Annotated in this window: 95 protein-coding genes, 3 tRNA genes and 1 pseudogene (1 of these 99 running past the window's edge); 61 read left to right on the plus strand and 38 right to left on the minus strand. The window is 61.4% G+C overall.

Features of this window, described 5'->3' with window-relative positions; genetic code table 11:
• A protein-coding gene (gene hpaI / locus J5N58_RS08100) for a 4-hydroxy-2-oxoheptanedioate aldolase (RefSeq protein ID WP_113339495.1) crosses the window boundary here: on the plus strand, positions 1 to 91 show its 3' portion. 716 nt of this gene lie to the left of the window's left edge; 91 of the gene's 807 nt are visible here — the last part of the coding sequence; the start codon falls outside the window, past its left edge; its stop codon occupies positions 89 to 91.
• Between the two features lie 47 nt (positions 92 to 138).
• Here hpaI and J5N58_RS08105 read toward each other — a convergent pair whose 3' ends face one another.
• Positions 139 to 1377: an MFS transporter gene (locus J5N58_RS08105; protein WP_113457263.1), complete on the minus strand. Its 1239-nt coding sequence runs from the start codon at positions 1375 to 1377 to the stop codon at positions 139 to 141.
• Positions 1378 to 1446: 69 nt separating this feature from the next.
• On the opposite strand from J5N58_RS08105, the gene J5N58_RS08110 reads away from it, so the two are divergent.
• Positions 1447 to 1887: a helix-turn-helix domain-containing protein gene (locus J5N58_RS08110; protein WP_113442810.1), complete on the plus strand. Its 441-nt coding sequence runs from the start codon at positions 1447 to 1449 to the stop codon at positions 1885 to 1887.
• Positions 1888 to 2073: 186 nt separating this feature from the next.
• On the opposite strand, the gene J5N58_RS08115 is transcribed toward J5N58_RS08110, so the two are convergent.
• Entirely contained in the window at positions 2074 to 3003 is a 930-nt protein-coding gene (locus J5N58_RS08115; RefSeq protein WP_425314457.1) for an AraC family transcriptional regulator, read from the minus strand.
• Positions 3004 to 3086: 83 nt separating this feature from the next.
• On the opposite strand from J5N58_RS08115, the gene J5N58_RS08120 reads away from it, so the two are divergent.
• The 8 genes from J5N58_RS08120 (at position 3087) to J5N58_RS08155 (ending at position 8378) form a co-directional block, all read left to right on the plus strand.
• Positions 3087 to 3914, plus strand: coding sequence for an oxidoreductase (locus J5N58_RS08120; protein ID WP_113442808.1), 828 nt, complete (start codon positions 3087 to 3089; stop codon positions 3912 to 3914).
• 204 nt (positions 3915 to 4118) lie between these two features.
• Positions 4119 to 5279 carry a tyrosine-type recombinase/integrase gene (locus tag J5N58_RS08125; protein ID WP_244710377.1) on the plus strand — a complete coding sequence of 387 codons (1161 nt, stop codon included), beginning with the start codon at positions 4119 to 4121 and terminating at the stop codon, positions 5277 to 5279.
• Between the two features lie 134 nt (positions 5280 to 5413).
• Complete coding sequence (locus J5N58_RS08130) at positions 5414 to 5629, plus strand: helix-turn-helix transcriptional regulator (RefSeq protein WP_244710379.1); 216 nt, start codon at positions 5414 to 5416, stop codon at positions 5627 to 5629.
• On the plus strand, positions 5626 to 5796 hold the full coding sequence (locus J5N58_RS08135; RefSeq protein WP_244710381.1) for a hypothetical protein: 171 nt from the start codon (positions 5626 to 5628) through the stop codon (positions 5794 to 5796). Before J5N58_RS08130 ends, J5N58_RS08135 begins: the two co-directional genes overlap by 4 nt.
• A 74-nt stretch (positions 5797 to 5870) precedes the next feature.
• The gene (locus tag J5N58_RS08140; protein ID WP_244710383.1) at positions 5871 to 6020 is read left to right on the plus strand and encodes a hypothetical protein; all 150 of its coding nucleotides are present in this window, start codon (positions 5871 to 5873) and stop codon (positions 6018 to 6020) included.
• Positions 5989 to 6204 carry a hypothetical protein gene (locus tag J5N58_RS08145; protein ID WP_244710385.1) on the plus strand — a complete coding sequence of 72 codons (216 nt, stop codon included), beginning with the start codon at positions 5989 to 5991 and terminating at the stop codon, positions 6202 to 6204. Before J5N58_RS08140 ends, J5N58_RS08145 begins: the two co-directional genes overlap by 32 nt.
• A gap of 351 nt (positions 6205 to 6555) precedes the next feature.
• Complete coding sequence (locus tag J5N58_RS08150) at positions 6556 to 8061, plus strand: AAA family ATPase (protein WP_244710387.1); 1506 nt, start codon at positions 6556 to 6558, stop codon at positions 8059 to 8061.
• A gap of 137 nt (positions 8062 to 8198) precedes the next feature.
• Entirely contained in the window at positions 8199 to 8378 is a 180-nt protein-coding gene (locus J5N58_RS08155; RefSeq protein WP_244710389.1) for a hypothetical protein, read from the plus strand.
• Between the two features lie 577 nt (positions 8379 to 8955).
• Here J5N58_RS08155 and J5N58_RS08160 read toward each other — a convergent pair.
• Entirely contained in the window at positions 8956 to 9561 is a 606-nt protein-coding gene (locus J5N58_RS08160) for a BRCT domain-containing protein (protein ID WP_244710391.1), read from the minus strand.
• 556 nt (positions 9562 to 10117) lie between these two features.
• On the opposite strand from J5N58_RS08160, the gene J5N58_RS08165 reads away from it, so the two are divergent.
• The 6 genes from J5N58_RS08165 (at position 10118) to J5N58_RS08190 (ending at position 13619) form a co-directional block, all read left to right on the plus strand.
• Positions 10118 to 11230, plus strand: coding sequence for a hypothetical protein (locus J5N58_RS08165; protein ID WP_244710393.1), 1113 nt, complete (start codon positions 10118 to 10120; stop codon positions 11228 to 11230).
• Positions 11231 to 11338: 108 nt separating this feature from the next.
• Positions 11339 to 11968 (plus strand): hypothetical protein, encoded by a 630-nt coding sequence (locus J5N58_RS08170; protein ID WP_244710395.1) that lies wholly within the window; start codon positions 11339 to 11341, stop codon positions 11966 to 11968.
• A gap of 8 nt (positions 11969 to 11976) precedes the next feature.
• The gene (locus J5N58_RS08175) at positions 11977 to 12552 is read left to right on the plus strand and encodes a hypothetical protein (protein WP_244710397.1); all 576 of its coding nucleotides are present in this window, start codon (positions 11977 to 11979) and stop codon (positions 12550 to 12552) included.
• Positions 12552 to 12692: a hypothetical protein gene (locus J5N58_RS08180; protein WP_185809910.1), complete on the plus strand. Its 141-nt coding sequence runs from the start codon at positions 12552 to 12554 to the stop codon at positions 12690 to 12692. Before J5N58_RS08175 ends, J5N58_RS08180 begins: the two co-directional genes overlap by 1 nt.
• Positions 12676 to 13269 (plus strand): HK97 family phage prohead protease, encoded by a 594-nt coding sequence (locus J5N58_RS08185; protein ID WP_244710399.1) that lies wholly within the window; start codon positions 12676 to 12678, stop codon positions 13267 to 13269. The genes J5N58_RS08180 and J5N58_RS08185 overlap by 17 nt, the downstream gene beginning before the upstream one ends.
• 29 nt (positions 13270 to 13298) lie before the next feature.
• Complete coding sequence (locus J5N58_RS08190; RefSeq protein ID WP_185809912.1) at positions 13299 to 13619, plus strand: hypothetical protein; 321 nt, start codon at positions 13299 to 13301, stop codon at positions 13617 to 13619.
• 345 nt (positions 13620 to 13964) lie between these two features.
• On the opposite strand, the gene J5N58_RS08195 is transcribed toward J5N58_RS08190, so the two are convergent.
• Entirely contained in the window at positions 13965 to 14453 is a 489-nt protein-coding gene (locus J5N58_RS08195) for a hypothetical protein (protein ID WP_244710402.1), read from the minus strand.
• Between the two features lie 2 nt (positions 14454 to 14455).
• Positions 14456 to 14641 carry a hypothetical protein gene (locus J5N58_RS08200; RefSeq protein ID WP_244710404.1) on the minus strand — a complete coding sequence of 62 codons (186 nt, stop codon included), beginning with the start codon at positions 14639 to 14641 and terminating at the stop codon, positions 14456 to 14458.
• A 175-nt stretch (positions 14642 to 14816) separates the two neighbouring features.
• On the opposite strand from J5N58_RS08200, the gene J5N58_RS08205 reads away from it, so the two are divergent.
• The 3 genes from J5N58_RS08205 to J5N58_RS08215 all read left to right on the plus strand — a co-directional run bounded on the left by J5N58_RS08205 (position 14817) and on the right by J5N58_RS08215 (position 19821).
• The gene (locus tag J5N58_RS08205; RefSeq protein WP_244710406.1) at positions 14817 to 16721 is read left to right on the plus strand and encodes a tape measure protein; all 1905 of its coding nucleotides are present in this window, start codon (positions 14817 to 14819) and stop codon (positions 16719 to 16721) included.
• Positions 16718 to 17416, plus strand: coding sequence for a hypothetical protein (locus J5N58_RS08210; protein WP_244710408.1), 699 nt, complete (start codon positions 16718 to 16720; stop codon positions 17414 to 17416). Before J5N58_RS08205 ends, J5N58_RS08210 begins: the two co-directional genes overlap by 4 nt.
• A 68-nt stretch (positions 17417 to 17484) precedes the next feature.
• Positions 17485 to 19821 (plus strand): right-handed parallel beta-helix repeat-containing protein, encoded by a 2337-nt coding sequence (locus tag J5N58_RS08215; protein WP_244710410.1) that lies wholly within the window; start codon positions 17485 to 17487, stop codon positions 19819 to 19821.
• A gap of 79 nt (positions 19822 to 19900) precedes the next feature.
• Here the strand turns inward: J5N58_RS08215 and J5N58_RS08220 are convergent, their stop codons facing one another.
• The 4 genes from J5N58_RS08220 to J5N58_RS08235 all read right to left on the minus strand — a co-directional run bounded on the left by J5N58_RS08220 (position 19901) and on the right by J5N58_RS08235 (position 21166).
• Positions 19901 to 20233 carry a hypothetical protein gene (locus J5N58_RS08220; RefSeq protein ID WP_244710412.1) on the minus strand — a complete coding sequence of 111 codons (333 nt, stop codon included), beginning with the start codon at positions 20231 to 20233 and terminating at the stop codon, positions 19901 to 19903.
• A 67-nt stretch (positions 20234 to 20300) separates the two neighbouring features.
• Positions 20301 to 20558 (minus strand): helix-turn-helix transcriptional regulator, encoded by a 258-nt coding sequence (locus J5N58_RS08225; RefSeq protein WP_244710414.1) that lies wholly within the window; start codon positions 20556 to 20558, stop codon positions 20301 to 20303.
• Positions 20555 to 20827, minus strand: a complete 273-nt coding sequence (locus J5N58_RS08230) for a hypothetical protein (RefSeq protein WP_244710416.1) — start codon at positions 20825 to 20827, stop codon at positions 20555 to 20557. The genes J5N58_RS08225 and J5N58_RS08230 overlap by 4 nt, the downstream gene beginning before the upstream one ends.
• Positions 20828 to 20905: 78 nt before the next feature.
• Complete coding sequence (locus J5N58_RS08235; protein WP_244710418.1) at positions 20906 to 21166, minus strand: helix-turn-helix domain-containing protein; 261 nt, start codon at positions 21164 to 21166, stop codon at positions 20906 to 20908.
• Between the two features lie 103 nt (positions 21167 to 21269).
• On the opposite strand from J5N58_RS08235, the gene J5N58_RS08240 reads away from it, so the two are divergent.
• Positions 21270 to 21518, plus strand: coding sequence for a hypothetical protein (locus tag J5N58_RS08240; RefSeq protein WP_244710420.1), 249 nt, complete (start codon positions 21270 to 21272; stop codon positions 21516 to 21518).
• A 9-nt stretch (positions 21519 to 21527) separates the two neighbouring features.
• Positions 21528 to 21603 (plus strand) — tRNA-OTHER (locus J5N58_RS08245).
• A gap of 269 nt (positions 21604 to 21872) precedes the next feature.
• Here the strand turns inward: J5N58_RS08245 and J5N58_RS08250 are convergent.
• Positions 21873 to 21962: transfer RNA gene (locus J5N58_RS08250), tRNA-Ser, on the minus strand.
• A gap of 330 nt (positions 21963 to 22292) precedes the next feature.
• On the opposite strand from J5N58_RS08250, the gene J5N58_RS08255 reads away from it, so the two are divergent.
• The 7 genes from J5N58_RS08255 (at position 22293) to J5N58_RS08285 (ending at position 29698) form a co-directional block, all read left to right on the plus strand.
• Complete coding sequence (locus J5N58_RS08255; protein WP_113442807.1) at positions 22293 to 23339, plus strand: septal ring lytic transglycosylase RlpA family protein; 1047 nt, start codon at positions 22293 to 22295, stop codon at positions 23337 to 23339.
• 56 nt (positions 23340 to 23395) lie between these two features.
• On the plus strand, positions 23396 to 24553 hold the full coding sequence (locus J5N58_RS08260) for a D-alanyl-D-alanine carboxypeptidase family protein (RefSeq protein ID WP_113442806.1): 1158 nt from the start codon (positions 23396 to 23398) through the stop codon (positions 24551 to 24553).
• A 110-nt stretch (positions 24554 to 24663) separates the two neighbouring features.
• Entirely contained in the window at positions 24664 to 25356 is a 693-nt protein-coding gene (tmk, locus tag J5N58_RS08265; protein ID WP_113438220.1) for a dTMP kinase, read from the plus strand.
• Positions 25353 to 26381 (plus strand): DNA polymerase III subunit delta', encoded by a 1029-nt coding sequence (locus tag J5N58_RS08270; RefSeq protein WP_113442805.1) that lies wholly within the window; start codon positions 25353 to 25355, stop codon positions 26379 to 26381. Before tmk ends, J5N58_RS08270 begins: the two co-directional genes overlap by 4 nt.
• 139 nt (positions 26382 to 26520) lie before the next feature.
• Positions 26521 to 28077, plus strand: coding sequence for a methionine--tRNA ligase (gene metG / locus J5N58_RS08275; protein WP_244710423.1), 1557 nt, complete (start codon positions 26521 to 26523; stop codon positions 28075 to 28077).
• A 5-nt stretch (positions 28078 to 28082) separates the two neighbouring features.
• Positions 28083 to 28865, plus strand: a complete 783-nt coding sequence (locus J5N58_RS08280; RefSeq protein ID WP_244710481.1) for a TatD family hydrolase — start codon at positions 28083 to 28085, stop codon at positions 28863 to 28865.
• Entirely contained in the window at positions 28862 to 29698 is an 837-nt protein-coding gene (locus tag J5N58_RS08285) for an MBL fold metallo-hydrolase (protein ID WP_244710426.1), read from the plus strand. The genes J5N58_RS08280 and J5N58_RS08285 overlap by 4 nt, the downstream gene beginning before the upstream one ends.
• A 223-nt stretch (positions 29699 to 29921) precedes the next feature.
• Here the strand turns inward: J5N58_RS08285 and J5N58_RS08290 are convergent, their stop codons facing one another.
• On the minus strand, positions 29922 to 30854 hold the full coding sequence (locus J5N58_RS08290; protein WP_113443768.1) for a purple acid phosphatase family protein: 933 nt from the start codon (positions 30852 to 30854) through the stop codon (positions 29922 to 29924).
• 194 nt (positions 30855 to 31048) lie between these two features.
• Here J5N58_RS08290 and J5N58_RS25950 point away from each other — a divergent pair, with 194 nt between their 5' ends.
• Positions 31049 to 31174, plus strand: coding sequence for a hypothetical protein (locus tag J5N58_RS25950; protein WP_280519999.1), 126 nt, complete (start codon positions 31049 to 31051; stop codon positions 31172 to 31174).
• 150 nt (positions 31175 to 31324) lie between these two features.
• On the plus strand, positions 31325 to 31450 hold the full coding sequence (locus J5N58_RS25955; protein ID WP_280521458.1) for a hypothetical protein: 126 nt from the start codon (positions 31325 to 31327) through the stop codon (positions 31448 to 31450).
• Positions 31451 to 31463: 13 nt separating this feature from the next.
• Here J5N58_RS25955 and J5N58_RS08295 read toward each other — a convergent pair whose 3' ends face one another.
• Positions 31464 to 32918: a cobyric acid synthase gene (locus tag J5N58_RS08295; RefSeq protein ID WP_113425849.1), complete on the minus strand. Its 1455-nt coding sequence runs from the start codon at positions 32916 to 32918 to the stop codon at positions 31464 to 31466.
• A 244-nt stretch (positions 32919 to 33162) separates the two neighbouring features.
• Between J5N58_RS08295 and J5N58_RS08300 the strand changes: the two genes are divergently transcribed.
• From J5N58_RS08300 to J5N58_RS08340, 9 genes are all read left to right on the plus strand, one after another.
• Positions 33163 to 33303: a hypothetical protein gene (locus J5N58_RS08300; protein WP_162757446.1), complete on the plus strand. Its 141-nt coding sequence runs from the start codon at positions 33163 to 33165 to the stop codon at positions 33301 to 33303.
• Positions 33304 to 33973: 670 nt separating this feature from the next.
• Positions 33974 to 34972, plus strand: a complete 999-nt coding sequence (locus tag J5N58_RS08305; protein WP_113443767.1) for an ABC transporter substrate-binding protein — start codon at positions 33974 to 33976, stop codon at positions 34970 to 34972.
• A 239-nt stretch (positions 34973 to 35211) separates the two neighbouring features.
• Positions 35212 to 36126: an ABC transporter permease gene (locus tag J5N58_RS08310; protein ID WP_112831444.1), complete on the plus strand. Its 915-nt coding sequence runs from the start codon at positions 35212 to 35214 to the stop codon at positions 36124 to 36126.
• The gene (locus tag J5N58_RS08315; protein WP_113443766.1) at positions 36119 to 37171 is read left to right on the plus strand and encodes a quaternary amine ABC transporter ATP-binding protein; all 1053 of its coding nucleotides are present in this window, start codon (positions 36119 to 36121) and stop codon (positions 37169 to 37171) included. Before J5N58_RS08310 ends, J5N58_RS08315 begins: the two co-directional genes overlap by 8 nt.
• Before the next feature lie 130 nt (positions 37172 to 37301).
• Positions 37302 to 38318, plus strand: a complete 1017-nt coding sequence (bmt, locus tag J5N58_RS08320; RefSeq protein ID WP_112831442.1) for a betaine--homocysteine S-methyltransferase — start codon at positions 37302 to 37304, stop codon at positions 38316 to 38318.
• Between the two features lie 139 nt (positions 38319 to 38457).
• Positions 38458 to 38811, plus strand: a complete 354-nt coding sequence (locus J5N58_RS08325; RefSeq protein ID WP_113438214.1) for a hypothetical protein — start codon at positions 38458 to 38460, stop codon at positions 38809 to 38811.
• A 257-nt stretch (positions 38812 to 39068) separates the two neighbouring features.
• Positions 39069 to 40364, plus strand: a complete 1296-nt coding sequence (locus J5N58_RS08330; protein ID WP_112831440.1) for an efflux RND transporter periplasmic adaptor subunit — start codon at positions 39069 to 39071, stop codon at positions 40362 to 40364.
• A 10-nt stretch (positions 40365 to 40374) separates the two neighbouring features.
• Positions 40375 to 41088 carry an ABC transporter ATP-binding protein gene (locus J5N58_RS08335; RefSeq protein WP_112831439.1) on the plus strand — a complete coding sequence of 238 codons (714 nt, stop codon included), beginning with the start codon at positions 40375 to 40377 and terminating at the stop codon, positions 41086 to 41088.
• On the plus strand, positions 41078 to 42283 hold the full coding sequence (locus J5N58_RS08340; protein WP_113443764.1) for an ABC transporter permease: 1206 nt from the start codon (positions 41078 to 41080) through the stop codon (positions 42281 to 42283). The genes J5N58_RS08335 and J5N58_RS08340 overlap by 11 nt, the downstream gene beginning before the upstream one ends.
• Positions 42284 to 42310: 27 nt before the next feature.
• Here the strand turns inward: J5N58_RS08340 and mfd are convergent, their stop codons facing one another.
• Positions 42311 to 45826, minus strand: coding sequence for a transcription-repair coupling factor (mfd, locus tag J5N58_RS08345; protein ID WP_244710428.1), 3516 nt, complete (start codon positions 45824 to 45826; stop codon positions 42311 to 42313).
• Positions 45823 to 46140, minus strand: a complete 318-nt coding sequence (locus J5N58_RS08350) for a succinate dehydrogenase assembly factor 2 (RefSeq protein WP_112831435.1) — start codon at positions 46138 to 46140, stop codon at positions 45823 to 45825. Before J5N58_RS08350 ends, mfd begins: the two co-directional genes overlap by 4 nt.
• 98 nt (positions 46141 to 46238) lie before the next feature.
• Between J5N58_RS08350 and recG the strand changes: the two genes are divergently transcribed.
• The 3 genes from recG to J5N58_RS08365 all read left to right on the plus strand — a co-directional run bounded on the left by recG (position 46239) and on the right by J5N58_RS08365 (position 49182).
• Positions 46239 to 48344 carry an ATP-dependent DNA helicase RecG gene (gene recG, locus J5N58_RS08355; protein WP_112831434.1) on the plus strand — a complete coding sequence of 702 codons (2106 nt, stop codon included), beginning with the start codon at positions 46239 to 46241 and terminating at the stop codon, positions 48342 to 48344.
• Between the two features lie 87 nt (positions 48345 to 48431).
• The gene (locus J5N58_RS08360; protein WP_244710430.1) at positions 48432 to 48626 is read left to right on the plus strand and encodes a hypothetical protein; all 195 of its coding nucleotides are present in this window, start codon (positions 48432 to 48434) and stop codon (positions 48624 to 48626) included.
• Position 48627: 1 nt separating this feature from the next.
• Complete coding sequence (locus J5N58_RS08365) at positions 48628 to 49182, plus strand: hypothetical protein (RefSeq protein WP_244710432.1); 555 nt, start codon at positions 48628 to 48630, stop codon at positions 49180 to 49182.
• On the opposite strand, the gene J5N58_RS08370 is transcribed toward J5N58_RS08365, so the two are convergent.
• The 9 genes from J5N58_RS08370 to pcsA form a co-directional block, all read right to left on the minus strand.
• Complete coding sequence (locus J5N58_RS08370; protein WP_244710434.1) at positions 49172 to 49867, minus strand: DUF502 domain-containing protein; 696 nt, start codon at positions 49865 to 49867, stop codon at positions 49172 to 49174. The genes J5N58_RS08365 and J5N58_RS08370 overlap by 11 nt on opposite strands.
• A 10-nt stretch (positions 49868 to 49877) precedes the next feature.
• A complete protein-coding gene (locus J5N58_RS08375) occupies positions 49878 to 50381 on the minus strand; it encodes a GNAT family N-acetyltransferase (protein WP_244710436.1) in 504 nt (167 codons plus the stop codon).
• Positions 50378 to 52204, minus strand: coding sequence for a glutamine--fructose-6-phosphate transaminase (isomerizing) (glmS, locus tag J5N58_RS08380; protein WP_113438210.1), 1827 nt, complete (start codon positions 52202 to 52204; stop codon positions 50378 to 50380). The genes J5N58_RS08375 and glmS overlap by 4 nt, the downstream gene beginning before the upstream one ends.
• A 109-nt stretch (positions 52205 to 52313) precedes the next feature.
• The gene (glmU, locus tag J5N58_RS08385; RefSeq protein WP_244710438.1) at positions 52314 to 53675 is read right to left on the minus strand and encodes a bifunctional UDP-N-acetylglucosamine diphosphorylase/glucosamine-1-phosphate N-acetyltransferase GlmU; all 1362 of its coding nucleotides are present in this window, start codon (positions 53673 to 53675) and stop codon (positions 52314 to 52316) included.
• Positions 53676 to 53808: 133 nt separating this feature from the next.
• Entirely contained in the window at positions 53809 to 54882 is a 1074-nt protein-coding gene (locus tag J5N58_RS08390) for a BMP family ABC transporter substrate-binding protein (RefSeq protein WP_244710440.1), read from the minus strand.
• 37 nt (positions 54883 to 54919) lie between these two features.
• Positions 54920 to 55840 (minus strand): ABC transporter permease, encoded by a 921-nt coding sequence (locus J5N58_RS08395; protein WP_244710442.1) that lies wholly within the window; start codon positions 55838 to 55840, stop codon positions 54920 to 54922.
• Positions 55837 to 56928 (minus strand): ABC transporter permease, encoded by a 1092-nt coding sequence (locus J5N58_RS08400; RefSeq protein ID WP_112831427.1) that lies wholly within the window; start codon positions 56926 to 56928, stop codon positions 55837 to 55839. The genes J5N58_RS08395 and J5N58_RS08400 overlap by 4 nt, the downstream gene beginning before the upstream one ends.
• Positions 56918 to 58465 (minus strand): ABC transporter ATP-binding protein, encoded by a 1548-nt coding sequence (locus J5N58_RS08405; protein WP_113341049.1) that lies wholly within the window; start codon positions 58463 to 58465, stop codon positions 56918 to 56920. Before J5N58_RS08405 ends, J5N58_RS08400 begins: the two co-directional genes overlap by 11 nt.
• 138 nt (positions 58466 to 58603) lie before the next feature.
• On the minus strand, positions 58604 to 59344 hold the full coding sequence (pcsA, locus tag J5N58_RS08410) for a phosphatidylcholine synthase (protein WP_113439014.1): 741 nt from the start codon (positions 59342 to 59344) through the stop codon (positions 58604 to 58606).
• 194 nt (positions 59345 to 59538) lie between these two features.
• On the opposite strand from pcsA, the gene J5N58_RS08415 reads away from it, so the two are divergent.
• A complete protein-coding gene (locus J5N58_RS08415) occupies positions 59539 to 60741 on the plus strand; it encodes a UbiH/UbiF family hydroxylase (RefSeq protein ID WP_244710444.1) in 1203 nt (400 codons plus the stop codon).
• Here the strand turns inward: J5N58_RS08415 and J5N58_RS08420 are convergent.
• Positions 60718 to 61680: an AEC family transporter gene (locus J5N58_RS08420; RefSeq protein WP_244710446.1), complete on the minus strand. Its 963-nt coding sequence runs from the start codon at positions 61678 to 61680 to the stop codon at positions 60718 to 60720. The genes J5N58_RS08415 and J5N58_RS08420 overlap by 24 nt on opposite strands.
• A 54-nt stretch (positions 61681 to 61734) precedes the next feature.
• Positions 61735 to 62484 carry a cytochrome c biogenesis CcdA family protein gene (locus J5N58_RS08425; RefSeq protein WP_113438205.1) on the minus strand — a complete coding sequence of 250 codons (750 nt, stop codon included), beginning with the start codon at positions 62482 to 62484 and terminating at the stop codon, positions 61735 to 61737.
• 191 nt (positions 62485 to 62675) lie between these two features.
• On the opposite strand from J5N58_RS08425, the gene J5N58_RS08430 reads away from it, so the two are divergent.
• Positions 62676 to 62751: transfer RNA gene (locus J5N58_RS08430), tRNA-Lys, on the plus strand.
• 595 nt (positions 62752 to 63346) lie between these two features.
• On the plus strand, positions 63347 to 63796 hold the full coding sequence (locus J5N58_RS08435) for an RrF2 family transcriptional regulator (RefSeq protein WP_112831412.1): 450 nt from the start codon (positions 63347 to 63349) through the stop codon (positions 63794 to 63796).
• A 111-nt stretch (positions 63797 to 63907) separates the two neighbouring features.
• On the opposite strand, the gene J5N58_RS08440 is transcribed toward J5N58_RS08435, so the two are convergent.
• The 4 genes from J5N58_RS08440 to J5N58_RS08455 form a co-directional block, all read right to left on the minus strand.
• Entirely contained in the window at positions 63908 to 64048 is a 141-nt protein-coding gene (locus J5N58_RS08440) for a hypothetical protein (protein ID WP_162708384.1), read from the minus strand.
• 13 nt (positions 64049 to 64061) lie between these two features.
• On the minus strand, positions 64062 to 64265 hold the full coding sequence (locus J5N58_RS08445; protein WP_112831411.1) for a hypothetical protein: 204 nt from the start codon (positions 64263 to 64265) through the stop codon (positions 64062 to 64064).
• A gap of 189 nt (positions 64266 to 64454) precedes the next feature.
• Complete coding sequence (locus tag J5N58_RS08450; RefSeq protein ID WP_112831410.1) at positions 64455 to 65075, minus strand: RBBP9/YdeN family alpha/beta hydrolase; 621 nt, start codon at positions 65073 to 65075, stop codon at positions 64455 to 64457.
• Between the two features lie 144 nt (positions 65076 to 65219).
• On the minus strand, positions 65220 to 65966 hold the full coding sequence (locus J5N58_RS08455; RefSeq protein ID WP_113443777.1) for a phosphodiester glycosidase family protein: 747 nt from the start codon (positions 65964 to 65966) through the stop codon (positions 65220 to 65222).
• A gap of 217 nt (positions 65967 to 66183) precedes the next feature.
• On the opposite strand from J5N58_RS08455, the gene J5N58_RS08460 reads away from it, so the two are divergent.
• Positions 66184 to 66891 (plus strand): ParA family protein, encoded by a 708-nt coding sequence (locus tag J5N58_RS08460; RefSeq protein WP_113443757.1) that lies wholly within the window; start codon positions 66184 to 66186, stop codon positions 66889 to 66891.
• A gap of 9 nt (positions 66892 to 66900) precedes the next feature.
• Here J5N58_RS08460 and J5N58_RS08465 read toward each other — a convergent pair whose 3' ends face one another.
• Together J5N58_RS08465 and J5N58_RS08470 are read right to left on the minus strand one after the other, a co-directional pair.
• Positions 66901 to 67605, minus strand: a complete 705-nt coding sequence (locus J5N58_RS08465) for a ferredoxin family protein (RefSeq protein WP_113443756.1) — start codon at positions 67603 to 67605, stop codon at positions 66901 to 66903.
• Positions 67606 to 67706: 101 nt separating this feature from the next.
• Complete coding sequence (locus J5N58_RS08470) at positions 67707 to 69272, minus strand: trimethylamine methyltransferase family protein (RefSeq protein ID WP_112831407.1); 1566 nt, start codon at positions 69270 to 69272, stop codon at positions 67707 to 67709.
• Between the two features lie 271 nt (positions 69273 to 69543).
• On the opposite strand from J5N58_RS08470, the gene J5N58_RS08475 reads away from it, so the two are divergent.
• On the plus strand, positions 69544 to 70245 hold the full coding sequence (locus tag J5N58_RS08475) for a corrinoid protein (protein WP_112831406.1): 702 nt from the start codon (positions 69544 to 69546) through the stop codon (positions 70243 to 70245).
• A 177-nt stretch (positions 70246 to 70422) separates the two neighbouring features.
• On the opposite strand, the gene J5N58_RS08480 is transcribed toward J5N58_RS08475, so the two are convergent.
• Complete coding sequence (locus tag J5N58_RS08480; protein WP_244710449.1) at positions 70423 to 70581, minus strand: entericidin domain-containing protein; 159 nt, start codon at positions 70579 to 70581, stop codon at positions 70423 to 70425.
• Between the two features lie 13 nt (positions 70582 to 70594).
• On the opposite strand from J5N58_RS08480, the gene J5N58_RS08485 reads away from it, so the two are divergent.
• Positions 70595 to 71233, plus strand: coding sequence for a DUF1638 domain-containing protein (locus tag J5N58_RS08485; RefSeq protein WP_280520001.1), 639 nt, complete (start codon positions 70595 to 70597; stop codon positions 71231 to 71233).
• Between the two features lie 34 nt (positions 71234 to 71267).
• Here the strand turns inward: J5N58_RS08485 and J5N58_RS08490 are convergent, their stop codons facing one another.
• A complete protein-coding gene (locus J5N58_RS08490) occupies positions 71268 to 71426 on the minus strand; it encodes an entericidin domain-containing protein (RefSeq protein WP_112831405.1) in 159 nt (52 codons plus the stop codon).
• A 310-nt stretch (positions 71427 to 71736) separates the two neighbouring features.
• On the opposite strand from J5N58_RS08490, the gene J5N58_RS08495 reads away from it, so the two are divergent.
• The 6 genes from J5N58_RS08495 to J5N58_RS08520 all read left to right on the plus strand — a co-directional run bounded on the left by J5N58_RS08495 (position 71737) and on the right by J5N58_RS08520 (position 77838).
• Positions 71737 to 72510, plus strand: a complete 774-nt coding sequence (locus J5N58_RS08495; RefSeq protein WP_244710451.1) for a formyl transferase — start codon at positions 71737 to 71739, stop codon at positions 72508 to 72510.
• A 97-nt stretch (positions 72511 to 72607) separates the two neighbouring features.
• Positions 72608 to 72910, plus strand: coding sequence for a virulence factor (locus J5N58_RS08500; protein ID WP_112831403.1), 303 nt, complete (start codon positions 72608 to 72610; stop codon positions 72908 to 72910).
• Positions 72903 to 73487, plus strand: a complete 585-nt coding sequence (locus tag J5N58_RS08505) for a methylenetetrahydrofolate reductase C-terminal domain-containing protein (RefSeq protein ID WP_112831402.1) — start codon at positions 72903 to 72905, stop codon at positions 73485 to 73487. Before J5N58_RS08500 ends, J5N58_RS08505 begins: the two co-directional genes overlap by 8 nt.
• Positions 73484 to 74587, plus strand: a complete 1104-nt coding sequence (locus J5N58_RS08510) for a methylenetetrahydrofolate reductase (protein ID WP_244710453.1) — start codon at positions 73484 to 73486, stop codon at positions 74585 to 74587. The genes J5N58_RS08505 and J5N58_RS08510 overlap by 4 nt, the downstream gene beginning before the upstream one ends.
• A 100-nt stretch (positions 74588 to 74687) precedes the next feature.
• The gene (locus J5N58_RS08515) at positions 74688 to 75659 is read left to right on the plus strand and encodes a methyltetrahydrofolate cobalamin methyltransferase (RefSeq protein ID WP_112831400.1); all 972 of its coding nucleotides are present in this window, start codon (positions 74688 to 74690) and stop codon (positions 75657 to 75659) included.
• Between the two features lie 139 nt (positions 75660 to 75798).
• Positions 75799 to 77838, plus strand: a complete 2040-nt coding sequence (locus tag J5N58_RS08520; RefSeq protein ID WP_244710455.1) for an ASKHA domain-containing protein — start codon at positions 75799 to 75801, stop codon at positions 77836 to 77838.
• A gap of 71 nt (positions 77839 to 77909) precedes the next feature.
• Here J5N58_RS08520 and J5N58_RS08525 read toward each other — a convergent pair whose 3' ends face one another.
• The gene (locus tag J5N58_RS08525; protein WP_112831398.1) at positions 77910 to 80438 is read right to left on the minus strand and encodes an autotransporter family protein; all 2529 of its coding nucleotides are present in this window, start codon (positions 80436 to 80438) and stop codon (positions 77910 to 77912) included.
• 281 nt (positions 80439 to 80719) lie between these two features.
• Positions 80720 to 81616, minus strand: a complete 897-nt coding sequence (locus J5N58_RS08530; protein WP_113425852.1) for a LysR family transcriptional regulator — start codon at positions 81614 to 81616, stop codon at positions 80720 to 80722.
• A 109-nt stretch (positions 81617 to 81725) separates the two neighbouring features.
• On the opposite strand from J5N58_RS08530, the gene J5N58_RS08535 reads away from it, so the two are divergent.
• From J5N58_RS08535 to J5N58_RS08545, 3 genes are all read left to right on the plus strand, one after another.
• Positions 81726 to 81902 (plus strand): hypothetical protein, encoded by a 177-nt coding sequence (locus tag J5N58_RS08535; protein WP_162757615.1) that lies wholly within the window; start codon positions 81726 to 81728, stop codon positions 81900 to 81902.
• A 118-nt stretch (positions 81903 to 82020) separates the two neighbouring features.
• Entirely contained in the window at positions 82021 to 82236 is a 216-nt protein-coding gene (locus tag J5N58_RS08540; protein WP_162708382.1) for a hypothetical protein, read from the plus strand.
• A 302-nt stretch (positions 82237 to 82538) separates the two neighbouring features.
• Positions 82539 to 83555 carry a GlxA family transcriptional regulator gene (locus J5N58_RS08545; protein ID WP_414901415.1) on the plus strand — a complete coding sequence of 339 codons (1017 nt, stop codon included), beginning with the start codon at positions 82539 to 82541 and terminating at the stop codon, positions 83553 to 83555.
• A gap of 19 nt (positions 83556 to 83574) precedes the next feature.
• Here the strand turns inward: J5N58_RS08545 and J5N58_RS08550 are convergent, their stop codons facing one another.
• Positions 83575 to 84183, minus strand: coding sequence for a hypothetical protein (locus tag J5N58_RS08550; RefSeq protein WP_244710457.1), 609 nt, complete (start codon positions 84181 to 84183; stop codon positions 83575 to 83577).
• Between the two features lie 248 nt (positions 84184 to 84431).
• Here J5N58_RS08550 and J5N58_RS08555 point away from each other — a divergent pair, with 248 nt between their 5' ends.
• Positions 84432 to 84932: a hypothetical protein gene (locus J5N58_RS08555; protein ID WP_112831394.1), complete on the plus strand. Its 501-nt coding sequence runs from the start codon at positions 84432 to 84434 to the stop codon at positions 84930 to 84932.
• 64 nt (positions 84933 to 84996) lie between these two features.
• On the opposite strand, the gene J5N58_RS08560 is transcribed toward J5N58_RS08555, so the two are convergent.
• The gene (locus tag J5N58_RS08560) at positions 84997 to 86805 is read right to left on the minus strand and encodes a methyl-accepting chemotaxis protein (protein ID WP_112831393.1); all 1809 of its coding nucleotides are present in this window, start codon (positions 86803 to 86805) and stop codon (positions 84997 to 84999) included.
• Positions 86806 to 87022: 217 nt separating this feature from the next.
• Here J5N58_RS08560 and J5N58_RS08565 point away from each other — a divergent pair, with 217 nt between their 5' ends.
• Complete coding sequence (locus tag J5N58_RS08565; protein ID WP_112831392.1) at positions 87023 to 87409, plus strand: acyl-CoA thioesterase; 387 nt, start codon at positions 87023 to 87025, stop codon at positions 87407 to 87409.
• 40 nt (positions 87410 to 87449) lie between these two features.
• Here J5N58_RS08565 and J5N58_RS08570 read toward each other — a convergent pair whose 3' ends face one another.
• A complete protein-coding gene (locus J5N58_RS08570; RefSeq protein ID WP_112831391.1) occupies positions 87450 to 87800 on the minus strand; it encodes a DMT family protein in 351 nt (116 codons plus the stop codon).
• A gap of 308 nt (positions 87801 to 88108) precedes the next feature.
• Between J5N58_RS08570 and J5N58_RS08575 the strand changes: the two genes are divergently transcribed.
• A complete protein-coding gene (locus J5N58_RS08575; protein ID WP_244710459.1) occupies positions 88109 to 90103 on the plus strand; it encodes a putative bifunctional diguanylate cyclase/phosphodiesterase in 1995 nt (664 codons plus the stop codon).
• Positions 90104 to 90261: 158 nt separating this feature from the next.
• Positions 90262 to 93123: pseudogene (gene uvrB / locus J5N58_RS08580) on the plus strand (excinuclease ABC subunit UvrB); the annotation flags it as partial.
• Between the last annotated feature and the right edge of the window lie 39 nt (positions 93124 to 93162).

The following is a 93162-nucleotide window of genomic DNA, read 5'->3' on the forward strand; positions in this document are numbered from 1 at the left end:
GACGCTCTTCGCGGAAGCCGCAGCCAGACTGCTCGCCGACTTCAAGTCGACCGAGGCCGCGAAGGGCACGGCCGACGCGAAGGTTTACTGAGCCTGTTGCACAGGATAAGTGCTGGCCGGCGGCGCTGGTGATGGTGGTCAACGCGAACGTTTGTCGGGATTGTAAACTCCAAGCGCGACGGCGATGGCGACGAGCATCATCATTCCGGCCACCAGGAAAGTAAGTCGCATCCCCGCCGCAATGGCTGAACCGGTCGCTTTGGCGAATTCTTCGGTCCCGACTCCGACGGCGAAGACGGCCCCCATCAGCGATGCGCCCGCGATCAGGCCGATATTGCGCGACAGGTTAAGCGTCCCGGAAACCGTACCGCGTCGATCCTTCGGTACGTCCGCCAGCGCAGCCGTGTTGTTGGCGGATTGAAAGAGCTGGTAACCTGGCGTCAGGACGGCGATGGACAATAAATAACCGGCAACGCCTGTCATGTTGGGCAAGAACGCCAGCATGAACGCCCCGACAGCCAACAGCATCAGCCCAATGACAAGCACGCGGTTGCTTCCCCAGGAATCGACGAGCCGGCCGGATGGAATCCCGCTGAAGATGGAGATCATCGGACCGACCGCCATGACAAACCCGACATGGCCAGCCGTCAGGCCGAGACCGAGGCTGAGATAAAAGGGGCCGACCACCAGCGTCGTCATCATGACGGCGGCAACGAGTATATTGACGACGAGGTTGGGCACGAGGCTCCGATTGATCCCCGACCACAGGCTTGCAGACGGCGCTTTTCCCTTAATCGTATGGTGCGGCAGCGTCTTGATGGCGAGGACCAGCGCAAGAACCGCCAATGGTATCTGCACCCCGAAAATGCCGCGCCATCCTGTTATCGGGATCAGCAGGCCGCCGAGCGTCGGGCCAAGTGCCGTCCCCAGCGCAGATACCGTGCCGAGCAGGCCCATTGCCCGCCCGATGCGGGCCTCGCTCGCCGTCTGGCGCATCAGGGCCATGGCGAGCGTCATGAGGAAGGCGGCACCGACGCCTTGCAGGGTTCGTGCACCGATCAGCAGCCACAGGTTCGGCGCGAGCGCGCAGAGCAGCGACGCGGCGGCGAAGACGATCAGACCGACCAGGAGCATCGGCTTCAGACCGTAAGTGTCGCCAAGCCGGCCGGCGACGACGACCGAAACCGTAAGCGCTGCGAGATAGGCGACAACGGCCGCCTGCACCTGTGAGAAAGGCGCTGAAAATGCCTCCGCCAGCATGGGCAGCGCGATATTGACGATACTGGTGCCGAGCGATGCCAGCAGCATGGCAAGCGCCAGCGTGGTCGTGATTCCCGATTGCGCGTTCGTCGATGAGCGCGGTTTTGTCTGTTCCATCCTATTGTCCTCTTGCTTGAAATTCGTTTCGGGAGCAGGCTGCCACTTCAAGCCAACTTGAGGTCAAGCATGAAATTTCTGGATATAGGAGAGGTCGCGGCGCGAAGCGGAATGAAACCCTCCGCGCTACGCTACTATGAGGAGGCCGGACTGATTTCCTCGGTTTCCCGGCACGGACTGCGGCGGCAGTTCCCGCCGGAAGTGCTGCTGCAACTCAAGCTCATCGCGATGGCAAAGTCGGCGGGTTTTTCGCTTGAGGAAATTGCCGGCATGTTCGGCCGAAACGGCATGCCGGAATTGCCGCGTGACGTGCTTCGCGAAAAGGCCGATGAAATCGATCGGCAAATCCACGAATTGTCCGCGTTGCGTGAGACGCTCCGCCACGTCGCCGATTGCCGGGCGCCGTCACATATGGAGTGTCCGAGCTTTCGGCGATTGCTGGATGCGGTGGGCAAGCCCGAAGGAAAGCGCCATCAAGCGGGGAAAAGGGCATATCGTTCGCAATTGTGAACTGCTGAACGGCGGGCATCGACAGATGAACATGCGAGTCATGAAATCGTGCTCAACCTTTGATCCCCAAGCCTTTGCCAATTCGAATTGCGGCATGGTGGAAGCCGGACGCCACCTGTCCACAGCCTCAAACCGTTCAAGGTAGTCTTGCCACGTCCCTACTATCGCGCTTTTGGCGAAGACACGTCATGAGAGTTCGCCCAGATGTTGTCGGACCCATCTGGCCTCCTTCGACGCTGTGCGCTGGAAATGTCGTTTGAAATCCCGGCTGAACTGAGCGGCACTGGCGTACCCGACGGCCCCCGCAACCTCGGCGATCGATTTATCCCGCCGGGCGATCATCAGCCTTGCCTCGTGAAGCCGCATCGCCTTCACATACTGAATGGGACTGCTGCCGGTCAGGGCTTTGAAGTGAACGTGGTAGGATGGCACGCTCATGCCCGCCTCGTTCGCCAGCGCGGCAACCGAGATGCCGGAACCGTAGTTCTCGCGCAGCCAGGCGAGGCTCCGCACGATCCTGCCGGATGTGCCCTGCTGTTGCAGGGCCGCAATCATCGCACCGCCCTGCGGCCCGACGAGAACCCGGTAATGTAACTCGCGCAGGATGGCAGCCCCGAGAACGGCGGTTTCAAGCGGATCATTGAGCGCCAGCAGCAGACGCTGTACGACATCCTCGATATCGCGCTCCATTCTGTTCGATACGAGTCCGCGTGCCTTGGCGATCTCCGGTCCGGGCTGCGCTTCCGCCACGGCCGAAGCGATCTCGGCGGCCAGCGCCATGTCAAACTCAACATAGACCGCCAGCAAGGGATATTCCGGACTGGCTGCGGATTCCATCCGAAAAGGAACCGGCACCGACACGGCTAGATAATGTTCCGCGTCATAGCGGTAGACCTCGCCATCGAGCATGCCCTGCTTGCGGCCCTGCAACACGAAAACCGCCCCCGGCTTGTAGAGCACGGGCACATCGTGAAGCACTGCCTCGCTCCTGAGGATGCGAACTCCGTTGAGGCGTGTCGGGTTGTAACCGTGGTTCGGCGCAAGCGACGCGGCCAGTGCGGCCAGCGCGTGGCGTTCAGGAGATCTATCCCCGAGCGTCATAGGATCTGACAAGATATTCATAGGTATTGCAATGGTTTCTCGCCGTTCCGAAGATTATTCATCAAGACGATAGAGCAAACAGGATCGAGAGAGCAATCATGCCGCGCAAGACTTTTTTCATTACTGGGGCCAACTCCGGCTTCGGCCTCGCAATCGCGACGTCCGCCAGCCGTCAAGGGCACCAGGTGGTCGGCGCCGTCCGCTCCGAAGACGCCCGCACTTTTCTTGCGAGCCACCTGCCGACGGTTCGATCCGTTCTGTGCGATGTAACGGAATTCGACCGTATTGCCGACATCGCGCAGCAGGTCGAGGAGGATTACGGGCCCGTGGACGTGTTGATCAACAACGCCGGATACGGCCATGAGGGGATTCTCGAAGAGTCGCCCCTGGAGGAGATGCGGCGTCAGTTCGATGTGAACGTCTTCGGCGCCGTCGCGGTCGCCAAGGCGTTCCTTCCGCGCTTCCGTGAAAGACGCGGCGGGTTCATCGTGAACGTGACCTCGATGGGCGGCATGATTACCATGCCTGGCATTGCCTATTATTGCGGAAGCAAGTTCGCCCTTCAGGGGATATCCGAAGTCATGCGCGCGGAGATGACGCCGTTCGGCGTGCATGTCACCACGCTTTGCCCAGGCTCCTTCCGAACCGATTGGGCCGGGCGCTCGATGGTTCGAACCGAACGTTCGATTGCGGACTATGACGCCCTGTTCGATCCGATCCGTGAGGCGCGCAAGGCAAGGAGCGGGAAGCAGCCCGGCGATCCGGAAAAGCTCGCTGCGGCGGTTTTGGCGCTGGTCGAATCCTGCAACCCGCCGCCGCAACTCCTGCTCGGCAGCGATGCTGTCCGCCACGTGTCAGACAGAATCGAGCGTCTGAAGCAGGAGATCGAGGACTGGAAGCCACTCAGCGTTTCAACCGACGGCTGACCCCATGACCGTTGCTCTACGGCAAAAAGGCGAAGCCGGCAGTGTGTGCTGTTGAAAGCAGGCCGGATGAACCAAGGTGGCGGATGGGGTGTCCGCATGATTACGACAATTAGCGTCAATGCGTAAAACACACGCTAGATTTTGTGTCTGGTCGGCTTATATTGCTCAACGAATTTAGGCCAAATGTTATGGCAGGATTGGGCAATGGCGAGACACAAGTTGACTGAGAAGGCGTGCAAAGCGCTTTCCGAACCGGGGATTTATTCGGACGGAGATGGGCTCTACCTGCGCGTTCGGCCAGGCGGCAGTAAGCAATGGCTTTTTGTCTACAGATGGGAAGGCAAGCGCGCCGAGTTGGGTCTGGGTGGCTATGGCGCTGGCACCGCGCCCGTCCCGGTGTCCTTGGCTCGTGAGAAGGCTGCAGCGATACGTGACATGCTGGCGCGCAAAGAGGATCCAAAGGCAGACAAGAAGACCGGTGCGACCTTTGCAGAGATCATGGAGGACGTCATCAAGGTCAAGGCGAAGTCTAGTAAAAACGAAAAGCATCGCCAACAGTGGGCAATGACGTTGCGCGAATACGCCAAGCCGCTCCACGACCTGCCGGTGGCAAAGGTGACGATCGACGACGTTGTAAGGACGCTGAATCCGATATGGGAGACTAAGCCGGAAACGGCAGACAGAACCCGAATGCGCATAGCGGCCGTGATGGACACCGCAAAGGCGAGGGGTCTTTTCAAAGGTGATAACCCGGCAGCATGGCGCGGCGCACTGGAAAACCTCCTACCGGCCCGCAATAAGCTTTCGCGTGGGCATCATCCCGCGCTCGACTACAAGGCAATGCCCGCCACCATGAGGGCTTTGAGGGAATCCAGTGCGGTATCGGCGCGAGCCGTTGAATTCCTTTGCCTGACAGCTTGCCGGTCTGGTGAGGTTCGGGGTGCAGTTTGGTCCGAAATCGATCTGGATGGGGCTTTGTGGGTGATACCAGCGGTCCGCATGAAGGCAGGTGCTGAGCATCGCGTACCGTTGACCGATAGGGCTGTAGCCATCCTTAAGACGCAGAAACAGGCTGCGACGAGCGATCTAGTGTTTGAAGGCGGGAAGGTGGTAACGCCCATCAGCGATACCGCCATGAACAAGAGCTTACGTGCCGCGTCAGGCGACAAGACAGTGACGATCCACGGGATTCGAAGCACGTTCAGAGATTGGGCTGGGGACGAGACACACCATCCGCGAGACGTGATTGAAATGGCGCTGGCACATACGGTCAGGGACAAGACGGAAGCCGCCTACCGTCGTCAGGATGCACTGCAGAAGAGGAGGGCACTCATGGACGATTGGGAAAGGTATTGCACCAAGTAGGCGCAGTTTCCCTATTGACAATTTTGTATAACGCCATTAGCGTCCATTGGCTTTGAATGCAGATATGCCAATCAAAGCTCATGAGTCAATCTACAAAATTGTACAAACATGTCAACCCCGGAGGAGAAAAAATTATGGAAGCTGCCAACGACAACAAGCCCCGCCTCATGAACCCTAAGGAAGCGGCCGAGGCCACTAGCCTTTCGCGGACGCTTTTGACCCTGATGGCGACGGAAGGACAGTTCCCTAAGCCAGTCCAGCTGACCGAACGGCGCATCGCATTTGTGCGAGCGGAGGTTGAGGCTTGGATTGACCAGCGGATCGCCAACCGCGCGCAGGTGGCGGCATGATCCGCGAGAACGAGGGACGCGAGCTGCTTGAGCGACTTGAGGACGTTGTGACGAGCCGAATTCAGCAAATGGCGTCGAGCGATACCGATCTGACCGAGGCCGACGTCCAAAGCCTTGCCAACCACTTCACCAGGACACACACCCTGGCTTCTTTGAGTAAAGCCTAACCAAACCCGCCACACCACCAACCATCAACCGCCTGCCGGCACCGTCGGCGGGCTTTCCAGCCATGGGAGGCAGTATGACCACTACCAAGCCAGACCCCGACCGCCCTTACCGTGGGCGCCGCATCACTTGGGCGGAGTTCTACCAACTCACCGGTCGCGACCCCGCCAACGACAATCACAAGGAGAACGCTGATGACAAGATCGATTCCCGTCGCGCCGTTTGATGGCGTCGCTGACGTCTGGGACTACATCCACCTGTCGACCGACGGCATGCCCAATCTACCCGTAAAGGTCGTTGGCGTCGCCGCTGGCGACTATGACCCACCGCGGTACATAGTCCAGTACCTGAACAAAACCGGCAAGCTCGCGCTTGGCTATTCGGTGGAGGTGAAGCCGTGCAAGTCTTGAACGTTAGGCGCACCCCTAGCGGTGAAACGCATGGAGTAAGGCAGGTGGCGCAGTTCGATGTCCAGCTGACGCCTGAGTGCCGGATCCTCGGATGCCGCCTTATGCGCGCGCCGGACGGCAGCCACTTCGTATATGGCCCGATGGGTCGCCAAGGCCGTGTGGTCACTTTCGGCCATGATCTTGCAGTGAAGATGACCAGAGAGGCCGTTAGCGCCAATGACAACCGCCGCAACCACGCAGTCTAAGCCCGATCCGCGCGAAGCCATTTGGGATTATCGATACTCGTTCGCCGGCCGTCTTTCTGGCGAAATGTGCCTTAGGCCGCCAGGCGCAACATCACGCGGAGACTTGTTGCCCGTCGCCCATTGGGTGGACGTCCCAGCGGACCAGATAGACCAACTCGCGATCCTCACCGACAGCCTGCAGAAGTTCGACGCTGATGCGGACGAGGAAACGCAAATGCTCACCGTCTTCGACGGTGACCGCGCCATCCCGGCGCCGTTCGCGTGCACAGTGCCGCAAAGCATAGTCGACGCTGCGCGCGATGTCTGCGCAGGCCGTGCGGACTCGCTAGCTGATGTCATGTGCGAGCCAAAGCGAACCGCTGCAAACGACAATGTGCCGGATGAGCTCTACGACTTCCTTGATCTCTACGGCGGATCGATCGGCATGGGTCGGCTGTACAATGCGACCGTCGACCGGGTGAAGGGCAACATCTACAAGCATGGTTCCGCCTTCTTCTTCGAATGGGGGCCACCATCTTTGCGACAAGTCAGGAAGATCGAACTGCCGCCCAAGCGCCGCGATCCGCTTAACTTCATCACTGCGTCGCGCTTTGCTCACAGGCCAATCCCGGTGCGCGAATGGTTCCTTGAGGGGCTGATACCGAACCGGACGGTGACAATCCTCAACGGCGATGGCGGCGTGGGCAAATCGCTTCTGGCACTGCAGATTGCGGCTGCGGCTGCGATGGGCTGCGAAACGCTCGGGCTTACGCCTACGGCGGATCGGGCGCTCTACATCGGCGCGGAAGATGAGGCCGAGGAATTTCACCGGCGCTTGGCTGACATCAGTGCATCTATGGACCGTGATCTAGCGTCACTTCATTCGTTACAGGTCCTGTCGCTGGCTGATTCCGACGCCATACTGGCCACGCCCGACAAGAATGGGACGATGCACCCAACCGACCTATGGCTCGAAATTGCGGAGCATGTTGAGAAGTTCAAACCGCGGTTTGTCGTCTTCGACACCGCAGCCGACTTGTTCGGCGGCGACGAGATCAAGAGGCCGCATGTACGCGGCTTCATTGCCCTTCTGCGCAAAATGGCGATCGAAGGTGATTGCGCCGTTTTGCTTCTGGCTCACCCCTCCGTTGAAGGCATGAAAAGCGGATCCGGTTCTTCCGGATCAACAGCTTGGAATAACAGCGTGCGAAGCCGCCTCTATTTGACGCGGCCGACTGGCGACTCCATTGACCCCGATGCCCGAGTACTGAAGACGATGAAAGCCAACTACGGCACGACAGGCGATGAAATACGACTACGTTGGAAAGCCGGTGCGTTTGTTCTTGACGACGGTACCCCCAGTCCAGCCGCCGCGCTCCTGGCTAAACGGGCCGATGACATATTCATCCAGCTGCTTGATGGCATCAACGCCAGTGGCCAGCGGGTGTCATCATCGAAATCGGTCACCTACGCGCCTTCTGTGATGGCCGATATGCCAGGCGCGGCAGGGGTTAAGAAGAAGGAGCTTGAGGCCGCCATGAAGCGCCTTCTGGCGTCCGGCAAGCTGAGAGTTGAAATGGAAGGGCCAGCTTCGAAGCAGCGACAGCGGCTAGTTGCCGTGCATTCCAACTGAGCTTCCAACCGCGTTCCGACCACATTCCAACGGGTTCCAACCGGAGTTCCTTCCAACCCCCTATAACCCCCGCCCGGTCGGAACACCGGTTGGCAGTTGGAACTGCCCCGGCATGCCAACCTATTTGAGAAAGCAACTTGACCACCAACACAACAGCAGCAAGGCTGCGTGACATCGCCGATCGGCTCGCGCGCCTAGCGCCGTCCCATCGGGATCCTCATCAATTCCATGAAGAGAAAAGCGAGCTGGTCGCGGAATTGCGGGCGCTTGCGGCGAATGATAACAAGCCGCGGGTTAAGCGGATCGGCTGCCTGTAAAAGAAAAGGCCGGCATTCGCGCCGGCCTGATCGACTTACTTGGTCTTGGTGGGGTCAACCAGTTTGTAACTGGATCCAGGCTTAGGCGTGGGAGGAAGAGGCTCGCCGCGAACGACTGTCCTTTCCGGTCCCGCGCCACCGCGCGGCCCAATGATCTGGTATTGACCCGAGCGAGGCGCTTCCACGCCAGGACGAAGAGGAGGCTGCTTAGACATAATGCGCATTCCCTCTGGCCTTGCCAAAATGGCCTTTGGGCGCTATCTACGGAGTTGTCCAGACTACCGCTTCGGCGCGCGGCTTGCTTCGCGGCAAGCCAGGCAACCGCGGCAAACACACAAAGGGCGTGCCTAGGTTTCGATCTAGGCACGCCTTCTGATTTGCACGATCCGACGGAACATTGCAAGTGGTTAATGAAGCGTAAATGGGGGAATTTCTACTTATCCCCGCTTATACGCCGTTCGTTAACAGTGTCAACGCAAATCGTTAACGAATGGTTAATTTCTTGTGCACGCCGCGCCTATTGCGCGCACCCACCCCTTGAAACTTCAACCGACAATCACCACGCGATGACTGTCACCTACAAATGCGATACCCAATGCTCCTCCGAAACGATCCGGATCGGAAGCCCTGCGTCGCGCATTTCAACTGCCTTGAGGATCTTGTTGCCGAACGAAGAGTGCTTCCAGGACTCCGTCGCGTAGACACCGATGACGAGGTAGTCGGTCTTCCTGTTCAGGCTGCCAGGCGAGGCCCCGCGCTGCATGACCGCATCCTCGCAGTGCTTTCGCTGACCGAAGTTGAAAGTTCCGGTGAAGCAGTAGCTCCTTCCCGCGAAGTCCAGTTTCGGCGCAGGAGAACACAGGGGCAAAGTCGTCGCTTTCATGCTTTCACCAAGTTCGAAGTCTCTATTTGAAAACCTATTCAAGGTGTCCAGCAGTTCCGCCTTCTCCTCCTCGTCGACGTGGCCATCGGCCAATATCTCCGCCACCCTTTGGTAAAGGCGCCTCAGCAAAGGGTGGTTGCTCGACGCGATATTGGCAACTAGCCACTTTTGAAGAAACTCCACCTCCGCCTGATTGATCGCGCCATCCGCTACGAGGCCACGAGCCAAGCCGATGAGCTCGTCGATCTGCCGGCTGTCAATGCGATCGTTCGATACGTTGTAAAGTAGCTGCTCGTCCATCCTGCCCTCCATCTTTCCGGGTATGATGGGGCGCAATGCAATCAAGGTCAACGGTGTCCGGCAAGTGTTGGCAGTAGCAAAAAGACCCTCCAGATTTCTCTGAAGGGCCTTTCGCATTACAGCCCGAAGAAGGCCACTATCGAAGCCAAGCTGATCCGAAGATCAAACTTCAGTCGGATGGTCTTCCTCGACTGGCTGGCTTCGAGAAGCAAAGAAGCGTTCATACGCATCTCCTATTTCTCTGGGCGAAGTCCTTGATGAACCGCGTACCGCCCGCCAGACTTTTGAGGAATTTCCAGATTGCAACAGCCCTGGTCGCTTCCCCATGCGCGGCTGTCTCAAGTTGCCTTTTAAGTTAGAGTGCCCCGAGGCTGGTTGCAAGACCCCGGCCTACAATCTTCACATGTCGGGACGGCACCACACCCGCGTCCACCTCATGTGCAGAGTTTTTTCTGTGTTTTGATTTTTTTAATCAAACCCGCCTTTACCGGCAGGGGTCTTCTTCTTATCTGCAATTTAGCATCCCTGATGCTTGAAAACCCGCTGCAGCGACAGCATGCGCAAAGATCCGAACAACGGACAGCGCTCTCGAACCTACGAGATCCACGTGAGAACTACTGCACAGCACCGCGCGGCCGTGGCCGCTTGGCGCGAACACGCGCCCGCAAACGATTCTGACATTTTCACCACTCCGAGATCGTCTTCACCTCGTCATGCCGGTCTATCCGATGACTTGGCCGTGATCCTTAAATGGCGCGCCATTTCTCGTCCTCCCGCGGAACCGCTCCGCACAAACTGGTCGATTATACCGGCCAATGACAATTTCGAGGAAGAGGAGCGCGACGACGAGCCGGCGCCGCCCATAGTCGAATGCGAGCACGAGATACGCCCGACCGTTGGAGCCCTGATGGCTGCGGTCAAAAACGTAGAGCTCGAACCTCATCGCCCAGGCCTCATAGACAGAAGACCCCTAGGCGGCGACATCGAGAAGCGTGGCGGACAGATTGTACGGCTTGGCGCGCTGCGCTTCGGGATCATGCCGACTGTTGCAGATGGCACGACGACACGCCCTGGCAATAACCGGCAAATCATCTCATGGCGGGGAAAACGCCCGGTGGACCGCTTCGGACGAGCTAAGGGTGCAGATCTTGATGAAGAGGAGGAGTTTGCCAAGCGGCTGCGCCTCGCCAACTGGCTCGGCTGCTACGCTGGGGAATTCATACCGCAGACTGCCGAAAGTCGAAGAAAGGCGCGAGAGCGTGCAAACCGCGTCAAAGATAGGCCGCTCCCGGCACTGCCGCCGACGACCATGCCGCTGAACGAAGCGAGGGCTTTCGCCGGTTTGCCACCAGTTGAGCAAGATCCCCGGCCAGTGCTCCCTACTGGATCGCTGGATGTCGGCGACATTTTCTCGTCATGGGTGGCCATGCCGAAGAAGGCGAACCAGGGGGCAACGATCCGTGATGATGAGCATACCCTTGACCGTGCCGAAGTCGTTTCAAAACTACCGGCGCAAGACGTCACCGTACTGGATGCGGCCCTCACGGCGCGCAACATGACCGACATTGGCAACGTGGTAGGGTTCGCAGGAAAAGTTGCGGAGCGGAAGGGGCGCCAGGCGCTGCAAGAAGCCTGCGAACGCCTTTCGAAGATTTTGTCAGCTGCATGAGTCCCACTTTGCAGACTGGCGCGGATAATAGATATCGGGCCTCTCGTAGGGTTCCTAACTAGCCAGCCCTCGGGCTGGCTTTTTTCTTCCCCATTGCCGGAGGCGCGGATGTACCGCCACGGCGATAAATCCACCCGCGACGGCGACGCCGGGTATCGATCGCGCACCGGCCAGGCTTCACGCTTGGCCGGTTGCTGCGTTTTCCGTTTTCCAATTATCTGGAACTTCAACATGATGAAAAAAACACTGACCTCCGCAGAGGCGGAGGAAGTAATTGCGGCTGAGCTATCGGTATCGCCCTCGGTCGTGCGCGACACTGTGCGTCGACTTCGCGAGGCCGATCGCATCTCCTCCGGTCGAAAGGCCACATTCACGTCCCGCGAACTGGCGCGCATCATCCTCGCGCTGTCGGCCAACAGAGCCGTGACCTGCGTGGCAACTGAGATGCAGACGGGCGACCTGCCGCGTACTGCAGGCGATGGCGCTGTAAATGCTGAGACGGAGCTAACCGACCTTCTCGACCAAGCTGCAGGGCTTGCCGGTGGGGATGTCGACTTTCGATCCGGTGATGTCTTGGTTTCCGAGGCCAACTTCATGACCGTTGCGGCCAGACGTTTCGAAGGCGATCCAGTCACTCGGATCTACAAGCGCGGTTTCAGTAGCCCTGACCGCATGACCCGGCTCGCCCTTATCCCGCTGCCACTGCTCAAGCGGTTGGCCACGCAAATCATCACCTGAGGTGACACATGAAGAATATCCCTCGGCCCGAAGAGCATTCGGCCGAACTGGCAGCTGTCGAGAAGCGCCAGACAGAGCTAATCAAACGGCAGGCGGCGAATCGACAAGAGCTCGCGGCGATCCATGCCAAGGCGGCTACACCGCCGCAGGAGCACAAGGACCGCGTGGCCGCATTGGTCGCCGGTATCTCGTATGAGCCCCCCGCGGACGACCGCGATGCCATCGCCCGCCTGGTGCGGGAAGAGCGTGACATCAAAGACGCGCTTGACGAAATCGCCCTGAAGAAGAACGAGCTCACACGGCAGGCTTCCGCGGCCATCGTGAAGAGTTTCCGACCTGAGTATGAGGCAATCGCCACCGAGTTCTACTCGGCTCTTTGCCTGGCGGCCGCCGCTCACTGGAAGCTCGGCGCTCTTCGGAGAGACTTCATGCGAGCGGGTGTTGATCCCACGGGACTCACGGACTTCGGCCGCGACTTCTTCGGAGCACCGAGTGATCGAAACAACGACCTCGCTATCGACCTTCGTAAGGCGGCGCGCAACGGACTGATCAAGGAAAGCCAAGTTCCGGTGGGGTATCGCTAATGCAGACGGCAACCAAGAATGACGATCGCGGCCAAGAAGCAGAAGCCACCGAAGCAAAGGTACCCACGCCGCCAATCGGCCTAAAGGCCGCCACCCAACTGCTGAAATGGCTGGAGCGGCACGGTGGAAAAAAAGAATAGCCTCTTCAAGCCAGTCATCACGGCGGACGGCACCTTTTCAGGTTATGGCGCCGTCTTCGACAACCTCGACAGTCACCGCGACGTGATCCGCCGCGGATCCTTTGAGAAGTCTCTGAGAGCTTGGCGCGTCAAGGGGCGACTGCCCACGATGAAGCTGATGCACGGCAGCAGCAGCAACCCCTTCAGACACGACGACTTGCCCATCGGCGTCTGGACCCAGATGCGCGAAGATTCCAAGGGACTATGGGTCGAGGGACGCCTCCTGGCGCTCGATACAGATCAGGGTAAGCGCTTGCTTAGCCTTATGCGTGCTGGTGTTCTGGACGGCCTCTCTATTGGCTTCGTCCCTGAGCGCACCTCAGTCGGCAAGGGCAACGTGAAGCGCTACCTCGACGAGATCGACCTTCGCGAGCTCTCGCTCGTTGATGAGCCGTCCAACGACTTGGCCCGTGTCGTTCCCGTATCTGACTACGACGAGGCTGCAGAGCGATTGCGACAAGCACTCGCGCAAACATCGGCAAAATGTGAACCAGTCGATCCGCTCGAGAAGATGCGCGCGGCGCTGGCTAAGCTCTAACTCACCAACGAACACGATAGGAAAACACAATGGCATTTGCAGGACTTCACGTAACCACCGGCTACGTCGGCCCAAGCTACGGGCGAAACCTCATCAAAGGTGCGGCACTCCTCACGCGCATTACTGGCAGCGAATCCCTGGCCTCTGGCGGCACAACTACACTGGTGGCGCCCGCAGACCACGAAGTTATGGGGCCTCCCATCTTCCGCGTTCAGGCGGCAGCGGATTCGTGGGTGGCGATCGGCCCGAGCCCGAACGCTTCGACCGGCGCTCGCACACTTTGCCGAGCGGGAGAAGATTATGACTTCTTCGCCGAGCCTGGCTGGAAGGTGGCCTGGGTGGCGGCGTAAGCCCCACCCCGGCCTCCAGTCTTCGGGGCGTCTCGGCCACGGACCCGTGCGCCAATCTAACGCGAACGCTAACTCAGGAATTTGCCTAGCGCGTGCGCAACGCGCGCGCGAGAAATCATTGAGTTTTTCGGCCCACCGGGGGTGTCAGAAGTTGCCAAGCCGCTTGCTGCAGGGGCGGCGCGGTACCACAACGCACATTTTTTCAATTCAAATGTTGAGGGCAGTCGATAATGGATCTGGATGAATTGATTTCGCATGCTCAAGATCAAGCAAAGCTAGCGGCTGCCGACCGGAGAGAAACCGTTGCATGCACGCCATTCGACCCTCAGGTTGTACGTGGAGAGTTCATCGATTCATACCGTCTTGCGAAGTGGCCACGCTCTGTTTTGGCTGAATTGGCGTCCACTCCTTCTTGTACTTACTCGAAAACCTCTTGATATTTTCAAAAGTGGTCTCCTCATGAATCGCTTTTGAGACACATTCCCTGAGGCGCGGTATACGGTCGACCATCGACATCATTGACTTGATCAAAGAGATAGTCAGCGAGCCGCTTTTTCCGGCGTACTGCCCGTCGAAATAGAGCGCGCAGGCAAATTCGAGGTTGTTCAGGAAGTCGCAGACGGCAAAGTAGTAAGCCTTGTCTTCCGTCTGCAGGCTTATGCGCTCAACGTCGGCGCGGATCATAGAGAATATGGTTGAGGATGCTGACGCCGAAGCAGATATTCGAGCCTGACGCACCTGATACGCCGCGTATATCAGCGCGGCTATGGTTGCTGCGCTAGAAGTGATGGAGAGCCAGTAGGCCCAGTCAAACACAGCGGTCTGTTCCGTCATTCTCAGCTCTTGCTCTTGTCGCCTCCATCCTTGCCGGACCCACCGCCCTTACCAGACCCACCGCCTTGGTTAAGTTGGTCCTCCAAGTGGGACGTTGTATAAGACTTCTGAAAGTTCCCGCGTTCTTCGTTCAGCGGACGTTTTGAGTCGGGATCGTTTTTGTAAATCTTGTTATCGTCGTCGGCCATGACCTGCTCCGTATCTCGAGAACACGAGAATACGACGTCCGGTCCAAAATACAAGTTGAGGCTGCCGCGGCTGATAACGCAACTCCCGAAGCCTAACGCCCTCTTCACAACCCAATCCACAACCACACCGTGGCCACCGCCGCGGGGCGCAGTCGTGCGCAGAAATGGAGGCCGAATGGCAGCCCAAGACTTAGAACGCCTCGTGGTCCAGCTGAGTGCTGACATCAAGAAGTATGAAAACGCCATGCGCCGCGCCCAAGGCGTGACGATCAAAGAGCTAGGGAAGATTGAAAAGCGCGCGCAGCAGTCGGCGGGCTCCATCGCCGCTTCATTCGGCCGCGCCGGTGCTGCTGTCGCTGCTGGTCTCGTTAGCGGCGCAGCCCTGCGAAACGCCCAAGAGCTAATCGACACCGCCACACAGATCCAGAACGCGCTCAAGGTCGCCGGACTCGAGGGCGAGGCGCTGACTGGCGTTTACGACAAGCTGTTTGCCTCGGCCCAGAAGAATGCGGCGCCGATTCAGTCGCTCGTCGATCTTTATTCAAAGCTGTCCCTGACCCAGAAAGAGCTCGGCGTCACCAACGAGGAGCTTATCAACTTCAGCGACAAAGTCGCGCTTGCGCTGCGCGTCGCTGGCACGGATGCGACCGCGGCTAGTGGCGCGCTTCTGCAGTTGAGCCAGGCGCTCGGCGGTGGAGTCGTGAGGTCGGAAGAATTTTCAAGTGTGCTCGAGGGTGTCCCAACGATTGCCCAGGCGGTCGCGGCCGGCCTAGTCGAGGCCGGCGGATCTGTTGCGAAGCTGCGGCAGCTTGTCGTTGACGGCAAGGTGTCTTCTGAAGCCTTCTTCCGCGCGTTCGAAGCCGGTTCGGTGACGCTCGAGAACAAGGTCGCGGGCTCGGTTCTAACCACCGCTCAGCAGTACGAGAAGCTGCGCAATACGCTTGTAGACGTTGCCGGCCGTATCAATGAAGCTACTGGCGCCAGCGACAAGGCAGGTGGCGCTATTGAGCGCCTGGGCGGCGCCGTTGAAGTCCTTGGTGAAATCATCATTCGCATCGCCAACGGCCCGATCGGACAGCTGCTAGGCCAACTTGACGAATTGGACGCGAAGGCACGGTCGGTTCTCGGCTTCTTGTCGAACTTCAGTTTGAACGACGAGATCTTCAATAGCCTCATCGCGCCAGAGGTCGACACCGCACCTGCAGAAGGCGACATCGCGTCGCTTGAGGCGGAACTGAAGTTGCTGCAAGAGCGGATCGCCCTCAACACTGAGCTCGGCTTCGACAATACCGGCGCCATAGCCCGAATTGGGGAGGTGCAGGATGCCATCAACCAGCTGCGCGCGTCGGCCGGTGGCTTAACGCCCGACGCCATCAGGGACTACGCGGCTCGCAACGGGATCGGCCAGGCATCGCCCAAGTCCGGACGCCTGCCGGCCGCGCCTGCAGTTGTTGACCCAGTTTCCATCAAGGACTTCGCGGCGCCATCCGGCAGCAAGTCTGGCGGCGGGATTGCTGGCACTAAGTCGAAGCGGTCGGACTTTCAGCGTGAGATCGAGCAGATCCGCGAACGAACAGCCGCGCTACAGGCAGAGACTGCGGCGCTCGCTGGTCTTGACCCGCTGCAGGACGATTACGGCTTTGCGCTCGAGAAGGCCCGAACCACGCAAGAACTCCTGACCGCCGCCCAACAGTCGGGTCTGGCCATCACGCCGCAGCTGAAGGCGACGATCGACGAACTAGCCACAGGCTACGCCAACGCGTCCGTTGAGGCGCAGAAGCTGTCCGACAGCCAGGAGAGCATGCGGCAGGCGGCCGAGGACTTCCGAAACACGTCGAAAGACGTGGTGTCCGGCTTCATTAGTGACCTGCGGAGCGGCAAGTCTGCGGCGGAAGCGCTGCGAAACGCGCTGGACAAGGTGCTGGACAAGGTCATCGACATCGGCCTCAACGCCGCGTTTGGCATTGGCGGTGGTGGTGGTGGCGGCTTTTTCGGCTCGATCCTCAAGATCTTCGGGTTTGCCGATGGCGGATGCACGGGCAACGCATCAACTGATTTCAATGAAAGGCTCGCAGCATGAGCGCAATGCTTTCGGTGGTCCAGCAGGACCGAGTCCACGTTTTTGCCGATGCGGCATTCTATGCCCCCGATACGGGCGTCCTAACCGGCATCGGCCCCAAGATTTGGCCCGTTCATGGCATCCACGCCGTTTTCACCAGCCGAGGCGATGCGGCGGCGTTCCCAATGCTGGACGGCATCTTGCGGGAGATCAAGCTCACTCGCTTTGACGACCTCGTTTGGCTTTTGCCTCACGTCTTCGAGGATTTGCATAACCGCCTCAGCGGCCAGACGTGCGAGGTGATGGTTGCGGGCTTCAGCGCCGCACGAAACCGGCCCGAGGTCTATTGGTGGTGCAACCACAAGGGTTGGGATGGTCTGGAGCCCGGCAATGTCTACCGGCTCGAGGGCGTATCTCAGTTCGGGCTTGACCGCGACGACTTACCGTCTGCGCATGAGTTTAAGCCTGCGGATGCAGTGTCTGCCTTTCAGAAGGGCAGAGAGCATTTGAACGACTTGCACTGCGGCGAGAGCGGAGTGCCATTTATGGCGCACTCGATCGGCGGCGGTGTGATGCACGTCGAACTTACTGCAGACGGCTGCAGCGGTTCCTGGCTCCACACCTGGGTGGACGTGGTTGGCGAGCCGATCGACCCCTTTGCCGTCACCCACGACGACGGCAGCACCTTCGACGACGGCGCGACCTACGCGGCCTAGTCACTAAACCCTAAGAACTTGGATCTCCGCCCTGGCCGCGCGCCGGGGCGCTTTAGCATGGAGAAATCATGCCGATTACCCCTTCTGGCGCAATCGTTTGGCGCGACTACGTAACCGACGGAGTGCCAGCTTCTGGCGCCCACAAAGTCGACAAAGCAAGCGTCCGCGCTTGGTCGCAGAGTGTCGAAGACTTGGTCACTGCAGCGGCCACTGCGGCGCTCGTCTTCGACACTCGCGCCAATCTGTATGCAACCCTCACCGCCGCCGCCAACACGCTGGCGTGGGTGGTAGCGGACAGCACGGCTGCTTACAACGGCATCTATCGTAAATCTGGCGCATCCGGCACGGGCTCGTGGTCGCGTGTCGCGGATCTGCCGTACTCGTTCGTCAAGATGAGCGACGCCGGGGCCGGGACTGCCAACGCGATTCAGGTCACGTCGGACATCCCGACTTCCGATTCGGTGCTGCGCATCTCTAACGTCTTTGAAGCAAACACCGGCAACGTTACGATTTCGGAGAACGGCGGCACAGCAAAAGCGCTGCTGACTTCTTCCGGCAACCAGATCGCGTCCGGCGGCCTCGTCGCCGGCATGATGATCTCGTACTTCGACGATGGCGCGTCGTTCAGGCTCATCAGCGATCAGGCGTCGGCGGCTATCCAGGCTGCTGCTGAAGCGGCGCAGGCGGCGGCAGAGGACGCTCGCGACGACGCTCTGGCGGCCGTTGCCAGCGTTGACCTTCCTGTGATCGGATCTGGGGACGGCGGCAAGGCGCTCATCGTGAAGGATGACCTTTCCGGTTACGAATTCGGGTTTACATCAAACACGGTGACCCCGGAAGCATACGGGGCGGCGGGCAACGGCACGACAGATGACACTGTTGCTGTGCAGGCCGCGCTCAACGCCGGCATCGTGGCCCTCACGCCAGGTGCGAGCTACCTGATAACGCAAAGCCTTGTCGTTCCCAACGGCGGCGGCATCCTTGGTGACGGAACCGCTCGCTTTATCATGGACTCCACTGGCTTCAATCACACCAGTGAATTGCTTGCTACCCGCTTCGGCACCAACGCAGTCGGCATCATCGTCAAGGGCGGGCTAACCTCGCCATTCACGCAGCACACTGGAGCCATTCTCAAGGACTTTATCCTTGAAAGTGAGGTGCTGGACGGTCGAGTTCTTAAGGGCATTGCTGTCCTCAATGCAAGAAACGTAGTCATTAGTGGCGTGGAGATTTTTGGCTTGCCAGTCGGTACAGCCATCTGCTTCAACTCTGTTGTTAACAGCGTTGCGGTGCACAACTACATCCACGATTGCACGACTAACGTTACTGGCTTCACATTGCCGCAGATCACCGGCATTGAGGTCGACAACGACCTAGTGAACAACGTTATCTCGTCAAACCTGAAGATCAACTTCAACACCATCAAAAACCTCACGGTCGGCGCGGCGACGTTGGCTGAGGATGGATACCAGACAGACGGCATCAACATCGCCCGAGAGTTGTCGTATGGCCATCAGGTCATTGGAAACTATATCGAAGGCGTCGGCGAGGGCATCGACACTTTTGGTGATAGCGTCAATATCAGCCACAACACCATCAAGAACGCCTATATCTTCGGCATCAAGCTCATTCATGGCGCGCGACGCACCAGAGTGGTCTCCAACATGATTGATGGAGCCGGTCTCTGCGGCATAGCGCTTGAGGGCTCAAGCACGGCCGCGAACGACACCGAGCGCAACCTGATTTCCAGCAACACGATCGAGCGCGTCAACTATAACGGCGCATGGAACGCTAACGATACTGCCGGAATTCGAACGAACGACAATGGTGGGACCACGATTCTCCCGCGCAACAACATGGTTGTCGACAACTACATCAATTGCAACGGAACGGGTAAGTACGGGATCTACGCCGCCGGCAACGGCACACTCAACCTATTCCGAGACAACCGCGTTGTCAGTGCTACGACAAGGGAGACGTTCGGCGCAATCGCCGACATTAGATCCGCCGACAAGGCGGGCGTCCGCGGCGCATTCAACACCACCACGGCGGCGCAAAACACTGTCGACAACCTTGGCAGCACTCCAACGTTGGACGTTCAGGAGGAATGGTCTTCGGCGACATATACAGCTAAAGCGCACAGGCTACTGAAGGTTTATGCGCAGATCCGCACGTCGGTCGCCTCATCCTATGAAATCCGCTGCTTCATTCGGAAAAATGGGTCCGCGGTCGCCACAGGAACGGAGACGTCATCGGGCGGTTCGCAAACCACTCAGGTGCAGGATCTAATCTCCGTGGCGCCTGGCGATACGATCAGTTTCGCATGGCTACACACGGATCCGACAAATCGCGCCGTGACAGCAGACGCGACGCTTTCATTCTTCACGATCTCGGAAGAGGGGTGACGTCTAGGGTGTCTCTCGCGCACCAAAATAGCGGTGCGGAAGGTTTGGGAACTGACGGGGCGGCCTTCGGGCCGCCCTTTCACTTACAGCCCTTACTCTTCAGCGCGTTCTCAATCGCCTGGACCTTGCCCTTGTTGACTGCGACCTGGCCCTCCTTGTCGCCGCCGAATGTCGATGACATCGGCACGCCAATCAAGAACACTCCGAACGCGTCGCCAGTGGCGGCGTCGTTCTGAGCCTTAGAAACTGCGGCCAGGTTCTGCTGTTCTTTTATGAGTTCCTGCGCCAGCTGCTGGCAGTCTTGATTTGCATACGCGGCCATCGGGATGTCGACGGGCACGATCGCGTCTGGACGCTTGGCACAGGACGACAGGGCAGCCAGTGTGGCCGCGGCGAGAATTGCCTTCTTCATTAGATGCTCCCCAGCATTGTTGTGGAATGAACCGTACCGTCGAGGTTGTGTATTGGGAAGCCCCTTGTCAGGATTTTCCTGACCGTCTTTGGTCGCGCTCTCGCTTCCATCGTTGAAGGTCGGTTTCAGGCTTGTCCGGCGGCGGCCCGCCGAGCCCGCTGATTTCGTCAAGCTTGGCGTCGATCGCGCGCTTGTCCCACTTGCGAGTCCCTGGCACGGCCGGCGGCATCTTGTGCGTCGAGATCCACATAGAGAAAGTGGATTCGGCGATGCCGCAGTAGGTTGCTGCGTCCTTGCGGGAAAGCAGGCGAGGGCCGTCCTTCATCGGCGGCGCCGTTTCGCTGTAGCCAGGGTGAGCTTGGCCAGCTTTTCGCGATCAGAGTAAACCACCCCAACGAAGCCCGTCTTGCCCCTCACGGGAAGCGCGCGCTTTGCGTGCCAGATCTTCAGCAAGTCGGCCTCGCTAAAAAGGTACTCGCGTTGAAGCACTGAGCAGGCGCCGAGCTCACGGCCAACTTTGATGATAAGCCGGCGCGTTGTGCGAAGGCGTTCAGCGGCTTCATCGGCCGTATAAATTTTGTCCAGCGGGTCCATATGGATGTGGTAACGCCGCTGGCAATTTTGAGTCAAGATACTGAAAGAATTATATTTTTGACAAATTTGTAAAGTTGATCAGCTTGCGTCTGTTGGCGCAGACAACCTCACGCCTGGGCCACCCGCAGCGCTCTCTGCTCCGTCAGCGATGAAGGTGATGCCTGCTTTCTCAATGGCGGCTTTCACAGCTGCGATGTTATTCTTCAGCCCGCCAACCGTCCCGTCGCTGGCCTCCATCCGCTTTAGCGTCGGCACGGAAATGTTTGCCGCCTCCGCCAACTCTTTTTGTCCAATCCCGGCTAGCGCGCGGGCGGCCGCAATCTGTCGTCCAGTAATCATGCATGATCCTTTCGCATCAAATTTATCTAAAAGTGTTGACAATCCTTGGTCATTGATCTATAGGTATCACACAGCGACCAACGGATCAACGAGGACGACGGCCATGCAGACTGAAGCACAAAGAGAACTGACGCAGGAAGAAGAGCAGATCGCACTTCGCACGGTGCTGAACTCAAGACGCTATCTCAATTCGGAAGAGCATGTGCGCCGCCTGACCGGCCTTGTGCTTGGGCTTGAGCTTTTCATGCAGGAACTTGTCGAGACTGAAGATGAGCTCTTCGTAGCCCTGGCCGATCTGATCGACGTAGCGGGCAGCCAAGCGCGGGCGCTGACTGCAGCGTTCAGGGGATAAGAAGCTTTTGCCCATGTACCGCGGCCAGCTTCTACCTGGCACAGCGTAATGGATGATGCAGGTTCAAGTCCTGCCATGGGCTCCAAGACAGCGGGGGCGAGGGCACCACTCCAAGAGGCCTCACCAGCTTCACCGGACCACCGCGCCGCGTTCGGCTTCGGCTTTGAGCGCGGCATCTATTCGGCATAGCCGAATCGTCCTGTCGGCCAATCGCCGTGCGCAACCCATGGAAGACCCGCCGGCAGGACGTCAGAATTCAGAAGGGCAGGGCTAAAATCAAGGAGGCGCTAATATTATGGCAAGCGTTAGGCCGCCCAGTTCTCGCTATTGATTTTATTTCGTTTTTAGCCGTATTGGCGGATGGGGTGGGATTCGAACCCACGGTAGGCTCTCACCTACGCCGGTTTTCAAGACCGGTGCCTTAAACCGCTCGGCCACCCATCCGGACGTTGGCGTTATGCGCAAAGCCACGGCACTTGGCAAGCCGGATTTACATCCGGCTCGAACGAACGGCGGCACGAACCCATTTGCGATCTGTAGCGAACCCGCGGTGGAAGAGGAGGCCAGTAACAGTCCGGGTTATCGGCCTGTTTTATTTACCGGAGATTTACCATGAATGCAGAATGGCGGCATAACTCACAGATTTTTCGCAATTCCGCCACGTTGTCAAAGCTTTCTTCTTACCGTTGCAGATAGCCAGTCGGGTGGAAACGGCGTTTCTTCCCGGCAGCGGCAGGGGACGCCGCGGCGAGACTTGTTGAATAAGTGGGACACATGAAAATCAGGACAGGCGGCGGATCTTTGGTCATCGGAGCCAAATGGCTCGCTTTGTCGCTTCTTTGCGTTTCCATTGCTTCATGCTCCACCACCGACGGCGGAAAAAAGCCGAAAAAGCACGGCAAGGAATACTTCTCCGAATCGGAATACGGCGTGAAGGCGAGCCCGCGTCTCGTCGCCAGCGGCCCGGTGCCCAAGGGCGGCGGTCGCTATATGGTCGGCAAGCCTTACACGGTGAAGGGCAAGGTCTACGTTCCTAACGACAATCCGAATTACGACAAGGTTGGCGTCGCTTCCTGGTACGGCTCGGCCTTTCACGGTCGCCTGACGGCGAACGGCGAACTCTACGACCAGTACTATCTTTCCGCCGCGCATCCGACGCTGCCATTGCCGAGCTATGCGCGTGTGACCAATCTCGAAAACGGCAATTCCGTCATTGTCCGCGTCAACGACCGTGGCCCGTTCCATTCGGATCGCATCATCGACCTCTCCAACAAGACTGCCGATATGCTCGACATGGCCCATAGCGGCACCGGCAAGGTTCGCGTGCAGTATGTCGGTCCGGCGCGCATGGATGGCAACGACATGCCGTACCTGATGGCGTCCTACAGCAAGAAGGGCGATCGCTTCCCCAGCGTCAATCCGCAGGGCCAGATCGCCAGCGGCGTCATGGTCGCTTCCGCCCAGAACTCCATGCCGCAGAGCATGACGCTGCAGGCGCCGGCGATCCAGACGAGCCTCGCCGGTCCGACGCCGTCCGGCAAGCCTGTTCCGGCTGCAACGGCCTCCGTTGCGGCGGCTGCGGCTTTCGACCAGTTCGTGCTCCTGCCTGAGATCGGCCCCATGCCCTATCCGCGGCCGCTCGATGGCCACTATCTGCGCCTGCCTGCCGGTGTCCCTGCGGCCGCCTATGCGGAAGGCTCCGTCGTTCCTCGTTCTGCGCTTGCCTTCGACGCCATTATGGTGCGCAATGACGGCCTGACGGAAGCATCGATTCTCGCTTCGGTCAGACGCGGCGGCACGAAGCTCTCGGGCGGTCGCTGAGCGCTATCGTCGAGTATGCCTGCCGCAGATGCAGGCAGGAGCAGCAGAAGAGGACCATGCGACAGAGCCTTGCCCTTGCCGTCCTCCTGCTGGGCTTATTCCTTCCGATCGGCGCCATGGCGCAAAAAGCGCCGCTCCAGACCTTCGAAACCAAGGCCACGCAGGTCCTGATGGTCGAGGCCTCGACGGGCACGGTGTTGCTCTCCAAGGGGGAGGAGCAACCGTTCCCGCCCGCGTCGCTTGCCAAGATGATGACGCTGGAAGTGGTCTTCGACGCCCTGAAGCGTGGCGAGATCGGCCTCGATACGGTCTATCGGGTGTCGGAGCATGCCTGGCGCACCGGCGGCGCTCCCTCGCGCACGTCGACGATGTTCGCCGCGTTGAAGTCGGATATCCGCGTGGAAGACCTGATAAAGGGGATCGCCGTCCAGATGGCCAATGACGGCTGCATCATCCTTGCCGAGGGCATGACGGGAAGCGAGGAAAAATTCGCCGAACGCATGAACGAGCGGGCAAGGGCACTCGGTCTGACGGGCAGCCATTTCGCCAACTCGACGGGCCTTCCCCATCCGGACAACCGGACGACCTTGTCGGACATGGTGCGCCTGGCGCGTCATCTGCAGGCGACCTATCCGGATTTCTACCGGTTGCTGTCGCAGCCGGAATTCGAATGGAACAGGATCCTCCAGCGCAATCGCAACCCCATGCTGGCATCCGGCGCCGACGGCCTTGCCACGGGCTTTGCGGAGGGCGCCGGCTATTCCATCGTGACGTCGGCGCAACGCCAGGGCAGGCGACTTTTCCTGGCGATGAACGGTGTCGCCAGCGATAAGGAACGCACCGAGGAAGCCAACCGGTTGCTGGATTGGGGGTTCACGACCTTCGAGATGCGCAGCCTGTTCAAGGCGGGAGAAACCGTCGGCGAGGCGAGCGTCTATGGCGGCGACAAGGGCAAGGTGGCTCTCGTGACACCGATTCCGGTCGATGTTTATGTGCCGGTCAACAACCCCGAACGGCTGCAGGCGCGGATCGTCTACCAGTGGCCCTTGCGGGCTCCGGTCGTGGCGGGTGCCGATGTCGGCAGGCTCACGATCTATTCGGGAGAGCGCCGCCTGCGGGAACTCGCATTGAAGAGCGCCGAACCCGTGGGCGAGGGGAGCTTGCGGCAGAAGGCCTTCGACGCCCTCTTCGAGCTCATGTTCTTCTGGCTCTGACCGGACAGGGATTTTTGCAGGCCGGTTTGCAGTTTAACTGGTATGGCGATTGCGCTATTGAGGCATAGTCTACCTATATTAGCTTTTATTCGCGAAGGGCGGAGCAGAGAGTGTCGACCGGTAAGGGATTGTTCGTGAGTTTCGAGGGCGGAGAGGGGGCCGGCAAGTCCACCCAGATCCGCCGGCTCGCCGACGCGCTCCGTCGCCGCGGCCTCGATGTCATCACCACGCGCGAGCCTGGCGGGTCGGCTGGAGCGGAGGCGTTGCGCCATGTCTTGCTCTCGGGCGCCGCCGAGGCCTATGGCGTGCGGATGGAAGCGCTTCTTTTCGCCGCCGCACGCAACGACCATGTCGAGACAGTGATCCGGCCGGCGCTTTCCAAGGGGTTTGTCGTGCTGTGCGACCGGTTCATGGATTCGTCGCGTGTCTACCAGGGGGTGACAGGCAATCTGGAACAGGATTTCATCGATGCGCTGGAACGGGTCGCCGTCGACGGCGTCGTGCCGGACCTGACGCTGATCTTCGACCTGCCGGCTTCCGTCGGGCTCGAACGTGCGCGCGGGCGGCTGCAGCCGCATCTCGGCAGCGCCAGCGAGCCGGACCGCTTCGAGAAGGAAGAGGTCGAAACCCATGAAAAGCGGCGCCAGGCTTTTCTCGATATCGCCGCCGCCTTTCCGGAGCGTTGCCGCGTCATCGATGCCCAGCGTCCCGTCGCCGATATCGGTGAACAGGTGCTCGGCCTGATCGAGCCGCTCCTCGCGCGCCCGTCGCCTGCCCTCACAGAGCAGGTCGGCGCCCAATGAGTGAAGAACGCTACGGCGTGCTGGAAGGCGCCATCGCGCCGGCATTGAACACGAAGCTCTTTGGCCATGCGGAAGCGGAGGATTTTCTCGCCAGGACCTACCGGTCGGGCAAGGGTCACCACGCCATCCTGATCGAGGGGCCGGAAGGGATAGGCAAGGCGACGCTCGCTTTTCGCTTCGCCAACCACGTTCTTTCCAATCCCGATCCGCTGAACGCGCCGGAGCGGATCGCCGATCCCGATCCTCAGTCATCCGTCAGCCGGCAGATCGCGGGCGGCGCCAGCCACAATCTGCTGCACCTGACGCGGCCGGTGGACGAGAAGACGGGCCGCGCCAAGAGCGCGATCACGGTCGATGAGGTCCGGAGGGCAGGGCACTTCTTCTCGCAGACCTCGGGTACCGGCAACTGGCGCATCGTCATCATCGATCCGGCGGACGATCTCAACCGCAACGCTGCGAACGCTATTTTGAAGATCCTCGAGGAACCGCCGAAGCGGGCGATGTTCCTCGTGCTTTCCCATGCGCCGGGACGCCTTTTGCCGACGATCCGTTCCCGCTGCCTGCCGCTGAAGCTTGGCGCGCTTTCGGAGGATGCCATGCGCCTGGCGCTCGGCCAACTCGGTCTTTCGATCGGCGAGGCGCAGGCGGGGGCCGTCCTGTCGTTGGCCAAGGGAAGCGTGGCCCAGGCGCTCAAGATCGTCAACTACGGCGGTGCGGATATCATCGAAGCTTTCGAGAAGATCCTCTCGGGAGAAGGCCCGGCCGCGCGCAAGACCATGCATCAGCTTGCCGATGCCTTGAGCGGCAAGGACCGCGACGTCGCCTTCGGTTTCTTTTCTGAACATCTGAGCGAATACCTGGTGGAAACCGCTCGACGGCTGGCGCTTGCCGGCGATCTTGGCCGGGCGGAACGCTATGCGCGCCTGTCAACCTCGATCAACGAGCAGTTCGCAACGGCCGGCGCCTACAATCTTGACCGCAAGCAGACCATCCTCGATGCGCTGACCGCGATTTCAGGGGCTTGAATTCCGGGGGATCGCCGCGACATATGCGCGGGCGCCACGCCTGCCGTTCGCAAAACTTGCTGTTTCTAAAGGCGCAAGAATGCTCTAAGAGCGGCATGATTTCATAAAAGCGCAATCGACGCGGACAACAAGATCAGCCATGACCGAAAAGTTCTACATCACCACCGCCATCGCCTATCCGAACGGCAAGCCGCATATCGGCCACGCCTACGAGCTGATCGCGACCGACGCCATTGCGCGGTTCCAGCGGCTCGACGGAAAGGATGTCTTCTTCCTGACCGGAACGGACGAACACGGCCAGAAGATGCAGCAGACGGCAAAGGCAGAGGGTATCTCGACCGAAGAACTGGCCGAACGGAATTCCAACGAATTCCGGGCGATGGGCAGGATGCTGAACTCGTCCAACGACGATTTCATCCGCACGACCGAGTCCCGCCACCACGAGGCATCGCAGGAAATCTGGAAACGGATGGCCGCCAGCGGCGACATCTACAAGGACAGCTATGCCGGCTGGTACTCCGTGCGCGACGAGGCTTATTACGCCGAGGACGAAACCGAGCTGCGCGCCGACGGCGTTCGCTACGGACCGCAGGGCACGCCGGTAGAATGGGTGGAAGAGGAGAGCTATTTCTTCAGGCTTTCCGCCTATGAGGAGAGGCTGCTGAAGCTTTACGAGGAGCGGCCCGATTTCATCGGCCCGGTCGAGCGGAAGAACGAAGTCGTTTCCTTCGTCAAGTCGGGCCTCAAGGACCTTTCGATCTCGCGCACGACGTTCGACTGGGGCATCAAGGTGCCGGACGATCCGAAGCACGTCATGTATGTCTGGGTCGATGCGCTGACCAACTATATCACGGCCACCGGCTATCTGACGGATCAGAGCGGTCCTCGGGCGAAATACTGGCCGGCCGACGTTCATATCATCGGCAAGGACATCATCCGCTTCCACGCCGTCTACTGGCCGGCCTTCCTGATGTCCGCCGGCCTGCCGCTGCCGAAGAAGGTTTTCGCCCACGGCATGGTGCTGAACAAGGGCGAGAAGATGTCCAAGTCTCTCGGCAACGTGGTCGATCCGGCGAACCTGGTGAACCATTTCGGTCTCGATCAGGTGCGCTACTTCCTGCTGCGCGAAGTCTCCTTCGGACACGACGGCAGCTATAGCGAGGAAGCGATCGCGACCCGCATCAATGCGGACCTCGCCAACGGCATCGGCAATCTTGCCAGCCGTTCGCTGTCGATGATCGTCAAGAACTGCGATGCGAAAATCCCGGAACCGGGCGAACTGACGGACGCCGACAAGGCCATGCTGGCGACCGCCGACGCGATGATCGGCACCTGCCGCGAAGAGATGAGCCGTCTTGCGCTGCATAAGATCGTTGCGACGATCATGGGCACGGTGAACGAAGCCGACCGCTATTTCGCCGCACAGGAGCCCTGGGTTTTGCGCAAGACCGACACGGCCCGCATGGCGACCGTGCTCTACGTCACGGCCGAGGTGGTGCGCCAGATCGCCATCCTGTTCCAGCCGATCATGCCGGCCTCATCGGCCAAGCTGCTCGATCTCGTCGCGGTGCCGGAAGACAGGCGCAGCTTCGCCTTCCTCGGCGAGGCAGGTCGACTGACGCCTGGAACCGCGCTGGAAGCTCCGGCGCCGGTTTTCCCGCGTTACGTGGCGCCTGAGCCGGACGCGAAGGCTTGACCGCCATGCTGATCGATACCCATTGCCATCTCGACTTTGCCGACTTCGACGCGGAGCGCGATGAACTGGTTGCGCGGGCGCATGCGGCGGGCGTCGCGCAGATGGTGACGATCTCGACCCTCGTGCGGAAACTCGACACGCTGCTGGCGCTGACCGAGCGTTTTCCGACCGTGTTCTGCTCGGTCGGAACCCATCCGAACAATGCGGATGAAGAACTGGATATCACCACCGAGGATCTGGTTCGGCTGTCGGCTCATCCGAAGGTGGTCGCGATCGGTGAAGCCGGCCTCGATTATTTCTACGACACCCAGAAGCCCGAGGATCAGAAGACAGGGCTTCTGCGCCATATCGCGGCGGCGCGTGAAACCGGATTGCCGCTGGTCATCCATAGCCGCAGCGCCGACGACGACATGGCGGCTATCCTGACGGAGGAAACAGGGAAGGGGGCCTTCCCCTTCATCCTGCACTGCTTCTCCTCCGGCGAAGCGCTGGCGAAGACCGGTGTCGAACTCGGCGGCTACGTCTCCTTCTCGGGCATTCTGACCTTCCCGAAATCGACCGAACTGCGCGATATCGCCAAAGGATTGCCGCTCGACCGGCTGCTGGTCGAAACCGACGCACCTTATCTCGCGCCGAAGCGCTGGCGCGGCAAGCGCAACGAACCGTCATACGTGGTCAACACCGCCGAGGTTCTGGCGGAAACCATGGGTGTGAGTTTCGAAGAGATGGCCCGGATCACGACCGACAACGCATTCCGCATCTTCTCCAAGATGCCGAGGCTTGCATGACTTATCGCCAGCGCTTCACCATCCTCGGCTGCTCGTCGTCTCCGGGCGTACCGCGCATCAACGGAGACTGGGGCGCATGCGATCCGAACAACCCGCGCAACCGGCGTACGCGCGCGTCTTTTCTGATTGAGCAGATCGGTCCCGACGGCGGTGTCACGACCGTGGTGGTCGACACAGGACCGGATTTCCGCGAACAGATGATCGCAGCCCGCGTCCAGCATATCGACGCCGTGTTCTATACTCACGCCCATGCCGACCACCTGCACGGCATCGATGACCTGCGCGGCTATTTCGTCACGCAGAACCGGCGGATTCCGATCCATGCCGAGCCCGAGACCATGCGACGGATTCGCCAGGGTTTCGGCTATTGCCTCGAGACGCCTGATGGCAGCAATTATCCGCCGATCGTCGAACCGGTCGAGATCGTCGATCTGGATAAACCGATCGAGATCACCGGTGCCGGCGGCACCGTTCGACTGCAGCCATTGGTCCAGCAACACGGTGACATCGTTTCACTCGGCCTCAGGATCGGAGATGTGGCTTATTGCTGCGACGTCAGCGCATTTCCGGAGGAAACCGTCGCAAGACTTGGCGGGCTTTCGGTGCTGATTATCGATGCCCTGCAATACCGGCACCATCCGAGCCATTTTTCGCTCGAACAGGCGCTTGGCTGGATCGAGCGCCTCAGGCCCGCGCGTGCCATTCTCACGCATATGCACGTGCCGCTGGACTATGAAACTGTCCTGGCGGAGACGCCGCCGCATGTCGAACCGGCTTACGATCAGATGGCGTTCGAGGTGGAGAGTACAGTTTCCGCCGGTAGTTTCGCTTGAAGTTATGAGCGCATATCACTGATTTCATTGAATTGTCGTTGCGAACCAGGCTTCGTTCGACGTCACTGGTGTTGGCTGGGCGCCAGGCTGAATTATAACGCATAAGTTCCATAATCTATCTTATACGATTTTAGTCTGTCGTCGAAACGGCGCCCGAACTCGCCCCAATCCTTCTGTCGCCGCCCCTTTGGAATTTCCAACCCGATAAGTTTCGCGATCTGGCTCAGGCCTTGCCGAATGCCGGGATTTCTTCCGTGTGGAGAATGGCAGCGTCTTCGTCGAAGAAAGTCGCGGTTGCCCGCGTCTCCTCGATTTCCACCAGCAGGAAGCCAAGTCTGGATGCGGAGAACGTGTCGTCGACATGGCTCGTGATCGGACGCGTGCGGGAACCGGCGCCCGATACCAGATAGCTGACCGGACCGCTCCTGATCGCCTCGAGATCGTGGTCGTGACCGCTCAGATAGATCTGCGCGCCGTATTTTTCCATCAGTGGCTTGACCCGCTCGATCAGGATCGCCGTGTCACCGTGCTCGCCTCCGGAGAATATCGGGTGATGCCCGACCAGGATCTTCCAGCTCGCCTTGCTTTCGGCCAGCGAGGTTTCCAGCCATTCGAGCTGTTTTGCCGGATCCCTCTCCAGATTGGTCATCCGCTCCCACCAGGATGCCTCCTTGAGCGGCTCCGTGTCGAGGAAGAAGAAATCCGCCGACGCCGCGGGCGTCAAGGTCTTGCCGATGCTGTAATAGGCCGACGGCATATTCCAGCGCGCGCTCTTGGCGCTGTAATCGATCTCGGCCTGGATACTGCCGCCGTGATCGTGATTGCCGAGGACCACATACCAGGGACACTGAAGCGAGGGGGCGGAATAGATGTTCTCGAAAGCGTTCTGCCAGAGTGCGTCGGATACGTCCCTCACGCCTCTTTCATAGAAATTGTCGCCGGTGGAGATGACGAACGAAATCTGCGCCTGCTCCGCCACCTTGGCCATGGCACCCGCCACCTTGAGTGCGGCGGCGTGGTTGTCGGGCTCGCCCCAGTCACCCACGACGAGGAAGGAAAGCTTCCCGTCGGCGGCCAGCGTCGGTTTCGCGCGAAAAGAACCTGCTGCAAGAAGACCGGCGAAACCGGCCAGCATTGAACGACGGCTGAATTGCATGACGCCTGCCTCCGGAAAAGGCGCCTCTTCCCGCGCCCTGACGCTGCTGTTCCGCTAAGATAATGTCGAAATCGTGTTTATACGAGGCTTGCCATCTGGCGCAATCGCCGGCGACACACCAGATATAAGCGATGAAAGCCTCCGATTGCCGGCGGCCGCAACGGACCTTGAGTGGCAGCCGAGGGCAAGGACAGATGCGCGCCATTGTGATCGTCATCATCGCGTCGATATTGAGCATTCTCTTGTTCAAATATTCCAACAACCAGATCGGCCAGGCCGAACTGCTTGCCTCGCCCATGGAAGCCGCAGGCCCCCGTTAGGAAACGTTCCGTTACTCCGGAGGCGCGAAACACCTGTCCTCGCGGACTTTAAAAGCCGATTGCATTGAATTTTAGCGAGTGATTTAGCGGGGTCGGAACCGGTCCTGCGGTAATCATGGCGTTGCTCGAAGGTAAGGGGCAATGCGAGACATGAGAGCCATTTTCGTCGTGCTGATCGCTTTGGTGCTCAGCATTCTGATCTTCAAATATTCCGATAATTCGCTCGGAACCGGCGAGTTGCTCGCCTCGCCCGTCGACATTGCCACGCGCTCCTGAGTGCGCGCCGCCCTCACCCCATCAATGTCGTCAGCCATTCGGCCGACAGTCTCTCCTCCAGTTCGACGGCAACCGCATCCAGTGCCGCCTCCACCTCTTCGCGATAGTTGCCGATGCCGGCCGCAATACCGAAACTTTGGAGGAGTCGGGCACGGTAGAGGTCGCTTGAAAACAGTCCGTGCAGATAGGTGCCGCTGATCCGGCCATCGGGCGAAACGGCTCCGTCCGGCCGGCCGTCGATGACCACGCTGGGTCTCGTGCAATCCGGTCCCCGGGTGATCCCGAGATGGATTTCGTATCCGGAAAGCGGGGCGTCGTATTCGAGCGACCGCGCAGTACTGTTGCGAACCGTCTTTTCCGGTGCCATCTCCGTCTCGATGTCGAGCAGGCCGAGGCCGGCCACGGTCCGGCTTTCCCCCTCAAGGCCGAGCGGGTCCGAGACCGAGCGTCCGAGCATCTGGTAGCCGCCGCAAATGCCGATCACGCGGCCGCCCCGCCGCACATGGGCAGCAAGGTCGACATCCCAACCCTGCGCGCGGAAATCCTCGAGGTCCCCGATTGTCGCTTTCGATCCGGGAATGATGACCAGGCCCGCGTCGGCAGGCAGGCGCTCTCCCGGACGAATGAAGACGAGTTCGATTTGCGGTTCGGCGGCAAGCGGATCGAAATCGTCGAAATTGGCGATGCGCGAAAGGACCGGCACCGCAATCTTCAGGGCGCCACCCTTGCCTGCCGTCAGCCGTTCAAGCACCACTGAATCCTCCGCCGGAAGGCGGCCCGCGGCCTTCAGCCATGGCACGACACCCAGGCACGGCCAGCCGGTGAACCGGCCGATCGCCTCTATGCCGTCGGCGAAAAGCGACATGTCGCCCCGGAACTTGTTGATGATATAGCCGGCGATCTGCCGTCGGTCCTCTTCGGGAAGGATGGTGTGGGTGCCGACCAGCGAGGCAATGACGCCACCGCGATCGATGTCGCCCACGAGCACGACCGGAACCCCTGCGCGGACGGCAAAGCCCATATTGGCGATATCCCCTGCCCTCAGATTGATCTCCGCAGGTGAGCCGGCGCCTTCCACGATAACGAGATCGGCTCCGCGCCGGACATGTTCATAGCTTTCCATCACGGCATCGAGCAACTGCGGCTTGAGCCTCTGATAATCCCGCCCCTTCGCCTGCCCGAAAACCCTGCCCTGCACGATGATCTGGCTGCCCGTTTCCGACTGGGGTTTGAGAAGAACCGGGTTCATGTGCACCGAGGACGGCACCCGCGCGGCCATCGCCTGTAGCCATTGCGCACGACCGATCTCGCCGCCGTCGTCCGAAACGGCGGCGTTGTTGGACATGTTCTGTGGCTTGAATGGCCGCACCTTGAGCCCGCGATTGGCCGCAAGCCGGCAAAGTCCTGCGACCAGTATCGTCTTTCCGACATCGGAGCCGGTTCCCTGCAGCATGACAGCCTTGCTCATCGCGTTTCTTTCCTGTTTCTCGCAGATCGCAAAGTCATTGTTCTGCCATGTTTTAGCCGCGCCGTTGCGCCGAAGATTAACGTTGCGGCGATGCTGCGACAGCTTGCCGCCGACGCTTGCAGGCCGGTTGTCATTTTGCGACATCGAGTGCCGACATCAGCCACAATCGCGTCGCGAAAGAGGATTATGAGCCTGATGGAAAAGACAACACAAGGCCGATGGCCGCATGCCCGGAGGACATCCAATGCTTTATATCCTGCACAACAAGAATGGCCTGAACATCGCCTGGAACGGCCGCGCTCCGAAGAACGCCTCGCGGCTGCACTGGGAAGAGCTTGTCCCGCGGAGGGCGATGTTCGCCGGACGCAACGGTCGATCCAAATAATCGATCCGGTTCGAGGCCTTGTCCGGACGGACGAACAAAAAAACGGCGCGACCTGACGGTTCGCGCCGTTTTTTGGAGAACTCAAGCACCCCGGTACGCAAAACCAGATCCGGGGCGCAGGCGGCAAAAACGCGCCGCGTGGGATAACAATTAGCCGCCTCGCGGTTACCCAAGCGTTATTTTTTCGCGCTTGCCGACAGTTTTTTTCGTTTTTTTGAGATGCTGCTTCAGACCGTCGGACGGCCTGGAAAATGCCGTTTGTGGAACAGATAAAGTCTCTTTTCGCAGCGCATTTTCACAGCCGTGCGTTCCTGGAGGGCCGTCCGCCTATCTCTTGTGCTGTCTGCAATGTTCTGTAACGGCAATTTGAAGCAAAATGAGGCGTTACAAGGGCTTGCGGCATGTGCGGCCCGGTCCGGCCGCTGTCCCGGGAGGTTGATTTCTTCCGGGGAACCCGTAGGCTGACTGCGGTTGCCCTACGGCTGGAACGGGTTGCATCTCCATCCGATGCGCCCCAACGATAATCGCCGATGCAGCCATGCGGAAGCCCAGCCGTTCTTGACCCGGCTGTGCGGCCTGCCCTCTCGCAATTGGCCTGATCGGGAAGCGCAGTAGCCCGACATGCCCGTCCAGAATGCTGCAAGAGATTAAGACTGGGAGGTCTTAAACCATGAAGAAGCTCCTCGCCTCCACTATCCTCGCCGCCGGCCTCTATGCGGCTGCCGGGTCCGCCCAGGCTGCCGAGTGCGGCGATGTCTCCATCGCGGAAATGAACTGGGCATCGGCGGGCGTTGCCGCCTATGTCGACAAGATGATCCTTGAAAGCGGCTATGGCTGCAACGTGACCGTTGTGACCGGCGACACCATGCCGACCTTCACTTCGATGAACGAGAAGGGCGAACCGGATATCGCTCCGGAACTTTGGGTGAACGCCGTGCGCACGCCGCTCGATGCCGCGATCGGCGAAGGCCGCCTGCTCCAGCTCGCCCCGCTTCTGAGCGACGGCGGCGTGGAAGGCTGGTGGATCCCGAAATTCCTCGCCGACGCCCATCCGGACATCAAGACCGTGCAGGATGCGCTGGCCCATCCGGAACTCTTCCCTGCACCGGAAGATCCGTCCAAGGCCGCCGTGACGAACTGCCCGTCGGGCTGGAACTGCCAGATTTCCACCGCCAATCTCTACAAGGCGCTCGGCGCCAAGGAGAAGGGATTTGAACTGATCGATACCGGCTCGGCCGCCGGTCTCGACGGCTCGATCGCCAGCGCCTTCGAAAAGAAGACCGGCTGGCTCGGCTACTACTGGGCACCGACCGCCATCCTCGGCAAGTACGAAATGGTCAAGCTGTCCTTCGGCGTTGAGCATGACAAGGCCGAATGGGACAAGTGCACCGCCGTTCCGGATTGCCCAAATCCGAAGGTCAATGCCTATCCGGTCTCTGACGTCTTCACCGTCGTCACCAAGCAGTTCGCCGATAAGAACGCCGTGGCCATCGACTATCTGAAGACCCGCAAGTGGGACAACCAGACCGTCGGCAAGGTTCTGGCCTGGATGGACGAAAACCAGGGCACCAACGAGGATGCTGCAAAGTATTTCCTCGAAAACTACGGTGACATGTGGAACACCTGGGTCAGCCCGGAAGTCGCCGAAAAGGTCAAGGCAAGCCTCTGATCGCCAGAAATCGGGACGGGTGCCGGTTGGCGCCCGTCCGGTCTTGCTTCGCAGGCGCATGGCCGCTTTACCGCCATTCAGGCGCCTGCAAGGTCGCAGACAGCACAAATTCCCGATTGGGAATGCTTTAAGGAATTGTCTGTGGTCTTTCCCGTTTTTCGCGGCGGTCGCGAAAAGGCGGTCAGGCTTCCGTTACGAGAAGCCACCCGTCGTTGGATGGGGTAAAAAAGGGGAACAAGATGGCTACCGCTATTTGCAGTTACCTCCCGGAACTGCTCTGTAAATTTCCGTCGATCGACGAAAACCTCATGCGTGAATTCAAGAAGACGGTGGATACCGGCTTCAAGGGCTTCGTGCGCAGCTATGGCGATGTTCTCGACACGGCGCTCGATCCGCTGCAATGGTTCCTGAACTGGCTTCAGAACCTTTTCGTCGACACGCCATGGTTCATCTTTCTGCTGGTGCTGACGACGATCGTCTATCTCGCCAGCCGCAATATCAGGATTACCCTAGGCACGGCGCTTTCCATGATCGTCATCGGTCTTGTCGGATTGTGGCAGGACACCATGATAACGCTTGCCATGGTGACCGTCTGCACCCTGATCTCGATCGTGATAGGCATTCCGATCGGCATCGTGATGGCGCGGTCGAACCGGGTGCAGGGTTTCATCAACCCGATCCTCGACGTCATGCAGACCATGCCGAGTTTCGTCTACCTGATCCCGGTCGTCATGATCTTCGGGATCGGCAAGGTGCCGGGTCTAATCGCCGTCGTGATCTATGCGGTTCCGCCGATGATCCGCCTCACCAATCTCGGTATCCGGCTGGTCGATAAGGAGGTTCTCGAGGCTGCGGATGCTTTCGGCTCCTCCCCCGGACAGAAGCTCAAGAACGTGCAGATCCCGTTGGCGCTGCCTACCATCATGGCCGGCATAAACCAGACGATCATGATGTCCCTCGCCATGGTCGTGGTGGCCTCGATGATCGGGGTCGGCGGCTTGGGCAAGAACGTTCTGCAGGCCATCACCAATCAGTTCTTCACCATCGGCTTCCTGAATGGCTTCGCCCTGGTTGCCATCGCCATCATCTTCGACCGGACGAGCCAGGCTTACGGCAAGCGGCTCCAGAAGCATACGGAGGTCATCCATGGCTAGTCAGGGCATAGAAATCCGCGGTCTCTACAAGATATTCGGGCCTCGCGGCGACGACTATATCGACGCTGTCTACCGTGGCATGTCCAAGGCCGAGCTCAACGAGACCCACGGGCATGTTCTCGGTCTCAAGGACATCAATATCTCGATGCCTGGCGGCGGAATCACCGTCGTCATGGGCCTCTCCGGCTCGGGCAAGTCGACGCTTATCCGCCATATCAACAGACTGATCGATCCGACGGCCGGCGAAGTGCTCTACGACGGCGTCGATATCTGCCGGATGAGCCAGCAGGAATTGCGCGAGTTCCGTCGCCACAAGACGGCGATGGTCTTCCAGAAATTCGCGCTCCTGCCGCATCGCACCGTGCTGGAGAATACGGTCTACGGGCTCGATATCCAGGGCGTGGACCGGTCGGTCAGCGAAAAGACCGCCCGCCACTGGATCGAGCGGGTCGGTCTTGCGGGATTCGAGCGGCATTATCCCAACCAGCTATCAGGCGGCATGCAGCAGCGTGTGGGTCTCGCCCGGGCGCTGACCAACAATGCCGATATCCTGCTGATGGACGAGGCCTATTCCGCTCTCGACCCGCTGATCCGTGTCGACATGCAGAGCGTCTTGCTCGACCTCCAGCAGGAACTGAAGAAGACCGTCGTCTTCATCACCCACGATCTCGACGAGGCTTTGCGGCTTGGCGACAAGATCGCCATCCTTCGCGATGGCGAGGTCATCCAGCAGGGAAGCGGCCAGGATATCGTCCTGTCCCCGGCGGATGATTATATCACCGCCTTCGTCAAGGAGGTGAACCGTGGCCGCGTCATCCGGGTAAGCACCATCATGGCGCCGCTCTCCGGTCCACCGCAAGGTCCTGCCCTCGACGGGGCGACGGTTCTGGAAGCCGCAGCCAAGTTGATGACCGGCGCTGGCCAGACGGTCGCCCATGTGGTTGATGCCTCGGGCCACCCCATCGGCGCTGTCGACCTGCAGGCGATCATTTCGGCCATGGTGACGCCGAGCACTCATCTCGACCGGCCGATCGCCGCCGAATAGTCGGGGGATCGATATTCACTAACCGTAAAGCCCCGCGCGCATCCCGTGCCGGGGCTTTTTCGCGCCAGCCATTGCAGTCATATAAAGATTTCTTTATATGGTGGTGCATATGAGATCAGAGGACAGAACCATGGCGACCGCCACCAATCCGCTTTCCACACTCCTGGCCGAGAAAGGCGTTCTGCTCGCCGACGGCGCCACCGGCACCAATCTCTTCGCTATGGGGCTGGAGGCTGGCGAGGCGCCGGAGCTTTGGAACGAGAGCCAGCCTGAAAAGATCGTCAAGCTGCATCAGGATTTCGTCGATGCGGGCGCTGACATCATCCTGACCAATTCCTTCGGCGGCACGCGCCACCGTCTGAAGCTGCACAAGGCGGAGGATCGGGTTTTCGGGCTCAACAGGAAGGCGGCCGAAATCGCCCGCTCGGTTGCCGACAAGGCGCCGCGCAAGGTGATCGTCGGCGGCTCGGTCGGGCCGACGGGTGAACTGCTGCAGCCGCTTGGCGCGCTGACCTTCGAGGATGCGGTCGCCGCCTTCGCCGAACAGATGGAAGGCTTGAAGGCCGGTGGCATCGATATCGCCTGGATCGAGACCATGTCGTCGCCGGAGGAGATCCGCGCGGCGGCCGAGGCGGCCGTCAAGGTTGGCCTGCCCTACATCTACACCGGCTCCTTCGACACCGCCGGCCGCACCATGATGGGCCTTGATCCCAAGGATATCCATGGTGTTGCAAAGGATATTGGCGATGGTCCGGTGGCTGTCGGCGCCAATTGCGGCGTAGGCGCCTCCGACATTCTGGCCAGCCTTCTGGACATGACGGCCGCCGATCCGGCAGCGACGGTCATCGTCAAGGGCAATTGCGGCATCCCGGAATTCCGTGGCTCGGAAATTCATTATTCCGGTACGCCGCCTCTGATGGCGGAATATGCAAAGCTTGCGCGCGATGCCGGGGCGAAGATCATCGGCGGCTGCTGCGGCACCTCGTGCAATCACCTTGCCGCCATGCGTTCGGCGCTCGACAGCTATACACCGGGGCCCCGTCCGACCATCGAGACCATCGTCGAGCGAATCGGACCGCTGCGCAACAAGACGGCCTCCCAATCGGGTGAGCAGGAAGGCGGCCGTCGCAGCCGCCGTCGTGGCTGATCTGCGGCACCTGGCAATGCCGGCTTTGCCGGCATCGCTCCGTCTGACGGAGGTCCACGGCAAGGCTCGGGCAATCTTCGGATGGTCTTGAAGTGTTCAGGCCGTTGAACCAAACCGACAGCAAGGAGGGAGACAGTCCATGTCCGCCCAGCAGACACGTTTTCCGGATCGCGAAACCGTTGCCGACAAGCTTTCTGGCATGAGTGAGGCCGACCGGAACTTTCTCGCCCTTCTGTTCGAAAACTCGCAGCAGGACGATTGCCTGCTCGAAGGCCTTTACCTCTATCTGGACCGCGCATCCGAGGCCCGGTTCCTGAACAGCCTCAAGCTCGAGCGCTCGGGCGAATGGCTTGGCCAGAATGCACCCTCGCGGCTGCAGATGCGGCTGACGGAGGCCGCACGATCGAGCCAGCATCCCGCCTATATTGCTTTCCGTAACGGCCTGACACGATCCGGCGGTCTTGATCGGGCCTATCCGAAAGCGGCGGTATAACCGTCTTCCTTTTCTTGCGCTTCAGAGAAAATCGTCGTCCGTCCCGCTCGGGTGGCGGCCCCGTTTGTGTGTCCGTCCACCATTACCAAGAATTCACTTCAAACCGGCCGACGACTGTGGGACACAGCGAGTAGGTTCGCGCAACCCGGTTGAGTGCCGATCCCCGGAAAGCAATCTTCAAGGGAAGTTGACACGGGTCAATACCGGCTGCGGTTTCATGCGGTACCGATACGTGAGATAACGAAAACGGGTCAGAAATGAGCAGCGACGACGACAGCACCAAGGCCACCCCAACCCCCGTGGACAGCGGCGACCTCGCAGCCATTCTTGCAAGCGGCGGCAAACGCGGAGGTGGCAGGCGCTGGCTGTGGCGGGGGCTTGCGGCCGCTGCGATCATCGGTGCGGGATATGGCTATTACCTCTACAGCAGCGAGGCGACGGCCTACACTTACACCACCTCTGCAGCAAAGAAGGGAGACCTCACGGTCATCGTGACGGCAACAGGTTCTGTCGAGCCGACGGTGCAGGTGGACGTGTCGAGCGAGCAGTCCGGCACGGTGCGCGAAGTGCTGGCCGATTACAACAGCACTGTTCGGAAGGGCGAGGTGATCGCACGTCTTGACACGGCGAAGTTCGAGGCCGACGTCAAGAGCGCCGAAGCCGCCCTGCTCGCCTCCAAGGCGGCCGTTGCCAAGGCCGTGGCCGACATGAATTCCGCGCAGGTCTCGCTGGAACGGCAAAAAAGCCTGGTCGGCAACCGTGTCTCCACCCAGCAGGATCTCGATTCGGCCCGCTATACCTACGAGGCGGCCGTCGCGACGAAGGAAAGCGCCGAAGCCAACGTTCTCGCGGCCGAGGCGGAACTGGAACAGTCGAGGGTTACCCTCTCGAAAGCGACGATCATATCGCCGATCGACGGTATCGTCCTGTCGCGTGATGTCGATCCGGGCGCCACCGTTGCCGCTTCCCTCGAAGCGCCGACCCTTTTCAACATTGCCGGCGACCTCAAGGAAATGGAATTGCAGGTCGATATCGACGAGGCGGATGTAGGCCAGGTCGCCGTCGGTCAGAAGGCCACCTTCACGGTCGACGCCTTCCCGGACAAGCGCTTTCCCGCGGAAATCACCCAGATCCGTTATGCGTCGGAGACGGTCAATGACGTGGTCACCTATATGGGCATACTGGCGGTGCACAACAACGACCTGCTGCTCCGCCAGGGCATGACGGCCACCGCCGATATCGTGGTGCAGTCGATCAAGGATGCGCTGCTCGTGCCGAACACCGCGCTACGCTATACGCCGCCGGAAAACCTGACGGCGAAGAGCGGCAGCGGAAGTGGCATGTTTAGCCTGTTTCGTCCGCCGCGCATGGGTTCGATCACTGCTCCGGAACCAGAGGGTGGGGCGCGTACCGTCTGGGTCATGCGCAACAATGTTCCGACCGCAATCAACATCGAAATCGGTTCCAGCGACGGACAGAATACGGTCGTGACCAAGGGTGACCTCTCCGAAGGCGATCTGCTGATTACCGACGCCACGGCGAAGAGCGGTTGAAGGCGGCCCCATGGCGACCCCTCCCCTCATCGAGTTCAAGCAGGTATCGAAGACCTACGGACGCGGAGAAGCGACGATCCGTGCGCTGGACCGCATCGACCTGACCATCGAGAAGCATGAGTTCGTGGCGATCATGGGTCCTTCCGGCTCGGGAAAGTCGACCGCCATGAACATCCTCGGCTGGCTGGACGTGCCGACGTCAGGCGAATACCTGTTCCAGGGTATCGCCACCTCGGGGCTGGATCGCAGCCAGCATACGTTGCTGCGCCGCCACATGCTGGGCTTCGTGTTCCAGGGGTTCAACCTTCTCGCCCGCACCTCGGCCGTCGAGAATGTCGAGCTGCCGCTGATCTATCGCGGCATGGAGGCACGCGAGCGTCGGCGTCTGGCGGAAGTCGCGCTGGCGCAGGTCGGCCTTGCGGGGCGCGAACACCATACGACGCAGGAGCTTTCCGGCGGCCAGCAGCAGCGCGTCGCGATCGCGAGGGCGATCGTCACCAGCCCGGCGGTCCTGCTGGCGGATGAGCCCACGGGTAACCTTGACACCAAGACCAGCCGCGAGATCATGGAACTCATCACCGGCCTTAACCGCGAGCAAGGCATCACGGTCATCATGGTGACCCATGAGGACGACATCGCCGCCTATGCCAGGCGCAACCTGCGCTTCGTCGACGGACGTCTCCAGAGCGACAGCCTGAACGGAGTTCGCGCCGATGTTTCTTGAGACCGTAAAACTGGCCCTGAGGGCGATCGGGCGAAACATGCTTCGCTCGTTCCTGACCGTTCTGGGCGTGGTGATCGGCGTTGCCGCCGTCATCGCCATGGTAACGATCGGCAATGGCACGACGGCGCAGGTCTCGGCTGAAATCTCCAAGCTCGGCACCAATCTTCTCTTCGTGCGCCCCGGGCAGTTCGGCCCGGGCCGTGCCAGCACGGAAGCGAAGAAATTCACCGAACGGGATATTCAGGCCATCGAGGACCAGGTCGGCGGGCTTCGGGCCGTGGCCGGCGTCAACCAGTCGACCCAGACCGTCATCTTCGGCGGCGAGAACCACTCGACCACGGTCACCGGCACCACCAGCGATTATTTCGTTGCGCAGGATTGGGACCTTGCCAAGGGCCGCTCCTTCCTCGTTTCGGAGGAGCGCGGCGGACAGTCGGTCTGCGTGATCGGCGAAACCATCCGCAATGAGCTGTTCGGTTCGACGCCCGCGCTTGAGCAGAACATTCGCGTCGGCACGATCTCCTGCCAGGTTATCGGCATACTCGCGAAAAAGGGCCAGAGCGGCATGGGCAATGACCAGGACGATATCGTCGTCATGCCCCTCAAGGTCTTCCAGCGGCGCATCGGCGGATCGAGCGACGTGTCGAGCGTGATCCTTTCGGCAAAGGACGGCGTTTCCACCTCCAAGGTGCAGGCCGATGTCGAGCGCTTGCTGCGCGAGCGGCGCAAGATCATCGCCGGTCGCGAGGACGATTTCACCGTCAACGACATGACCCAGATGGCCGCGACGCTCACCGGGACAACCACCTTGATGACCGGCCTTCTCGGCGCGGTCGCCGCCGTCAGCCTTCTCGTCGGAGGCATCGGCATCATGAACATCATGCTGGTGTCGGTGACCGAGCGGACCCGCGAGATCGGCATTCGTCTCGCCATCGGTGCGCTGGAACAGCAGGTGCTGATGCAGTTTCTCGTCGAGGCGGTGACGCTCTCGCTTGCCGGCGGGATCATCGGCATACTGCTCGGCCTCGGCCTCGCCTATGGAGCGGTAAGCTATATGGGTGTGCCTTTCGTCACCAGCCCCTCCATTATCCTGCTGGCCTTCGCCTTCTCTGCCGCAATCGGCATGGTCTTCGGCTATTTCCCTGCGAGACGGGCGGCTCAGCTCAATCCCATCGACGCGCTGAGGCACGAATAGGCGGACGAGTCTGGGGGCCGGCGCGTATCACGCTGCCGTTGCAAGCTGCGCAAGCTGCGTCATCACCATCGCTGCGCCTGCCAGCCGCTTGTCCGGGGTCGGCAGGTCGCGGGTGAGGAAGACGCTCTGGTCCGGGCGGATCTTCGCCATGGTGCCCTGCTTGGCGATGAAGCCGACGAGAGCAGCCGGGTTCGGGAATTCCTTGTTGCGGAACTGCACGACCACGCCTTTCGGACCGGCTTCCAGCTTTTCGACGTTGGCCTTGCGACAGAGCGCTTTGATGTAGACCACCTTGAGCAGGCTCTGCACTTCGGGGGGCAGCGGTCCGAACCGGTCGATCATTTCCGCGCCGAAGGCGTCGATGTCGCCGAGTTCGGTGAGCTCGCCGAGACGACGGTAAAGGCCGAGGCGCAGATGCAGGTCCGGCACGTAGTCGTCCGGGATCATCACCGACGTGCCGACGGAGATCTGCGGCGACCAGCCGGTATCGGCCACTTCGTCCACGCCCTTCACTTCGGCAACGGCTTCCTCCAGCATCTGCTGGTAAAGCTCGAAACCGACTTCTTTGATGTGACCGGACTGTTCCTCGCCGAGCAGGTTGCCCGCGCCGCGAATGTCGAGGTCGTGGCTTGCAAGCTGGAATCCGGCACCGAGCGTATCGAGCGACTGCAGGACCTTGAGGCGACGTTCGGCCGTGGTCGTCAGCACCTTGTTGACGGGAAGCGTCAGGAGCGCGAAGGCGCGCACCTTGGAACGCCCGACGCGGCCGCGCAACTGATAGAGCTGCGCCAGGCCGAACATGTCGGCGCGATGCACGATGAGAGTGTTGGCAGTCGGTACGTCAAGGCCGGACTCGACGATAGTGGTCGACAGCAGCACGTCGTACTTGCCATCGTAGAAGGCGTTCATGATGTCTTCGAGTTCACCCGCCGGCATCTGGCCATGGGCGATGGCGACCTTCAGTTCCGGCACGTCGGACTGCAGGAAGGCCTGGATATCCGCGAGATCGGCAAGCCGCGGGCAGACGTAGAAGCTCTGGCCGCCGCGATAATGCTCGCGCATCAGGGTTTCGCGGATCACGAGCGGATCGAAGGGCGAGATGAAGGTGCGCACCGCCATGCGGTCGACCGGCGGCGTGGTAATCAACGAAAGTTCGCGCACGCCGGTCATGGCAAGCTGCAGCGTCCGCGGGATCGGGGTCGCCGAAAGCGTCAGCACATGCACGTCGGTCTTCAGTTCCTTCAGCCGCTCCTTGTGCTTGACGCCGAAGTGCTGCTCCTCGTCGATGATGAGAAGTCCGAGATTGGCAAACTGGATGCCCGCGCCGAGCAGTGCATGGGTGCCGACCACGACATCGGTCTTGCCTTCCGCAACCTCCTTCTTCACGAGGTTGAGCTCCTTCGTACCCACCAGACGGGATGCCTGCTGCACCCGGATCGGCAGGCCGCGGAAGCGCTCGGTAAAGGTCTTGAAATGCTGGCGGGCAAGGAGTGTCGTCGGAACGACGACGGCGACCTGTATGCCGTTCATGGCGGCGATGAAGGCGGCACGCAGCGCCACTTCGGTCTTGCCGAAACCGACATCGCCGCAGACCAGCCGGTCCATCGGCCGGCCGGCGCCGAGATCGCCCCGCACCGCCTCGATCGCGTTCAGCTGGTCTTCCGTCTCGTCATAGGGGAAACGGGCGGCGAATTCGTCGTAAAGGCCCTCCTGCGTCGTCAGAACCGGTGCGGTGCGTGTCATGCGCTCGGCAGCGACGCGGATCAGGGCGCCCGCCATGTCGAGCAGCCGCTTCTTGAGCTTGGCCTTGCGCATCTGCCATGCGCCGCCACCGAGCTTGTCGAGCTGCGCGTCGCTCGCCTCGGAGCCGTACCGCGACAGAAGATCGATGTTCTCGACCGGAAGGAACAGCTTGGCGTCGTCGGCATATTGCAGTTCGAGGCAGGCATGCGGAGCGCCGGCGGCCTCGATGGTGCGAAGGCCGACGAAACGGCCGATGCCGTGTTCGGCATGAACGACGATCGAGCCCTCGTCGAGGCCCGCCACTTCCGAAATGAAGTCGGCTGCCCGCTTGCGCCGCTTGGAACGGCGCACCATGCGGTCGCCGAGAATGTCCTGTTCGCCGACGACGACGAGATCGCCGGATTCGAAACCGCCTTCCAGGCTGAGAACGGCCGTTGCCGCCTCGCCCTTCTTCAGGCCGTCAATGTCCTTGAGGGCCGTGATCTGCTTGAGATTGGCGAGCCCGTGCTCGGCGAGCACCTGCAGCAATCGGTCGAGCGAGCCTTCCGACCAGCCGGTAATCAGCACCTTGGCGCCGGAAGCCCTCTTATCGGCGATGTATTTCACCGCCTGGTCGAAGACGTTCACACGCGCCTGACCGTCAGCCTCTCCGGCCTCGACCGCATTCTTCGCCCAGCGGGGGCCCGGCCGCGCCGGTATCTCGATCACCCGGCGCGCTTCGCCGTCATGTTCGGCAAAGGGTGTGAGCCGCAGGGGTTCATGGGCATCCAGCATGCGTGCGAATTCGCCGGCGCCGAGATAGAGCCGTTCGGGTGGCACCGGCTTGTAGGGCGTGCCCTGCCCCAGATGCCCCTTGCCGGGTGTCCCGGAATTCAGTCGCGCCTCGTAATAGTCGCGGATCAGCTTGGCGCGTTCTTCCGCCGCTTCCTTCACCGTATGGTCGGTGACGATGCGGAAGCCTCGGAGATAGTCGAATACCGTTTCCAGATGATCGTGGAACAGCGGCAGCCAGTGTTCCATGCCGGCGTAGCGGCGTCCTTCGGAGACGGCGGAATAAAGCGCATCGTCGCGGGTGGCCGCACCGAACAGCGAAAGGTAGTTCTTGCGGAAGCGGCTGATGCTTTCCGGGGTCAGCGTCACCTCGCTCATCGGATTGAGATCGAGGGAACGTGCCTGCCCGGTGGTGCGCTGGCTGGCCGGATCGAAGAAACGGATGCTTTCCAGCGTATCGCCGAAGAAATCGAGGCGGACCGGTTCTTCCGAACCGGGCACGAAGACGTCGAGAATGCCGCCGCGGACGGCGAACTCGCCGACCTCGCGCACGGTCGGCACCCGGTCGAAGCCGTTGCGTTCGAGCCTTGCTGCGATATCGTCCATCCGCACCTGATTGCCGGGCTTGGCGGAAAACGCCAGATGCTCGATCACGTCGGCCGGCGCGAGCTTCTGCAGCATCGCGTTGACGGTGACCAGAACGATGGCCGGGTGCGGCTTCCTCGCATGCGCGATCAGCCCGGACAAGGCGGCGAGACGGCGCGCCGAGACATCGGCCGATGGCGATACTCGGTCATAGGGCAGGCAGTCCCAGGCGGGTAACGTCAGAACCGGAATATCCGGCGCGGCGAAGCCGAGCATCTGTTCGATATCGGCCATGCGCTGGCCGTCCGACAGCACAAAGGCGACAGGCTGCCCCTGCCGCGCAATCTCGGCGATCAGGAACGCGACCATGCCATCCGGCACATGCGAGATCGTCAGCCCGGACCTGGCGGCGGCGATCGTCTTGGCATCGAGTAGCGAGATCATTCCGGGCGTCCGGCGGTGTCCATGGTAACCGGCGAGAAATCTGGGCGACAGGCCATGATCCGCTCGAAGAGCGGGGTCTTCAGGTGATCCGGAACGGGCGCCGCTTCCGTGATCCACTTGATGAGGTCCTGATCTTCCTCGGCCATGATGCGCTCCAGCTCGTCGAGCGTCGCCTCATCCATCGTGCCGATTTCCGCTTCCGCGAACTGTCCGAGGATCAGGTCCATCTCGCGAATGCCGCGATGCCAGCAGCGAAACAGAATGCGACGGCGGCGCGGATCGAGATCGGCACTGCTGAGGGTCAATCCTGTCATGTCGAAACACCTTCCTGTTGATGCGCCTCTATAGCCGCTCGATCGGGAAATGTCAGCCTTGCCAAGGCGGTAATTCTCGGGCCATTTTGGCGCCCATCATGCGGCCAGCGCTTCTCGACCCCCTGTTTTCCTCCGTTGCCTCGCTTTCCGGCGTTGGGCCCAAGCTTGCGCAATTGCTGGCGAGCCTGCTGGGCCGGGAGGACGTCGAGGATGCGCGCGTCGTGGATCTCCTGTTTCTGGCGCCTCACCGGCTGATCGATCGCCGCAACCAGCCCGGCATCGCCCTTGCCCCGCAGGGCGCTATCGTCACCGTGACCGGCCGTGTCGACCGCCACCAGCCGCCGCCGCGCGGCAAGTCCAACATGCCCTATCGCGTCTTCCTGCACGATCCGACCGGCGAACTGGCGCTGACCTTCTTCCGCGCCAAGGGCAACTGGCTGGAAAAGGCGCTGCCGATCGATGAGGAGGTCATAGTCTCCGGCAAGATCGACTGGTTCAACGGCCGTCCCTCCATGGTGCATCCCGACGTGATGATGAAGGCGAGCGAGGCGGAGAACCTGCCGCTGGTCGAGCCGGTTTATCCGCTGACGGCCGGCCTGTCGCCCAAGGTGCTGCGCAAGGCGGTGGAGCATGCGCTGGAGCGCGTTCCCGACCTGCCGGAATGGGCCGATCCCGCCTTGACCGTCCAGCAGTCCTTCCCGACGCCGAGGGAAAGTTTCCGCCAGTTGCATCATCCCCGCGATGCGGCCGACGTCGATCCTCAGGCGCCTGCCCGTCGACGGCTCGCCTATGACGAGTTCCTTGCAGGCCAGGTATCGCTGGCGCTCGTTCGCCAGCGCCTGCGCAAGGTGCCCGGCACGCCGGTTCGTCCGAATGGAGAATTGTCGTCGAAGATATTGGCCGCCCTGCCCTTTTCCCCGACTCGCAGCCAGACGGAAGCGATGGGCGATATCCTCAAGGACATGGGTTCCGATACCCGCATGCTGCGCCTGCTGCAGGGTGATGTCGGCGCCGGCAAGACGCTGGTTGCCCTGCTTGCCATGGCGGCTGTCGTCGAAAGCGGCGGACAGGCGGTGCTGATGGCCCCGACGGAAATCCTCGCCCGTCAGCACTATGCGACGGTCTCGAAATTCGCCGCCGCAGCAGGCCTCCGTATCGAGGTCCTGACCGGCCGCACCAAGGGCCGCGAGCGCGATACGATCACCGAACGCATAGCCTCCGGTGAAGCCCAGATCGTCATCGGTACCCATGCGCTCTTTCAGGACACGGTGAGCTACAAGAACCTCATGCTGGCCGTTGTCGACGAGCAGCATCGCTTCGGCGTGCATCAGCGCCTGCGGTTGACCGCCAAGGGCATCTCGCCCCACATGCTGGTGATGACGGCAACGCCGATCCCGCGCACGCTGGTGCTGGCCGCCTTCGGCGACATGGACGTGTCCAAGCTCACGGAAAAACCCGCCGGCCGCAAGCCGATCCAGACGGTGACCGTATCGAGCGAGCGCACCGGCGAGATCGTCGACCGGCTGCGCGCTGCCATTGCCGATGGCAAGAAAGCCTACTGGATCTGCCCGCTGGTCGAGGAATCCGATGTTTCCGACCTGATGTCGGCCGAGGAGCGCCATGCGGTGCTTTCGAAAGCCATCGGCGCGCCTATCGGTCTCGTCCATGGCCGCATGAGCGGCCCGGAAAAGGATGCGGCCATGCTTGCCTTCAAGTCGGGCGAGACCCGCCTTTTGGTGGCGACCACGGTCGTCGAGGTCGGCGTGGACGTTCCCGACGCATCGATCATGGTGATCGAACATGCCGAGCGTTTCGGTCTGGCACAATTACATCAGCTCCGTGGCCGCGTCGGTCGCGGCGACGAGGCATCGACCTGCATCCTGCTCTACAAGGGACCGCTGTCGGAGAACGGCCGCGCCCGCCTCTCGGTGCTGCGTGACAGCGAGGACGGTTTTCTCATTGCAGAAGAGGACCTGAAGCTGCGGGGCGAAGGCGAATTGCTCGGCACCCGTCAGTCCGGCACGCCCGGCTTCAAGATCGCCAGCCTCGAGGCCCATGCCGATCTTCTGGACATCGCCCGCAAGGATGCGAGCTATCTTCTGGAGCGCGACCCCGATCTGGAAAGCCCCCGCGGTCAGGCAATCCGGGTACTTCTCTACCTCCATCGCAGGGACGAGGCGATAAGGTTTTTGAGGGCGGGCTGACCGCACTACCTCTTTGTGGCTACTCGATTCCCGTACGCGCTTTTGCTTTTATTTTTTGAGGCGTTCCGACTGGGAGATTGTGTCGCCATGGAAAAGGTGAGGGCCGCGAGTGCTGTCGCGGGCGTTATTGCAGCGATCGCTGCCGTTGCATCAGTCGTTGTCGACTACACGGCCATTTTCTCCAACAACGACACCGGTAGTGAATATCGTATCAGTACAGCGGGGAGCGATAGCCCTGTTGTTGTCGGTGCCGGTGGCGATGTGAACATCGGTAGCAAATGAGATGTGGCGCACGATATCCCTTCATGTCAGCGCGGTCGCACTTGCGGTCTTCTTCCCGCCAGGCATCGCAGAAGCGCAATCCGCGGAAACGAAGGGCAACTGCAGTCCCGTCATCGATCGGACCGGCGGAAACGTTACCGTGAAGTGCGGCAAGGCCGATGTCGAGGTCGAGTTCCTGATTGGCGTTCTCAAGCAGGAGTGTGAAACTTTCTCCGAACAGTTGGAGCGTTGGGGAAAAGATATCGAGGAGTGGCGGGGACAGATTCGGATCGCGCTCTTTCCACGCTTCAGTAACACCATCGTTGCCGATATTCGCGACAACAAGGCCACGATCTATGAGTACGACAAAGCCGATTTCATCAAGATCTATCGGACCGCGGTGGACATCGATAATCTTTACAACATCGCCTACTCATATCGCGACGAGATCGCCAGAATGGACATCTATATCAGCAGCCCGGAGATGAAATATCTTCGCTCGGTAGCAACCGTCTGCGCCTGGGCCGGTGTCGTTATAGATGTCGAAACCTGGCGGAAGACCTATATCAGGAGTTGAATTCCGCTTCGTTGGGAGTGGTCTGAGGAACGGCCGGTGTTGACTTATAGTCCGGTATGACGAGGCCGCCTGAAATCAGCAGCTTGGCCCCCTCCTCCGGCGTCATGTCGAGCATCTTGATCTTGTCGCGTGGCACGAACATCAGGAAACCTGCAGTCGGCACCGGTGTTGGCGGCAGGAAGACGGCAACCATCTCAACGCCGTCCTCGTTCAGCTTTGCGGCGATTTCTCCCTGGGCATCGGTCGCGATGAACACGAGCGCCCACATGCCCGGGCTCGGAAACTCGATCAGGCCGACCTTCTTGAACGAGGACGACTGGTCCTTCAGCACGCTTTCGAAGATCTGCTTGACACTCTTATAGATGGTGCGGACGAGCGGCGTGCGATGGAAGATCTGCTCGCCGAAATCGACGATCGACCGGCCGATCAGGTTCTTGCCGAGAAAGCCGATCAGCGTGATGACGACCAGCGCGATCAGCAGGCCGAGCCCCGGTACCGCGAATTTCAGGTAGCTTTCCGGGTTGTAGCGCTCGGGGATATAGGGCTTCACCCAGCTGTCCGCCCAGTGGATGAAGGTCCAGGTCAGCCAGATGGTGATCGTCACCGGCGCGCAGATGATGAGGCCGGTCAGGAAATTGTTTCTGAGCCGCGTTGCGACGGAGATGCGGTCGGAAGTCTCGTTCATCGCTCGCTGTCTATGTTGCGTCGCCGTAAAATCCCGGATGGAAGGCGACAATGCCGGAGGGTACTGGCCCACGCAAGGGCAATGCCAGTAAATATTCCGGTGAAACCCCCTCCACTTTCAGGGTCGGGCAGGAAGCAAAGCCGAAGCGCTTGTAATAGTCGGGATAGCCGACAAGGATGCAGCCTCGGGCATTGAGCGCCTTCAGGCGCCGCAGTCCTTCGTTGATAAGGGCAGAGCCGATGCCCTGTCTCTGTCGATCGGGTTTTACCGACACCGGTCCGAGCCCGTACCAGCCGGGCGCGCCGCTCGGGAACGTCACCGGCGAAAAGGCGACATGACCGACGATCTCGCCGGCCTCCTCTGCAACCAGGGAAACCGTCAGGGCACGGGCGGTGCGCAGCCGCTCGATGATCTGTGGCTCCGTCTGGTCGCTGTAGGGCATGTCGGCAAAGGCAGCCGCGGTGACGTCCCCGATTGCAGCTTCGTCACCGACCGCCTCGTCCCGGATCATCATTCCACGGTGACCGACTTGGCGAGATTGCGTGGCTGGTCGACGTCGGTCCCCATGAAGACCGCCGTGTGATAGGCAAGCAACTGGATCGGCAGGGCGAAAACCATCGGCGAGATGATCTCTGCGACGTTGGGCAGCACGATGGTCGCCATGGTCTCAAGCTTGGAGGCTGCCGCCCCCTTCTCGTCGGTGATGAAGATGATCCGGCCACCGCGGGCCGCCACTTCCTGCATGTTGGAAACCGTCTTCTCGAAGAAGCGGTCGTAGGGCGCGATCACGATCACCGGCATGTTTTCGTCGATCAGCGCGATCGGGCCATGCTTCAGTTCCCCGGCCGCATAGCCCTCGGCGTGGATATAGGAGATTTCCTTGAGTTTCAGCGCGCCTTCCATGGCGAGCGGGAAGCTCGTGCCGCGGCCGAGATAGAGCACATCCTTGAACTTTGACAGGTCGCGGGCGAGGCTTTCCATCTGCGGTTGGATGCTGTTCAGCACCTGGCTCATGATGCGCGGCATCTCGGAGAGGCTCTTGACCAGTTGCTTCTCTTCCTCAGGCGAAACGGTGCCGCGCGCCTTGCCGGCGGCAATTGCAAGCGAGGCGAGCACGGCGAGCTGGCAGGTGAAGGCCTTGGTCGAGGCGACGCCGATTTCCGGGCCGGCGAGGATCGGGAAGATCGCATCGGATTCCCGGGCGATGGTCGATTCCTTGACGTTGACGATCGCGCCGATCTTCAGGCCCTGCTCGTGGCAGTAGCGCAAGGAAGCGAGCGTATCCGCGGTCTCGCCGGACTGCGAGATGAACAGCGCCGCCTGATCCTTGTAGAGCGGCATTTCGCGGTAACGGAATTCGGAGGCGACGTCGATCTCCACTGGCAGGCGGGCATAATGTTCGAACCAGTACTTGCCGACGAGGCCCGAGAGATAGGCCGTGCCGCAGGCCGAAACGGCAAGCCCGCGCAGGGACTTGAAGTCGATGGCCGCATCGACCGGCTTTACCGTGTGGCCGTGGAAGTCGACATAGTTCGAAAGCGCGTGGGAGATCACTTCCGGCTGTTCGTAGATTTCCTTTTCCATGAAATGCCGGTGGTTGCCCTTGTCGACGACGAAAGCGGTCGCCTGCGAGATCTGGTGCGGGCGTTCGACCGGATTGCCGGCGAAGTCGATGATCTCGGCGCCATTCCGGTGCAGGATCGCGCAGTCGCCATCGACCAGATAGGCGATCTCGTTGGTGAAGGGAGCAAGCGCAATGGCGTCGGAGCCGAGGAACATCTCGCCCTTGCCGAAGCCGACCGCCAGCGGAGGTCCGAAACGCGCTGCCATGATCGTGTCGGGATCGTCGGCGAACATCACGACCAGCGCATAGGCGCCGGTGACGTGGTTCAGCATCGCAAGCATCGCCGCACGGTTGTCGAGACCCTGCCGGCGGTACTTCGCGATCAGTTGGGCGACGACTTCCGTATCGGTCTGGGTGGAGAACACGGCGCCGTCGGCGATCAGTTCGTCCTTGAGTTCGGAGAAATTCTCGATGATGCCGTTGTGCACGACGGCGACGCCATCGACGAAATGCGGATGGGCATTGGTTTCGTTCGGCACGCCATGGGTCGCCCAGCGGGTGTGAGCGATACCGATGGTGCCGGGGAGCGGTTCGCCATCGAGCTTCTTTTCGAGATTGAAGAGCTTGCCCTCGGCCCGGCGGCGCTCCATCACGCCGTTGTCGATGGTCGCGACGCCGGCGGAATCATAACCGCGATATTCGAGCCGCTTCAGCGCATCGACGAGGCGTTCCGCAACCGGCTGGTTACCGACAATACCGACAATACCGCACATAGATTTCTCCGTCTGGGTGAACTCGTGCGCCAGTCCTATCGCTTTTCGCGATTTCCGCAATCGGACCGGCGGTCACATTCGGTTTCGCTGCGTTACGCAACCGCAGCATTTAGGATTTGCCGGCACGGGCGGCCTTCAGTGCCTGATTGCGTTCGCGGATCGCCTTGGCGCGTTCCGGCTTGATTTCCTGCCGGGCGCGTCCGAGCGCCAGCGCATCGGCCGGAACGTCCTCGGTAATGACGCTGCCGGAGGCGACGAACGCATCGTCCCCGACGGATACGGGCGCCACCAGAGCCGAGTTGGAGCCGATGAAGGCGCGCGCCCCGATATGGGTCTCGTGCTTGTTGATGCCGTCGTAGTTGCAGGTGATCGTGCCGGCGCCGATATTGGCGTCCGCACCGACCGTCGCGTCGCCGATATAGGTCAGGTGATTGACCTTGGCGCCCTTGCCGATCTCGGCCTTCTTCACCTCGCAGAAATTGCCGACCTTGGAGCCTTCCGCCAGATTGGCGCCGGGCCTCAGGCGCGCAAAGGGTCCGACCGATGCGCCGGCCGCCACATGGGCGCCCTCGATATGCGAAAAGGCATGGATGACCGCGCCCCCCTCGATCACCACGCCGGGCCCGAAGACGACGTTCGGCTCGATCAGGGCATCCTGTCCGATCACCGTGTCGTACGAGAGGAAAACGGTTTCCGGCGCGATCATCGAAACGCCGGAAATCATCAGTTCATGCCGGCGACGTTCCTGCCACAGGCGTTCGATGGCAGCGAGTTCCGCGCGATTGTTGCAGCCGGTCAGCTCGGCCTCCGGTGCGTCGACGGCGACCGTGCGGCCGCCAAGCGCGCGGGCGATTTCAACGATATCGGTCAGGTAATATTCACCTTTGGCGTTGGCATTGCCGATCCGCGAAAGAAGATCGAGCGCCTTCTTGCCGTCGATTGCCATCAGTCCGCTGTTGCACCATGTGACGGCGCGCTCTTCCTCGCTCGCATCCTTTTCCTCGCGGATGGCGACGAGCTCGCCGTTTTCGACGAGGAGACGGCCATAGCCGGTCGGCCTGTCGGTGTGGAAGCCGATGACGGCGACGTCGTTGCCCTTCGCCAGCGCCTCGCGCGCGGCGATCAGCGGTGCGGCGGTAATCAGCGGCACATCGCCATAGGCGACGAGGATATCGTCATAGCCGCGGAAAATCGCCTCGCGAGCCGCCAGCACCGCATGACCGGTGCCGAGCCGCTCCGTCTGGACGAAGGGCGTGACGTCGACGCCGGAGACGCTCGCGGCCTTCGCAACCTTTTCCGCATCGCGGCCGACGACGAGAGCGACGTCCGCGATACCCGAAGCGGCGATGGTGGCCATCACATGGGCGATCATCGGCCGGCCCGCCACCGGATGCAGCACCTTCGACATCGAGGACTTCATGCGGGTGCTTTCGCCTGCGGCGAGGATGACGGCGAGACAGCTGCGGCTCATGGTTGCTCCGGCAAGGTTCCGATTCAGGAAATTGTTGTTCGGCCCGGTACATAGCAGCAAGGCTTCACCGGAACAAAGAACAAAAAGGGCGCCGCAGGACGGCGCCCTTTTCAAAAATCATTGCGGCTTGAAATTATTGCGGCAGCTTGTCGTCGACGCCTTCGACATAGAAGTTCATGCCGAGCAGCGTGCCGTCATCGGCTTTCTCGCCTTCCTTCAGCCACGGCGTGCCGTCCTGCTTGTCGATCGGGCCGGTGAACGGATGCAGTTCGCCCGACTTGATCTTGGCTTCGGTCGCTTCGGCAAGCGCCTTCACGTCATCCGGCATGTTGGTGTACGGCGCCATCGTCAGGATACCGTCCTTCAGCCCGTCCCAGCTCTGCTGCGTCTTCCAGGTGCCGTCGAGAAGCGCCTGGGTGCGCTTGATGTAATAGGAGGCCCAGGTGTCCTTGATCGCGGTCAGCTGGGTGTTCGGACCGGCGGCGATCATATCGGAAGCCTGGCCGAAGGCCTTGATGCCGCGCTCCTGTGCAACCTGCATCGGGGCGGTGGTGTCGGTGTGCTGGGTCAGGATGTCGACGCCCTGGTCGATGAGAGCCTTGGCGGCGTCAGCCTCCTTGCCCGGGTCGAACCATGTGTTGGCCCAGATGACCTTCATCTTGAAGTTCGGGTTGACCGACTTGGCGCCAAGTTCGAAGGCGTTGATGCCCATCACGACTTCCGGGATCGGGAAGGAGGCGATGTAGCCTGCGAGGCCCTTTTCGGACACCTTGCCGGCGATGACGCCCTGAATGTAGCGACCTTCATAGAAGCGGGAATTGTAGGTTGCGACGTTGTCGGCGGTCTTGAAGCCGGTTGCGTGCTCGAACTTCACGTCGGGGAACTTGGCGGCGACCTTGATGGTCGCGTCCATGAAGCCAAAGGACGTGGTGAAGATCAGCTTGCAGTCGGAACGGGCGAGACGCTCGATGGCGCGCTCGGCGTCCGGGCCTTCCGGAACGCTTTCGAGGAACGGCGTGTCGATCTTGTCGCCGAAGTGAGCCTGCAGCTCCTGCCGGGCGATGTCATGCGCCTGCGTCCAGCCGCCGTCGGTCTTGGTGCCGACATAGACAAAGCAGACCTTGGTCTTGTCTTCCGCTGCGGCGGTGCCGGCGAGACCGCCGAGCGCGGCGGTCGTGGCAGCCAGTGCCAGAAACAGTTTCTTCATGATAACCCCTATCCTGGTTTGTTGATTTTGTTGAACTTTACCGATCCGGCACGAAAGGCTTGCCAAGCGAGGCCGGTGTGTTGATGAGCGTCGTGCGCCGATTATGGGAAATTATAATCAGGACGACAATGGTCGCTGCATAGGGCAGCGCCGAGAGAAACTGCGAGGGTAAACCAATGCCGAATGCCTGCGCATGCAATTGCCCGATCGTGACGGCGCCGAAGAGATAGCCGCCGGCCAGCAGCCGCCAGGGCCGCCAGGAGGCGAAGACCACCAGCGCGAGCGCGATCCAGCCGCGTCCTGCGGACATGTTCTCCACCCATTGGGGCGTATAGACGAGCGAAAGTTGCGCGCCGGCGAGACCCGCGCAGGCGCCGCCAAACATGACGGCGAGATAGCGGGTACGGATCACATGGATGCCGAGCGTATGCGCCGAGGCGTGATTGTCGCCGATGGCGCGCAGCTTGAGCCCCGCCCGCGTCGCGAACAGGAACCAATTGACCCCGACGACCAGCAAAATCGACAGGTAGAAGATCAGGTCCTGCTTGAACAGCAGCGGTCCGAGGAAGGGAATGTCGGCAAGCAGCGGAATGGTGATCGACTGCAGCTTGACGCCCGGCACGCCGACGAAGCTCTCGCCCAGCATGCCCGAGACGCCGAGGCCCAGAATGGTCAGCGCAAGGCCGGTTGCCACCTGGTTGGCGACAAGCGTGAGCGTCAGGAAACCGAAGAACAGCGAGAAGACGGCACCCGAAGCGATTCCGGCGACAATGCCGAGAAACGGGGAACCGGTTGTGTGGGCGGCTGCAAAGGCACAGACCGCGCCGATAATCATCATCCCCTCGACGCCGAGGTTGAGCACGCCCGAGCGTTCGGTGACGAGTTCGCCGAGTGCGGCGATGACCAGAGGCGTTGAGGCGGTGATGACGGTGAGGAGGATGGCTTCCAGAATCATCATGCACCTTTGCCGATCACAGACCGGGCCTTGGACGCCACGATCCGGATCTTGTAGTGGATCAGCGTGTCGCAGGAGAGCACGAAGAACAGCAGCAGCCCCTGGAAGACGCGGGTCACCTTGTCGGACACCCCGATCGAAAGCTGAGCCCCCTCGCCGCCGAGATAGGTCAGGGCCAGCACGAGGCCGGCAGCGATGATGCCGAGCGGATTGAGCCTGCCGAGGAAAGCGACGATGATCGCCGTGAAACCGTAGCCCGGCGAAATCGACGGCTGCAGGTGTCCGATGGAACCGGAGACCTCGGAAATCCCGGCAAGTCCGGCAAAGGCGCCCGAAAGCAGCATCGAGAACCAGACCATGCCGCGGGACGAGAAGCCGGCGAAGCGCCCTGCCCGTTCCGACTGTCCGAGCACCACGACCTGAAAACCCTTCAGCGTGTAGCGCATCATGAACCAGATGCCGACGGCGGCAATGATGGCGAAGGCAAAGCCCCAATGGGCGCGGCCGGAGGCAAGCATCTCGGGGAGCACGGCTTCCGTCACGAAGCTGCGGCTCTGGGGAAAGTTGTAGCCCTGCGGGTCGCGCCACGCGCCGCGCACCAGCCAATCGAGGAAGAGCTGCGCGATATAGACCAGCATCAGGCTGGTCAGGATCTCGTTGGTGTTGAATCGGGTCTTCAAGAGCGCCGGAATGGCGGCGTAAAGCGCGCCGCCGAGTGCCCCCATCGCCATCATCAGCGGCAGGAGCAGAGGCGAGTGCCATTCGTAGAAGACGACCGGAAGGAACGAACCGGTGATCGCGCCGATGGTGAACTGCCCTTCCGCGCCGATGTTCCAGTTGTTCGAGCGATAACAGATCGATAGCCCAACGGCGATCAGGATCAGCGGACCGGCCTTGATCGCAAGCTCGTGCAGCGACCAGACCTCGAGCAGCGGCTCGATGAAGAAGCTGTAGAGCGCCGATACCGGGTCCTTGCCCAGCAGCGCGAACATCACGCCCCCGAAGAACACCGTCAGAACCAGCGCCAGCAGCGGCGAGACGATGGCGAAGAGACCCGACATGCGGGCGCGCTTTTCGAGTTCAATGCGCATCGGCGGTCTCCAGCCCGTGCATGCCGCCCATCAGCAGGCCGATCTTTTCGCGTGTCATCGTTGCCGCCGGATAGGCCTCGGACAGCTTGCCCTCGGAAATGGCGGCAATGCTCGTCGCCACTTCGAAGATCTCGTCGAGATCCTGGCTGATGACCACCACGGCGGAGCCAGAGCGGGCAAGATTGACGATCGCCTGCCGGATGCGGCTGGCCGCCCCTGCATCCACGCCCCAGGTCGGCTGGTTGACCACCAGGACCGCCGGCTGCCGGTCGAGTTCGCGACCGACGATGAATTTCTGCAGGTTGCCGCCGGAAAGCGAACCGGCGGCCGGATCGACGCCGCTCTTGCGTACATCCATCGCCTCGGAAATCCGCTGCGCCGCCTTGCGAACCGTGTCGTGGCGGATGAGCTTCAACGCTCCCCCGGCGAGAAAGGCCTGGGCGTCGGAACGATTGCGCGCAAGCAGCAGGTTGTCCGACAGCGAAAGCGCCGGAACCGCGGCATGGCCGTGACGCTCCTCGGGAACGAAGCCGGCGCCCATCAGCCTGCGCGCCGAGATGCCGAGCCGCCCGACCGCCCGGTCACGAATCCGGACAGCCTCGTTGTCATCGACCGCGTGCTCGCCCGAAAGCGCGTCGAAAAGCTCGCCCTGACCGTTGCCGGCGACACCCGCGATCGCCAGCACCTCGCCGGCTCTGACCCTGAGGGATACGTCCTTGAGCGCCATCGCAAAGGGTGTGCGCGGGCTGACCGACAGGTGCCGTGTCTCCAGCAGCACTTCGCCGGTCGGCGTGTCGTCGTCGCGATGCACGCCGGCCACCTCCGAACCCACCATCATGCGGGCAAGCGAGGCTGGCGTCTCCGCGCGCGGATCGCACTGGCCCGTCACCTTGCCATGGCGCAGAACCGTGGCGCCGTCGCAGATGCGCTGAACCTCTTCCAGCCTGTGGCTGATATAAAGCACCGAGCGCCCTTCGGCCTTGAGCTTGAACAGGGTTTCGAACAGCTTGTCGGCTTCCTGCGGGGTGAGGACCGATGTGGGCTCGTCGAGAATAATCAGCCGTGGGTTCTGCAGAAGCGCGCGCACGATCTCGATGCGCTGGCGTTCGCCCACGGAGAGATCGGCCACATGGGCCTCAGGGTCGAGCGGCAGGCCATAGGCCGTGGAAAGCTCGGCGGCCTTCTTCGAGATTTCCGAAATCGATACGGCTTCGTCGAGCGCCAGCGCGATGTTTTCCGCGACCGTCAGCGCCTCGAACAGCGAAAAATGCTGGAAGACCATGCCGATGCCGAGCTTGCGGGCGGCAGCCGGAGACGGGATGGAGACTTGCTCGCCCTGCCAGGAAATCGTGCCGGCGGATGGTGCGAGAATGCCGAACAGCATCTTGACCAGGGTCGATTTGCCGGCGCCGTTTTCGCCGAGCAGCGCATGGATTTCGCCGCGGCGGATATTCAGGTCGATGCCGTTGCAAGCGGTGAAGCTGCCGAACAGTTTGGTAAGCCCCTGCACTGCAAGAAGCGAATCGGCCGCCGTCATGTCGGTATTCGACACGTGTCCCCCTTGTTATTGTCGCCGGATCTTGTCCCTGGTCCGGATCGATGCCGTCATATTGATAACGCGTTTGCCGCGTCCGGCAACTGATGTCGCAGACTTTTTAGGTTTTTTTGCACTGCATTATCGGTGCTTGATGCGCCGGCTGCCGAGAGCCGGGAAGAGCTGCAGCACGCCGCCGATGCAATAGAGGTAGAGGCCGGACGCGGAGAAGGCGATCTTCAGCCAGAACGGCGTCTGGAAATGCAGGAGCAGCGCATAGATCCCGAGCGCGCTCCACAAGAGGAACAGGCCGAGATTGAGAGGGCGCAGACGCTCGACACGCACCGGATGCAGGAAGTGGATCGGCAGGAAGGTCAGGATGACGGAGATCGTCACGATGATGAGCGCGGTATTGGCATCCGCATCTATGACGAAGAGGGTGAAGATGACCATGTTCCAGACGACCGGAAAGCCCGAGAAGAAGTACTCGTCCGTCTTCATGCCGGTATCCGCATAATAGATCGCGCTCGACACGACGATCATGCCCGCCGCGAGGAAGGACCAGGGTTCCCCGATCATGCCGCTCTGGTAGAGCGCGAACGCCGGCAGGAGAACATAGGTGACGTAGTCGATGATATTGTCCAGAGTGTCGCCGGACCAGTTCGGCAGCACGTCCTTGACGCGCACCTTGCGGGCGATCGGCCCGTCGATGCCATCGACGAGAAGCGCAAGGCCAAGCCACCAGAACATGTCGACGAATCGCTGTTCGGCTGCGGCAACGACACCGAGGAACGCGAGGAAGGAGCCCGATGCTGTCAGGATATGGACGGAGAAGGCACGGATTTCGGCATAAGGAACCCGCCGGTAATTGAAGATCTTCATGTTCGCCGTGTCGCCCCCTTCAGACTGCGCATCGGTATCCGATGAAATCCGCGCTTTTGCAACTGCAAGCGCGTGGCCTCCTGTGTTTTGTCAAGGTTCCTCCAGCCATCCGGCGGTGCGATGCGCCAAATCGGCCCATGGATTTCGCCGGTTCACCAGACTAGAATGCATGTCGGAAGAATTGGATGCATGACATGACACATTTCGATATTGCCGTGGTGGGCGGAGGGCTCGCCGGTTCCGTTGCCGCTATCGCACTGGCACGGGCGGGACGCAGCGTCGCCCTGATTGCGCCGAAGGCGGCGGCGACCGATGGCCGCACAACGGCGCTGATGGATCAGTCGATCCGCATGATGGAGCGGCTTGGCCTGTGGGACGCAATCCGGCCGCATGCGGCAGCGCTTTCGACGATGCAGATCATCGACGGTACGAAGCGGCTTTTGCGCGCCCCGACCGTCGCCTTCCGCAGCGCGGAAATCGGGCTGGAAGCTTTTGGCTACAATATTCCCAACACTGCGTTGAACGATGTCTTGGGCAAGGCCGTGGAGGCCGAAACCCGGATCGCGGTTTTCCGTTCCATCGCAGAGGACATTGCTGTCGATGCCGACAGGGTCAGGATAGTGCTTGCCGGCGGTGAGGAACTGGAGGCCGATTTCGTTATCGGCGCCGACGGCCGCAAATCGAAGACGCGTGAGGCGGCGGGTGTCGGTGTCCGCACATGGTCCTATCCGCAGACGGCGGTGGTGCTGAATTTCGCCCACACGCTGCCGCATCAGAACACCTCGACCGAATTCCATGGCGAGAGCGGTCCTTTCACCCAGGTGCCCCTGCCCGGTTTACGCTCCAGCCTCGTCTGGGTGGTCGACCCAAAGGAGGCCGAGCGTCTGCTGGGTCTTTCCCTCGCCGCCCTTTCCGAGGCGGTCGAAACCCGCATGCAATCCATGCTGGGCAAAGTCACCGTCGAGGAAGGCGTTCAGGCCTGGCCGCTTTCCGGCATGACCGCCAATCGTTACGGCAAGGGCCGCGCGGCCTTCATCGGCGAAGCCGGCCATGCCTTTCCGCCGATCGGCGCACAGGGTCTGAACCTCAGCCTTCGCGATATCTCCACGCTTGAAGATATTCTCACGGACCGTTCTGGCGCTCGCATCGACGCCCGCGCCGGCGATCGTTTCGACGGACGTCGCAAGCTCGATGTATTGTCGCGCACGGCAAGCGTCGATCTCCTGAACCGTTCGCTTTTGTCCAGCCTGTTGCCGGTCCAGATGCTGCGCGCCACCGGCCTGCAGATCCTTGCAAGCTTCGCACCGCTCCGAAATCTGGTGATGCATGAGGGCGTTGCGCCCGGCCACAGCCTTAGCGCCTTCCCGAATTTCCTACGGGAAAAGATCCGGCGGTAAGGCGCCGGATTTGATCGCGTAGAGCAGGCCCGAGACCGACAGCACCGAAATGAGCGTCGTAATCAGGATCGTCGCCGAGGCGCGCTCCTGCCAGACGCCGTATTGCTGGCCGATCACGAAGACATTGGTGGCCGTTGGCAGCGATGCGAGCAGCACTGCGGTATAGACCCACAGTGGGTCGAAATTGCCGGCAAGGCTCAAGACGACATAGACCAGCAGCGGATGGATCAGGAGTTTGATTGGAACGATGTAGCCGAGCTCGACGGGAACGCGCTTCAGGGGCCTGAGCGCCAGCGTCACACCCATCGCGAACAAGGCGCAAGGCGCGGCCGCCTGCGCCAGATAGTCGATCAGCCGCTGCAGCGCGAGCGGCGGTTCGAACGACAGTGCGGCGGCAAGAAAACCGATGGCCGTTGCGATGATGAAAGGGTGATAGGCGATCTTCCTCGCCACATCGAGCGCCACCCGCGCGGGCCGGCGTTCCTCCCCGCCGGCAAAGGCCATCAGCGCGGGGGCAGCGATGAAATGGGCAGCGTTCTCGAAGCAGAAAATCAGCGCCACCGGCACGGCCGCCGCTTCTCCGAAAGCAAGCAACGCAAGACCGGGACCCATGTAACCGATATTGCCGTAAGCACCGGCGAGCGCCTGTACCGTGCAATCGGCGATCGAATTGCCGCGCACGAGCCTTCCGATCAGGAAGACAAGCAGGAAGATCCCGTATGTAGCGGCCATCGCGGCGGCGATGAAATCGATACGGGTCAGTTCGGAGACCGGCGTGCGCGAAACCAGCTTGAAGAACAGCGACGGCAGCGAGACATAGATGACGAAGAAGTTCAGCCAGCCGAGCGCGCCGGCTTCATGCTTCGACAGCTTTCCGGAAATATAGCCGATCAGGATCAGCCCGAAGAAGGGCAGAACCAGCGCGATGATGTCCCCCATGGCCGCCTCTCCTCCACGCCCCCGGCAAGTCGCATGCGACCTATATTGTCTGGCTTAGCCGATTTGCGAGAGGATTGGAAAGGTCTGCTGGAACCAGATCGCCAGGTTGGAGACGAAGCCGAACATGAAGGCGAGGCCCGTCAACACGAGCAGCGCGCCCATTGTCTTTTCGACGAGGCCGAGATGGCGACGAAATCGCGAGAGAAAACGCATGAAGGCGCCGGAAAAGGCGGCCGCGATCCAGAACGGCACGGCGAGACCGAGCGAATAAATGGCAAGCAGCAAGGCCCCTTCGCCCACCGTATCGCGCGAGGCGGCGACGCCGAGGATCGCCCCCAGCACCGGACCGATGCAGGGTGTCCAGCCGAAGGCGAAGGCGAGCCCCATGATATAGGCGCCCGAAAGGGTCGCCGGCTTGCCGCCGCCTGAAAAGCGCATTTCGCTCGACAGCAGTCCGATTCGGAAAAGGCCGAGGAAATTCAAACCCATGACGATGATGATGAGGCCGCCGATCTTGGAAAGGAGGTCGAGATGCTGCCGGAGCATCGTACCGATCGTCGAAGCCCCCGCCCCGAGCGCGACGAACACGGTCGCGAAGCCGAGCGTGAAGATGAAGGCGGAGAGCATGACCGCTCGCCGCGCCCGCGCATCGCCCTTGCTTGTCGCGCCGGTCCTGAACTGGTCGACGGAAATGCCCGCCATGTAGCAGAGATAAGGCGGCACCAGAGGCAGGACGCAGGGGGAAAGAAACGAAAGCGCACCGGCAAGCAAGGCACTGACGAAGGAAATCTCGGCTATGGACACGAAAGGCGGCTCCGCTGCGGGCTGTTTCCGCCCTTCCTAACGCCGCTCCGCACCGCTTGCCAATCACCTTTGCGTTCGCTGCGACAATCATGCATTTTAGCGCGTGAGAGCGCAATTTTTCGGGTTGACCCGGCGAGGTCACCTGCATATGTTCCGCCCACTTCCGCGGGGGCCTTGAAAACCCTGACTGGGAGCGCGTAGCTCAGCCGGTAGAGCAACTGACTTTTAATCAGTAGGTCCAGGGTTCGAATCCCTGCGCGCTCACCATTTCTAGACGTCCCCCCCCAATTTTTGAGGGTTTTCTAATACGATTCTTGACGTGACCGGAACCGCTGGATTATCGAGATACATCGATGATCCTCCTGGTAGGGCGGCAGTCTTGGGCATTCATACCAAACTCGGGCGTGTCGCGCGCCGCGCAGGTGTTCTTTACCGTTTTCCCTGGTCCGTCCTGTTTGGTTCGAAACCGACCGCGCACCAGTTCATCTGGCACAAATGCCCTGCTCCCTTTTGGCCCCGCAAGACTGTCGACGGGCGGCGCACCTCCATAGTCGGGCAGACATGGCGACGCTGGGACGGCACGCATTGGCTCTATCGGCGTACGGACCGTGATCTGGACGACTTCGTGGATGAGTGGCCCTAGGCATGCACCCATCAGCGCCTGATGATGAAGGCGAATTATCACGCTTTTGAGCGTTGGGAGGCGCTCTTCGATAGCCAGAAGGACGCGCCAGTACAACGGCTTGAAACAATTTGTCACCGTCGGCAGGCTTGCAAGAATATTCGATTAAAACTATCTGCTTTATCTGTTTCAATTCGCCAGGTGGTGGTATTTTCCATCTCGGTTTCATGGATTTCCGCTATGCTCACCAAAAAAGGCAAGTACGGGCTGAAGGCGCTGGTCGACCTTGCTCAGTTGGCGCCCGGCGAAACGGCCTTCGTGACCGAGATCGCCACCCGTAACAACATTCCGAAGAAGTTTCTCGACACCATTCTTCTGGAATTGCGAAACAATGGCATGCTGCGCTCCAAGAAGGGACCGAACGGTGGCTACTCCCTGTCGAAGCCGGCGAACGAGATCATGATCGGTCAGGTCATCCGGGCCCTGGACGGTCCGCTTGCGCCCATCCGCTGTGCCAGCCGCACGGCCTTTGAAGCCTGTGACGACTGTTCCGATCCGATCGGCTGTCAGGTGCGTCTGTCGATGACCGAAGTGCGCGATGCGATCGCCTCCATCCTCGACAACATGACGCTTGAACAATTCGTGAGCCGCAAAGGCAGCGACGTCGAGGACGGCGTTCTTTCGCTCTGAAAGCCGGTATCGCTTCGGACATTTTTCACGCTTTGTCAGCCGCCGGCCCGCAGCGAAACAGGAAGACTTCGGTCAAGGGCGGCCTGAAAACACCGCCCCTTGAACCGGTGTTTAGAGCGCAACCGTCAGCAACGCCACGAAGGCGACGGAACCGATAACGGCTGCAACGCCGCACATGTTGCTCCAGGTTGCCGGGAACCGGCGCGAGTCAACGCAGCGCGAACGCCTGGATTGCGTTTGTACGTAAGCCATGCTGGTCTCCAGATCAAAGAACCGGGAAAAGGCCCCAGAAGAAGATTTCGTGACGGGCCGGGCGATCCAGATCGGCATCGTCGTCGGCCGGGCTTTCCCGACGGGTCTCGGATGTCGTCTTGACCCTGTCGTCTTCTGCAGAGGACGGTGCGATCGCAGCCCCCCTGCGGGAAAGGCCGAACAGGTCGAAGGAGAAGAGTTCGATACCGTATGGCATTGCGGGATCCTCCTTGAACTCACTCGACATTGAGCTTGGTTAACAGTTTCGCAGGCAAATTCCACATGGTCAATATTTTCTACAAAATTTGTATTCTATATTGCGGCGATCCGGGAGAAAGATGATCCGCTTTGCTCCCTTTGCGCGGAATAACCGCCGGGAAGCGAAAATGTTCAACCGCATCCCTCTTCAGAAACTGGCGCTAAGCACGGCGGGCTTCCTTCCTGCCGACGAGCGATCCGGCGACGGGGTGTTCTCGCCTTTCAGGAGATCGAGAAGTTCGTAACCGGTCGGCCAGCGGCCGTAGCCGCTGCGGATATTGATATGCCCGGCATAGCCGATATCGACGAGGCCGCTGCCCCACAGTCGCGCCGTTTTCCGGGTGGTGGCGAAATCCATGTAGGGATCGTCGAGACTGCCGACCACGAGGCTCGGAAAAGGCAGTCGCCGCTGCGGCATCTCGCCGAAGTTCACGACGCAGGGGTGAAGTCGCTCCACCTCGACGAGATCGCACGGGGCGACCAGCAAGGCGCCCCTCACGCGGGAGGCAAGCGGGTTGTCGGCAAGGTTCGCGGTCAGGATACATCCGAGGCTGTGGGCGACGATCCAGACATCGTCATGCTGTGACAGCACTTCGCCGAGGCGTTCTTGCCAGCTCGCCAGATCGGGGCAGGTCCAGCTGTCCTGCTCGACGATGACGGCGCCGCGCCGGTCATGCACCCAATGCCACTGCCAGTGGCCGCCGCCGGAGCCGTTCAGCCCCGGAACAACGAGTGTCGCTTCAGTCCTGCCGCTATCCGGTACCTTCATCGTCTGGCCTTCCCGTTGGAATACCGCAGGATTATGCCGCAGCGCGAAAGCTTCGCTAAGAAAGCCCGGCCTATTGTCGATTGAATTTGTAGAAAAGCATTGCGCCTCCCCTGCCGCGCCGTCGTGGCGCCTTCCGCAGGGGCTTTACTGCGGAACGGTTCCGATCACCGCGATGATCGGTCCGAGCGGAAAGAATCGGTCCCGCCGCCCCTCCGAGGGAATGAGTGCGCTCGAAATCGTACCGTCAAGGTAGAGCGCGTTGCCGCAACCCAGTTCGTCGCGAAACAGCAAAGCGAAGCCATGAAAGTTGACGGGGTCCCGGCTGATGGCGAAATGCACCCTGCCCCCGGCGTCCACGCCCACGCCATTGCGGATCTTGCGGCTGTCGCTGTCGGGCAGGAAACGCGGATGAAGTCTGCCGTTTATCACCAGCATCGGGCCGGACTGGGTGGCATAATCGGCTTTCGGTTTCTCCCGCAGATAGGCCTGTGTCTCCAGGACGCCCGCTCGCCCGCCCGCCACATAGAACACGCCGTTCGGCAGGAGGTGGAAATTGCCCCATCCCGCCCGCGTGCTGATTGCCTGTCGCTCGATGCCGTTCTCGACGAACAGCCCAACCGGCGACAGATCGTCGTGATACATGCCGCCGTTCATGGCGAAGATCGGATAATGCCGCTCTCTCCAGAGCTGGAGCGCGAGAGAATCGAAATTGCCGTACGGCATGCCCGCGGGGTCCGAATGGTAGATCCTTAACGTCGAATCGCTCCCGAAGCTGCAGACCGTATAGCGCACGCCGTCGCGGCTGAGCCCCCTGCAGGGAGAGGAGGCGGATGCCGCCGATGCGGATACGACGGTCAAAAGCACTGAAAACCAAAGAAAAAACAGAGGCATGAAAATTTCCGCGGTGGAATGGAAGTCTCTCTTGGTCGCTTTGGCATCGGCAGGCGCCGTTTCCTGGCCGGAGCGAAGAGTGTTAACGAACGCCTTTCGCTCTTTACCTTTCATTAACCATAACTGCCAAGAATGACCATCACGCGGCATGCAGCGCCGCCTCAGCCCCCGCAGAGCGATGACTTGGCTCGGACCCTTTTTTGATGAAGGAAAAGACATGCCAGTAATTACGTTTGCCAATACCAAGGGCGGTGCCGGAAAAACCACGGCCGCACTCATTCTTGCAAGTGAACTCGCCGCTCGCGGCAATCGAGTGACCGTTTTCGATGCCGACCCGCGCGGCTGGATCAGTCGCTGGCACGCACTCGGCAACGCCAACGGCCTGCTGTCCGTAGCCCCGGTCACCGAGGAGACCATCGAGGCCGCAACCGTCAAGGCGAAGAAGCGCGGCGGCTACATCCTGATCGACCTTCCCTCGAGCCAGGACGCATTGCTGGCCAAGGCCGTCGGTCTCGCCGACCATGTGCTGATCCCGGTCCAGGGCTGCGCCATGGACGCCCAGGGCGGCGCCGAAGTGCTCGAACTCCTGAAGGCGCTCAGCGATACGTGCGAAGTCCGTATTCCCCATTCCGTCGTACTGACGCGCGTCAATGCCGCCGTCACCACCCGTGCGCTCGGCGCCGCCAAGGAATTTCTCGGTCGCCGCGGCATTCCGACGCTCTCTACCGCGCTCGCCGAGCGTGCCGCCTATCGCGACATCTTCGACAAGGGCGGGTTGTTGCATACGCTCGATTCGCGCGAGGTATCGAACCTGCACAAGGCGATTGAAAACGCCGTTTCCTTTGCCGACGAAGTTCTCGCCCAGCTTCCCCAGCGCTCCGTGCGCACCGTCAGCCGCAAGGCTCCGGCACTCAAGGCCGCCTGACGGCAAAGCCTATCCGGAAGGAAGGCGAAGCGCTTCCATGTGGAAGCGCAGTTGCGCTTCCGGATAGCGATAATGCGATCCGACCGGGCAAGCGGCGCGCGCGAGGCATCCCCTTGCCATGCAGCCCGCCTTGCCCTCGGTCGTGACGAGATGGCTACGGCAGCCGGCGACGTCGAAACGATCCCGCAAAACGGCTGTCACGGGACAGGTCGAAAGACACGGCTTGTCCGGACACGCCTCGCAGATCTCCCGATCCGATGGAGGGCGAGCCTCCCCTTCGATCTCCCCGGCAAAGCCCAGCGCGCCGCGATAGCCGTGCCAAAGCCCGTATTGCGGATGGATCAGAATGCCGAGGGGCGATGCCCTCAGCCCTTCCGCCTGCATCGCCCATTGCTGGAACGGCTGGTATGGCTGATCGGAGGGATAATAGGGCGTTGCACCGAAATGTTGGGCGATATCGCCGATAACCGCCTTCGACCAGGCATCGAGCGGATGCTCTCCTCCCCGATCCGCCTGTCTTTGCCGCCAGTTGCAAAATGCTTCCCAGAGCGATCCTCCGACATTGCCGATCAGCACCACGGCTCGTGCATGCCCGCCGCCCGAAAGCGCCGGACCGCCCTGCCCGCCGGGAAAATGCACAACGCCCCGCACATGCAGCCCGTGCTGGCCGAGCGCCGGGACCATATCGGCGAGAACGGGCGAAGGGCCGCTCATCGCGGCCCCTCGTATTTATAATGCGGCCGCCAGACCTCCTTCTGGATCATGTCGGCGACCAGCACTGACCCGCCTTGCTCCCTGGCGGAATCGGGATACCTTCAGGAGAAGGCGTCCGGCATCGAGTCCTTGCGCTTGGCGATATAGGCGAGCAATGCCTCGTCGATTGCCGGGTCGAGCGGCGGAGCCTCATAGGATTCGAGCCAGGAACGGCACAGCGCGTTGGCGCGGTCCTCGATGCGCTTGCGGCCCTCCACTTCCCATTGCTCGAACGAGTTGTTGTCGGCGAGCGCCGAACGGTAAAAGGCCGTCTGGAAATTCGCCTGCGTATGTGCGCAGCCGAGATAATGGGCACCGGGACCCACTTCGCGGATCGCGTCCATCGCCTGCCCGCTCTCGGAGAGATCGACGCCCTGTGCAAGCTTCTGCATCATGCCGAGTTGGTCCTGGTCGATCATGAACTTCTCGTAGCAGGCGGCAAGACCGCCTTCGAGCCAGCCTGCGGCGTGCAGCACGAAGTTGGCGCCGGCAAGCAGCGTCATGTTGAGCGTGTTGGCGCTTTCGTGAGCCGCCTGGGCATCCGGAACCTTGGATGCGCAGAGCGAACCGCCGGTACGGAAGGGCAGACCCATGCGCCTTGCAAGCTGGGCCGCGCCGTAGGAAACCAGCGCCGGCTCCGGCGTGCCGAAGGTCGGCGCGCCCGACTGCATCGAGATCGAGGCGGCGAAGGTGCCGAACAGCACCGGCGCGCCGGGACGGATAAGCTGGGTGAAGGACGCGCCCGCCAGCACTTCGGCAAGGATCTGCGTCAGCGTGCCGGCAACCGTGACCGGGCTCATGGCGCCGGAGAGGATGAAGGGCGAGATGACGCAGGCCTGATTGTGCCGGGCGTAGACCTTGGCTGCGCCGAGCATGGTCTCGTCATAGACCATTGGCGAGTTGGCGTTGATAAGGTTGACGAGCACCGTATTGTTCTCGACGAAATCGTCGCCGAACAGGATCTTGCACATCGCAACCGAATCCTCCGCCCGTTCCGGCGCGGTGACCGAGCCCATGAACGGCTTGTCGGAATATTTGATGTGGCTGTAGACCATGTCCAGGTGACGCTTGTTCACCGGAATGTCCACCGGTTCGCAAACCGTGCCGCCCGAATGGTGCACGGACGGCGCCATATAGGCGAGCTTCACGAAATTGCGGAAATCCTCGAGCGTCGCATAGCGGCGATTGCCGTCGAGGTCGCGAACGAAGGGCGAGCCGTAATTTGGCGCAAACACGGTGGCCTTGCCGCCGATCTGCACGCTGCGTTCCGGATTGCGGGCATGCTGGGTAAAGACGGAAGGCGCCGTCTTCAGAAGTTCGCGGCAGAGCCCCTTGGGAAAATGCACGCGCTGACCTTTCACGTCGGCTCCGGCTTGTCTCCAGAGTTCCAGCGCCTCGGCATCGTCGCGAAACTCGATGCCGATTTCCTCGAGAACGATATCGGCATTGCGCTCAATGAGCTGCAGGCCTTCCTCGTCGAGCACTTCGTAAGGCGCGATCTTGCGCGTGATGTAAGGCATGGCCGGACCGGCGCCGCCTCCGCTGCGCGATGCCCTGCGGGCGGCAGCCCCGCGTCCCTCGCCGCGAGCGCGGCGTCCTCCGCCCGATTGTGCCGTGATGTCGTCCATGTCTGTTTCCTCGCTCACGCGCTTGATGCGCTGCTTCTCACTCCCTCATTATGCTATTCAAATCCGCATGTGAAACCATCCTTAATGCGCCAAGCGCTTGCGTCTGACAGACATCGCTTTCATCGAGGCTTGTCTGGGCCCGTCGTTTTTCAGGATGGCCGCGTCGCTTTCGAAAAGAGTTTTTCGCGATATTGAGGTTTAACTTCCCTTCAGGCAGTCTGATCCGGCTGCGATCGGAATCGCGATAAAAAACCAAGCGGGAAGCACCATCATGTCCGACGACGAAATCATTCTTTCGGAACTCTCCGACGAAGAACTCGTGCAGCAGATGCACGACGACCTCTATGATGGCCTCAAGGAGGAGATCGAGGAAGCGACCCGTATCCTGCTGGATCGGGGCTGGGCACCCTACGACGTTCTCACCCAGGCGCTGGTCGAAGGCATGCGCATCGTCGGCATAGACTTCCGCGACGGTATCCTTTTCGTTCCGGAAGTGCTTCTGTCCGCCAATGCGATGAAGGCCGGCATGGCCATCCTCCGTCCGCTTCTGGCCGCCACCGGCGCGCCGAAACAGGGCAAGATGGTGATCGGCACCGTCAAGGGCGACATCCACGATATCGGCAAGAACCTCGTGGGCATGATGATGGAAGGCGCCGGCTTCGACGTCGTCGACCTCGGCATCAACAATCCTGTCGAAAACTATCTGGAAGCCATCGAGCGCGAGAAGCCGGATATCCTCGGCATGTCGGCGTTGCTCACCACGACCATGCCCTACATGAAGGTCGTGATCGACACGCTCAAGGAGAAGGGCATGCGCGACGACTACATCGTATTGGTCGGCGGCGCGCCGCTCAACGAGGAGTTCGGCAAGGCTGTCGGCGCCGACGCCTATTGCCGTGACGCCGCGATCGCGGTCGAAACGGCGAAAGAGCTCATTTCCCGCAAGCACAACAGCCTCGGCGCCCGCGTCTGAGACGCCCTCGGGCGTCAGATCCCGACATGGAAAAGCGCCGGCTGCATTGCGGCCGGCGCTTTTTGATTGGCGGCAGGCGCCTGACTGGCCACGAGCCAGGGAAATAACAGGGCAGCGTGGGCGTTCCTGCCGTTGCCGCTGTGGCACACGCCGCCCTATATAAGCGTGCGGACTGCCTTACTGGGCTGCCCTTTCGACATCCTGGCCGGCAGCCTGGGTCGCGTTGACGGCATTGGCGGTGTCCTTGCCCATCCCACGGATGGTATTGCCGCAGCCGGCAAGGGCGAGGCCTGAAACGATGAGGACGGTGGCGGCGGTCAGTGTCTTGAAGGTCATGATCGGAAGCTCCATGAAAAATGGTGATGGAACAATTGCATCGGATACCAGCGTGAAACGCGGCAAGGCGAAAAAGGTTCACGTCATCGCCTGCGGCGCAATCGCCCGGGAGATTCTTGCTGTTTCACGCCTTGGCCAGCTCGACCATCTGGAGCTTTCCTGTCTGCCCGCGATCTGGCATGCGACGCCGGAGAAGATCGCACCCGGCGTGGAGGACGCCATCGTCCAGGCCCGCGAGAACGGCGCGGAATGGATCTTTGTCGCCTATGCCGATTGCGGCACCGGCGGTCTTCTCGACAAGGTATGCGAACGTCTCGGTGTCGAGCGCCTTTCCGGACCGCACTGTTATTCATTCTTTGCCGGCAACGAGGCCTTTGCCGCCCGCTGGGAAGACGATGTGACGGCCTTTTTCCTCACCGATTTCCTCGCCCGCCAGTTCGAAGCCTTCGTCATCCAGCCGCTGGGGCTGGACCGCCATCCGGAACTGAAGGACATGTATTTCGGCAACTACACCAAGCTTGTCTATCTCTCGCAGGAAGAGGATGCGGCGCTGCAGGAAAAGGCCCGGTCCGCGGCCGATTACCTCGGCCTCGCCTATGAATACCGCTTCACCGGTTATGGCGACCTGCAGAAGGAACTGTCGGTCCTCTGAGGGAGAGGCGGAAGAGCCAGCCCCTTCCCTAAGCTTACTTCACGGAATTCGCGACGCTGCGTCCGGCGTCCTTCGTTGCATCGACCACGCCTCCGACGTCCTTACCGACGCCGCGAATGGTGTTGCCGCATCCGCCGAGTGCGATGAGTGCGAAACCGAAAACGACAGCCGTGGAAATCTGCCTTGCCGACATGAGAACCCTTCCCGATGGAACAATATGACTGATCCGCGTCCATGGCACCGGCTTTGGACAAATGCAAGGCGGTTTGCCTTCCCCCGATCCGGCGATTAACCGGACTTTCAGCGATCGGCGCTAAACAGGGCGCCTGTGCATCGCCGGGAACCGGCTCCCGGATGACGGCGGCGGAAACATGTCATGCAAAAGTACCGGATGGTCCTGCGATAACGGCATGTGCTGAAAGAACGATAAAGCGGGGGGAGCGGACAATGGCAGGCATTGCGGAAGCGTTCGTCGCGTCATCTCATCTTTTGGAGGCGTCGAAGTGACCGAACGCTCGCCGACCGTTCTTCTTCTCACGGCCGGAGGCACGAACCCGGCCATTGTCGCGAACGCGCTCGCCACCCGGTTTCCCGGCCTGCAGGTGGTGATCGAGGCATCGGAATCGAAATGGGGCATCACCCGGCGTCGCGCCCGCCGCCTCGGCTGGCCGAATGCACTCGGTCAGCTTGCGACGATGATTGCCGCGCGGCTTCTCCGCCGGTTGGCCGCAAGACGCACCTCGGACCTCGTCGCATCGAGCGGCTACAGCGGCGAGTTTTCTTCGGCTATTCCCCAGCACGAGGTTTCCTCGATCAATGACGAGAGCTGCGTTGCACTGGTGCAGGCGCTCCAGCCCAAAGCCATCCTCCTGGTCAGCACGAGGCTGATGTCACCGGCGGTTCTCGCCGCCATGCCCTGCCCGGTTCTCAACCTGCATGCCGGCATCAATCCAGCCTATCGCGGCCAGATGGGCGGCTACTGGTCGCTGGTGGAAGGCGACCGGGGAAATTTCGGTGCGACCGTCCATCTGGTCGATGCCGGAACCGACACCGGCGGCACGCTTTATGAAGTCCGGACTTCGCCGCAAAAGGGCGATTTCATCTCGACTTATCCTCTCGTCCTGACGATTGCTGCGCTCGACATCACCCGACGCGCCGTCGAAGATGCGCTGGCAGGGCGGCTTGCCCCGTATCGGCCAGGCGGTCCATCGGCACTGCGCTTTCCGCCCGCCATCTGGGACTGGCTGCGTCACGGCCTCACGCGTGGCGTCTGGTAATTCGATGCGGCGTCGCTTTTTGCCATATGCGACGTCGTCAAAAGCGCAGTCCCTTGCCTGAGCCACGTGCATTCTGACGAAAAAGGGGAGTGAAGACATGGCCGACAGGATCGTTGTCTACTGGCGGGACATACCCGCCCAGGTCATCGTCAAGCAGGGCAGGAAAACGGCGAAACGGGAGTTGTCCCTGCGGTTTACCGAGGCGATCGACATGTGCGCCATGCGCACCGGCGCTGCCGAAACCGACGATTATCTCGCCGAATGGCGCAAGGGCGATCCGACCCCGGTCGGCGACGATCTCGAAGCGGAAGCAGAAAAGGCTGCGGCCGAGCTGGAGGCAGCCTATGACAAGGCCCGTCTCGTGGCTCTCGTGCATGCCGGAGGGCGCGACAATGGCTGAGGTGAAGCCGCTCAAGGGCAATGCCGCCCCCGCCGCCAAGGCCGCTTCCGGCGCCTATACGCCGGCAGGTGTGTCACCAAACCGCCGCGCCCGCCGTTCCTACACCATCCGCCTCTGGTCGGTGCGTCACTCGCGTTTCCTCGAATGGTTTTACGCGCGTTTCGCCAATGCCTTTCTCTTTCTCCACCCGCTCTGGAAGAAGCTCGGTTATGCCCGTGTCGAGCGGCCGGTGACCTTTGTCGAGCGCAATGTCAAGGGCCTGCTGTTCGACTGTCGCATGTGCGGCCAGTGCGTCCTGTCTTCGACGGGCATGTCCTGTCCCATGAACTGCCCGAAACAGCTCAGGAACGGCCCTTGCGGCGGCGTGCGCGCCAACGGCAATTGCGAGGTCGAGCCTGACATGCCCTGCGTCTGGGTTCAGGCCTGGGCCGGATCGCGCAACATGGTGCATGGAGACGCGATCATGAAGGTGCAGAAACCGGTGAACCAGTCGCTGCGCGAGACATCGTCATGGCTGCGCGTCACCGCCGAGGCCGCCGAAACCCGCGAAGCTCTTTCGAAGGATGCAAAGGCATGAGCCCCGATATCAACCCGCATGATCCCGGCGCGCCGCTCGATCCGCTTCCCGGTCACTCCTCCCGCGGTCGTCTCGAACGTGTCCTGCGCCGCGGCGAATTCGCTGTCACCGCCGAACTCAACCCGCCTGACAGCGCCAATCCGCAGGATGTCTACGAGCGCGCGGCCGTGTTCGACGGCTGGGTCGACGGTATCAACGCGGTGGACGCCTCCGGCGCCAACTGCCACATGTCCTCGGTCGGCATCTGCGCCCTGCTGACGCGCATGGGCTATGCCCCGATCATGCAGATCGCCTGCCGCGACAAGAACCGCATCGCTATCCAGGGCGACGTTCTCGGCGCGTCTGCCATGGGCGTGCAGAACATCATGTGCCTGACCGGCGACGGCGTGCAGGCCGGCGACCAGCCCGGCGCCAAGCCCGTCTTCGATCTCGACTGCATGTCGCTCCTGGAAACCGTGCGCACCATGCGCGACCAGTCGAAGTTCCTCTCCGGCCGCAAGCTTACCGCACCGCCGCAGGTCTTCCTCGGTGCCGCCATCAATCCGTTCGCACCGCCTTACGATTTCCGGCCGTACCGCCTCGCCAAGAAGATCGAGGCCGGTGCACAGTTCGTGCAGAGCCAGTACTGCTTCGACGTGCCGATGTTCCGCGAATACATGAAGAAGGTCCGCGATCTCGGCTTGCATGAGAAATGCTTCATCCTCGTCGGCGTCGGTCCGCTTGCTTCGGCCAAGACGGCCAAGTGGATCCGCTCCAATGTCCCCGGCATCCATATTCCCGATACTGTTATAAAGCGTCTGGAGGGTGCGGAGGACCAGAAGAAGGAAGGCAAGCAGCTCTGCATCGACATCATCAACGAGGTGAAGGAGATCGAGGGCATTTCCGGCGTCCATGTCATGGCCTATCGCCAGGAGGAATATGTCGCCGAGATCGTGCATGAATCGGGCGTTCTGAAGGGCCGCAAGCCGTGGAAGCGCGAAGCGAGCCCCGTCGATGCGCTCGTCGCCGAGCGCCTGGAGGCAATCCGCGAGGAAAGGCTTGAAGACCAGCAGCAGCTCGCAGAAAAGGCGGCCCATCATCCCCCTCACCATAGCCATTGAGCGCGGCGTTCGGCCACGCGCCGCCGCCCCGCCACCGACCTTGTAACCCATTTCCCGGCACGCTAGACCTCAGTGACGCGCGCCCGACCGGAGGACCGAAATGACCCGCACCATCGTTGCATCCGCAACCCGAGAAATCATCATCGGCTTCGACCAGCCCTTCTGCGTCATCGGCGAGCGCATCAATCCGACCGGCCGCAAGAAGCTTGCCGCGGAGATGATCGAGGGCAATTTCGACACCGTCATCAAGGATGCGCTGGAACAGGTCGCCGCCGGCGCCACCATGCTTGACGTCAACGCGGGCGTCACCGCCGTCAACCCGAACGAGACCGAGCCGCCGCTCCTCGTCAAAACCATGGAAATCGTCCAGGGCCTCGTCGACGTGCCGCTTTCGATCGACAGTTCCGTGACCGCTGCCATCGAGGCCGCACTCAAGGTCGCAAAGGGCCGTCCGCTCATCAATTCCGTCACCGGCGAGGAGGAAAAGCTCGAAGCCATCCTGCCGCTCTGCAAGAAATACGACGTGCCGGTCGTTGCGATCTCCAACGACGAGACCGGCATTTCGCAGGACCCTGACGTTCGCTTCGCTGTTGCAAAGAAGATCGTCGAGCGCGCCGCAGATTACGGTATCAAGCCGCATGACATCGTCGTCGACCCGCTGGTCATGCCGATCGGCGCCGTCGGTTCGGCCGGCCTTCAGGTCTTTGCCCTTCTGCGCCGCCTGCGCGATGAACTGAAGGTCAACACCACCTGCGGCCTGTCCAATATCTCCTTCGGCCTGCCGCATCGCCACGGCATCAACTCGGCCTTCATCCCGATGGTCATCGGCGCCGGCATGACGAGCGCGATCATGAACCCCTGCCGCCCGCAGGAGATGGAAATGGTCCGCGCTGCCAACGTCCTGAACGGCACCGATGAGAATTGCTACAACTGGATCAAGACCTACCGCGACTACAAGCCGGCCGAAGGCGGCCATGCGGCTCCCGCCGCGGCTCCGGCCGCCGCCTCGGGCGGAGGCGGTCGCCGCGGCGGCCGCGCCGCCCGCGTGGGTGGCGGTGCTGCCAGCGAGTAATGGTAGGCCTTCACCTGAGCCATATCCGATAAGATCACCCGCAGGCATCGCCTTCGGGTGATCTTTGGTTCTCGGCAAGCGGGAACGGACCACAGCAACAATCTGGATCGCGTTCCTTGACGACGCTGGAAAGATAGACATGACCGAAGCCTCCAAAGATCACCTCGTCCTCTTCATGCCGTCCGGCAAGCGTGGCCGGTTCCCTGCGGGAACCCCCGTGCTCGATGCCGCCCGCTCGCTCGGCGTCTATGTCGAGAGCGTCTGCGGTGGCCGTGCCACCTGCGGCCGCTGTCAGATCGAGGTGCAGGAGGGCAATTTCGCCAAGCACGGCATCGTGTCCTCCAACGCGCACATTTCGCCGATCGGCCCGAAGGAGGAGCGCTACGACCGCGTCCGGGGTCTCCCCGAGGGCCGCCGCCTCTCCTGTTCGGCCACCATCCAGGGCGACCTCGTGGTCGACGTGCCGCAGGATACGGTCGTCAATGCTCAGGTCGTTCGCAAGGCCGCGACCGACCGGGTCATCGAGCGCAACCCGGCCGTCCACCTCTGCTATGTCGAGGTCGACGAACCCGACATGCACAAGCCGCTCGGCGATCTCGATCGGCTCAAGGTCATGCTGGAAAAGGACTGGGGCTATTCCGACCTGCAGGTCGCGTCTTATCTTCTTCCCGAAATCCAGAAGATCCTGCGCAAGGGCAATTGGGCGGGGACCGCCGCAATCCACCGGGACAGCCCGACTTCGCGTCCGACCGTTATCGCGCTCTGGCCCGGCCTGCACAACGAGGCCTATGGCCTCGCCTGCGACATCGGCTCGACCACCATCGCCATGCATCTGGTGTCGCTGCTGTCAGGCCGCATCGTCGCCTCTTCGGGCGCATCCAACCCGCAGATCCGCTTCGGCGAGGATCTGATGAGCCGCGTCTCCTATGTGATGATGAACCCCGATGGCCGCGAGGCCATGACCAGGGCCGTGCGTCAGGCTATCAACGAACTCACAGACAAGGTCTGCGCGGAAGGCGGCGTGTCGCGCACCGACATCCTCGACAGCGTCTTCGTCGCCAACCCGATCATGCACCACCTCTTCCTCGGCATCGATCCGACCGAGCTTGGCCAGGCGCCCTTTGCGCTCGCCGTATCCGGCGCGGTCTCCTGCGAGGCGAAGGACATCGAGCTTGCCCTCAATCCGGGTGCCCGCACCTATCTCCTGCCCTGCATCGCCGGCCATGTCGGTGCGGATGCCGCAGGCGCGACGCTGGCCGAGGGGCCGCATCGGCAGGATCGCATGATGCTGCTCGTCGATGTCGGCACCAATGCCGAGATCGTCCTCGGCAACAGCAATCGCGTCGTCGCCGCCTCCTCGCCCACCGGTCCCGCTTTCGAAGGCGCGGAAATTTCCTGCGGCCAGCGCGCGGCCCCCGGCGCCATCGAGCGCGTCCGCATCGATCCGGCTACGCTTGAACCCCGCTTTAAGGTCATCGGTGTCGAGCAATGGTCGGACGAGCCGGGCTTTGCCGAGGGGGCCGAAAAGGTCGGGATCACCGGCATCTGCGGCTCGGCCATCATCGAGGTCGTCGCGGAAATGTATCTCTCCGGCGTCATCTCCGCCGATGGCGTGGTGGACGGTTCTCTTGCGGCCCGCAGCTCCCGCATCCTGCCGAACGGGCGCACCTTCTCCTACCTGCTGCATGATGGCGCGCAGAAGATCAGCGTGACGCAGAACGACGTGCGCGCTATCCAGCTTGCCAAGGCCGCGCTCTATGCCGGTATCAAACTCTTGATGGAAAAGCAGGAAGTGGTGACGGTCGACACGATCCGCTTCGCCGGCGCCTTCGGCTCCTTCATCGATCCGAAATACGCGATGGTGCTTGGTCTCATTCCGGATTGCGATCTGGCCGAGGTCAAGGCGGTCGGCAATGCCGCCGGAACCGGCGCCCTGATGGCGCTTCTCAACCGCGACCACCGGCGCGAGATCGAGGATACGGTCCGCCGGATCGAGAAGATCGAAACGGCGCTGGAGCCCCATTTCCAGCAATTGTTCGTCGATGCCATGGCCTTGCCGAACAAGGTCGACGCCTTCCCTCATCTCTCGACGGTGGTGACGCTGCCCGAGCCCAAGGCCCTTGCCGACGACGCCGGCGGCGAAGGCGGCGGGCGGCGGCGGCGCAGGAGCCGCGAGTAAGACACCCGAGAGGCGCTGATAGCTCCTGCGAGACGACGGTTGTCGGACGGGATCGACCGACAACCGTCGGGTCAGAACACCGATTTCAGACCGAGGCGCCCGGTATAACCCACCGACTCGTCGGTATAGACCGTGCCCTCGATCCCCCCGTAGATACTCATCGCTTCCTTGATCTGAACGTCGAACGAGGCGCCCAGTCGGAAACCGACGACGTTGCGTTGGGCAGAGTCGCTCAAGGTGAATTCCGAACCGTCCAGGGTAGCGGAGTAACCGTCATCGCCCATATTCTGCGTGTCGATAACAGCGCCGGTGAAGGTGAATGCCGCGGTCCGGCCGGATTCCAGCATTGTCTTGCGTGTAAGGTCCATCTGCAGACGGCCTTCGAGCGAATGGGTGTCGCGGGAATCGTAGCTGATGTTCTGCGACGAGCCGCTTTCCGTATAGTCCTCGTAGAAGGCGCCGACATAGCGCAGCCTTGCGCTGGGTGTAAGTGACCACTCCGGAGCGATGTCATAACTCCTGCTTACGGAGAATTCCGGCGAAACGTACCATCCCCAGAAGTCGCCTTCCGCCCATTCGCTGCCAGCGTTGACCGAGCGGCGCGTATCGTTGTCGATGGCGCCAATGGTCAGCGATGCGTTGAGCAGGAAGCCGTTGACGGGAGCGGCCCCATAAATCCCGACAAATCCAGTCTGGCCGTCGAGCGAGTTGCTGTTGTCGCTGAGGTCGGCATTGACCGCGCCCGCGCCGGCAAAAAGACCGAGGCGCGCATTGTCGAACTGCCTGTCCACACCGGCGATCAGGCCGTAGTGATAGATATCGCTCTCGAAGTTATCGGAGGTGCCGGGTTGATGCCGCCCGCCACCGAAGACGCGGGCCCAGAAGAGGTTGCCGGATCGGTCAAGGGCGACGCCGTCGCTGATCCGGGCGATGGCCTGCTGAGCCGGCGTGGCCTGCTTCGTCTCGCCGTAGGCAAGCGGCTCGGTTCCCGGGGCGCTGCCGGGAATCTCGTCGGGGCGCTGCAGGTCGAGCGCCAGAATGCTGCCGATCACGTCGGATACGGAATCGGTATATTGGCTTGCGATATTGGCGACCGGCGTGGCGCTCACCACGTTGATGGTCCCCGTCGTATCCGCATTGCTGAGCACCAGGACCTGTGAGGAATTGTTGAGGCTGATCGTGTTGGCCGCCGACAGATAGTTGGCGGCTGGAATACGGTAGCTGCCCGCTCCGAAGGTCGTGGTATTGCCCGTGGTGGCGTTATAGTCGACAACGCCTTCGAAAACGGAGCCCGGCAGGATATTCAGCGTATTGCCGCCGCTGCCGTAGAAAACCGAAGCCGTCCCGCCCCTGATCGTTCCGGACGATGTGATGCTGTTGCCGGACCCGTCGAGGTAAACGCCGTAGTTCGACGCCGAAATCGTGCCGGTGTTGGTGAGGCGCGCGCCGCGCAGGGTAACGCCGTCGCCTTCGAGAGCTGTAACCGTGCCGCTGTTCTCAATGGAGATCTGTCCGTCGCCGGTCACCGCATCGATACCGCTTTCACCGGTGATCTTGCCGCTGTTGACGATGGAGATATCGCCAAGATCGGCCTCGGCCGTCACGGCCGTGTCGTCGGGAGCATCGATCGTACCGGTATTGGTGATCGAAATGTCGCCGGAGTTTTCGGCATAGGCCTGTATGCCGAAATGCCCGGCACCGGCGTCGGTGATCGACGTGTCGTCATAGGCGCCCGCCCAACCGCTGTTCACGATCGTCACGTCGCCGTCGGTGCTCCAGGCCTGCAGGGCGATATCGTCCCTGGCCGTGACGCTGCCGGAATTGTAAAGCGACACGTCGCCCGAGGCAGACCATGCGACAAGCCCCTGTCGCGTGGCGGATGTCACCGTCCCGGTATTCGTTATGGTCGAAAGGCCGTGATAATTGATACTGCGTATGCCGGCGGTATAGGCATCCACCACCCCGTTGTTGACGATGGACACCAGCGCTGGCGACGCATCGCTGTCGTTGTAGCCCCCGTCCCCGTAAAGTCCCCGCTCCGTCGCCGACGTGACATGGCCGTTGTTGACGATCGAGACGCTCCCCTGGTTTGTCGTGACCGTGATGCCCGGACCCACGACGTTCGCGGTAACCGTTGCATCGTTTACGATCGAAATGTCGCCGGACACGTCGTTTCGCAGCCAGACCGCACCGAAGCCGCCCGCCGATGTGATGGACACGCCCTCGCCGAGATAGACGTTAAGCGTGTGGTCCGGCGCATGGGTTTGCGAATAAACCGCGCTGTAGCTCGGATTGTAGATCGTGGTGTTGCCGGTGATGGTGAGCGTCTGCTCCGTCGGCGTCACGGATGCGCTGGACGGTGCCAGTTCGACGCCGACCGTCGTTTCGTCACTGACTGTGAGTGAAGAAGTCCCCGCCCCGGCATATCCGCTGATGAACCCCGCATCGCAACGCGTGAGGCTGAATGTACCGGAAAAACTGCAACTTGCCTGCGCCTCGCCGTGTATCACCGGGACCATGGCCCCGAGCACGGAAAAGGCGAGAATAAAACCGGATCTGTACATGATGGCGGAGGGGAGCAGATTTTTTGGAAATACCATTTTTGATTCTCAAGTCAGCGACAGCGACAATGAATCAATTCTTAATATGCTCTCGTTGCACTAAACAATTGCTCCCCTCGATTGTTGAACAGGTATCGAGTGGATAGAAAGAGATATAATATGTTTTGTAATTCAATACGATAGATCGATTCCCTTGCACTTTCGGCGACCGCATCGCGTGTAACGCCCCAAAAAAGTCAAGATTGGGCTGCGCGGCGTAACAGGTGGTCCGGTCTCGGATCAGAAGGGCGCGGCGCAAGGAAATCCGGATTGAGGGCGATTTAGGCCGCCAATCCGATCATTTCCGAAAAGGCGAAACGCACGCTGTCGGCGACGGCGCCTATGGTGTCGCTCGTCTCCGCTCCGGTCAGCAGCCGGACTTCGAAGGAGCCGAGATCGGGCAGGCCGTGCTTGCTGCCGAGTGCCACCATGTCGTCGGTCAGATAGCTCCGCGGCAGGGGCGCCACGGCGAGATCGGCGATGACCGCGGCGCGCTGCGCCATCGTGTGGGCCGAGAGGTAGGCGATGCGATACTGGCGCTTTTCCTTTTCCAGCCGCGCCAGCGCGTCCGCGCGCCAGCAGCACCCGTCCTCCCAGATCGACACCGGCAGCGGATCGCGCAGATGCGCGGTGCCGCACTTGGCTCCCGCCCACACGAGTTGCTCGGTATGGATCACCTCGCCTTCATGGCTGACGATGCCCGGAGCGCAATTGATAAGCGTCAGGTCGAGCCTCTGCTCCTGCAGGCGGCGGCGCAGTTGGGAGGACGTATCCACCGTCAGATCGACCATGATCGCCGGGTAGACTTCGGCGAAACGGCGCAGGATCGTCGGCATGAAGCGTTCGCCGATGTCGTCGGGAGCGCCGAGACGAACGACCCCCTTCATCTCCGGCATGCGGAAACGGCCGACCGCCTCGTTCGAGAGGGCGAGCATCCGTCGGGCATAGGGCAATAGCGTCTCGCCGCTTTCCGTCAGCGTCACCGACCGTGCATCGCGCAGGAAGAGCGTCGCGTTCAACTGCTCTTCCAGTTTCTTGATCTGCATCGAAACGGCCGACGGGGTGCGAAACACCCTGTCTGCGGCGGTGGTGAAACTGCCCGTCTCCGCAATCGCCACGAATGTGCGCAGGATGTCGTTATCCAGCAGCGGCAGGGGTTGGCGAATTGTCAGGGTCATCGCGCAATCCTCAATATAATTGAACATGAAGACCATATCATTTCATTTGATTGATAGTCAACTCGCTCCCATATTTACCAGCAAGGGTTGGTAGCGAGGAGATGTCGATATGCTGATAGCCATCATTACGCGCCTGATTCATGCCACCGGAGCACAATCATTGGTGGTTTCCCTTTTGCAGGGAAGACAGCGTGCGAAGCTCGTACGCGAGATGGAGCAGCTTCCCCGCCGCCTTCAGCGCGATGTCGGCTGGCCGCCGCGGAAGAAACGGGCAGGCGACGTGTAGCAGAACTCGTATCATCAATATTCATGATGATACCGTTGAAAAACATTCGTTGGATTGATGATGCATTAAAGTGCAAAACCAGTGAGCCGGATGAGGCGCACACGAAAAGGAGAATGCTATGACTATGGTAATGGATGAGGCACGGTTTTCCCGGCGCTCGCGCCGGTCATGGGCAGCGGCCGGGATGTCGGCAGGTCTCGTTTCCGTGATTGCCGCCTGGCGCGAATGGCACCGGCGACGCGAGGAGGATCGCGCCCTCGAGGCGATGCCTTTCGATCTCAGGAAAGACCTCGGCTGGCCTGCCGGCGACACGGCGCGTCCGCGATCCCGTTAGTCACATTTGCGACAGGCCCATTGCCCCGGACATGCCGCCGATGACGGATGCGGGTGAAGGTTTTGCCTTGATCCCTGCGATCGCAGTCGAATTCCCGATGAATTTTCAGTCATCTGACGAAATTTCCCGGCCCGGGCGGAAATCTCCTTCCGCCCGGGCCGAACTTTGAAAAAAATGTCGCGTTTCTGATGTCCCGTCGGAAAAACCGCCGCTTTTCGTCACTATGATGTCGCATATCGGCAACCGGAAAGCGCCGTTCCACGCAAGGAATGGGAAAAAACGTGGGAACAATGGGCATCGACATGAACAAGCAGACCAAGAAGCGCTCGCTCGTCTTTTTTCTGGTACCGCATTTCACGCTTCTGCCTTTCGCAGGCGCGATTGAAACGCTGCGCATCGCCAACCGCATGCTCGGTTATTCCGCCTATGAATGGCGCCTTGCCTCGGTCGACGGGCAAAAGGTCTATTCGTCGAGCGGCATCGCCATGGAAGTCAATTCCTCGCTGGCCGACGAACGGCGCTTCCTCTCCGGCGAAAACCGCCCGAGCATGGCGATCGTCTGTTCCGGCATCTATGTCGAGGAATTCCACAACAAGTCGGTGAACGCCTGGCTGCGGGAAGCCTATAACCGCGGTTGCGCCGTCGGCAGCCTCTGTACCGGCGCCCATGTGCTGGCGCAGGCGGGGCTGCTCAACGGCAAACGCTGCGCCATCCACTGGGAGAACCTTCCCGGTTTCTCCGAGACCTTCCCGCAGGCGGAGGTCTATGCCGATCTCTATGAAGTCGACGGCAATCTCTACACCTGCGCCGGCGGCACGGCCTCGCTGGACATGATGCTGAACCTGATCGGCCAGGATTTCGGCGAGGGTCTCGTCAACCGCGTCTGCGAGCAGCACCTGACCGACCGCGTGCGCAGCGCCCATGACCGCCAGCGCCTGCCGCTGCGCGCCCGCCTCGGCGTACAGAACTCCAAGGTCCTGTCGATCATCGAGCTCATGGAAAACAATCTGTCGGAGCCGCTCTCCCTTCTGGAGATCGCCGATGATGCCGGCCTGTCGCGCCGTCAGATCGAGCGCCTGTTCCGCCAGGAGATGGGGCGCTCCCCCGCCCGCTACTATCTCGAGATCCGTCTCGACCGGGCCCGCCATCTGCTGGTCCAGTCGTCCATGCCGGTCGTCGAGGTGGCGGTCGCCTGCGGCTTCGTGTCCGCCTCGCACTTCTCCAAGTGTTATCGCGAACTCTACAACCGCTCCCCCCAGCAGGAACGCGCCGAGCGCAAGCTGACCATGTCCACCAATCGCACGGGCGTCGTCGTCTGACGCCGCAGCGCCGGCGGCGTCAAAGACCGCCGCCGGTAATCTCCTGGCCGTCAGGCGGCAGGATAACGGGATTTTCCGTCCCGATCCCGTCAACCACCGGCTGGGCGGTCGTGCCTTCGGCAATCGCCATCGGCCCCTGCGGCACGAGGATCTGCGGTGCGACCGGTTCCCTTGGCTCGGCGGACGGGGCCACGCCGAGTTCGGCGTCGATGTTGATGCCCTCGGCGGGAATGTCGTAAGCGCCTCCCGCCGGTGACGAAAGCGCTTCCGCGCCCGGCTCGGCTGGCGGCAATGCCATCCCCTCGCTCGACGTCATCTCCGTTTCGGCTGTCGCGCCACTGTCCAGGCCTGCGAGATTGGGCGTATCGAGATAGTCTATCGCCGCGCTGCCTTGGTTGCCGCGCACCGGTTCCGCCGCGTAAGCCACCGGCGATCCGGCGGGACCGAGCAGTTGCCTGCCGGCATCGACGTCCTCGACGCGGCCTTCGAGTTGCCGGTCGCTCGTGGCGGATCGCGTGGGATTGGCCGTAATGTCCTGGGGCGGCATGACGCGGTCGCCGGTGCACGAGGCAATGGCCGCGGCCGGCAGGAGGACCAACGCGGAACGTTGCAGAAAGGAAGACGCCATACCAAAATCCGTCTGCTTGAGCCTGAGACCGGCATGCACAGAGGATAGACGCGAGCCGTTAATGTTTCGTTTGGATTTTAGTCAATGGCGACCGGCTTTCGGCACGATTGCCGGAACCGATTCGGGAAATGGCGCTTCGGCGTCTCGAAGCCGCTGCAGCATTCCGGTCGGTTTTGGCGCTTGTGCAGCCCGCAGTCCCGTGCCTAGATCCGATGCATGTCAATCCTTGCGCATATGGGGGATCTTCCATGCCGGCTCCGCGTCTCGTCGCAGCTCTTGGCCTGCTCGTGTTCACTGCCCTGCCCGCCCTGTCCGCCGAGTGCGGAAGATGGAAGGCGGAGGTCTGGGACGTCGAGGGCGGCAGGGCGATGACCGCCCACGTCTGCGCCCCCGTGACGGACGGCGACCGGGAGGCGATGCTCTATCTGCAATGCGGCGAGCCGGGCATGCTGGCGCTGAGCTATGACGACGGCGGCCGGGGTGATCCGCCTGGCGGCAATCCCGAATGGAGCGGACCGGTCGTCATTTCCAGCGACGCCGGGAAACGCGAGGAAACCTTCGTCTACCAGGCCATGGACGGCACCCTTTTTCTCCCCTTGCCGCAGGACGGCCCGGTTCTCGCCATGGTGAAGAGCGGTTCTTCGATCACGCTCGCCCCACGCGAACCCGCGTTCGGGACGCGGACCTTCACGCTCTCCGGCTCCTCTGCGGCGCTGGCGAAGCTCGCCTCGACCTGCCGGAAGAACTGATGTTCCGGAAAAACGAAAACCGCCGGCAGGGCCTCCCGCCGGCGGTCGATATCGGTCAGGCGTGTCAGGCTGCCTGACGCCGTCCTGTTCCTTCCGCACCCACCCGCAACCGTGACAGCAGTTCGCGCAGATGCCGGCTTTCCTCCGCCAGCGTCTGGCCGGCCGCCGAGGTCTCCTCGACCATGGCGGCGTTCTGCTGCGTCATCTGGTCCATATGGTTGACGGACGTGTTGATCTCCTGCAGCCCTGTCGCCTGTTCACGTGCCGCGGTCGCGATCGAAGCGACGTGGTCGTTGACCTCGTTGACCAGTTTCTCGATCTCGACCAGTGCTTCCCCGGTGGAGCGGACCAGCGTAACACCGTTCCCGACCTCGGCCGCCGAGTCGTGGATCAGCGTCTTGATCTCCTTCGCCGCATTGGCGGAACGCTGGGCAAGCTCCCGCACTTCCTGGGCGACGACCGCAAAGCCGCGGCCGGCTTCTCCGGCCCGGGCCGCCTCGACCCCGGCGTTGAGCGCCAGGAGGTTGGTCTGGAAGGCGATTTCGTCGATCACCGAGATGATCTGGTTGATCCGGTTGGACGAAGCCTCGATCCGCCCCATGGCATCGACGGCATTGCGCACGATCTCGCCGGAGCGGTTGGCGCTGAGCTTGGTTTCGCTCACCTTGTCGCGCGCCTCTGCGGCGCGTTCGGATGCGGTCCGGACGGTTGCCGTGATTTCGTCGAGCGCGGCGGCGGTCTCCTCCAGCGCGGCTGCCTGCTGCTCGGTCCGGCGCGACAGGTTGTTGGTTGCCTCGCTGATACCGCCCGCGTTCTCGCTGACGATGTCGCTGGTGTGGTTGATGGCGGAGATGACGCCGTTCAGCGCCGAGACCGCCCGGTTGAAGTCCTGCCGCAGCTTTTCGTAGTCAGCTCCGATATTGCCGACCTGCACCGTCAGGTCGCCTTCCGCTAGGCGTTCGAGAGCCGTGCCGATTTCGCCGATGGCGAGGTTCTGCCGGTCCGAGGCGCTGCGCAGCACGTTTTCGTTGTTCTGGCGCTCGGAATCCAGGTGAGCCTGCTGTTCTGCTTCCCGTTCGCGCAACTGAATACGTTCCCGAACGGATTCGCGAAGCACCAGCAGGGTGTCTGCCATGCCGCCGATCTCGTCCCTGCGGCCGGCATCGACGATCTCCGTGTCCACCCGTTCCTCGGCGATGTCGGCCATGGCCGCCTTCAGGCGGTTTACCGGCTTCACGACGCTGCGCACCACGGCATAGGCGCTTGCGACGACGATGACGACGCTTGCCAGGATAATGGCGCCGAACCACATGGCGTTCTTGTAGAACATCGCCTGCAGATCGTCCGCATAGACGCCCGTTCCGACGATCCAGCCCCAGGGAGCGAAGCCGACGACATGCGAGAATTTCTCGACCGGCGCCTCGGCACCGGGTTTCGGCCAGTAGTAATCGACATAACCCTCGCCCTTTTCCTTCACGATGCGGGCGAACTCGACAAAGATGCGCTTGCCGTTCGGATCCTGCATCGAGGACAGGTCCTTGCCGTTCAGTTCGGGCTTGATCGGATGCAGGACCATTCTGGCATCCGTGTCGTTGATCCACAGATAGCCATCCTTGCCGTAGCGCATCGCGCCGATCACCTCCTTGGCCTTGGCCTGGGCTTCGTCGCGGCTGAGTGTGCCGGCCTCCTCCATCTTGTGATACTTTGCAAACACGGCCAGAGCCGTCTGGTCGATCGACGCAAGTCCCGCGCGCCGCTCCGCCGCCAGCGTCTCGTAAGAGCGGAAAAGGCTGAATGTCAGCGTCGCGACGAGCACGCCAAGCGCCAGCGCCACAAGCAAATAGAGTCTGATGGAAATACCGAAATTTCTCATTGAAACGTCCCCCGAAAATGTATCGGAGATCGTTTCATCGTCAAATTACGAAATCTGTAAATTGGAATATGTGAATATTTGTAGGCAATAAATCATAGTCGCGGCGAGCGGTCGCTCTTCCATTGTATGGCGCCAGCATATCTCCTAGCCTGTATCCGTGACGATTCCGCCGGGCGTCCCTCGCCCCCGGACTATATGCAAGACAGGAAAGCGAAAGATGAGCGGCGAAGCCAGGCCCACCGGCGAATTGACCTTGCGAACCCTTGCCATGCCGGCGGACGCCAACGCGGCCGGGGATATTTTCGGCGGCTGGGTCATGGCGCAGATGGACCTTGCCTCGGGCATCCGTGCGGCCGAGCGCGCGCACGGCCGCGTGGTCACTGCCGCAGTCCGGGAAATGGCCTTCGCGCTGCCGGTCAAGATTGGCGACACCCTGTGCATCTATACCGACGTGACGAAGGTCGGACGCACGTCCATGACGCTTTCCGTCGAGGCCTGGGCGCAGCGCTATCTCACGCACACGCTTGAAAAGGTCACCGAGGCGACCTTCGTAATGGTCGCGCTCGATGGCGAAGGAAAACCGACACCCGTTCCGCCGGCCTGACCCGGAATCGGACGAAGCGCGGAGCCCGCAGCATCACAGCTCAGGCGCGGAAAATCAGGGCTGCACCGACCGCAATCAGCGCGAAGCCGAAAAAGTGGTTGATGGTGAGCGATTCCTTCAGCCAGAAGACCGAAAATCCGGAAAAGACCAGCAGTGTGATGACTTCCTGAATGGTCTTCAACTGCGCGGCCGAATAGATCTGCGCGCCGATCCGGTTTGCCGGAACCGCCAGGCAATATTCGAAGAAGGCGATCCCCCAGCTGATGAGGATGGCGCCAATCAGCGCCGAACTGCGGAACTTGAGGTGTCCGTACCAGGCGAAGGTCATGAAGACGTTGGAGAGAGACAGCAGCACGATTGGCCAGACGGCGGCCGGATTGACGAATGACATGGAGTGACCCTGCAGAAGATGCGGTTGGTTTGACTGTCGCGTTCGTGGGAGAATCGAAGACGCGACGGTTTGCATGAGACATGCAGCAATATGACAGTACGTCCAGTCTCGGTGATCCCGAGCGTTGTTCGTACCTACCCTAAAATTCGGTAGCGTACAAAAAAGGTCCCTTTGCGATCAATCGATTACCCCAAAAATGGGGTGGGCGGCCGTTAAATGAATCTTATCGGAATCGTGTCAGGATCATGGCCGGTTCTGATATTCAACGACTTTTTTGTTCATTTTCATTTTTCAACCGGATTGCCGCATTGACCCAGAACGCCAAGCCGATTGCTGCGAAGTTTCTGCCGGAGATCCGCAAGGCTCAGGCAACACACCTTGTTGAAGGACTGCCGGCCACCCTCTCGTTTAATGCCCTGATCTCGGCCTCGACAGCCGTCCTTGCCTTTATTGCCCACGGTGCCTCGCTCTCCGTATCCCTCTGGTTCGCCGTCCTGCTGGGTACGCTGGCCCTCCGTCTCGTTGCATGCCGTAGGCTCCTGCGCTTTCACTGGATCGAGACCCGGCCCGAGTATGCCCTGCGGGTGCTCGTCGGGGGAGCGTTTCTTTCGGGTCTTGCCTGGGCGGCCCTTCCCTACTGCGTTCCGGGTTTCGATCTCTCCAATATCGGCGGATTGCTCATTCTCGTGATGATCGGCATTTCCGCCGGCTCGATTCTGCGCGGCATTGGCGACACCCGTGTGGCACTCACCTTCTCGCTTCCGATTCACCTCTCGATTCTCCTGGCCCTGCTCAACATTGGCGGCATCTTTTCCGCCCTCATGACCATCAACGTCCTCGGAATGATGCTGGTGATGATCCGCTCCAGCCGGTCGGCCGAGGCCGTCTTCATCAGCAATATTGTGAGCAAGCTCGAAGCGACGGAACTGGCCCAATCGCTCGCCATCGCCAATGACGAGATCCTGCAGCAGAACGCCCGTCTTGAGACGCTTGCAAATCGCGACACCACGACGGGTCTCGCCAATCGCATGTATTTCAACGGCCGGCTGCTCGGCGATATCGCCGAAGCCTCGGTAAAGGGAGGCGAGGTTGCGCTGCTGATCGTTGATCTCGACCGCTTCAAGTCCATCAACGACACGCTGGGCCATAGCGCCGGCGATGCGGTGCTGCGCGAGGTCGGTCGCCGCCTCAGCGAGATAGTCGGCAATGACGGACTGATCGCCCGCCTCGGCGGCGACGAATTCGCGGTCGTCACCACAGGCCCTGACGCTTGTGATCGGGCCCTCGCCCATGCCGGTCGGCTGATCGAGGCGAGCGGTGCGCCGATCGCCTATGGCGGTGCGCAGTCTGTCGTCGGGCTCAGCATGGGACTGGCCGCCTTTCCCACCCATGCGCAGAGCGCTGAGGAACTTCTCGCCTGCGCCGACATGGCTGTCTACGAGGCCAAGGCCAAGGGCCGCCGCCAGCTTCAGGAATTCGATCCCGGCCTGAAGGAACAGGCCGACCGGCTGCGGCTGATCGAGCAGGATCTCGAACAGGCCATTCTTTCCGGTCACATCGAGGTCTGGTTCCAGCCCCAGGTGCGGCTGGACAGCGGCGAAATCTCGGGCTTCGAGGCATTGGTGCGCTGGTATCACCCCCATATCGGCTTCATTTCTCCGCCGGAGATCATCTCCGCGGCCCAGTCCATGCACTTGGCCGAGAAGCTGACAGGCCATATCGCCGCCGCCGTATGCCGCATGCTCAACCGCCTTCCGGGACTGGGATTGCCGGACGCCACCGTCGCCCTCAACATTTCGCCGCGTGAATTCGCCCTCTATTCGGTCGCCGATATGCTGGAACTGGTCACATGCCAGCATGGCATCAACCCGGCCCGTCTGGAAATCGAGATCACCGAAGAGGCGATCCTCGACACCGAGGGAGCCGGCGAGCAGCTGAAGCGGCTGGAAACGGCCGGATACAAGCTTGCGGTCGATGATTTCGGCATGGGCCATTCCTCCCTCGCCTATCTCATCAGCCTGAAGATCGACCGGCTCAAGATCGACCGCAGCTTCGCCAGGGGCGTTGCCGGCTCCCGCGCCAATCAGGATCTCATCGCCGCCCTTGTCGGCCTTGGCTCTGCCCTGTCGCTCGACATCGTCATCGAGGGCGTCGAGACGGAGGAGGATGCCGCGATCCTCGGCATGCTCGGCTGCCGCATCGCCCAGGGCTATCACTTTGCCCGGCCGATGCCGGTGGAAAGCCTGCTCGGCTGGATTGCCGGCCACCGCGAACAGACCGCCGCCCGCAAGGCCGTCGCGTGAGTGTTCGATAGGACCGGTCTTCCCGCTGCCCGAGGGTTTTACCGCCGGCTCCCTCCTGCCAGCGTCGTGTCAGTTGCCCGACTGGACGTTGCTTTTTTGTTCCGGTTTTTCGGCCGCGCCCCCTTTCCTTTGCGGAACGGATTCTCCATATTCGCGGCATGGCCAGATCACCGAAGAATTCCCCGTCCCCTTCCGGTTTTGAAGAGGCGCCGCAGGCGTCGTTCGAGGGCGCTCCGCTTTCCGGCAGCGTTTCCGACTGGGTAAAGCAGCTCGAGGCCGAGGCGGAAGCCTCGACCGTCGAAAGCCAGCGCGAGATTGCCTCCAAGGCGGGCAAGCACCGCAAGAAGATCGAGATCGAGGCGCGCAAGCACGCCGAGAAAGTGGCGCTGGAGAAAACCCAGAAGACCGCCAGGAACACCACCGCGACGAAAACCTCCCGCGGCGTCTCCATCGGCGCCTCCTCCGACCCGAAGACCCGCGCCGCCGCCGGCCTCAATCCGGTTGCGGGCCTCGACGTTTCGCTGGAAGAGGCAGGCGCTTTGGCCAAGGGCGGCGTCACGGCCACCGTCGATGCTCTGGCAAAGCTGATCGAAAGCGGCAATCCGCTGTTCAAGCACGGCGAGATCTGGACGCCTCACCGTCCCGCGCGGCCGGAAAAGTCGGAAGGCGGAATCGCCATCCGCATGGTCTCCGACTACGCGCCGGCCGGCGACCAGCCGACGGCCATCCGCGACCTCGTCTCCGGCATCAAGGACGGCGAGCGTTCCCAGGTTCTGCTCGGCGTCACCGGCTCGGGCAAGACCTTCACCATGGCCAAGGTGATCGAGGAGACCCAGCGGCCGGCGGTGATCCTCGCACCCAACAAGACGCTGGCGGCCCAGCTCTATTCGGAGTTCAAGAACTTCTTCCCCGACAACGCGGTCGAGTATTTCGTCTCCTACTACGACTACTACCAGCCCGAGGCCTATGTGCCGCGCTCGGACACCTATATCGAGAAGGAATCGTCGATCAACGAGCAGATCGACCGGATGCGCCACGCCGCCACCCGCGCCATCCTCGAGCGCGACGACTGCATCATCGTCGCCTCGGTCTCCTGCATCTACGGTATCGGCTCGGTCGAAACCTATACCGCCATGACCTTCCAGATGACCGTCGGCGACCGGCTCGACCAGCGCCAGCTTCTCGCCGACCTCGTGGCCCAGCAGTACAAGCGGCAGGACATCAACTTCACCCGCGGCTCCTTCCGGGTGCGCGGCGATACCATCGAGATCTTCCCGGCTCACCTTGAGGATGCCGCCTGGCGCATCTCGATGTTCGGCGACGAGATCGAGACGATCACCGAGTTCGACCCGCTGACCGGCAAGAAGACCGGTGACATGAAGTCGGTGAAGATCTACGCCAACTCGCACTACGTCACCCCCCGCCCGACGCTGAACGGCGCTATCAAGGCGATCAAGGACGAGTTGAAGCAGCGCCTTGCCGAGCTGGAAAAGGCCGGCCGCCTGCTGGAGGCCCAGCGCCTCGAACAGCGCACCCGCTACGACGTCGAAATGCTCGAGGCCACGGGCTCCTGCGCCGGCATCGAGAACTATTCGCGCTACTTGACCGGCCGCAAGCCGGGCGAACCGCCGCCGACGCTGTTCGAATACATTCCCGATAACGCCCTGATCTTCATCGACGAGAGCCACGTTACCATTCCGCAGATCGGCGGCATGTATCGCGGCGACTTCCGCCGCAAGGCGACGCTGGCCGAATACGGCTTCCGCCTGCCGTCGTGCATGGACAACCGGCCGCTGCGCTTCGAGGAATGGGATGCGATGCGCCCGCAGACCGTCGCCGTCTCCGCCACCCCCGGCGGCTGGGAAATGGAACAGGCCGGCGGCGTCTTCGCCGAACAGGTCATCCGCCCGACCGGCCTGATCGATCCGCCGGTCGAGGTCCGCTCGGCCAAGACCCAGGTCGACGACGTGCTCGGCGAGATCCGTGAGACGGCGCTCAAGGGGTACCGCACCCTCGTCACCGTGCTCACCAAGCGCATGGCGGAAGACCTCACCGAATACCTGCATGAACAGGGCGTCCGCGTCCGCTACATGCACTCGGACATCGATACGCTGGAGCGCATCGAGATCATCCGCGATCTTCGCCTCGGCGCCTTCGACGTGCTGGTCGGCATCAACCTGCTGCGCGAAGGTCTCGACATTCCCGAATGCGGCTTCGTCGCCATCCTCGATGCCGACAAGGAAGGCTTCCTGCGTTCGGAAACCTCGCTCATCCAGACCATCGGCCGCGCCGCGCGAAACGTCGACGGCAAGGTCATCCTCTATGCCGACCAGATCACCGGCTCGATGAAGCGGGCGATGGACGAGACCGCCCGCCGCCGCGAAAAGCAGATGGCCTACAACACCGAACACGGCATCACGCCGGAATCGGTCAAGGCGAAGATTTCCGACATCCTCGACAGCGTCTATGAACGCGACCATGTCCGCGCCGACATCTCCGGCGTCGCCGGCAAGGGTTTTGCCGATGGCGGCCATCTGGTGGGCGCCAACCTGCAGGCCCATCTCAACGCGCTGGAAAAACAGATGCGCGATGCCGCCGCCGATCTCGACTTCGAAAAGGCCGCCCGCCTGCGCGACGAGATCAAACGCCTCAAGGCCGTCGAACTCGCCGCCATGGACGATCCCCTGTCCCGCGAAGAAGCCCAGGCCCAGGAAAGGGGCACCGGCAAGCCGAAGGGCAGCGCCTCCACTCGCTCCCTCGAAGCCGGCGATCCCGCACAGGATGATGCGACGGATGCCGCAAACGCGACGAACTCCCTCCCCCCTGTGGGGAGGGTTGGGGAGGCGAAACCCGACGAACCCCGCATCTCCCTCTCCGGCCGCTCGAAAACCGGCAGACCGGAAGGCCGGGGTTCGTCCTACTTCGAAAAGCCCTCGCTCGACGACATGGGCCCGGGCACCGACATGGCCATCCCCGCCGGCAAGTCCTTGTTCCGAAAAAACACTCTCGACGAAATGACGTAAGCGGCAAGCTGAGGCCGTTCAGCGCGTGTAATTCCA

This window comes from Paenirhizobium cremeum, assembly GCF_022884085.1.
Taxonomy (GTDB): domain Bacteria; phylum Pseudomonadota; class Alphaproteobacteria; order Rhizobiales; family Rhizobiaceae; genus Allorhizobium; species Allorhizobium cremeum.

Coding starts and splice junctions, on each gene's coding strand:
- metG (WP_244710423.1), top strand. CDS start 26,521: ATGACCGAAAAGTTCTACATCACCACCGCCATCGCCTATCCGAACGGC.
- J5N58_RS08490 (WP_112831405.1), bottom strand. CDS start 71,426: ATGTCGGCAAGGCAGATTTCCACGGCTGTCGTTTTCGGTTTCGCACTC.
- J5N58_RS08555 (WP_112831394.1), top strand. CDS start 84,432: ATGCCGGCTCCGCGTCTCGTCGCAGCTCTTGGCCTGCTCGTGTTCACT.
- J5N58_RS08415 (WP_244710444.1), top strand. CDS start 59,539: ATGACACATTTCGATATTGCCGTGGTGGGCGGAGGGCTCGCCGGTTCC.
- J5N58_RS08220 (WP_244710412.1), bottom strand. CDS start 20,233: ATGAAGAAGGCAATTCTCGCCGCGGCCACACTGGCTGCCCTGTCGTCC.
- J5N58_RS08365 (WP_244710432.1), top strand. CDS start 48,628: ATGTGGCGCACGATATCCCTTCATGTCAGCGCGGTCGCACTTGCGGTC.
- J5N58_RS08315 (WP_113443766.1), top strand. CDS start 36,119: ATGGCTAGTCAGGGCATAGAAATCCGCGGTCTCTACAAGATATTCGGG.
- J5N58_RS08110 (WP_113442810.1), top strand. CDS start 1,447: ATGAAATTTCTGGATATAGGAGAGGTCGCGGCGCGAAGCGGAATGAAA.
- J5N58_RS08330 (WP_112831440.1), top strand. CDS start 39,069: ATGAGCAGCGACGACGACAGCACCAAGGCCACCCCAACCCCCGTGGAC.
- J5N58_RS08350 (WP_112831435.1), bottom strand. CDS start 46,140: ATGACAGGATTGACCCTCAGCAGTGCCGATCTCGATCCGCGCCGCCGT.
- J5N58_RS08335 (WP_112831439.1), top strand. CDS start 40,375: ATGGCGACCCCTCCCCTCATCGAGTTCAAGCAGGTATCGAAGACCTAC.
- J5N58_RS08475 (WP_112831406.1), top strand. CDS start 69,544: ATGTCCGACGACGAAATCATTCTTTCGGAACTCTCCGACGAAGAACTC.
- J5N58_RS08420 (WP_244710446.1), bottom strand. CDS start 61,680: ATGGGGGACATCATCGCGCTGGTTCTGCCCTTCTTCGGGCTGATCCTG.
- J5N58_RS08190 (WP_185809912.1), top strand. CDS start 13,299: ATGGCATTTGCAGGACTTCACGTAACCACCGGCTACGTCGGCCCAAGC.
- J5N58_RS08390 (WP_244710440.1), bottom strand. CDS start 54,882: ATGAAGAAACTGTTTCTGGCACTGGCTGCCACGACCGCCGCGCTCGGC.
- J5N58_RS08435 (WP_112831412.1), top strand. CDS start 63,347: ATGCTCACCAAAAAAGGCAAGTACGGGCTGAAGGCGCTGGTCGACCTT.
- J5N58_RS08480 (WP_244710449.1), bottom strand. CDS start 70,581: ATGACCTTCAAGACACTGACCGCCGCCACCGTCCTCATCGTTTCAGGC.
- J5N58_RS08135 (WP_244710381.1), top strand. CDS start 5,626: ATGATCCGCGAGAACGAGGGACGCGAGCTGCTTGAGCGACTTGAGGAC.
- J5N58_RS08540 (WP_162708382.1), top strand. CDS start 82,021: ATGACTATGGTAATGGATGAGGCACGGTTTTCCCGGCGCTCGCGCCGG.
- J5N58_RS08300 (WP_162757446.1), top strand. CDS start 33,163: ATGCTTTATATCCTGCACAACAAGAATGGCCTGAACATCGCCTGGAAC.
- glmS (WP_113438210.1), bottom strand. CDS start 52,204: ATGTGCGGTATTGTCGGTATTGTCGGTAACCAGCCGGTTGCGGAACGC.
- J5N58_RS08535 (WP_162757615.1), top strand. CDS start 81,726: ATGCTGATAGCCATCATTACGCGCCTGATTCATGCCACCGGAGCACAA.
- J5N58_RS08360 (WP_244710430.1), top strand. CDS start 48,432: ATGGAAAAGGTGAGGGCCGCGAGTGCTGTCGCGGGCGTTATTGCAGCG.
- J5N58_RS08280 (WP_244710481.1), top strand. CDS start 28,083: ATGCTGATCGATACCCATTGCCATCTCGACTTTGCCGACTTCGACGCG.
- J5N58_RS08525 (WP_112831398.1), bottom strand. CDS start 80,438: ATGGTATTTCCAAAAAATCTGCTCCCCTCCGCCATCATGTACAGATCC.
- J5N58_RS08370 (WP_244710434.1), bottom strand. CDS start 49,867: ATGAACGAGACTTCCGACCGCATCTCCGTCGCAACGCGGCTCAGAAAC.
- J5N58_RS08515 (WP_112831400.1), top strand. CDS start 74,688: ATGACCCGCACCATCGTTGCATCCGCAACCCGAGAAATCATCATCGGC.
- J5N58_RS08290 (WP_113443768.1), bottom strand. CDS start 30,854: ATGCAATTCAGCCGTCGTTCAATGCTGGCCGGTTTCGCCGGTCTTCTT.
- J5N58_RS25950 (WP_280519999.1), top strand. CDS start 31,049: ATGCGCGCCATTGTGATCGTCATCATCGCGTCGATATTGAGCATTCTC.
- J5N58_RS08255 (WP_113442807.1), top strand. CDS start 22,293: ATGAAAATCAGGACAGGCGGCGGATCTTTGGTCATCGGAGCCAAATGG.
- J5N58_RS08230 (WP_244710416.1), bottom strand. CDS start 20,827: ATGGACCCGCTGGACAAAATTTATACGGCCGATGAAGCCGCTGAACGC.
- J5N58_RS08205 (WP_244710406.1), top strand. CDS start 14,817: ATGGCAGCCCAAGACTTAGAACGCCTCGTGGTCCAGCTGAGTGCTGAC.
- J5N58_RS08570 (WP_112831391.1), bottom strand. CDS start 87,800: ATGTCATTCGTCAATCCGGCCGCCGTCTGGCCAATCGTGCTGCTGTCT.
- J5N58_RS08175 (WP_244710397.1), top strand. CDS start 11,977: ATGAAGAATATCCCTCGGCCCGAAGAGCATTCGGCCGAACTGGCAGCT.
- J5N58_RS08295 (WP_113425849.1), bottom strand. CDS start 32,918: ATGAGCAAGGCTGTCATGCTGCAGGGAACCGGCTCCGATGTCGGAAAG.
- J5N58_RS08215 (WP_244710410.1), top strand. CDS start 17,485: ATGCCGATTACCCCTTCTGGCGCAATCGTTTGGCGCGACTACGTAACC.
- J5N58_RS08545 (WP_414901415.1), top strand. CDS start 82,539: ATGAACAAGCAGACCAAGAAGCGCTCGCTCGTCTTTTTTCTGGTACCG.
- J5N58_RS08460 (WP_113443757.1), top strand. CDS start 66,184: ATGCCAGTAATTACGTTTGCCAATACCAAGGGCGGTGCCGGAAAAACC.
- J5N58_RS08260 (WP_113442806.1), top strand. CDS start 23,396: ATGCGACAGAGCCTTGCCCTTGCCGTCCTCCTGCTGGGCTTATTCCTT.
- pcsA (WP_113439014.1), bottom strand. CDS start 59,344: ATGAAGATCTTCAATTACCGGCGGGTTCCTTATGCCGAAATCCGTGCC.
- J5N58_RS08210 (WP_244710408.1), top strand. CDS start 16,718: ATGAGCGCAATGCTTTCGGTGGTCCAGCAGGACCGAGTCCACGTTTTT.
- J5N58_RS08200 (WP_244710404.1), bottom strand. CDS start 14,641: ATGGCCGACGACGATAACAAGATTTACAAAAACGATCCCGACTCAAAA.
- J5N58_RS08455 (WP_113443777.1), bottom strand. CDS start 65,966: ATGCCTCTGTTTTTTCTTTGGTTTTCAGTGCTTTTGACCGTCGTATCC.
- J5N58_RS08510 (WP_244710453.1), top strand. CDS start 73,484: ATGAGCCCCGATATCAACCCGCATGATCCCGGCGCGCCGCTCGATCCG.
- J5N58_RS08270 (WP_113442805.1), top strand. CDS start 25,353: ATGAGTGAAGAACGCTACGGCGTGCTGGAAGGCGCCATCGCGCCGGCA.
- J5N58_RS08310 (WP_112831444.1), top strand. CDS start 35,212: ATGGCTACCGCTATTTGCAGTTACCTCCCGGAACTGCTCTGTAAATTT.
- J5N58_RS08395 (WP_244710442.1), bottom strand. CDS start 55,840: ATGATGATTCTGGAAGCCATCCTCCTCACCGTCATCACCGCCTCAACG.
- J5N58_RS08130 (WP_244710379.1), top strand. CDS start 5,414: ATGGAAGCTGCCAACGACAACAAGCCCCGCCTCATGAACCCTAAGGAA.
- J5N58_RS08465 (WP_113443756.1), bottom strand. CDS start 67,605: ATGAGCGGCCCTTCGCCCGTTCTCGCCGATATGGTCCCGGCGCTCGGC.
- J5N58_RS08375 (WP_244710436.1), bottom strand. CDS start 50,381: ATGATGATCCGGGACGAGGCGGTCGGTGACGAAGCTGCAATCGGGGAC.
- J5N58_RS08305 (WP_113443767.1), top strand. CDS start 33,974: ATGAAGAAGCTCCTCGCCTCCACTATCCTCGCCGCCGGCCTCTATGCG.
- J5N58_RS08550 (WP_244710457.1), bottom strand. CDS start 84,183: ATGGCGTCTTCCTTTCTGCAACGTTCCGCGTTGGTCCTCCTGCCGGCC.
- J5N58_RS08560 (WP_112831393.1), bottom strand. CDS start 86,805: ATGAGAAATTTCGGTATTTCCATCAGACTCTATTTGCTTGTGGCGCTG.
- J5N58_RS08195 (WP_244710402.1), bottom strand. CDS start 14,453: ATGACGGAACAGACCGCTGTGTTTGACTGGGCCTACTGGCTCTCCATC.
- J5N58_RS08165 (WP_244710393.1), top strand. CDS start 10,118: ATGCGCAAAGATCCGAACAACGGACAGCGCTCTCGAACCTACGAGATC.
- J5N58_RS08470 (WP_112831407.1), bottom strand. CDS start 69,272: ATGGACGACATCACGGCACAATCGGGCGGAGGACGCCGCGCTCGCGGC.
- J5N58_RS08405 (WP_113341049.1), bottom strand. CDS start 58,465: ATGACGGCGGCCGATTCGCTTCTTGCAGTGCAGGGGCTTACCAAACTG.
- mfd (WP_244710428.1), bottom strand. CDS start 45,826: ATGATCTCGCTACTCGATGCCAAGACGATCGCCGCCGCCAGGTCCGGG.
- J5N58_RS08400 (WP_112831427.1), bottom strand. CDS start 56,928: ATGCGCATTGAACTCGAAAAGCGCGCCCGCATGTCGGGTCTCTTCGCC.
- J5N58_RS08505 (WP_112831402.1), top strand. CDS start 72,903: ATGGCTGAGGTGAAGCCGCTCAAGGGCAATGCCGCCCCCGCCGCCAAG.
- J5N58_RS08325 (WP_113438214.1), top strand. CDS start 38,458: ATGTCCGCCCAGCAGACACGTTTTCCGGATCGCGAAACCGTTGCCGAC.
- J5N58_RS08120 (WP_113442808.1), top strand. CDS start 3,087: ATGCCGCGCAAGACTTTTTTCATTACTGGGGCCAACTCCGGCTTCGGC.
- J5N58_RS25955 (WP_280521458.1), top strand. CDS start 31,325: ATGAGAGCCATTTTCGTCGTGCTGATCGCTTTGGTGCTCAGCATTCTG.
- J5N58_RS08125 (WP_244710377.1), top strand. CDS start 4,119: ATGGCGAGACACAAGTTGACTGAGAAGGCGTGCAAAGCGCTTTCCGAA.
- J5N58_RS08500 (WP_112831403.1), top strand. CDS start 72,608: ATGGCCGACAGGATCGTTGTCTACTGGCGGGACATACCCGCCCAGGTC.
- bmt (WP_112831442.1), top strand. CDS start 37,302: ATGGCGACCGCCACCAATCCGCTTTCCACACTCCTGGCCGAGAAAGGC.
- J5N58_RS08520 (WP_244710455.1), top strand. CDS start 75,799: ATGACCGAAGCCTCCAAAGATCACCTCGTCCTCTTCATGCCGTCCGGC.
- J5N58_RS08450 (WP_112831410.1), bottom strand. CDS start 65,075: ATGAAGGTACCGGATAGCGGCAGGACTGAAGCGACACTCGTTGTTCCG.
- J5N58_RS08225 (WP_244710414.1), bottom strand. CDS start 20,558: ATGAAGGACGGCCCTCGCCTGCTTTCCCGCAAGGACGCAGCAACCTAC.
- J5N58_RS08340 (WP_113443764.1), top strand. CDS start 41,078: ATGTTTCTTGAGACCGTAAAACTGGCCCTGAGGGCGATCGGGCGAAAC.
- J5N58_RS08530 (WP_113425852.1), bottom strand. CDS start 81,616: ATGACCCTGACAATTCGCCAACCCCTGCCGCTGCTGGATAACGACATC.
- J5N58_RS08180 (WP_185809910.1), top strand. CDS start 12,552: ATGCAGACGGCAACCAAGAATGACGATCGCGGCCAAGAAGCAGAAGCC.
- J5N58_RS08485 (WP_280520001.1), top strand. CDS start 70,595: ATGAAAAATGGTGATGGAACAATTGCATCGGATACCAGCGTGAAACGC.
- J5N58_RS08445 (WP_112831411.1), bottom strand. CDS start 64,265: ATGCCATACGGTATCGAACTCTTCTCCTTCGACCTGTTCGGCCTTTCC.
- J5N58_RS08240 (WP_244710420.1), top strand. CDS start 21,270: ATGCAGACTGAAGCACAAAGAGAACTGACGCAGGAAGAAGAGCAGATC.
- J5N58_RS08140 (WP_244710383.1), top strand. CDS start 5,871: ATGACCACTACCAAGCCAGACCCCGACCGCCCTTACCGTGGGCGCCGC.
- J5N58_RS08235 (WP_244710418.1), bottom strand. CDS start 21,166: ATGATTACTGGACGACAGATTGCGGCCGCCCGCGCGCTAGCCGGGATT.
- J5N58_RS08145 (WP_244710385.1), top strand. CDS start 5,989: ATGACAAGATCGATTCCCGTCGCGCCGTTTGATGGCGTCGCTGACGTC.
- J5N58_RS08285 (WP_244710426.1), top strand. CDS start 28,862: ATGACTTATCGCCAGCGCTTCACCATCCTCGGCTGCTCGTCGTCTCCG.
- J5N58_RS08160 (WP_244710391.1), bottom strand. CDS start 9,561: ATGGACGAGCAGCTACTTTACAACGTATCGAACGATCGCATTGACAGC.
- J5N58_RS08565 (WP_112831392.1), top strand. CDS start 87,023: ATGAGCGGCGAAGCCAGGCCCACCGGCGAATTGACCTTGCGAACCCTT.
- recG (WP_112831434.1), top strand. CDS start 46,239: ATGCGGCCAGCGCTTCTCGACCCCCTGTTTTCCTCCGTTGCCTCGCTT.
- glmU (WP_244710438.1), bottom strand. CDS start 53,675: ATGAGCCGCAGCTGTCTCGCCGTCATCCTCGCCGCAGGCGAAAGCACC.
- J5N58_RS08170 (WP_244710395.1), top strand. CDS start 11,339: ATGTACCGCCACGGCGATAAATCCACCCGCGACGGCGACGCCGGGTAT.
- J5N58_RS08440 (WP_162708384.1), bottom strand. CDS start 64,048: ATGGCTTACGTACAAACGCAATCCAGGCGTTCGCGCTGCGTTGACTCG.
- J5N58_RS08105 (WP_113457263.1), bottom strand. CDS start 1,377: ATGGAACAGACAAAACCGCGCTCATCGACGAACGCGCAATCGGGAATC.